Below are 115343 nucleotides of genomic sequence, written 5' to 3'. Positions count from 1 at the left end.
AATGTTTGGTTTTCCAAAAAGCGTCTGCAAATCAACGCCAATACGGGAGTCTGTACCCTGCCGAGTGAATAGGTTCCATCACCCTGAACAATAGAGAGTGCTTGGGAAGCATTAATACCTACCAGCCAATCAGCACGACTTCTACCTTGGGCAGCATGGAATAAGCCATCAAAATCGGTTCCTGTTTTCAGGTTCTCAAAGCCCTGCCTGATGCCCTTCTCAGTAAGCGAACTGATCCAAAGACGTTCAAAAGGTTTGCTGCATTTCAGGTATTCATAGATATATCTGAATATCAGCTCTCCTTCACGTCCGGCATCGGTGGCAACTATAATCTTCTCACTAAGTGTGATAACCTTTTCAATCACTTTGAGCTGCCTTAATGCATCTGGATCCACAACGTAACCTTTGTCTTTTTTTTGTTTACGCACTACAAGTACATAAGGATCAGGAAGTATCGGAAGGGAAGTTTTTTCAAATCCTGAAATCCCATAATCTTCGGGCATGCCAAGTCCCACTAAATGGCCAAAGGTCCAGGTAACAAAATAGCCGTTGCCTTTATAGTAACCCTCTTTTTTTTCTGAGGCTCCTAAAAACACAGCTATCTCCCTTGCTACACTTGGTTTTTCTGCAATAACTGTTTTCATAAACATTACATTTTACGACCTTTTGCTTTGACAGTGTTTTCAGATACTTCCTGCTCTTCCAGTTGCTTTTTGTTATCGGGACTAGTCTGCCCGGATTTCAGAGTTTCTTTGGAATTCTTGGTCGCTTCATTGTTTTTTCCTTCAGAGTTGACCGCAGTCTGGGTTTTATATCCTTCTGCAGGTTGTGCCTGTTCATTGATTTTATCTGGATTTTGAAAAGAAAAGTCTATTTTACTGGTTTCTTTGTTAAAAGTAATGTACCCATTATACTCCTTCCCTTTCTTATCCACGAGTCCGCTGAGGTAAACAGTCTGTCCTTCGTTGAGTTTTTGGTATTGTGTATCATCGAGTTCTTTTCCTCTAAAAGTTTTCGAGGCTTCCAGTGTTTGATTCTGTACATTATCCACGGTTTGTTTATTGGTATTGTTTCTGTCAAATAGGAATTCTACAAAACGTTTATCAGCATTGAATTGTACCGTTGCATCAAATGCATCTCCTTTTTTGGAAACCATGCCTTCAATAAAAAGTGGTTTTCCTTCCAGCAGGGTCTGCTTTTGATCTTCGCTGAGTTTTACGCCTTTAATTTCCTCGGGGATTTTAATATAATCACGGCGAAAGGCTACCACTTCATTGGTCAATCTGTCCACGCTGATTAGGGAGGGCTGTATTTCATTTGTTTTAGGATTGATCAGATCCACGGTGCGCCCCATGTTACCTGTTCGGATAAGATTATCTTTATCTTCCTTGGTGAATTCATGCCCGAAGAAGGGATAATTTAGATTTGGTCCTTTGCGGATACCGTGAATGGCCACTACAACTTCTCCCGCATTATTGAGTTTAAGCGATAGACGGGCATCCAGACGGGTAACCGCGGTTCCAAGGTTCAAGCTGATCGGTACCAGCTCATTTGTTTTGTATCCTTTAAGCATCGGGTCAAGCAGGTTCATTTTTTCAAGCTTGTCTTTACTAAGTCCCAGATGGTTCATAGTTTCCCAATCAATCTGTTCCGGTTTATATTTGTATTCACCGGCTTCCGGATTTGTCTGTGTTGTTTCCATAATATCTTTATTTTCTTGTTTATTACTTTTTAGTTCTTCCATCCTAATCTCATTATTTTTTAAGATTTGTTCAAACTCAGGGGTTGGATTATTAACTTGTTCCCGCAGTTCTTTTGCCGCATTAACAGCCAATGGTGCTGGCACTTTGAAGAACATGAAATTGGTAGGATTCTTAAGCTGGCTGAAAAAATTGGAAAAGAAGTTGGAAAACAAATCCCCCTGCCGGTCTACACGCATAAACTGATTCTGATTTTTCTTTGTGGGGTCAACAGTTTGCAGATTACCATCTTGATCAATACCCTTTACCGCTTGAATTTTCTTTTTCTCTTTATCGAATACCAATAGTATATCCGATAGCTCTTCGGGAAATTTTGCTTTATCTGTGGTTTGTTCACTCATAGCCTCGAGTTTTTAAGTTAGGCATCGAAAGTAAAAGAAGCTTTTCTTATTTTCGCCCAAGTGGCCGTAGACAGCCTTACTTGTCATTTATTGGCTTTTATGTTATTGCGCTGCACCGAGAAGCTTTCTCTAACGAACTGGTGAACATCAGAGAGTTTATAATATATTTTTCCACTGATAGTGTAGTAAGGAAGCCTGCCTGATGATCGGTAACGCTGCAGGGATCTGGCACTTATTTTCAGCATTTGTAAAAGGTCCTGATTATCAAGCAGCTCTTCACCCTCAAAACTGGTATGTTGATTTTTAGTGTCCTTTAGCAATTCCATAAGCACATCAAACCTTTCCATGATTCGCTCCATCCATGCCATAAATTCTATTCTATCCAAATTCATAATCAATTTTTTAAGTTCAACACCACAAAATTGATACATGAAAAAAATATTATCTGCCAAGTAATGCCCATTGGCAGCGACAATTTTTTGTATGAGAACTCAGTGATCAGATAGCAAAATTGAAGCTGGAACTAATAAAATGAAGTAATATCCAAAATAATAAGCTCTGCCAATTGGCAGTTATGGCCATGATAAAAGCTATTTATTAAAACAGAATCAGAGTCCTTTGTCCATATATTGTTCCAAAGAGGATTTCAGATGATCCAGAAAAGAGGTCCTGGCTCCTGCCCTGTCTTTCATTCGATGAAACGAATGATGAACGTCACCCAGAGATATTCGAAAAAGTATCTGAAAAACCAAGGTAATTTTACGTATCCCGATCGTTCCATGTGATATCACTCCAGAAGCATGAAGTGCATAAATTAATTCAATAAGGGCATTTTTTGAATCAGTCCAGAAAATATCTTTGGTAGAATCAGGACTCTGTAGTAATGAACTAGAAGAACCTTCTGGTTTTATTTTTGTCAGCAGATAGTTGTAAATTAATTCATTGGCAATAATTTGTGCCATTTTATAGTCATAATAGGTAGAAAACCTGTGATCTATTTCAAAAACATAACTATTGAGCCCGTCACCGTAATTAATCTTTCCTCTTAAAAAATATTCCCCGTCACGGTCACTCCTGCCCGACCTGTAGTAACGATAAAAATGAGAACCGAAAATACATTTTTTAAACTGGCCCTTGAGTTGCTGGAGCTGGTTCATAAAAAATTTCTGGTACATCTGACCATCTTTTACCGGACAGATGGTTTCAATACGGAATACCTTATTGTAATAAATTAATTTGCCTAAAATTAATGGTTTAATACTCCGGAAAAATTCTATTTCCTCTGCTTCATTTTTAAATCCTTCCTGTACTACATATTCCCGCGCGGTATGCAGGACTTCTTTAAGATATATAGTCATCTGATAAGCCTCATCAATGAGATGAGAAGTTTCACTGGAGACTTTAACTTCTTTAATACTGATTTGGGAAATAATTGAATTCAATGGTGTCATAGTACATCGATTTAATGCAGCATCTTTTACAATAGTTCCGACAGCTGTAAACAAAATTGTACCAACATTTTAAATACATTTTTAGAAGTTGAAATCAGAACTGTTCCACAAGCAAAAACTATTAGTAAAAAATAGTACGGTTTAGTAAATTTACATTCATATTTTTCTTAGGTTAGGAATTAAAATTTGAGACTTCTACGATATTGGGTGGGTGTTAGTTTGGTATGCTTTTTAAAAAAACCGCTGAAGGATGAACAACTGTCAAAGTGAAGTTTCTCGGCTATATCAGTTATGGAAAGTCCATCGTCTTCCAGCAGTAGGTACGATTCTGAAATAATAGCCAACTCTATGAAGTATTTGGCAGATATACCCAAATTACTTCGAACTAATTTGCCCAGATGTCCCTTGCTTACAAAAAGGGCATCAGCATAAAATTTTACATCATGATGCGCTACACAATTGTTCTGAACCTGTTTGATAAAACTCCTGACGATTTTTTCACTGTAGGGGACCTTTTGGGTATTTTTATCATATTTAAAGCGTAGTTCAATATATTCGTAGAGTATCATACTGACACACAACAGAATCAGTTCATCTTGGAAAACCGCATCTTTATTGGAAATATTTCTAGTAAGAATTTCAAAAAGTGAAATCATATAACCTCCTTCAGCCAGCATCAGCGACAAGACAAAGGCGTCCTGATAAGGTATCGCTTTTGCATAACCAAATCCAAACTTTACAATCCTGATATTATTTACAAATTCTATTGCACAACAGAGCAGACAAATCTGAGCAGGCGAAGGAACAGCATCAAGTTTTGCCGCACTGGGAACAAGAAAAAGATCTCCAGCAGAAAGCTCAACAGTGCAAGATCCTTCTTTAAAACGGATAGTGCCGGCGACCACAAAAACCAGCGACAGCCAGCCTGGGACAAAAAGTGCATTACCCGCCTTTACAGATGTGATATCTTTAAGGTATGCTGCTTTTAATTGTGTTAACCAGAATTTATCTGTTTTATTCCCCAAGGTATGAGTTTTTATGATTAAATCATTTTAGATTATAGGAACTATGATGAAATAGAGGCTGCCTAATTCAATACTGTCAAAAGATGACTCATAAAAATTTCAGCAGCACCTTGATAATAATGCAGTACAATTAAAACTACTTTGTGATGTTTTTCTTTTGACATATTCCAACTGCTAAGGCCATTTTAAGACTTAGAGCAATATCCTGATTAGCCCCCAAAGACGCAGCGGCAATTTTCGTTACAGAAGTATCCCAATCTTTATCCTTTCTTTTCCTTTCAACAGAATATCGGACAATTGAAGTTGTTGTGAGAATTATTCTTTTATCATTACCGCTGAACTTACTGCTGTGCAGAATGCACTGTTCGTAAGAAACAATCATAGAATGCACAGATTCATTGGGAGCATCTGCAACGAGTGTAAATGATTGCACAAATCCGGAGAAACTCATTCGAGCCGCTTCATTCAAAGTTGAATTTAAAATTGCCTCATTGATCGGATCATCATGATTTATGATCCATTGCATTTCTTGTGTTTTTCCGTGCAATCTACCATCAGCTGATAATGACCTCAGCTCAGGATATGCCATTGCAACTGAATCAATCAGAATGGCGGCACCTTCAATTGAATTCAGTTTAAAATCGTTGTGACAAAAAATATCCAGAATTTCATTGTATATCCTTCCTGTTTTGTCAAAAGGATTTTCAAGGTAATCTGAACTTACTTGCAACTTTTCAAATTCATTGAATTTCTTTGAGGCTGCTGCTGTGGTGTCTTTAGTTTTTACCGTATAATCTTCTGAACAAGCAATTGTGATAAATGGCAGTATTAAAAGCCATAACTTTAATTTTTTCATCTTTACGTTGTGTTAAATGTGATTGATTACTTTTTTATCTCATTTTTCACCCGGGGAAAGCAGAATAATTCTCTGGAAAGAATCCAGAATGTGTGCTTTGAATTCAAAGGCAAAACTATACGCAAAAAATCCGCCTGACAAAAGTTAGTCTGGCCATTTACAGCATTATTACTAGCATTTTTCAGAAAATCGACACAGTATATTTTATTAGTTATTTTCTGTATTTATAAGTATATTTGATTGTTTGCACACTCGTGTATCCCTGCCAGTCTTCTTGTTAAAACATTTTTGTATTAAATAGTTTTACTGCCAAAACAAACCCCTTAAATTTAATTTATGGTAAGACATTTACTTGTAATGTTTTTGTGTTTAATCCAGTATACAAACGCGCAAAAACATATAAACCAAATTCCTGATTCGTTACAAAATAGAGATTTTGACTATCTTTTTGACTGCATAGAAAAACAGAATATCAGCAGGCAAAATCAATCAATATACCTACAAACCTTTTTGATAAAAGCCAAGTTGGAGAGAAATTGGGAAGAGCTTTCCAATGCGTACAAAAATTATATTTATTATGCCCCAAATGAGCTAAAACTCATCTATGCCGACAGTATGGTTTGGGCAGCCAGAAAATCAAAAGAAAATGAAATTATCGGATCAGCTTATCTATCAAAAGGAGTTGCATTCTATGGCCAAAAACGCCTTTCCGAGGCGATGAACAATTATTTAATAGCAGATCAATATATTGCAAAGACAAATGATGATTACTTAATTTATAAAACAAAATACCAGATTGCACAAATCAAATTTTACCTCGGTTATTATAATGAAGCGATTTCCCTTTTTCAGCAGTGTATTGATTATTTTAAGGGTAATAATCCAAGAGCCTATCTAAATTCTCTGCATTCAATCGGAGCATGTTACAAGATGATTGGCAATCATGCACTATGTACCTCAATTAATGAAAAGGGAATTGCCGAGGGTATAAAGACCGGAAACTCAGAAATGAAATTCTATTTCATCCAGTCTGAAGGAATAAACCAATCCATGATAAACAATTATGAAATTAGTTTAAATAAATTACAATATGCGCTCCCTGGTATTCGTGCCAACAAAGATTTTTCCAATGAGATGGTAAGTTATTTTTACATGGGGAAAAACCATTGGGGTCTGAATGATAAGGAAAAAGCATTGTCGTATTTTAAAAAAGTGGACAGGGGATATTCAGAGCATGATTATATGCGACCTGATTTAAGACAGGCATATGAGTATATGATTTCTTATTATAAAGAAAAACACATGCTCAAAGAGCAGCTCCATTATATCGAAAAATTACTTGATATTGACAAAAAGATGCATTTAACCTACGCCTATCTTCAGGGAAAAATCCGCAAAGAATATGATACTCGGGATCTGCTGAAAGAGCAGCAGCAATTAAAAAGTTCCTTAAATCATCGAAAATACAATGATGTTATATTCATATCTATCATCGGTATTATGTTGCTCTTTATAATCTATGGGAAAATCCGATGCCGTAAAAACAAAAAAGAATCGAAAAAGAATTACAAAGAGCTGCTGCAAAAAATTGAAGAGGCGGAAAAATCTAAAAATGATAAAGGTGAAGATGTAGATTTTTCAATGAGCAGAGGTGCGGAAGCCGCAGTTCTACAATCCTTATTAAAATTTGAGAACAGTAAAAAATTCCTTGAAAAAGATCTGACTCTCACAAAATTAGCCAGCTATTTCAATACTAATACAAAGTACTTATCGCTGATTATTGTCCGTCACAGAAATAAAAAATTCAATGATTACATCAACTCTTTAAAGGTCAACTATATTGCTCAAAGAATTAGAAATGAAAAGATTCTACAGAATTACACGCACACAGCCCTTGCAGAGGAGGCAGGTTTCAGCACAACCAGAAGGTTTGTTAACGCTTTTGTAAGCTGCACGGGAATAACGCCTAAATATTTTATTGAAGAATTGAAAAAGGATGATATCGTATTATAATTCAAAAATATCACTCTTTGGATTATAGGCTTACTTGGCACCTATTTGTCTTTGAAGTTCTGATTCAATTTTCACAAAAGCTTTTGTCATTTGGCATAAGATAACTGCCTCTTCATTAGTAACAGTAGGAATTGCTAAACTTCCATGTCCGGCTAGGGGGCTGGTATTTCGTTTTTTATAAATTTCTAAAATATAGTCTAATATTACAGGCGGTAATTTTGATTCATTCCTGTATTTGTTAAAAAATCCTCCCAGTGATTCATTTTGTATACTTTCTGAACTAATTACTTCTTTTGCCATTGTTTCAAAAATTGTAGCGCTTGAGTGCAGTACATTTGAATAATCTTTCATGCTTAAAGCATTATCCATTCGATCTACTAGCAACCGAATATTTTGATGCTGATCACCAAAGTTCTCTGCTTCGATTTCTCCAATTGGAAATACTTTTATTCCAAAAGTTGTCTCTTTGTTTATAAATTCAAACGAGGCATTTTCTTCCTTTAGAGCATCATTAATAAATTCTAAATCTATTATTTCTTTATCAAGTATCTCTCCAACAAATTCAATAAATTGCAGCGTATCCAATCTGCGAATAGCTAAATGAAAATTACTATCGTGCCACGCGTATTCAGCTTCTTGATAAAAACCATTATCGTCGGATTCCAAAACATATATGTTTCTTGTTAATAATGTACTCGATAAGTTGATAATAATGTTCTTTCTAAAAATTATCGATTCGGCGTGTTCAGGTTCTTCTGTCCAATGCATTAAATGTCTTGTTATATATGCATAAAATTCTTGAGAAAGAACCTCATATTCTAATTCTCTTCTTTGCTCTTTTGTTGAGTAAATTGTAAATTTCATTTCTCTTTATTTTGTAAAATCATTATAAGACAACGAATGCGTGCCTTTATCAGTATTACATTATATTTAAATCTAAATGCTAAACAGGTATATGAGCAACAACGTCTTTAATATCTATTGTCCAATCTTGATAAATACCAAATTTATCAAGATTAATATGAATTCTGTTTCCAGTGAATCCCGTTACTGTCCAGTACAGATCATGGTTATTTTGCGTAGTAGTAGAATGAAAAAATACTTCGTCTCCAATTTTTATGTCATTTATATTATAACTCATCTAATCTATTTTAAAATGTTTTTATTTTGGCGTAAAAAGCCATATTTTTTGTTAAATTAAATCATAAAGGTCTGTAAGCTTTCACCCTCGTGATTTCTAGCCAAGAAAAGACGAACCATATGCTCTCTTTAATCACTTAAACCTATTCTATTTCATTCACTGCGATCTCATTCATAGAACTTTTAGCTATATTTAGCTGTTCAGATTTATGAAGATATCCAGAAAATATTCCTTCTAATTCCATGTTATTATGTGTTGTGAATTTTTATACATTCATCAATGTTCCAAGAGTTGGTTAAGTAGCAGGATCTTTACTAATTAATTTTAAATGTAACTAAAATTTAAACTTAGTAATTTCAAGCAAAATACCATTTATATTGCACATCTCTGTTGGCTGTCACCGATTTTTTTGCAGTTTTTAAGTCATTCCGATTGTAATGCTTTTTGCTTTTTAACTTTTGCAGAATCAATAACTTTGACCTGTAAAGAAGCATTTTTTTTTTTGACTTCTATTGCATTTTTATCAACTTGTGTAATATCTGGTTTTGATTTCTGCAAGGTCAAGAGTATTGCAATTAATGAAACTGCAAAAGAAGCAATAGACACCGCAAAACTCCAATTTGCTCTTGAACGTTCGGTTTTGATACGCAGATACTTTTTATCTTCATAAGCAAATACGCCTTTATTGGTGATTGCATAACCTAAGAAACTGTATTCATTATCGACGTTCAGATTCTGTAATTTTATTTCTTCATTAGCGGATAACGAAGCGAGTATAACTTTAACGACGTCATAGTCTAAATTCTTCTTTTTTACTATTTGATCAATTGTCAAAAACGCTTCTCTAAACTCATGATATTCTTCAATATAATTTAGTTTTACTTCCAGAAAAAGTTTTAGAATTGAATGTTTGGTTTTGTTATAATTCATTTTGAGATATTTTACTTTTTAGCAATTATAAAGCAATGACTAGTAATTTTACGAATCTTAACTTAATAGAAGCTTCGTGAATACTATTTTTTTTATAATTAATACTTGTTTCAAGATATTTTGTCTTGATTTAATTCTTTTAAAATGAATTTAGTATTTTATTTACAACATATTCCTAATAAGATAATCAACAAGTTTTATTTCAAAATCTTAAATGTGTTTTCTGTTGCTAAAATGACTTTTTGGAATTCATTGCCGCTGCTAATTTGTGCTTACACATTTTTGATAAACATAAACCCAATTCCCACTTTTGGGATAAAAAAATCTATTCACTTTTGTATATCCATTTCTCGAAAAAAGTCGAATGCTGTTTTCATTATTAGTTCTAATTGTACATTGCAAAATTTTTGCGCCACCCTGATTTGCTTTTGCTTCTGCTTTACTAAGAATTTTTTTTCCAAAACCTTTCCCTTCATAATCTGCAGCAACTAAAACATGCGAAATTTCCCATTGATACCACTGAACTTTTTTACTTTCTGCGCACGCAATAATTTTTCCGGAATCTTCTAGATAAACATAATTTTCGCTAGAATCTAAAATACTACTAAATGTATACTTAGTGACTAATTGATTTCTTTCATTCAGTAAATCAGCGATTTGTTCCGCAATTTCTTCTGTCATAATTTCAATATTAAAATAACTATTTTAAAGGTTGCTGTAAGATCTTGCCCTTAAAAATTGTGGGTCCAAGCAAGCTGAGCATTCCCTGTTAACGTAATATTTCTTTCTGAAAACAAAATTCCTACTGCTAAAATTTAACAATTTTACTTACAAGCCGTTACCTCTTTGGCTTATTTCTTTGGAAAATTTATCACTTTCGTTAATATGGTATCATTGCGATTTTGCTTTAGTAATTCATGAAGTTTAGCTTCTGTTTCTTGATATTGTTCTAATTTTTTTAATTGAATACTATCAAGTTTTACTTCATTATTTCCAGAAGCCTTCCATGCATAATAAACTTCTCCAACACTACCCAATATTCCGATAAACCCTAAAGCCAACGCTGACCATAAAGCGAATCGAGCTACTTTCAAATTACTTTGAGAATCCAGAAGAGCTGCATTTGCGAGAACAACACTTTTTCTTGATTCTTCCAAACTGTCCTCACTTATCTTTATTCCTTTTCGAGTTTCGCTTAAACTATCAACACTTAATTGTAGACCGTTTCGCGTTTCAATTAGACTATCTTCCGCTATTTTTAAGTTTTGAATATGCTTTATTTCTTCATCGGATTTATAATCGTTATTATAATAGTCAATAAGTGTCTGCGTTGGGTAAATGTCTTTGCTGTAAAACTGTCTTATTTTTTCAAAAAAGGAATTATCATCAATAACATTTGTATGAATAGTAGATGGTACTGCAATATTGCCAATTTCAACAGAAGTAAGCAAAACTGGCATTTGAGAGCTTTTTGAAATAAAGTAAATCAATTCGCTTTTAGATAAATAATCCAAAAAATTAACAGTATTGATAATACTTCTAGTCATATGATTGTTCAAAACATGATTCGATATTGATGACGGATCAGCAGTTTGAATTTCTATACTTGGAAAAATACCAGGGCCGACGGAAATAATCATTTTCCCATTATATTTTACAGAAATATCATTTATTAATGCATCAAAAGTTATCATAAAATGATTTGTCGGTTGTCTTTGAAGTATAACCTCCCATTCAACAAGTCTTTTTACGATATCTTTCTCTAGTGAACTAAATTGTCTCATATAATTGTGTTTTCACCCTTACAGGAATCATTCCCATTCTTGCGGATATTAGTCAAAGTTATTTTGGATATGAATCTTTAAATTTCTGTTCATTGTCTAGTGCTTTCAATGATAAAAAATCTAAAGGATTAACATCATCTTCATTGCTTTTATATTCTTTATATACTGAACTTAAATCGGGCTGTAAAGGATGAACATTCATTTTTGCTAATCTTGTATTTGCTATAATATTTGCCATCGTATCAGTTTCATTATATTTTAGTAAGATGTTTTTAGCATAATATGCAAATGAACTTCCAATTAAATCAGACAACTGAATTTGTATATTGTGTTTCGAGTCAACAGTCTCAATTGAGTTGATTTGTAATGGATATATTATTTTTCTATTATCAAAACCAACATCTATTTTATCTTGAGTTACATCATTTGAAAGATAAGAAATAAACTTTTTCCAGAATTCGACTTGTTTTGACTCGTCGTGAATTATATTTATAACAACATTTTCTTTCTTGTGCCATATATCGCTAAGTAGAATTATAGAAGGTAATGCCAAATCAATTGAAAATTTATTAATAGACTCTAAAATTTCTTCAATATAATCTTTACTTTTTAGAATTGGAAAGAAAAAGTTTTTTTCTCCTTCCTCAACAATAGCATTAAAAATTTCATCTGCTTTGGAATAAAAGTCGTTAATTGAAGTCGTGTCTTTTGTTCTAATCATTTTTTGAAACAGTTCCAATAATTCTAAATATTTAGATTTTAAAGCAAAAAATTCCGTTTGTAAATAAAGAGAATGAGCAAACATAATATTTAATCCATTTTCATAGTATTCTAAATTACTATGATGTAAGCTTGTTTCAACTAATTGATCTACCAAATGAGCACAGAGAGCAAATTTTTTATTATAATATGCTATTTTAATCCTATCATAATTAATCAAAGGATCATTCAATATCGTTTGAATTGGTTTTTGATATTTAGGGTATTTTTTGATTTTATTGAAGTGAATTTCATCAGAAACTGTTTTTAAAGGAGATAATAATTTTTCACTTTCTTCAAGTGAGAAATTATGTGAAACAACAATGTATACAGGCTGGTTTTTATCCAATAAGTTTTGACCAGAATTACCAGCTTCATCAAAATAAATATTCATAATTTTGCTTTTTAAGAGTGAATTTCCGCTAAACCAGTACTCAATAAAATTGGTGCTATCATTTCGCTTGAGTTCCATTTTTTGTAAAATGATTAAAAGTTCATCTACCAACTACAGATAAAACTTTAATTGACAACAAACCTACAAAACCATTTTTCATTTATTTTACGGTTTCCATACTCATTATTAAAAGCTGCAAAATAATTCTTTTAATAATGAAAAGTCTACCGTATAAATACCTGTTTTTACAATCACTATTAACAATATAAAAGCTTGATAAGCATCTTTAGTTGTCTGTATTTGATTATGTTTTTGAAGTATTGATATTTTTATATGATAATCCATCTTCTGAAATGAGTAACCCTTGAACATCAAAACCAAACTGCCTTTTAATTTCTTCTGCGAACTTTTCTCCATCAGTTTGATTTTGAAACACTATCCCATTCGAATAATTACATTTAGGAAAGAACAAAAGACCGAAATTACCAACATGAAAGTGTATTCCAAAAGCAGGAGTTTGCGGATCAAAACTTCTTAAAAAAGATATCCCAAAACCTCCTTTTTCTGAACTAGCATTTTTTATCATAAATTTATCTGGCTCGGTATTTACAAATTCGTAGGGACCAACATAACAAATTCTGTTGATTTGGTAATTCAAGTAATTTACAGTTGCACTTGCATCTGCTTCGTTTGTGACCCGAACCATAAAATCTCCAACGGTTTCTACCTTTTCATCATCTATAACTTTTTCAAATGCATTTTCCATTTTTTCAAAGTCCTGAGATTTGCTCGAATTATGATAATATTCTTGATATTTACTAAAACCTATTTTATCGCCTATCCATGCATTTTTCAAATTTTGTTCAATTTGATAATTAGTTACCTTATAAATTTTTGGCTGATTCCGATTTATAGTACAAACAATAAAATTAGTTTTATCGTGAGATTTTCTATTGATTTCTAAACACTTGATCAAGAGCGAATTTAGATTTAGAAGTTCTTTCTTATAATAGGATTGCAAAACCTCTTCGGCATAATCTGGTAAACCGGAAAATGAAATAGAAATATATGGATTTAGAATTACTGTTTTTAATTGTCCTTTTAGCGGATTTTGTGAACCCAGGAAAATATCTGTAATTTTTGTATCAGAGATTATTTGAATATCATCTTCAATAATTTTTGCAATAACTAATGTCATAATTCTTCATTTAAAAAGAAGTTCTTGTGGATTACCTCTATCCTAATTCTTGTTTTAAGAGGTTTTAACAAACATACAAAACCACTTTTAATATCTTTTACGGTTTTCCGTAAGGGAGGCTTGAAAAACAAATAGTTTGTTAACTATTGCAGTGACTAAATATAAATAACTATTTTTATTTATTAATCAACATAAAAAAAGATGCAAAATGCATCTTCGTTGGATTCTTTATTTCCTTTGTTCTATATCTTAATTATTGTAGTAATACAAATTAGGTTACTACTATTAGAGCATCCACTTGGCAAATGCGAGCGCCAATACTCCAAGAATAATAAGCAGTCCGCCGATAAATGCTAGTATACTCTCCCAAAATGGTGTCAGCAAAGCATTACGATAATTTTTAAAACCCTCTGCTCCCGAAGGATTACGACGATAGAATACTCTTCTGCCAACAAATAGCTTAAGGGCGATTCCAATTATTAGTGCCAATACACCGAAAATAGTTAATACGGCATTATCTCTATTCATAGCATTTACCTTTAATAAATTAAACTATGTACATTTTCCTTTGAATATAATTGCAAAGTTAAATTCTTACAATAATTTATAAAAAAGAAAATAATAAGTAGTACCCTCTATATATAATTCAAAGATTTTTACTAATGCTTGAAAGTACTATTATGTTTTAATATTGGATATAGTATTTTTTAAATTTTCATAGTATGTAATCTTCATTTTACTGAGCTTTTTATCTAGCTTTATACATTCGTCAACAATCGCTAATATTTCACTTTTGCTTTTGAGTATAAACAGACTACAGAAATCAACGCCTAATTCTTGACTTACAGAATAAATTGTATCCCAGTTAGTTGCGTGTGCATATCTTTCCAATCTAGCAATTTTAGTCTTATCAGAATCAATTGATAATCCTAGACTTTCTTGAGAAATTTCTTTCTTCAGTCTTGCTAACTTTAAAACACAACCAATCTGAATATTTAAAAGTTTTAGTTCTTCTGCTCTATATTTAATCATATAGTAAAATTTCGGAAAAAAGGTCGAATTATTCGATACAAATTTGTATTGAAAAATTATTTTATTATATTTGACTATTAGAATACATCATTTGATGTAAATTTGCGTTTCTTCAATAGAAAATATTTGAAGCATTCGCTTTGAACCCGCATCGGAAAACTGGTAATTTTAGCACGCGGGAAGATAAGTGCAAATGCTCACGCCTAAAAGGGCGTGGGCTCACTTATTCGTGTGCGGGTATACCAGTACCTCCGATGCAATAAGATGAGTACCCGCGCCACTTTTTTTTTGGCCATACCTCAACTTCTCAAAGCTTCTTCATTACGTATTAAGGAACCGCAGTCTTTTGTTTAACCTATAACCGGTTTGAATATGGTGTAGATTTTTTAGTATTTGTAATACCTGGCCCGTACTGGTATTGTCCTTGAATTAGTCAAAGAAAGGGCAGGGCTATTACCTATAAACTCTTCCATAGTAAATTCCTTAAAACTTTAAAACAGCTTATGCCTATGCAGTAATCAAATTGAAAATCAAATTGAAAGTTCAATGAACCTCAATACCAAATAAAATGGCCCTCTGCTGCAGCGACCAAACTAGTGCAGAGGACCATAGCCAATCAAACCAACGTTTAACTAACCAATCCAATATTATGAATAATTTTTCATTTTACAAGGATGGGAAAGCTCTTTATTGCCTAATTTTTCTCTGGCTTTGTCTGCCTTTCTCATCCTCTTATGCCGCAAATTTTGAACGGCATTTCAATAAAGCATTTCAGCAGCATCAAATAGAAGGCACCGTAACTGATGGAAGTGCTCCCCTGCCGGGTGTTACAATAACCATTAAAAACAAATCAAATCATGCTGTGATATCGGATTACAGCGGACAGTTTTCGCTCGCTGCTGCACCTTATGACACCTTAGTAGTTTCATTTCTCGGTTTTAAAACTGCTCTTGTACCGATTGCCGGAAGGAAAAAAGTAGACATCTCACTACAGTTTAATACCAGTGCTCTTAAAGAAGTTATTGTCAACGCCGGTTACTACTCTGTAAAAGAAAAAGAGAAAACAGGAAGCATTGCCAGAATTACCTCCAAAGATATTGACAAACAGCCTGTGACAAACTTTTTAGCTACCATGCAAGGCAGGATGGCAGGGGTAAATATTACCCAGCAGACCGGAACAGCCGGGGGAGGATTCAATATTCAAATACGCGGTCAGAACAGCATACGAAGGGATGGAAATGCTCCCTTGTATATCATTGACGGAGTGCCCTACTCCAGTGAAGCCATCGGCAACGGATTATCCATGTCGGTAATGTCCATGAACACCAGTCCGCTGAGTTCTATCAATCCCGCGGACATTGAAAGCCTTGAAGTGCTAAAAGATGCTGATGCCACGTCCATATACGGATCACGGGGAGCAAATGGGGTCGTGCTTATTACCACCAAAAAAGGCAAGAAAGGAAAAACGGTCTTCAGTGCATCATTCTCTCAAGGAGCAGGAAGCGTTGCCCATTTTATGAAGATGATGAATACGAGCCAGTACCTATCGATGCGCCGCGAAGCATTTGCCAATGACGGTATTGCCGACTATCCTGAGAACGCCTACGATATCAATGGGACATGGGATCAGAGCCGTTATACCAACTGGCAGAAAAAGTTACTGGGAGGAACCTCTAAAATTACCAATATCAATGCCTCGGTTTCAGGTGGATCTGCTCAAACCCAATTTATGGTGTCGGGCACTTACGCAAGAGAAACAACTGTACTCCCAGGAGACTTCAGCTACAATAGGGTAAATCTTCGCACCAGCCTGAATCATGCCTCCGAGAACCAGCGTTTTAAATTATCTTTTACATCAGGCTATTCCATTGGCGATAATTTACAGGCTTCCAGAGACCTGACCATAGAGGCCACCATCCTGCCTCCCAATGCTCCTGCGCTTTATGATCAAAAGGGGGAACTGAATTGGGAGAACAATACTTTCCAGAATCCCTTGCGCCATCTCAACGGTTTGTCAAAAGCCAAAACCTACGATTTGGTGGCAAATAGTACCTTATCGTATACCCTTTTTAAAGGATTTGATATCAAAAGCAGTTTTGGATACACTGACCTTAAACATAGTGAAAGCAGTACTTTCCCATCCACCATATACAACCCTTCCGAGGGACTGACCAGCGAGAACTCTTATATTTATTATACCGATACAGCAAGGCAATCCTGGATTATAGAGCCTCAGCTCAACTGGAAGAGTGAATTTGGCCCGTTAAAAACAGATGTACTTCTTGGAAGCACCTTTCAAAGTCAGAACAATAAATCGCTGTCGATGAACGGAAGCGGATATTCCAGTAACAGCATGCTGTATAATCCTTCAGCGGCAACCGATCTTTTCATCCTTGGTTTTGACGATTCTGTATACAAATATCAATCCCTGTTTGGGCGCGCTAATTTTAACTGGGAAGACCGCTACATACTCAACCTGACGGCAAGACGCGATGGATCCAGTCGTTTTGGACCGGGAAATCGTTTTGCCTGGTTCGGCGCTGTGGGTGCCGCCTGGATTTTCTCAAAAGAAAAAGCCTTTGAAAAGAATTCTGCTCTAAGTTTTGGTAAAATAAGGGCAAGTTACGGGACAACAGGTAATGATCAGATTGGCAACTACCAGTTTTTGAATACCTATAGCTCATCGGGTGTTACTTACAATGGCATTTTGGGACTACAGCCAACGAGACTCTTCAATGCCGGGTTTGGATGGGAGACCAACAAAAAACTGGAAATCGCATTGGAAACAGGTTTTTTCAATGACCGCATTTTCCTTACCTATGCCTACTATCTTAACAAATCATCTAACCAGTTAGTAGGGATCCCTCTTCCCGGCACTACCGGATTTGCTGAAATACAATCCAATCTTGATGCAGTAGTTCAGAACAACGGTATCGAACTTACTCTTGAAACTAGAAATTTTAACAGTAAAACTTTTGGATGGACTACCTCTTTTAATTTTTCTGCGGCCAAAAATAAACTCTTGTCATTTCCAAATCTTGAGAGTTCCACCTACCAAAATAACTATGTTATCGGCAGGCCGCTTAATATTGTAAAAACCTTCCATTATACGGGAGTTGATCCGCAGACTGGTATTTACACCTTTAAAGACGTAAATGGTGACGGTATATTAACCGATACAGAAGACAAAAAAACAATCATGGATTTAAACCCCAAATATTTTGGAGGACTGCAGAACAGTATTCGCTACCAAAGATGGAAGTTGGATTTTCTATTCCAATTTGTAAAGCAGAAGAATTATGATATTCCAAAAACAATGGCCGTAGCAGGAACGATGGTTAACCAATCAACTGAAGTACTGGATCACTGGCAGTCTGCCGAAAATAGTGGAGTCACTCAAATCTATACTTCAGGAGCAAACGGCGCTGCTGAAAATGCACTTTACCAGTATACAGCCAGTGACGCCGGAATTACCGACGCTTCTTATATCAGGTTAAAAAATGTAGCCTTGACTTATGAATTTCCGGAGAAATGGCTTAAAAATATTGCCTGTAGAGCTACGCTTGAAGGCCAGAATCTTTTGACCATAACCCCGTATAAAGGTTCAGATCCAGAGTTTGCAGGAATTGGCTATTTGCCTCCCCTGCGCATAATTACGGCAGGACTTCAGCTTAATTTTTAATCCTTAAAACCATTAGAGATGAATACTATAACTTTTTTGATTCCTTCCAGCAATAAACAAGTAAGGCTCTTGGGGCCTTTTGTCCTTTTTGTAATTTTAGTCAGTATGTTATACAGTTGTGATAGTTTTACGCAGACTGATACGCCAACCGCTGAACTCAATGCTGACGCTGTCTTTCAAGAGATAAATACAGCAGAGGCTGCCATGAACAATATATTTGCCCAAATACGCGATAACGGAATGCTTACAGGAAAAGTAAACTCTGTTAGCAGGGAAATAGGACTCTACACCGACGAGCTGACCTGGTATGGAAACAGTGCGCAGGCATCCGCTAATTTCTATACCAATACCCTTATTCCGACGCACCCTACACTTGCCTCCTGGTGGGATAGCTCCTATAGCCAGATTTATGCTTCCAATGCCGTTATAGAAGGTGTTGCAGCGTCAAAACTCAAGCAGGCTGATAAAGACAGACTTATTGGGGAGGCAAAGTTTGCACGCGCCTTTTTACATTTTTACCTGTCGCAGCTCTGGGGAGATATACCTTATGTAGCGGGTACAGATTACAAGTTCAACAGCTCTGTTAATCGTCTTGCACAGCCTGAGGTATATTTAAAAATCATAGCGGATCTTGAACAAGCAGCCCTATTACTTCCTAATGAATACACCGATTCTTCGCGGACAGTTCCAAATTCATATGCTGCTAAAGCTTTACTAGCCAGGGTTTATCTCGTGCAGGGCAACTGGCCACTAGCCGCTGAGAACGCTTCGTCGGTAATAAACAACACCCAGACTTACAAGTGGATAACAGAACTCAATGATGTGTTCCTAAAAGAAAGTACCACTACAATCTGGCAGTATGCGCCCAGATCGGCCACAAGGAATACCGATGACGGAACCACCTTTATCTTTAATGCAGGTCCTCCTTTAGCCGTTGCCCTGACAAGTGATCTAATAAATGCATTTGAAGCCGGCGATCAAAGAAAGGTGAAATGGATCCGATCTCGAAACAAAGGCACCAGCATCTGGTACCATGCATATAAATACAAAAAGACAGGCAGCAATACGCCTCAGACAGAATTTACTGTTGTGATGCGTCTGGCTGAAATGTACCTCATACGAGCTGAAGCAAGAGCGCGGCAGGGAGAATTGAGCAATTCAAAAGAAGACCTCAATAAAATAAGAAATACAGCCGGACTTGCAAACACAACAGCTGTTACCCAAGAGGAAATACTTCAGGCTATACTTCGTGAGAGGCGAGTTGAATTTTTTACCGAGTTTGGACACCGTTTTCTGGATCTCAAGCGTTTTGGAGCACTTGATCAAGTACTATCAGCCAAGAAAGCTTCCTGGCAGAGCACTGACAGGCTTTTACCATTGCCCCAAAGAGAACTTAACTTAAATCCAAACCTTGAACCTCAAAATAGCGGCTACTAATGAAAAATATACATTATAATAAAACTCAAACGTACTTCTCATCCGTTACTATTCCGCTTAATTTATTGATCGTTTTTTTCATACTGGCCTGCCTGCCTGTGATGGGGCAGATAAATCAAAAAAGAATGGTTACACCACAGGATTATCGCTTATGGCACTATCTTGAAGCAGAAGACATTTCAGACAATGGCAGCTGGATCAGTTATAAAAAAACATATGATACTGCGGATACCCTTTTCGTGCAGAATAGAAAAACTGGCAAGGTTCATTTTTTTGCTGGCGGATCAAAAGGACATTTCGTTTCTGAACATTCTTTTGCATGCATTACACCTGACAACGTCGTGCATTTGTTATCCCTGTCCAATGGCCGTGACCATCTGTTTAAAAACGCCGCCCATTTTGAAATTTTGGGATCTAATTTAATAACAATAGCACATCGAAAAGAAGGCAGTTTATTGTCAATTTACACTCTAAAAGGCAAATTGCTTTTTAGCGAGAATAACGTATCAGAGTATGCTTTGTGCCCTGATAATAAAAAAATAGCCATTGCAACTAATGAGAATCAAAAGAATTTTGTTTGGATTGTAAATCCTGAATCTTCAAAAGAGCAGCATCAGGTAACAGAGGCTCCGGGAGGTACTTTCCGACAGCTGGCCTGGTCACAAGATTCCAGCATTCTGGCATTCATGCACTATGAGCAGGCAGAATCTGCACTTTATTATTATCAGGTGGACAAAAAGGCCCTGAGCACTTTTTCGACAGCCAATACAACTGTTTTCCCTGAAACTATGAATCTGGATCACAGAAGAAAAATTAAAATATCGCCTGATAATAAAAAAGTATTCTTTAGAATGAGGCAGCGCGAAGAACTTAATATTATTCGTAAAAAAAATGACGTACAGATCTGGAATGCTGCCGACAAATTCATTTATCCAAATGCAATAGAAATTGAAGGATGGAATATCATAAACAAACATGCATTTTGGGAACCGCTGACCAATCGTTTCCTGCAAATAACAAATCCTAAATTTCCAAATGGCGGTGAAGTGGGAACCATGAATTATGCACTTACCTTTAACCTGCAGGATTATGAACCGCAGAACAACCACAATGGTGACAAGGATGTTTATATCACCGACTTTGTTACGGGAATACGAAAGCTAATTATAAAAAAACACATTAGCAGTACCTCCAATTTATTGGCCTCGCCGGGCGGGAAATATATATCCTATTTTAAAGAAGGTAATTGGTATGTCTATGATATACGTAAAGGGACTCACAAGCAGATAAACCAAAATATTCCTTACCCTCTTAACATTGCCGATGGCTTAGATCCTCAAGATTGTTATGGCAATCCAGGCTGGCTCTCAGACGAACAGTACATATTGATTTATGACCAGTACGATATCTGGAAGGTTGCTATTGATGGTTCCAACCCCCAGAGACTCACCAAAGGACGCGAAAAAGGTGTTGTATACCGCATTGTGCCCCAGACTAGTGCTCAGCAAGTACAACACGACGTTTGGATTCAGACCAGTGGTCTTTTTAACCCAAAAGATACGCTGGTACTCAAAGCGCGCAGTACAGACCACTTGTACAATGGCATCTTTTTATTTGATTTTAAAAAAGGGCTGTCTCAAATATGTTATACAAATAAAGGAATAAGTACTATCCTGAAAAGCAAAAATAATATCTTCGCCTGGATAGAAGAAGATGCAGACCTGCCATGGCAGATAAAAGTTAAAGAACCGCGATCCGAAGAGACCCTTGTTATGCGAAGTAACTCCCAGCAAGATAAATTTAACTGGACAAATAAAGAAATAGTAGAGTATCAAAATTCAAAAGGAGAAACACTTAAGGGAATTTTATATTACCCGGCTGCTTATGAAAATGGAAAGCAGTATCCGATGGTGGTCAATATCTATGAAAAACAATCTTACCAAGCACATTATTACCATGTTCCAACCCTGTACAACGGGGATGGCTTTAATGTGGCCAATCTTACTGCAAAAGGTTATTTTGTACTGCTGCCCGATATTAACTATGAAGTTGGAAATGTTGGATTGTCTGCTGTAGATTGTGTGGAAGCAGCCGTTAAAGCAGTTTTAAAAGATCACGCCGTGGATAAAAAAAAGGTTGCTCTTATCGGACATTCTTTTGGAGGCTTTGAAACTGATTTTATTATAACCCAAAGTAAGCTCTTTGCATGCGCCGTTGCCGGAGCGGCTACCACCAATTTCCTTAGTTCCTATCTTGCGGTTTCTCCAAATCTGGGTATTCCTAATTTTTACAAGATGGAATTCGGGCAGGCACGAATGAAAGTATCTCCCTATGAAAATATGGACTGGTACCTTAAGAACTCACCTGTTATGCATGCTGCAAGCATCTCAACACCGCTGCTTTCATGGACAGGGCTTCAGGATCCGCAGGTGCTGCCCTCTCAAAGTTTTGAATTTTACATGGCTCTTAGGCGTCTTGGAAAAATACATATCATGCTTGCCTATCCTAATGAAGGACATGATTTGGCAGGAAAAGAAAATGCTACAGATTTAACCCGCCGTATTGAAGCGTGGTTTGATTATTACTTAAAAGGATCACAAGCTCCTTCATGGCTCTAATAAAAGCAATGCAGTCCTTATCGGACTGCATTTTTTAGATTATAATCATGGTTTGTAACCTATTCTAAGGCACTCGTCATTGTCGTTGAGAATATACAGCTGCTGTCCAAAACTAGATTGCCCAACACGGCAAACTGTTCCATTATTTACATCGCTGCAACTGTTCTTCTGTTCACAATCCGTTCCTTCTGAGTTGTGGGGAAGATATCCATTCACTGTCGACGCACTTTTTTTTGAAGTGGCCTCCGTGGTAAATGCACTTGTCACTGCCAAAACAATCACAAGCGCCGGTAAAATTACTTTTTTCATAATATTAAAAATTTATATGGTTGCGGCTTACTCTTTTTCAGGTTTTCAGCCATTCCCTGATACCGGCCGGGTATACTACAATTCTTATTTTATTCAAAGCCGTAGGCATCGATAATCTTTTTATTGAGTTTTACTACTGATAAATAACGCCCAGAGATTGCATATACTCTGTCTGCTGCTACTTTAAAACTGGTCATTTCCATACCGTTTATATGATAGATATACATACTTGAAATATATCTGCCGTCATTAAGGTTATAAACATCTAAAATAGAGGCATCCTTTAGCATTTTTTCGTCTTCGAATTTCCCGATACGTTTTGATTTTATAAAAAGCAGGTTGCCAAATACGGCAGAAGCTTTATTGATAACGAGTGGGGGTTTTGACATCTGGCTTTCTCCTTGGGAAAGCTGTGCCACTTTTATTTCAGCTTTAGAAACAGTATCTATGGTTTTCCCTTTTTTTATCAGCTTCATCTTTTTGTCAGCGGTCAGGAACTCATTTCTGTAATAATAGATATAATTGACGACCTTTAGCTTGCTGTTGGAAATCAGCATACCATCTGTATCAAAAATCCCGTCTATCTGTTTATCAAGCAGGGCCGTATTCTGTGACAAGATCCCTCTTTTTTCCAGACTATAAACCGCCAGGGTATTCTGCTTTTTAGTTAGGCTGGTTAAACGCAGTGCAATAGTCAATGAATCAATCGGGTCCGCAAGAGTAAAAAATGGAACATTCCCTTTATGGATCCGCGCTTTCCAATCCTCTATCTTTCCTGTAAAAATGGATGGTACGGTACCGTCTGTTACGAAAAAATAGGGACCAATTACCTTGATATGAATGTCATGAAAGGGAAGATCAGGCTGGTTGAGTACAATTTTAATACGTTTTTTGGTTTTAAAGGCGGTATCTATTTTGGTCAGATAAAGTGGCGTTGTTAGATTTCCAAGATAGATAGTATCACTCTTCATACCTGCAAAATAAAAAGAGTTTAAACCCAAATCGTATCTATTATATTCTGTCTGTGCGTGCGAGTCAAATCTTCTGATAAAGGTGTTGCGGCTATGTATTATATCTTCTGATATTAAATACAAAATGACCACAGCCAATATGCTGATAATTCCGGCGAAGATTATAATGAAATAAAAACGCAGGGAATTGATCCTTGCCATCCAATAATTCTCTTTCGCGTCATTTAGCAGCAGTGCAATGACAGCCAGAATTACAAATGTAATATTGAAAATAAGGTGCTCTTTCCATCCCAAATCCTGCAGGATCCCTCCGCAGGAACACGGGACATAAGAACTAAAATTAAGTATAGTAACAATATAAGCTGTAAAGGTTACCATCAGAGAGAACGATGCAAAAAGCCCAGTCAAACGCCAGCGCGGCCAGCAAAGCATTACAACAATTAACAGTTCAATGACAGGAACACCAATTGCAACCCAGCCTGCAAAGGCACTAAACAAAGGCGACTGGCCGAGCTTAATACTGAAATCATGATAGTCTAAAATTTTGCTGACAGCCGCATAAGTGAAAAGAAATGCAAACAAATAAGTAATCAATACTCTTAGGGCCGTTTTTGTTGTTTTTGAGATTTTCATGATCAGCTTGTTTAATCTAAAATGTATTTTCACGCAATAACCTGGCAGCTAAATTCATATAAAGCTTTTTTGCACAGCTAAATTATTCTAATTCTATCCCAGAATTGTTGGAAAAAAAGATCCAAAATTTATAAAAATTGATCCAATTTGCTATTTCTAATCCCTCCTTGCAGAGTGCTCCATCGTAAAGACCGGCATCCTTTTAACTCGTATATCGTTTTTCTAATTAAGAAAAAGCGTATAAAAATTTTAATTAGTAAATCTGTCTATTATTTCTGAATTTGAGTGTTTAAGGCGTGTTCCAGTGTGAGAAAATATTGATTTAACATTTTTGTTACAAATTAGAACACTTTGTTTTTATTTAATGTTCCGATCTGTGCTAATTTTGTTTGGTACTAAATGAGAAGATTATGCAGAGATCAGTTGTACATATTGATATGAATACGTTTTTTGTCTCCTGTGAAAGGCTGACCAATTCTGCCCTGAACGGGATACCGCTTATTATCGGCGGCGGAGACAGAGGGGTTGTGGCCTCATGCTCTTATGAAGCGCGAAGATTTGGCGTGCGTTCAGCAATGCCTATACAAATGGCATTAAGACTATGCCCGCAGGCCAAAGTAATGAAAGGTGATATGGAATTATACTCTAAGCTGTCACACAATATTACTGAAATTATTCAGGAAAAAGCACCCGTGGTGGAGAAAGCCAGCATTGACGAATTTTACCTCGATATCACCGGAATGGACAAATTCTACGGCAGTTATAAATGGACTGATGAACTTGCGCAAACCATTATTAAAGAGACAGGACTGCCCCTCACCTTTGCTTTATCAATCAATAAAACGGTTTCCAAAATAGGCACCGGCGAGGGAAAACAAAAGCAGAATCTTCAGATTCCAGAGCATATGGTACAGCAGTTCTTAAATCCGCTGTCCATCCAGAAAATTCCCATGGTAGGCGACAAAACTTTTCAGCTTTTATCGCGGATAGGAATCCGCACTATTGAGACTCTTTCCAAAATGCCCTGTGATGTACTGCAGCAGATGATAGGAAAAAATGGAATTGAATTATGGAAAAAATCCAACGGTATTGACAACAATCCTGTTGAACCTTACACTGAGAGGAAATCCATATCCACAGAACACACTTTCTCCCAGGATACTATAGATATCGAAAAGCTGAAAAGAATTATAGTGGGAATGGTGGAAAAATTGGCTTTCCAGCTTCGTTCCGAACAGTGGCTCACCTCAACAGTTACCATTAAAATACGGTATGCCAATTTTGATACCGAGACCAAACAGTGCCGCATACAGTATACGTCTGCCGATCATATCCTGACCAAAAATGTGACCGAGCTCTTCGATAAATTATACCAGCGCCGAATGCGTCTTCGTCTTATTGGCGTTCGGTTCAGCGGGCTGGTACGGGGTACTTATCAGATCGACCTTTTTCAGGATACAGAAGAAATGCTCGCGCTATATCAGGCTATGGACAAAATGAAAAGCCGATACGGTTTTGATGCCGTAATGCGATGCGCCGGGGCTTCATTCAAGCCTAATACCAAAAATGAAATTTTAAAACGCAAAACCTAAATACAATGTATCTCAATTGTCATTCTTTCCATTCCCTGCGCTATGGCACCATACCGCTGGATGAACTGGTGCCGCAGGCTGTCTCCTGCGGTGTCAAAGCAATGGCGCTTACCGACATCAACACGGTCACGGGAATATATGATTTCATAAAAAGCTGTGAGCAGGCAGGTATAAAACCACTGATAGGCATGGAATTCCGCTCTGAATTTCAACTGCGTTTTATCGGGCTTGCCAAAAATGCTTCGGGGCTTGCTGAAATGAACCGTTTTCTGACACATCATAACTTTAAAAAAACTGCCCTTCCTCCCTTTGCCCCGGATTTTAAGGATGTTTTTATCATCTATCCACTGGAGAATACACCCGATATTTTAAAGGAAAATGAATTCATTGGAATCCGCCCAGAACAGCTGTCTGAATTAATTTTGTCAAACTGGAGAAAACGAAAGGAAAAAATGGTAGTACTCCAGCCTGTAACCTTTCGTACCAAAAGAGAATACAACCTTCACAGGATTCTCTGTGCTATTGATCGCAATGTAATACTTTCAAAACTGAGACCAGAGGACTGCTGTACTACAAATGATAAAATGATACCTCTTCAGACATTGGTTAGTCAGTATAAAGAATACCCCGAAATCATTTCCAACACAGAAAAAGTTATAGCCGGCTGTAATTTTATCTATGATTTTCAGACTCCAAAAAATAAAAAGTACTACACTTCAAACAGGAAAAGTGACATGGACCTTCTTACCTCACTGGCAAAACAGGGTCTTAACTGGAGGTATGGCAAAAAGAACATTCAGGCCCGGGAACGAATGGAAAAAGAACTAAAGGTTATTGACCAGCTGGAGTTCAGCGGCTATTTCCTGATCACTTGGGATATCATCCGTTTTAGCAACAGCCAGGGTTTTCTTCATATTGGCCGGGGAAGCGGTGCCAATAGTATTGTTGCCTACTGTCTTGGGATTACTGACATCTGTCCCTTGGAGCTGGATCTTTATTTTGAGCGATTTTTAAATGTTAACCGCAAAAGCCCTCCTGACTTTGATATCGACTGGAGCTGGAAAGAACGCGATGTTATACTTGAGTATATCTTCAACCGCTATACCTACGAACATGTTGCTTTTTGCGGGACCAACGTTGAATTCAAATACCGCTCCATATTCAGGGAAGTTGGAAAAGTTTTCGGTCTGCCTAAGGAAGAGCTCGACATGCTTGCCAAAAATCCGATGAAACAGCATGACTCTAATCATATTGTTAAGTTTGTACAGGATTACGGCATGATGCTCGAGAAATATCCCAATCAAAGAAGCATGCATTCCTGTGGAATAATAATCTCCGAGGAACCCATTACCAACTACACGCCACTGGAAATGCCTCCAAAGGGTTTTCCTATAGTGCTTTTTGACATGAATGTAGCCGAAGATATTGGGTTTGAGAAATTTGATATCTTAAGCCAGCGGGGTATCGGGCATATTGACCAGAGTGTTAAGCTCATTGAGAAAAACCGTGGAATACGCGTAAATATCCGGGACACCTCCATTTCAAAAAATGAAGCAACGGCAAATTCCTATCTGGCAGAGGGCAGAACCATAGGCTGCTTTTACATTGAGAGCCCTGCTATGCGAGGACTCCTTAGACGCCTGAAATGTGACAATTATAAAACACTAGTTGCCGCTTCCTCCATTATCCGCCCGGGAGTGGCACAATCTGGTATGATGAAAGAATATATTTTCAGGCACAACCACCCTTCAAAGTTTGAATATTTCCATCCCGTATTCAAAGAACAGCTCGGAGAAACTTACGGTATCATGGTTTATCAGGAAGATGTAATTAAAATAGCACTGCACTATGGCGGGCTTCCTGCTGCCGACGGTGATATTCTGCGCCGTGCGATGTCGGGAAAAGGACGTTCTAAATCCGCGCTCCAAAAAGTAAAGGACAATTTCTTTGCCAGCTGTGCTGAACAAGGCCATCCCATAGCGCTCAGCGAGGAAATTTACCGCCAGATCGAATCCTTTGCCGGATACTCGTTCTGTAAAGCACACTCGGCATCCTATGCAGTGGAAAGCTACCAGAGTCTTTATCTGAAAGTGCATTTTCCCATAGAATTCATGGTTGCCGTAATAAATAATGAAGGTGGGTTTTACCGGCTTGAAATCTACGTTCATGAAGCAAGGATGGCTGGTGCAGCTATTCATGGGCCATGTGTAAACAAAAGCCTTTTTGAAACTACGCTTTATGGTACTGATGTCTATCTTGGTTTTATGCACCTAAAGAGTCTGGACTCTAAAATGGCACAATTTATTGAATCAGATCGTGACAGAAATGGGGAATTCCGGTCATTGGAAGACTTCATCAATCGTGTCCCGATGGGAATAGAAAGTGTAAAGATCTTAATTTTTATTGGGGCTTTCCGCTTTACGGGCAAAACCAAGAATCAGCTATTGGTAATTGCAAGTTTGCTTTTAAACAATTTCAAGCCCGAAAACAGAGGCCTCATGCTGCTGCAGGAACCTGTTAAAGAATATGAGCTTCCAACATTGGAAAGATCTATTTATGAAGATGCTTTTGACGAAATTGAACTGCTCAGCTTTCCCATATCCTGTACAGTCTTTGATTTATTGCAGACTGCGCACCGTGGCGATATAAAAGTCAGAGATCTTCCCTACTGCCATAAAAAACAGGTCCGGATGCTGGCTTATCTTATTTCTACAAAGCAGGTTCCTACTAAAAAAGGGAATATGTATTTTGGAACATGGATAGACAATGAAGGTGCTTATTTTGATACGGCGCATTTTCCGGACAGTCTGACGCATTTTCCTTTTCAGGGAGGAGGTTGTTACCTGCTTCTGGGTACTGTTGAAATTGATTATCACTTTCCTACAATTACCATTCATAAAATGGCTAAGATGCCTTTTATAGCTGATCCACGTTATATGGATGCGAAAGACCAGTTTAAAACCCAGCAGCTGATCCGCGAAGATGTCAGTACGACCCATCGTCAGCCTTATCCTCAGGAGCATGAGATTAATCTGCCAAGACACCGTATGAAATTTTGACTTTTTATTTATGTAAAGTCCTAATTATGAACTAATTTTGATAGAGAGCGAAAAAGGTGCAGAGGAAAATAATCGTAAGAATCAGCAGCCTGTTGCTGTTTCTCCGGCGCAGATTATTTTTCCTTAGCTGTTTTTCCCTCAGGAGGTTTTCAATATGCCTTACGTCAAAATGGTATCGGCCCATTTATACAATTTTTGATACCAAATTTATGAAAGGACATTTCTGTAAACTGCCTTTAAAAGATTTAATACTATTAAGATAAGTCGTGTTTTTACCTTTTAAAATCAGAATATTATGTGTTACTATACCCAGCAGTCAGCAGCAATTGAAAATGTAAAACGACGTTTTACTGCAAATGTGGATAATGAAGAAAACTATCTTCAGGCTGATTTTATAAATGGATTTTCGTATCCAAATATCCCTATTATACTTGACAGCTCCCCTAATCTCATTACCACAGATTATACATGGGGACTCGTGCCCTCATGGGCAAAAGATGTTGAGTTTAGAAAAAACACTTTAAACGCCAGGATTGAAACAATTGATGAAAAGCCATCTTTTAAAAACATAACCCAAAACCGATGCCTGATAATAGCCAGCGCGTATTATGAATGGCACTGGAATGACGAAAAAGGCACCAGTAAAGATAAATATCAGATCAACTCACAGGATGACGAGATTTTTACTTTCGCCGGCTTATATTCCTCCTGGGAAAATCCACTGACAGGGGAAATCAAAAACACTTATACCATGGTCACTACAAAGGCCAACAAAATAATGAGTTATGTTCACAATCACAAATACAGAATGCCAATAATGCTGAGGTCTCATGATGAATCAGCATGGCTGGACCAATCGGTAAAAATTACAGAATTTGCCTATCCTTATGAGGGAAATTTAATAGCCTTACAAACAAAATAAAAATTCTATGGATAATATTGGTAAAACAACAGCAGACTTTGTTCGTTTTTTTCTGGACGAATTATATTCTAAGACTCATTTCAGATACGAACATAATCCTGAGGTAATGGGCTTTTTTGAAGAGGATGATCCTTATTCGGACCACATTACAGCTGCTCAGGAACATGTTAAAGAATATATTCTTATGGCTATAAAAGAAGGGGCTGAAAATTTAACTCCACAGCAAGAGGCTCAACTTTTTGAAATCAAAAAAGAAGAAGTTTTTGCAATCCTACTGCCTGAAATTGAGAAGTATATTGAAGAAAAAGTTACAGTAGAAGTCATATGGCCCGACGCTCTTAGATTAATCGATGACGGGAATGGCGGCTTAAGGTATTTTAATCCTGAAATTGATGATCCTGCACTTCTTGATCAGCGCAATGATGCAATCGATATTGATCATCAAAAAGAATGATTATAAATATATCATTATATCCTTTTGGTCCGACTGAAGTTTAATTTTATCTGATTTTTTTATGGCATCAAATAAAATCTGATCTACTTCTGTTTCACTAAGAGCATCATAATCTATACTTTGCTCGGTGCTAAAATAAAACTCAAAATACGAAATCTGCTCACTGACAAGTTTCATATCTTCTTCCACGTAATCTTCACAATTGTCAATCTCCGGTCCAAAGTATTCCACCATTGCAACACCCCTGTTAATCAGTGACGTTACAAAGTCAATAGAAACCTCATTAGGAAAAGGTTTTCTGGCTGTAGATACTGTAAGAGTGTGATTGTACATCTTGCTTTTTTTTATAAAGTTACAAAATACAACTAAAAACAAAAAACAAAATACTGATATTCAATACTATAACAAACCAAATAATAATTTCGCCAATATGATATCCTTTTAAAGCCTAAATCTATATAGTCCAGAATCGCAGACTTGTAATTTCTAACTCCAGATTATTAAGGATTCATATTTATAAAAAGATGAAAAACCTCAATTTCTTTTGTCTCCCTGTTATGTACAACTTTTGCTACTCTTAAATTTGCCCTTATAGGAGAAGTTTCTATTTCACCTGTAAATCCAATGCTTTGATAGTTTTCAAAATCAATTTTTGAAATGTAATCTAAATATCTTTCCCATGTTTCAGGAAAACTTTTAGTTTCACAATATACAATTATAAATAAGGGACTTATACCAATTGGTTCGTTTCTGAATATTTTTTTAAGATGCAAGGAGATGTCGGAATCTCTTCCATTATCCTTTGGAACAGATTTTAGCCTGAAACATTCTATTGCAGAAATGTGCTGGTCTTTTTCGTTAAGAATGATTAAATCCCGAGAAGATATACCCGCGCGATTCGCTTTACTATCTGAGTCAGTCATCCCGCCCATTGACTGGTCCTTCACACTCCATGATTTATGCCTGAGGGAAAGACTCAAAAAATCCCGAATTATTATATTATACTTATTTTCATCACAACTTTTTTTGTGAAGAAATACATTATCTAAAAATGTCGCAGATGCCTCAACTACACTATTAAATAGAAAAATTTGCTCCTTTTGATTTAAAATAAATCTATTATCTTTTAACCATTCTTTTATAATTAGCTGATACATTAAATAATTACTTCCTGCCAAACCAGCCAGACCTGTCATTACTCTAAATTCTATATGATTTAAAAAATCTATAGGCTCGCCTTTAAATTTCTTTAGGTGATAATCCAGAAATAGTTTTATATCCTCACGTGGTTTAATTTGAATCATATCCCATTTAAATTCCACATGAAATTGAGATAACAAATGTTTTAAATTGCCAAATCCTTCAATTATGTGGTGCCTATTTTGCAGGGAGAGATATTCATTCCAGTAATCATCAAGATTCTTAAGATCGTATTTACGTTTGGGTATCCTTGCATCTCTTTGTACAGAATAATAACCCGGAATATTATCATTATCTACAAAATCTTCATCCAGTTTTTCTAATCTGTCTAAAATCGAGTGATGAGGTTTAGTTCGCTCTAATGGTTCAATTGCAATTATTAAATTTAAGTAACGTTCCGCTTCTTTTAAAATACCTGCCAGGAAACCCGCCCTTTCAAAATTAATTTCACTAGCTTCCATTCCAAAGCAAGCTTCGAATTCAATAAAAATTGTATCCGTTTCTGATTCTGAATCTTGTTTTATTTTATGCAACCAATTTATCAATTCGTCTTTACTGAAAATTACTTTTCTGGCATCATCAAGCATTTTTCGTAATTCTGATTTTCCTGCTGGAACCGTAGCAATTGCACGATCTAAAAATTCTCTATTGTTGAGTATATGTTTAGTAAACAAAGAATTATTTATACTAATTGAATTTTGAGATTCTTCTTTTAATAGTGAGAGTTCAGCCGAACTTCTCAGAAACACTTTCTCCATTTATTTATTATATGTTATATTGCTTTTAGCACTCGAAACATTGAGATTGCCCATGCCTGTACAAGTACTATCCTTATTTATTTAAAGAAATTGTATCTGAAAGGTCTTCCTGAGTTATAAATGCCTCTATATATTGCTGTACCTCACGGCGGTGTTCTGCTGCAGTTTCAAATCTATTGATATGAAACTCATCATCCTGGTCCAAAATATGGATGATCTGGGTGTATCCCTTTGCAATCAAACTGCCCTTTAATTTAATTATAGTTTGCTGCTGGCGCGGATCCAAATCTTTTTTCACCCTTAGTTGTATTGCTTTTTCCATTGTAAAAGATCTGCTGGTTATAACAAATTGAATTTGTAATCAAATATAATTATTTTAATGTCATTCCGCTGCTCTGGACATGTTAAATACGGCGGTAAATTCACCTAAAAACCTGGATTTAGATGCAAATTTGAGAGGAGTATTCACTTTTAAATTGTGATAATTTCTTGTATTTATCCATACCGGATTCCATAAAATTAAAAAGAGCTGTCCTTACGAACAGCCCTTTTAGGATTTCCATTATTATCTACAAGTCTTTTCTTTTTTTACTTACTAATTCAAAAAAATTTAAAACCATGAAAAATCCGGATTTCATAATAACTTAATTAAGGCTTTCCCCTTCCACCGAAGCGATTTGCAACAGAACATCATTGTAATGGTATTTTGTTTCAGCATCTTTAATTTTTGGCAAAGCCAGTTTTATTCTGTTTTTTAAAGACATTAATTGTTCTCTGATAACCCCGCTTAGTGGAATATTATTCACTGCCGGGGTAGTCACGGCTATTAATAATGAGGAAATATATTGTTGCTGCAAAGCGATATGATAGCTGCTCACAGCAGTTCCGGCTGAAAGTTCCGGCCATATCCCATAATCCAAATCTTTAAAAAGATCCTGTGGCGTATAAGTTTTATCCCCATACAGTAAGGCCGCACTTTCAAGATTCATCATTTTTTGCATGTCTAACACATCACGCAGTATGTTACCGGCAATATTTTGCGTTAATTTTCCCTTTGTAGGCATCCAGACCTGATCAAGTACCGTATCAGGCTGCAGCCAGATTGGTTCCTCACGGAAAACCTGCTTATTTAAATAAGCCATTGCTTCCCTCTGCTTACTTTTAGGAACAACAGTAAAGACCTTTGTAGTATCGCCAACTGCTGTATAAGTTGAATATCCTTTACCTATTGTATTGACCACATGCGAATGGTAAAGAGAAAGTTGAGAAAGTAATGCGGAATAGCTTCTTTTTAAACCATTGCCTGATCTTTCACCAAACTGGTCTGTAGGCATTTTGGACCATTCAGGCAGATTTGGAAGTATCCTTTTAAGGTTTTTAATCCCGTAAGAATTAGCCACCATGACATTATCACTTAAATCTTCATTCTGGCGACGGGGATCCGTTATACCAAAAATCTCCTGTGAACCAAAGTATAATCTTGGGTTAACCTTTAAGGTATCTGTTATCTTATTAAAAAGCATTTTTGTTTCTTCCCTTTTATCTTTAATATCTGGATAAGCACGATAACCCCACTCAATAGCCCATTTATCATAATCCCCTATTCTGGGGAAAATTCCTTTTTGAGAGATATTATCCTCAGGTTGAGCCACATAATTAAATCGGGCGTAATCCATTATTGAAGGGGTATGTCCATTTTCTTCAACCCATTTTTTATCACGAAGTTTTTCCACCGGAACTGTTGAAGAAGAACCGAAATTATGGGCGAGCCCTAAAGTATGGCCGATTTCGTGAGAGGACACAAAACGGATTAGCTGTCCCATAAGTTCATCACTGAATTCCTGCCGCTGTGCATTTTTGTCAAGGGTACCCGCCTGCAAAAGATACCAATCATGCAAAAGGGTCATTACATTGTGATACCAGCTCACATGCGAAGCAATAATCTCACCGCTTCGAACATCCATAACAGAAGGTCCCATTGCATTTGCATCCAGCGAAGGTTTATAGACAATGACACTGTAACGCGCATCATTCATATTCCAGTTGGTATCATCTTGCGGAACTTCGATTGCCTTGATAGCATTTTTAAAACCCGCTTTTTCAAAGGCAACCTGCCAGTCATTAACACCTGCAATGAGGTAAGGTACCCATCTTTTAGGTGTCGCCGGATCAATATAAAAAATGATAGGTTTTATTGGCTCGACAAGCTCTCCTCGATTATATTTTTCTATATCCTCTGGTTTTGGCTCTAATCTCCAGCGCGAAATTTTAAGCGCCATCGAAGCAAATTTCGGGTTTTTATCATAGTCGAAATTAAAGGGAGTGAAATATCCCACCCTCGGATCATTATAACGTTCTCTCATTGCCTTTTTAGGCAAAAGCAAAAATGACGTATTTAAAACAACAGTCATAGTACTGTCTTTTGACCCTATCCCATATGTCTTGTATCCCTGAATTTCTGTATTGATGGGAAAAGACTGGATTTTATCCACATAGGATTTATCAGACTGAAAACCTTTCTCGTTAAATGTAGCCCCTGAGATAATGCGACTGTTGCCCGATAGAAAATCTGTTACATCAATAAGGGTCGAGTTTTTTTTAGCCCCGTAAGCCTTAGCGTCGAAAGACATTAAAATACCGGGAGTATTGTTGAGATCCAATTCTCTTTTTAGTCCATTTTCAGTAGAATCCAATGAGCGGTCATTGGTAATATAAGAAGTCATAAAGATCTTTTTACCATTTCCTTTACGAAACATTATGGTGTTTTCTCCCATTTCCTCACCAGCATAACCTTCTTTTGATTTGTCTACGGCTGCCGAAGATTGTACAATCCGATTCAATACCAATATAGGTCGGTCTAAAATCGAATCTTTGATTTCAAAATAATAACGGTCCTTTACGGTGTACACATTTATCATCCCCATGGCGCTTTTTGCCTCAGAGGTAATGAGCTGCTCAAAAGGCACCGGATCAACTGCTAGATTTGGTAAATTTGGCAAAGATGATGGTGGTGAAATTACCTGCGCTGATAAGTAAAAAGGCAGTAGAATTAAAAGCGCGTATAAAATATTTTTGCGTAACATAATAATTTTTTTCAAGATTAACTTAATATTCAACAGTCTCTTTTTCCCAGTAATTTATCCCTTGCTGAAGACCTTTCTTTGCCTCCGGATTATTAGGTAAAACCGGTGCCGGAATTACTCTTTTCGGATTTGTAAGTTTGTTGATCTCTGCTATTATATCCAAATAATGATTCTTTGAATTTTTGTCTGTGGTAATCTTTAAAGTATTAACAACTCTCTGCTTCAAATCAATAAGATGTCCCCTGCTGATTGCTATAGTTGTTGTACTGTTGATATCGCGAGGAGTGTCAATAATTACATTGATAGCACTTAGATACATCTTTTGTAAAACCATATGGTAACTGCTTACTTTTTGCGAAGTATTTAATTCAGACCATACTCCCTTGTCAAGATCATTTAAATAGGAAACTAACGAATAGGTGTTTTCTGCTCCAAAACGCTCTTCAAGAATGTTTATTTTCTTAAGCTTTTTAAAATCAAGCATTACCTGTACAAGTAGATTTGCTCCGATGCTGTACATATCATTATTATAAGGAATATCAATCGTTAAACTGGTGATACTTTCAGGAATAAGCCACTGAGGTCCCTGTTTGTCAAATATTTCCGCATTTAAAAAAGACATGGCTACTTTCTGTTGGTTTAAAGACACGGAGCTAAACACCTTCTGAGTTGATCCTGAATCATGAGGATTATAATAGTAAGTACCAAAAATATTCGATACATTTTCCAGGTAAGTACGGTATTGAGATACAAGAAAACCATAACTATATCCAAGCTGTCCTCCTGTAGGAGCATATAATTCGTCTTTCTTCAGAGTCCATTTGGGAAGGTTAGGCAATATTAATTTTAGGTTTTTAATCCCCAGTTTACTGGCTTCAATGGTATTATCCCCTAAACTGTTGGGCTGATTCCTTGGATCTGTAACAGGATCAATATCTTTAGGCTGCACCCCGTAATACAATTGAGGATTTACCTTAAGGCTGTCGGTGAGTATTTGACGCAGATAAGTACGTTCTTCTATTAAGTTTTTCAGATTAGGATGAATTTTATAGCCCCAGAAAATAGCCCATTTATCATAATCACCAATGCGTCCTAAGATTCCATTTTCTGTAATATTATCCTCAGGCTGTGCCACATAATTGAACAAGGTATTTTGCATGATCGAAGGGCTGATTCCATGTTTGGAGGTCCACTCTTTGTCTCTAAGTTTTGCTACCGCAATGGTGGATGCAGCGCCTGCATTTTTTAAAAGTCCCAATGTATTCCCCACATGAGAAGTAAGTTCTACACGAAGTAATTCCCCCATCAATTCATCACTATATTCACTATTCTGTGCTCTTTTATCAATAGTTCCGGCCTGTACCAAATAAGTACGATATAAGGCAAATAATACATTGTGGTTGATTTGAATATTTGCCTGCAGTATCTCACCGCTTCTTGGATCAAGGGTCACATTATGTGATATGTCATCTCCCATATTCGGAGCATAATTAATAGTGCTGAAACCTCCGTTTTTCGCATTCCATATACTATCACTAATAGCCGCTTCTTTAGCATAGATTGCATTTTTAAAACCTGCTTTTTCAAAAGCTGGCTGCCAGTCACTTACTGCTCTTTTTATATAAGGCACCCATTTTTTTGGTGTTGTAGGATTTATGTAAAAAACAATCGGTTTTTGAGGCTCTACCAATTCACCCTTAGCATAACGCTCCAAATCTTCAGGCTTAGGTTCTAAACGCCATCTGTTTATAATTTCAACTTTTTTAATTCTCTGGGGATCCTGGTCCAAATCTGTTCTCAAAAGGGTGCTGTATCCGATCCTTTCATCCGAATAACGAATGCGCATTGTTTCTTTGGGAAGTAATAAAAAAGAGGTGTTAATTTCAGTGGTCAGATAGGATTTACGATTATCCTCGTAAGTCTTTACTGTGAATACCTCAATACTTGTTGGCAGGGCTTCTACACTGCTGATATAAGAGCGGTCTGCCTGAAACGCAGTTGCCTGAAATATATCTTTCAATTTACCGGTAAAAATTCCTAAATCGCTATTGATATAGTCCGTCACATCAACAACAACTGAGTTTTTTCCGTAGGCTTTAATATCAAATGCCGTCATAACAGGCTGCAGGTCATTTAATTTTAAGGTTCTGTATAGTCCGTTATCAGAACTATCCGTTGCAACCTCATCGTACACAAAACGCTTTACAAATAGTTTATCATGCGGAGCCTTTGTAAAACGAATCTGCGTGCTTTCTAAAAGCTTTCCGGCAAATCCTTCAGGTACCTTCTGAAATACAGCCGGTCCTTTACCAATTCGGCTGGTTACCTGGAAATCACGATCTAAGACTTCATTTGGAATCTCAAAATAAAAACGATCTTTTACTTTGGCAACAGTAAACACGCCTTTAAAGACTTTGGCATCCGAAGTAATAACCTTATCGTAAGGCTGTGGTTTATTGAGGTCCGGTATTGAGTCGGTTTTAATAGCATTTTTACCTGCTTTTTCTTTTTTAGAACTTTTTTTATCAGCCTGTGAAAAAGTGCTGTTGATCCCTACAATACATAGTAAGGTTACCAGAAAGATCCGGCTAATTTTGAAATTTTTCATAATAATTTGTTTGTAGCAAATGGATTTTAATCAAACTTAGAATCAATCCAATCCTGTATTCTTAAGTTTATTAAAGCTGCTTGTAAAAGATATTTTTAAGCTGTTATTGCTGCTGCTTAGTAGATTCTGTTAGTATATAAGTGATGCTTCTCAAAAAAGGCAATATTCAGACCATAGAGATACTCCAGCACATTCTTGAGCTGCTTTTCTACCTATTTTTAAAATTTTTCTGTAGACCGTTGAATAGAATCCCTAAAGATTCTATTCAATTAGTCATAATTTCTATTTAACCTTTAAATAGAGTCTGAATAATAAAACTCAAAATTGAATTTTATTAGTAGCCGTCATTCTGTGTTAATTGTGGTGCTCTTTTAATCTGATCCAAAGGAATTGGATATAGTGCATCGGTAGATTGCCACGAGGTTGGTTTAAGGGCCCCTATAACAGCATCAACACGTTTTGTTCTTTTTAAATCAAACCATCTGTTGCCATATTCGAGAAACAATTCAATTCGCTTTTCCTGTATTATGGCATCCAGAACACCTGATTGTGAAGCAGATTCATTATCAGCGAGTCCTGCTCTATTACGAATGGCATTCAAATCATTTCTCGCATTTGCCATATTATTCTGCATTGCCCAAGCTTCTGCTCTTATAAGATATATTTCAGATAATCTCAGGACTATCGAATATTCCAAAGCTGAACCTGTTCCATCAATGCTTTTATATTTACTGCTGTAATAATAGTCTGTGCCATCAAAATTAAAAGTACCTGTCCATGCTGCTTTTCTGAGATCACCAGCTTCAAAAGCGTTGGCCAAAGAGGAAGTCAAAACATATACCGGTCCGGAACTATTGTATAAAGAACCATACAGATAATAATAGTCCTCATAACTGAGAAAGTGTCCAGTCTCTGTCTCTGTATTTAAGCCGAAAATATTTTCTCTGCTGTCTTTCAAAAAAACATTGTTTAATTGCTCTTTTGGCAGTAATTCATATAAGCCGGAATTGCTGATAACTGCTGTTGCTTTTTTTTCTGCATTTACATAGTCTCCAGTATACAAATACACTTTTGCCAGTAAAGCGCTCGCTGCACTTTTATTTGGTCTGTCCCTTTTTCCACCATAACTGCTGTAATCACTCGGAAGGTTCGTTTCGGCATCCGTTAAATCAGAAACAATCTGTGCGTAAACTTCCGCGGTGGAAGCTCTTGGCAAAGCCATATTAACTTTTGCATCTGAAGTTACAGCCAGAGGCACAGGACCAAACATATTGACCAGATAAAAATAATTCAGCGCTCTGGTAAATTTTGCCTCAGCGATAATACTTGATTTTCCTGCAGGGCTCATCCCAGTTGATTTTGTACTGTTATCAATAATACTATTGGTCTGGTAGATTATTTTATAAATACGCTCCCAGTAGTTTGCAGCGCCAAAATCTGTAGAAGTCAAATCGTTGGTCCCGAAATTAAGATACATAAAATCATTGGCATTTACCGGATCGGTCTCATCAGCAGAAAGGCTCGCTCCAAAACCAACATTCAGAATATTAGCATCGGTAATCATACTGCTATACATTCCTACTAAGGCTGAATTTGCATTTGCATCAGTTTTAAATACATCAGTATCGAGTACTTCTGTTTTTGGAGGATCAATCTCCACCAAATCATTGCAGCTTACAGACAGCAAAGCGGCCATGAGTTGCAATGAGAAAAGACATATGTTCTTATATGAAATGAAATTATAATTTCTCATACTAGTGTTATTTTATTGATTAAAATGAAAATTGCAGTCCTGCAACAAGAGCTATCAGCGGTGGAACTGCTGTCACGCCAGTTTCCGGATCCACACCTGAATACGTTTTTCCGGAAAGACTTATTAAAAATAAATTTTGACCTTGTGCATAAGCACGAATCCCGGACATTTTCATGCGTTTTGCTAACTCTTCAGGGAAATTATAAGACAGTGCCACATTGGTTAATCTGGCATAAGAATTACTTTGCAGCAAGGCATCCGAACTCCTAAGGAGGTTATAATCGGTTGAAAATGCATTAGTGGTATACAATTTCTCAAGTCCCAGGTCTCTCATAGCTTCTATAACAGCTTTTGGAGTATTTGCAAGATTTCCCGGAGGTGTATTAAGCTCCGATAGAATCCCTAAACTCTTGGCTCCAACAGTAAATGTAAAAGAGAAGTCCAGTTGAAAATTCTCATACTTAAGAGTATTGGCAAGTCCGCCATAGAAATCAGGAGTTGATTTTCCTTTATAAATTTGATCTCCAACACCCGTATCCGTTTTTATGGCAGGAGTAATAATTCCGTCTTTATTTACATCTTCAAATGTAGGTCTGCCGTTTGCATCATTTCCTGTGTAATGCAAAAGATTCAAAGCGCTCGTTGGTCTTCCCACCACGTAATTATACGCATAAGGGGAGGAATCCAGCCCGGGAAATGATACCAGTATATTTTTGACAAAACTAATGTTGGCAGAAGTAGACCATTTGAATTTATTGGTCTCTATATTAGTACTGCTTACTACTATTTCCACTCCGGAATTTTCAACTGTGGCATTAAGGTTGGCAACATAAGTGTTGAAACCCGTCTGCGACGGCAAAGGAAAATCTAACAACTGATTGCCCGTCCTGTTGTTGTAATAAGCAAAGTTTACAAGCAAACGATCTTTGAAAAAACCAAAATCTGCAGCTATTTCTAACTTTTTTGACAATTCCCATTGGTAATCAGGATTTGCTAATCTTGCCGGAATTACACCTTTAATTCCAGAGTAATAAATACTCGATGAGTTATTCACATAGGTAGAAAGGAAAGAGTAATTCTCTACATTGTCACTCCCCACAACCCCATAACTACTTCTAAGTTTACCAAAACTAAACCACTGAGGTCTGTCAGCCAGGAACTCTTCATTGGTATAGATCCATGCTGCACCCACTGATCCAAAATTGCTGTATAAATTATTGGATCCGAACTTAGACGAGCCATCACGTCTGAAATTTCCATTAATAACATAACGCTCTTTATACATATAATTTACACTTGCAAAAACAGAAGCGTACTTATAGGAATTATTTCCATTACGAATAGTATAATTTGTAGCCATAGAAAGATTCGACAAATATAAATCTGAAGGAAATCCCGAGGCGATAACATAAAATGGCTGTTCATTTGTTGTCTGCTGATAAGTAGCTCCAACTAATGCACTAACTGAAGTTTTGCCCAGTGTTTTGCTATAATTAATTTGCGGCTCAACAACAATATTTTGATTAACAGATTCTGAAAAAGTAGCGCTTGGTGAAAAATAAGGGTTACTTGGATTTCCAGCTGTACTTGGACTTTGAGAGCTCTGAGTAGATTGGGACCTGTTAAATCCTCCATTGACCGATACATTTAAATTTGAATTAATATTATATCTCAAATTCAGACTGCTATTACTTGAATTAATTTTATTCTCGTATGAATTATTAAGATTAGACAACGGATTTGCAATATTAGGTATGCCTTTTGACCACCAATACAAAGATCCATCGGGATTATATAATGGAAAATTGGGCGGTAATGAATATACATTCCTATAATAATTAGCACCCGCTAAATTACTGTCACTAACACCGGTCATTAAAGAGATCGTGGCAACAAACTTCTCATCTGGACTTGTATAACTGGAGCTAAAATGATATCCATAGTTCTTTGAGGAGCGGTTGTCATCAAAGACAGAACCTGTTCGACCGTAATTTCCAGATAACATAAAGGTGAATCCATTGTTTCCTCCCGATACTGAAAGATTGGTAGAATAGGTCTTAGCCGGATCTCCAATTAATAGTTTTTTGAAATCTTGTCCTTCGGTCTGGCTCCACAGGGTTAAATCAGGAGCGTTACTTGTATTGGGCGTTTTATTGTCATTGGCAAATGCCTGTCTTCGCAGCGCTAGGTAATCACTTAAATTAAGCGCTTCCATTTTGGTATTTACAATAGAGATTCCGCTATTGAAATCTAGCGAAATAGTTGGTTTTCCAACTTTACCTTTCTTAGTTGTAATTAAAACAACACCATTAGCTCCTCTTGAACCATAAATTGCAGTGGCATTAGCATCTTTCAATATCTCAATACTTTCAATGTCCTTTGGATTGATTGCCGATAATGGACTTCCATTTCCATTTGGACCCGACAGATAAGAATAATTTCCATTGGCATCTTTACTGGAAGATTGCTGGTTGATAGCAGCACCCGGATAAGCAATCCCGTCTACAATATACAAAGGTACATTCTTGAGCGTATTGGTATTAACACCACCTGCATCCATAGAATTTTGTCCTCGAATCTCCACATTGATGTCAGCTCCATGTAATCCGCTGGTCTGATTAATTACCAAACCTGCCACTCTTCCCTGTAGTGCCTGCATCACATTCCCCACAGGCTGCTTTTCAATATCTTTACTGGTAATTTTTACAGAAGATCCTGTAGCGTAACGATTACTGGTGGTAATCCCATAAGCCAGTACTTTAACCTCATCCAGTGCGCTTACTTTTTCCTCTAATCGTGTAATGGGAAGATCCGACCTGCCAGCCACAGCAATCTCCTTATCGGTAAACCCCATAAATGAAATCACAATTTTAGCTGTTGCGGGCACATCATTTAGAACAAAAAAACCATTTTCGTCTGTCACAACTCCCGTATAAGTATCTTTAATTGCGGCTGTTGCACCCTGGAATGCAGAACCATCCGGCCTTAAAACCTGCCCGGTCAAAGTTGGGATCACTTTAGAATTAGTTTCGATTCTGGTATTTTTATCGGGCGCTTTTGTGATAACCACGGTCTTATTCACTATCTTATAGTCAAGTCCCTGTCCTCCCATAACGGCCTCTAAGGCCTGCTCGATTGTAGCATTTTTCAGCTGCACTGTAACATAGTATTTATTTAAATCGACATCGCCGGCGACAAAAACATAGCCGGACTGGTTTTTTATCGATTTTAGTACTGCAGGTAAGGGTTTGCTTTTGAAATTCAGATTAATTGTGCCAGAATTTTGCGCATTCAAATTTTGAAAAGATAAAAACAGAAATAGTATTAAAACTATCTTTTCTAAAAGCCCTGAAAAAGGGTTCCTTACTATTTTACCGCCCAAAATAGGCCGATAAATTATAGGTTGATAAATAAATTTCATTAATTTTGGTTTTGATTACTTACGGTTAATAATTTTTCCTCTTGCAGGAAATTAATTAATCCTATTTGAAAACCGTGATAGTGCTTCCAACACTATTGCGGTTCTTTTTTATAAATAGTTTTAATCTCTAATTAAAAGTTCTCTATTTCATATGTTTATTCTTTTTTTGGGTTAATAAATTACATCTACTATTTTTTTATGATTAGTTTATTTCCTTCAAGCTTATAATTTACTCCCAAATTTTTTAAAACCGCTAGTACTTGTACTCCATCCATATTTCTGTAAATTTCTCCATTAATTGTTTTCGAAGGAATACCTCCCTGATATTCAATTTCCAGATTATACCAGCGCGCAATTTGCTTGAGCACTACATCTAATTGCTGATCACTAAAATGAAACAGGCCGTTTTTCCAAGCAAGGGCCGAATCAAAATCAGCTTCTCTTACAGTAATATTGTTATTTCCATCAACGGTAACAGCTTGCTCTCCAGGCTTTATAATGACCTCACTTTGTTTCTTTTTAACTTTTACACTTCCCTCTACAAGTGTTACCGCAGCAGACTTTTCATCTTTGTAAGCGCTAACATTAAAAGCAGTTCCTATATCTTCAATTATCTGCTCTTTGACTTTGATTCTAAAAGGAATCTTACTGTTATGAACCACTTCAAAATAAGCTTCCCCCGATAGTTTAACCAAACGCTCAGAACCTTGAAACACAACGGGGTATTCCAATGTTGAACCGGCATTCATGTAAACTTTAGTCCCATCTGATAAAACCAGTGAAAACTGGCGTCCATAAGGTGTTGTTAAGGTATTATACGCTATTTGTTTATTGGCCTTATTTTTCGAATCTTCATACCTCAGGACACTATCATTATAACTGCTGATTCCCGTTGCCTCTCCAAGACTGATCTTGTTTGCCGCAGAATTGTTTAATTGCACTTTTTCACCGCTGGCCAATGTAAGAACTGCACCATTTGTGCCTCCTGGTAAATTTGTAGTAACAACTATTGGGTTACTTTTAGAATCAGTTTGCTTTGATGTACCAAGAAAAAAAGTGATGGATCCAACTAGAAGAATTACCGATGCGGCCGCAACATATTTATAGACAGGACGAATACTACGCACTTTCTCAGGTGAAATCGCCGCATTAATTTCAGCAAACATTTCTTGCTTGATAACTTGCTCCTCATCAAAAGAATCAGCAACCCATTGCTGAGAATTAGTTTGCTGATTTTGGTACCAGGAATCCAGCAACTCCCTCTCTTGAGGAGTGGCGGTACCGCTAAGATACTTGTGAATTAAATCTTCTATATTTTCAGGACTCATAATAATACTCTAGACTGTACAAGCTGATCCTGTACATGTTTCTATAGTTAAGTCCCTTGGAAAGACAAATTACCCTTGCCCGGGTAAAAAAAAAGTTATTTTTTATTTAAATAATCATTACCATAAGTTTAAAAAGAACTGATAATGTGAACAATAAGTTGTTTTTAATATCTAAATTTATTTCGAATAATTTTAAGGCCTTTGGTTAAATGTCCTTCAACGGTTTTCTCAGAAATATTCATAGTCTTGGCAATATCTGCATTTTTCATATCTTCAAGTCGGCTGTACTGCACCACTAATTTACATTTTTCGGGAAGATGCTCCAGGAGATTTGAAAAATAATCGTTAGAAAACATCGATTCAATCTGCTCATCAAGAATGGCTTCTTGTTTAACTTCCAGTTTTTCTTCTCGAATAATTCGTCTTCTTCGCTCTTTTTCAAAATAAGAGAATACCGAAAACTTTAGAGCCGTAGCCAGGTAAGAATCAAAATTATTAATTTCAAGTGTTTTGCGACGGTTCCAAAAACTAATAAATAAATCCTGAACAATATCCTTAGCAGTTGATTTGTCTTTAGTTAAATTATAGGCGATGGCAAGAGATTTATTCCAGTAGCGATCATATAGCACAGTAAATGAACCATGATCATCATGCAAACAAATGTGTTTTAATAACACATCATCTGAAACCGTATTGGAATGATCTTTGTTCATTTTATTTTAAAATCTTAACGATAAAACTCCGTAGCTTTAAATCAATTAATAAATTGAGAACCACCGACAAAAAAACATCTTTGATTTAGTAAAAGAAATTTTAAACTGTTTTGATTACTCCTTTAGTCAGCTCCAAAGTTTTCTCTTTTGCACCAATGGTAATTCTATATTTTTCTTTTGATTATGGGACAGCAACACACTTTTTTAAATGCATTTATGCTATGAAAAAAGAGCAGAAATTCTATTTTCTGTGTGCTAATGTAATTAAATTTTTGATTGCACAAAAAAGTCAAAAATCGAGGTTTTTTATTTTCACAGGAAAAAACATATAAATTTAAAAACCCTATTTGTGGTATCCCTAGAAATTGCTTTTTTAAGAGGCTTTTTTTTAGAAGCATTATAAAAAAAACACAATATTAAAATATTTTCGGGAAAAGTTTAATTTATCAAATAATACTGACAAGGCTTCTTTGAGAAAAGATAACCCGCACTTAAAACAGTCATTTGAATTGTTAAATGAACAAAAACTGGAAATTTTAATAACTTTGCAATTCAATTCAACCCCATCCATGACATCGAACATCGAGAAATACGAATTCAAATCAGGTCTTCCTCAAGAGTTTGAAATTATTGGTATGGCAGAGCTCTATCGCGACTTTGTAGAGACATTGACAGCGCCCCACAGAACAAACTTTTACCATATCTTATGGTTTCAAAAAGGAACCCCAACCCATATTATTGATTTCAATCCCGTCCAAGTAAAGCCCAACTCAGTACTTTTTTTAAACAAAGATGCTGTTCAGAAGTTTGATAAAAATGGAGATTTTGACGGTAAGGTGCTTTTGTTTACCGATAGCTTCTTTTGCAAGACCCCGCTGGATTCAAAATCCCTGCAATCCAATCTTTTATTCAATAATTTACTATCTGTTTCACAAATTGAACTTCAGAGAATATCTACAGATTTTACACATCTTTTTGAATTACTGGAAACAGAATTCAAAAAAGAAAAAGACAACTATCAATCCGATATCCTGAGAAACTACCTCCGCAATTTACTCTTGCTTTCAGAAAGGGAAATCAATAAACAGAATTTAACGAAGATAAAAAAAGGCGCTGATTTTGACTGTGTAGTACTTTTTAAAGATTTTTTAGAAACAGGATTCAGAAAACAAAAACAAGTAAGCAGTTACGCCAAACAATTACTTGTCACTGAAAAAAGACTCAATCAGGCTACTACCAGAATTTTAGGCAAGACGCCCAAAGAAATAATTGATGACAGGGTAATGCTCGAAGCCAAGCGACTATTAGCCCATACCAATGAAAATGTCAAAGAAATCAGTTATGAACTGGGTTTTGAAGAGCCTACCAATTTTATCAAATATTTCCGCAAACACTCCAATAGCACTCCTGTCGAATTCAGGGAAAGCCATACTTCGGCCTAAAAGTATCATATAAAGGATTATTTCTACCGCTGCTGATTTTAACAATTGGCTGAGCTTTGCATTGTCAATTTAAAACAAACGCAATGTCAGATACCATTGAAATTATCGAAAAAAAATTCCATGCAAATTTTGGCGATTTTGCCTTCGAATTAAGCTTCGAAAGTGAAACACAGCTAACATGGAAAGCGCTCACTAATGAAGAATTCGGAGCTTTTGAAACAGTAGCAATTACCAAAACGGAAATCAGACCAAATATCTATATGATCTATTGGAAAGAAAAATCAGGTACTACAGTAACTCATGTGGAAGACTTTGAAAATGGTATTGTATATACCAACATAACAGATCCTAATAACAATTTTACTAACCTAAAAGGTACATTGAAACAATTATAAAAATGAAAAAAATAATCCTTAGCGCAGCTTTGATTTTAATAGCCGGACTAGCTGCAACGGCTCAAAACAAAACCAATTCAAAAAGTAAAAAAATGGAACTAACTAATAAACAAAAAGTAGTGGAATTGCTCAAAGCAATCGAAACAGGTGCTGCTGCTCCTGTTGGGTATATCAATCCAAACAAATACATTCAGCACAATCTTGGGGTTGCCGATGGCCTAGCAGGTTTTGGAGCTTTGCTGCAGGCACTGCCTCCCAAATCAGCAAAAGTAAATACAGTAAGAGCTTTTCAGGATGGCGATTATGTTTTTACCCATACCGATTATAATTTTTTTGGGCCAAAAATCGGATTTGACATTTTTCGCTTTGAAAATGGAAAAATTGTTGAACATTGGGATAATTTACAAGAAACGGCCAAAGCAAACCCGAGCGGCCATACCATGATCGATGGCTCCACTAAAATCAAGGACCTTGACAAAACCGCCGACAACAAAATATTGGTAAAAAACTTTGTAGATGATATCCTGGTGAACGGTAAAATGGAAAAGCTGGCCGGCTATTTTAATGGGGACAACTATATTCAGCACAATCCTAATATTCCTGACCAGCTTTCAGGGCTTGGTGCCACTCTTGAAGCGCTTGCAAAACAAGGTATATTTTTAAAGTACGATAAAATTCATCAGGTACTTGGAGAAGGAAACTTTGTTCTTGTGGTTAGTGAAGGTCATTTTGGCAAAGATTATAATGCTTTTTATGATTTGTTCCGAGTAGAAAATGGAAAAATTGCAGAACATTGGGATGTAATTGAACCAATCACTGCAAAAGAAAACTGGAAAAACAATAACGGAAAATTCTAATAGAATATATTTTTAGCAAAAAGCCGCTTTTATTTTTGAAGCGGCTTTTTGCTGTCTTATAAATTGGAAGTAATAAGTTATTAGTTTTTATAGAATTGATAACTTTGCAGATCAATTGCTCAACCAATATCAATCTATTATTATGCACGAACCGCTTTTGGAATACTTTGCAAATCATTCTGTAACACCCCTCACAGATGAAGATATAGATACCATCAAGAGAATTTTTATTCCAAAAATAATTCGCAAACGACAGTATTTTTTACAAGAAGGAGAAGTCTGTAAATATATGGCATTCATCACAAAAGGCGCCATGAGACAATACACTGTTGATAAAAAAGGCGTCGAACATATCGTTAATCTTTCCATCGAAAACTGGTGGGCTGGTGATCGCGAAAGTTTTGTACAGCTTACAACATCTCCCTATTTTATTGATGCCTGGGAAGAGACTCATGTGCTGATGCTCTCTAAAGCAGATTCCATAATCCTCGAAGCAATTCCAGCTTTTCAAGAAGCCAGGGTTAATATGAATTACAAACATTCCTTTGCCTTATTAAACAGATTAAATAACTACATAACTTTATCAGCCGAGCAGCGTTACATGGAACTTGAAAAGACCTATCCGGAATTTTTACAAAGATTTCCTCAGCACATCATTGCTTCTTATCTGGGTATTACCAAAGAAACACTGAGTCGTGTTCGTAAAAAAAAATAAAAAATAACTCCTATTTTTTATCCTTCTTTCGTTGACATATGTCAACGTTTTTTTTTATCAAAGATCATCGTTTTTTATTGCTGGCCGACTACATATTTGTACACCGTAACCAAACAGTATGAAAATGAAAACTATTTTATCGGCTTTACTTCTTCTAATAACAGCTTTAAACGTAAAAGGACAGGAAAGAAAACAGCCTCCAATTCCAATAGAATTAACCCTTGGAAACAATAGGTTTGGTCTGCAATCTGTTATAAATAAACATTTGCCACACAGTGAAAAACTATCTTTTTTTTCAGTTTCAACCTTTGAGAGTAATTATACTAAAAATGCAAATAATTTAGATTTTATCAATAATTCGCAGCTCGCTTATGATCTCTACAAAGGTTTTGGTATAATTGCCGGGCTAAATGTCGGGAAGACTACAGGGCTTGCACCCACTGCCGGTGTTCAATATGTTTTTGTAAGTCATAAATGGCTTTTTGCCATAACCCCCACTTATATTTTTTCAGATGACAGGAACATTTCAGTTTTATCGCTGTTGGAATATAAGCCACAATTGTCTGCTAACCTAAAATTATACAGCAGGATTCAAGGCTTGTACAACCAAAATATAAAACGGGATACCCACGAAAGAAGTTATCTGCAGTTAAGGCTGGGGCTGGAATACAAAGATTATCAAATGGGCCTGGCATCAAATCTGGATTACTATGGCAGAAATAGATTTTTTAAAGAAAACTACGGCATATTTCTTAGAACAAATTTATACTAACCAAATTCAAAATTTCCAGTATCGATTTACTCTTAATTAAACTTATCCTTATGCAGATAGTATTTATCGTTGAGCATAAAAATCTATATTACAATTTAATTCCCTGCTCTTTTTTGTTGACATATATCAACGTTATTTTTTATCAAAGGTCATCGTTTTTTAGTCTTAGTGAGTTGCAATTTTGTAATGTCAGAATCAAAAAGATAATGACAAATTAAGACGTGTAATTAATTTAATTATTTAAAAACGAAAAAAAATGAGCACATCAAATCAAAAAAATGCTGCAATTAATCCCTCTAACACTGCGATTGTTTTAGTTGATCATCAACCTGGTGTTCTTGCCATGGCCGCAAGTCTTCCTTCAAAAACAATAATCAACAATGCTGCTACACTTGCCAAACTTGGAGAAGATCTTGGTATCAAAACAGTGATCACAAGTACCAGAGAAAATATTGAATTTTTAGGAACCAATTTTACTGAAATTCAAAATGCAGCCCCTATAGCCTATGCAAATAGAATAAAAAGAGCAGGTACATTAAACGCTTTTCATGACAAAAGTTTTGTTGAAGCGGTAAAAAATACAAACCGTCCAAATCTTGTAATGTCAGGATTGCTTACCGACGTATGTTTATATCATAGTGTGGTATCAGCTTTAGAGGCAGGTTATCAGGTACATGTAATAGCTGACGCCTCAGGTACAAGTTCTCAACTTGGAGACAGCGTTACATACGACCGTCTTAGGGATTTAGGTGCAGTAATCACCACTACTTTTGGTATTCTTTTCCAATTGTATCCTGATTTATCGACAGAAGAAGGATTAAAAGCAGAAGCAGTAGCATCATCATATGCAATCCAATAACAATTCGATAATCCCCTAACCTCTTTAAAATAAAAGTGCACAAATGAAAAATAGAATATTTCAAATCGCAATGCTAGCTGTTGCAATCGTATTTTCAACACAAATATCAGCTCAAAACACAAAGACTGAAAAACAAATTACACCATCCAATGCTGCCATTGTATTAGTAGATCATCAGCCCGGAGTCCTTGCAATGGCCAGCAGTCTTCCGCCAAAAACAATCACTACAAATGCAGCTGTACTTGCTAAACTGGGAGAAGAGCTTGGAATACCTTTGGTAATTACAAGCACACGTGAGAATCTGGATTTCTTGGGGACTAACTTTATCGAAATTCAAAAAGCAGCACCCAAAGCTTATGCTGAGAGAATAAAAAGAGCCGGAACATTAAATGCTTTTGATGACAAAGCATTTGTGAGCGCTGTTAAAAATACAGGACGTCCAAACCTAATTATGGCAGGATTAATTACTGATGTGTGCTTGTTCCACAGCGTATCATCAGCAATAAAAGCAGGTTACAAAGTTTATGTAGTAGCAGATGCCAGCGGAAGTACCACTACACTTGCCGATGCGGTAACCTACGATCGTATGCGTGATATGGGCGCAATTGTGACCACTACATTTGGCGTTCTTTTTGAATTATATCCTAATCTGGCCAAGCCTGAAGGACAAAAAGCTGAAGGAGTTGCATCAAGTGCGTTCGCTCAATAATTCTTCCGTTAACAAAAATGAAAAGCCCCGTTCCCATTGGGCTTTTCATTTTCCTTTAGACAGCATAGAGAACGGCTTTTAGAAGCCGATAAAACAATCACAAATACAAGGATATGGCCTTAGTGAGGCTGAATTGTAAAAACATCTAAGAATCCAACACCAATCATCATATTTAAATACATTCAAAATGAATTCAAAATTAAGTTTCAAAAAGTCAATAACAGCAGGATTATACGCAGGCGCAGTAGCAGCTATAATTAATGCCATCCTGTTTTTTATCTTTCATAGCGCCGGAATTATCTCAGACAATATTTTGCCAAAACCTAATGAACCCCTTACAGTAGTTCCGGTAATTATGGCTTCTATTATTCCACTGATAATTGGGAGTATTCTTTTTTTCCTTTTCGAAAAATTCACTAACAAAGGATTTTTAATTTTCTACATAGTAGCTGTAGTATTCGTTTTGCTGTCTCTTATTAGCCCCTTTACGGTAATACAAGATGTGACAGTGGGATATGCACTTATTTTATGTGTGATGCATATAGTATCCGCGGCAGTCTTACTTTACTTTCTCAGCAAAAGCCTACAATCAATTTCAAGAACTAACAATTAAAACAAATGGCAAAAGGATATTGGATTGCAAATAATAATATTTTCGACATGGAAGGTCTTTTACGATACAGAGATGCCAACAGAGAAGTAATGACAAAGTATGGAGCCGTATTTTTAGTGATGCACGGACAACAGAGAATTCAGGAAGGAACCTCAAGAGCCAAACAGATAATAGTAGAGTTCCCTACTTATCAGGACGCAGTGGATTGTCACGATTCTATTGAATATCAAAATGCGGCTAAAATGCGCAGAGCCGTTTCAGAAGGAGCTCTTGTTATTGTAGAAGGATATGATGGTCCGCAGGGAATGGACTTATGAAAAAATAATTGAAAAAAAATGCAAAAAAAATTTGAATATACCTATCGTGGCCACAGTGCAAACATTGCGGAAATGGTCATTTTCCGGATGCTTCCCAATCATAAAACCAAAGCTGTTGGCCCTTTTGTCTTTTTAGATTATATCTCAAGAGTCAATTATCCTCCAAGGATCCCGCAAAAACCTGATGGACACGGTGCACATCCCCACAGAGGTATTGCTACATTTACTTACCTGCTTCACGGTGAATTTGAACATTATGACAGCAGGGATCAGTATGGCGTTGTAAACGACGGCGGTGGACAATGGATGAAAGCAGGTAACGGAATTATCCATGATGAGAATTTTTCACAGGAATTTCAAAAAAATGGAGGACTCTTACTTGGACTTCAATTTTGGATTAATCTTCCTTCTAAGGCAAAAAAAGAACAGCCGGACTATATGGCCGTGCAGGATGCAGATCTGCCAAAGATAAATCTGTTCGACGATGCGGGAATTCTTAAAATTGTTATTGGATCTTATGCCGGTGAAACTTCCAAAGTAAAAACTTTTTCTAAACAGTTTTTATATCATATTACTTTGACAGCCGGAAAATCGTTTACCATGCCCACGGAAAGTGCTATGGAGTATGCTGCATTTCTGCCTAATGGGAATTCAAAAATCAATGAAACAGAATTACTTGAAGGTGAACTGGTAGTGTTTGAAAAAGAAGGAACAGAAATTCAGTTTACCAATAATAGTATTGCAGATACTGATATTTTAGTTTTTGGAGGAGAAAATTACGATGAGCCCATTGTGACCTATGGCCCATTTGTAATGAACACTAAAGAAGAGATCGCGGAAGCATATAATGATTTTTATGCGGGCAAATATGGTGTGGTTACACATTCAAAAGGTAAAAACGGAGATACTTAACACTTAGATTTATTTTGTTTGTCAAGGTCATCAAATCTTGTATCTCAGGTTTGGTGACTTTTTTTAAATGTTAGAAAATGTATTTTAAAAATAGAATCAATGATCCAAATCCAAAAAAAGATACAACAATCCAATAGAGTTCTTTATCAGGGCAATTTCATAGCCAATAAGCCGGTAGCGTTCGGAGAAACTGTTGATGTAGAGCCTTATTCAAATTTATTTTATTTTAGTCATGCCGTGACAATTGATCCGTGTGAATTCCCACTGCATCCACACAAAGGTTTTGAAATCATGACATTTGTTCTCGGGGGAGAAATTACCCACTATGATACAGAATCCAAGAAATGGACCACTTTAAAAAAAGGGGATTTTCAAATTTTCCAATGCAACTCCGGCATTCAGCATGAGGAACATCTAGGTAAAAATTCAAGAGGTTTTCAAATATGGTTTGATCCTGATTTCAGCAAGACTCTATATGAAAAGCCTGCTTATAAGGATTATCACGCCAGTGATTTCCTTCCGAAAATTGAAAATCAAATCCGAACGATAAGCTACGTGGGGGATTCAGGTAAAGCCATTTCCAGAACTCCGGGATTAATAATAAAAAAACTAATCTTTGAAACTCAGACAAAAATAAATTTGCAGTTAGAACCCAATAGCAGCTATACATTTTATATCTTAGAGGGCAAAGGAATTATAAATGATCAATTACTGGAAGTCGATGATGCTTTAAGGATTACAAATACAAAAGAGATTGATCTGGATTTCTCAGGAGAACTCTTTTACATTCAAACTCCGGCTCATACAGATTATCCAGCCATCTGGAAGACCTAAATGAAAAATTGAATTGAGATTAAACTACTCAACCAGCAGTGTCATGAATAACAATAGCATAGAAAAAGAAAACTCAGAAGAATTACTTCTGGCAGCACCTAAGGAAAAAAATAAAGTTTCTGGAAAAGAAAATCCGGGCAAAGGCATCGATACCATGTTTAGAACAACAATTAACAACCAGTACAAGGTAAGTGGATATGCCGATAAAAAAGCTCATATTTTGCTTTCCGTTAATACTATTATTATCTCGGTTTCTCTTTCTATTCTTTTCCCAAAATTAGGCAGACACACCAATACACATTTAATAATACCGGCATTTATCTTAGTGGTATTCAGCACAATATCAATAGTTTTCGCTATACTCACCACCAGACCCAATATAACCAAAGCAAACTTTAGCAAAGTTGAAGTGGAGAAAAAAAACCTAAATCTTTTGTTTTTCGGAAATTTTTACAAAACCTCTTTTGAAGATTATAATTGGGCGTTTCATCAAATGCTCAATGACAGCGAATATTTATATGATTCCATGGTTAAAGATGTATATTATCATGGGCTGGTATTGAAAAAAAAATACAGTTTACTCCGAATCACTTACAATATTTTTATGTTCGGAATCATCATTTCTGTTTTCGCTTTTATTGTAAATTTCGAATTCTGGCCATAAGATCTGCTTTATCAAAAATGATTTACCCAATTTCAATAAAAACTTGGACTACTTAATAAAAGCAGTCCAAGTTTTTTTTTATGTTAAAATCTTAAAATTCATAAAATGCCTAAAAACTAAAAAGTTTTTAGACACTGCAGAACTTCATTCTTCTTATAATACCGGCGATTCCCCATTCCATAACTCTGCAGTTTCTGCTCTTTAGTCCACTTCCATAAACTTGTTAAACTGATCCTGAGCAAAGCTGCCGTTTCATAGCGGGTTAATAAAATCTCTGGACCTTCTTTATCAGCTGGATATCCAGGTTCAAAAGCCTCTGTTCTGAAAACTTCGCGAATCATTTCTTTTAATTCCTCGGGAGAAATACAATGCAGTAAAATTGACTTTTCCATGACTCAATCACTTTAATTACTTGCCATACTCTCCAATCTTAATTACGGGTTTAATCGTAATTCCCTTTTCTGAATCTTCGATTGCCTTGTTAATATCATCAAAAGAATAGGTTTTAATGAGCTTGTCAAATGGAAATTGCCCGTTTAGATATAAACGAACAAGTGCAGGAATAAAATCATCCGGTACACTATCCCCTTCTACTATACCTTTTATCTGCAAGCCTCTTGCAACAAAAGCATTCATCTCCAATTGTAATGGTAGTTTTGCAACCCCAACAATACCACAGATTCCGTGCGAACGCAGTGCGCTTAAAACACCATTGATCACGTCATTTCGGCCTGTTGTATCAAATCCAAAATCAAATCCGCCAGGAAGAATTTTAAGTAACTCGTCTGCAATATCGCTTTCTCTGCTGTTAATGATATGTGTTGCACCAAGTTCTTTTGCAAATTCAAGGCGCTCGGAATTGATATCAATAGCAACAATAGTGGTCGCGGAACATACTTTTGCCGCCAGAAGAGCCGCTAAACCAACAGCGCCAGCACCTGTAATAATTAAAGACTTACCAGCTGAAACTCCCAACGAATTTATGATTGCTCCTGCTCCTGTCTGTATTCCGCATCCCAATGGTCCTAAAATTTCAAGGGGCGCATCCTTGGGAACCTTAACCACGTTGTTTTCATTGGCAATCGAATAAGTGGCAAATGAAGACTGGGAGAAAAAATTATCATTAACATCAACCGAATCTCCATGGTGGCTGTGGGAGCCATCAAGTCGGCTGCCTCCAAAATTAAGTCCCATAAAATGCTCACAATAGGCCGGTTCTCCGCTTTCGCAATTGATACATTTACCACAATGTCCAAAGGTAAGTACTACGTGATCTCCCTTTTTTACTTTTGTTACAGAACTCCCTACTTCCTCTACAATCCCCGATCCTTCATGTCCGAGAATAACCGGGAAATTTGGTACCCCCATTATATTATCTCGAGCTGCCATATCGGTGTGGCATGTACCGGTTCCTATAATTTTAATCAAAACTTCATCTGCACGGGGTGTCTCTAATTGCATTTTCTGCAAAATAAAATCACCGCCTTTTTCCAGGACGACTGCTGCTGTAATTTCCATATTTTTATTAATTTATACTAATAAAATTATGCGATATAGGGCATTATCTGATGGTAGAAATAGTCCTTTATAGGGTAATTTTAGTCAAGGAATTCAAAGATTTCCAGACTCAATTCTTCAATTTAAAACAAAGAAGTATGGTCAGGCTACACATCATTTCCAGCTTGTCCAAAGGAACATAAGACAAACCTTCTGCAATAAAATGAGAATCTGTCTTTACAATATTTAATTATAGTAAGAGCGATATTCTATAGTAAAACATTAAGAATTTTCAACGCAAAAACAAGCTTTATAAAATGATATTACATAAATTTGACTAAATCAATATCTTATTTGATTAACCAAAATTTAAATGACCCTTTATGAAATTAATTGACAGAGTGGATATAGAATCCTGGGCAAAAAAATATGAAGGAAAAGGATTTTTTCCCTATTTAATTTCAAAACTCGTTTATTTCTCCACGCTTCCTGAGGCTCAAATCAACATACCATCAGGCAGTGCTGTTTTTCTTGGCGGATGGGACGGTATAGTATATTCTGAGGAACAAAGACCATATGTTCCCGGTGGACAATCATTATGGGAATTTGGAACAAATATAAAATTTAAAACAAAAGCTAACGCGGATTATAAGAAGAGAACCGAAGATGCCTTAGGATATGATCCATCACAATGTACCTATGTATTTGTAACACCAATGCTTTGGACACAAAAGGACGAATGGCGAATCGAAAAATTGGCGGAAAATAAATGGAAGGATATCTGGGTTTTTGACGCAGTTGATCTAGAACAATGGCTGGATAAATCCGGTCCTGTTGCAATCTGGTTTGCCAGAGAATTAGAAAAAGCACCTTCAGATGGCGCTCTGGATGCAGAACAATTTTGGGCAGAGTGGTCTATCGGGGATGCGGGACAGCTGGTTTCTAAAATTATTACTTCAGGGCGTGAAAATGCGGTAAATCAGCTTTGTGATTTTTTAAACGGCGCCCCTAATATAATTACTATTCAAGCCAAAACTAAAACAGAGGCAATTGCATTTATTATTGCTGCAGTGGATAGTTTTGAAGAAAATCAAAAACAGCGTTTTTTTTCAAAAACAATGGTTGTCGAAAAAGAAGAAAGTTATAGGACATTATACGTAAATTATACTAAAACAGCATTAAACCTAATACCTAAATTCGATGACAAAAGTCTTTTACAAGCAGCTGTTTCACAGGGCCATCATGTCATGATCCCCGTAGGAGCTGATGATGAGACAAACCACAAGACTATTATACTGCCCACTATAAGCAAAGAAGGCCAGATCGAAGGCTTAGTAGAAATGGGGCTTTCCAAGGAAGACGGTGAACGTTACAGCAGAGAAGCCGGAAGAGATATAAATAAATTAAGAAGGTTATTAAAATTTATTGATAATAGAGCGCCGTGGTTTAAAACTGAGAATATCCGGGAAATTATTCCAGCTCTTATACTTGGCAGATGGAACATATATAATCCTGGAGACTGTGAAATCTTGGAAAAGTTATCTGGTATGCCCTTTGATGATTATATGACAATTCTATATAGATGGAAGGACTTTGAAGACTCTCCTTTACTACAGATCGGCAGCACATGGAGACTAACCTCACCGCTTGATCTCTGGAATAGTGTTTCAAAATACATAACTAAAAATGACCTTAAAATCCTTTCAGAATCATTTGCTTCAGTATTTAATGATATTGGAAACAGCGGCGAAACAGAACTGATAAGCATAACTTATTCATTCAATCCGCCAAAAAGGTATTCCCTTTGGACTCAGGAGGGGCTTGTTCAAACATTAATCATGATTAGTCTGCATGGAGAAAGTATACAATCTGTAATTCATACTAAACCACAAATTTGGGTAGACCAGGTTGTCAACAATTTATTATTCGATGCGGACTCCGACTTATGGAGAAGAACCAATAGAAAGCTTCCACTTATTGCTGAGGCTTCCCCAAAAAGTTTTTTCAAAGCGATACAAAACTCACTGCAAAAAAGTGAACCTGAGATAATGGGGATGTTCAAAACAAATGCTGATTTTCTTGGTGAATCCAGCAGCCACACAGGGCTTCTCTGGGCACTTGAAGGGTTAGCCTGGATGCCTGAATATCTTTTTCAAGCAACAGATATTTTATTAAAATTAGCTCAACTTGATCCTGGAGGAAAACTCAGTAACAGACCAGCAAAAAGCCTCGCCGATATTTACAGACCCAGGTATTTTCAAACTCTTGCGCCAATTCAAGAACGCATGGATATACTAAAAGCCGCCATAAAAAATAATCCGAAAGCAGGCTGGGAATTATTAGGAAAGCTGATGCCGAAAAGTCATGATATGGGCAGTTCTAATAACAAAATGAGATGGCGTCTTTTTGATAAAAATATTACACTCGTTCATTCTCTTCAAGAAGCCCATGCTACATATAATGTGGTATCAGATCTGATGTTGGATTTATTTGATAACAGTGATGAGAAACTCGCTGTTATAATTACACATTCGGCACAAATGACTTCTTACGAAGATTGCGAAAAAATGCTGACTTTTATTGAGACTAATTATGTACATATCCCTAAAAACAGTACGATCTCCAGAGATAAAACAAGGAAAATTCTTAACCTTCACAGATCTTCTCCTGATGCGTACTGGTCATTAAATGAAGAACTTCTTATACGTTATCAGGCGCTATACGATGCTTTGGAACCTGAGGATCTCACGGCAAAATATAAATGGCTTTTTCATGCATACCAAGTATATTTCCCAGAAGGAAGATTAGAGATCGAAGATGATAACCAAGATGAGACTGATTACAACAGTAAAGTACTAAAAGTCCGAACTGAAACCGTAAAAATTTTATCAGCTGAAATTGGAATAGATGGAGTCCTAAAATTAGCCGATACAGCAGAAAGTACACAAATTCTAGCTTTTGTATTATCGAAAACTGAACAGACTGAAAACGAAATAATAAAGATAGTTTCAACATTAAAAAATACGGATTCAAACAAGAAATTCGTAAGTCTTTATATAGGTGCCAAAACAGGCATCAACGGGCTTAAATGGCTTTTTGACCTTTGTTCAAAACTGGAAAATATTAATTTAGAGGACATTGATTTATTTACTCTATTTAGTGAAGTGAAACCTTCACAAGAACTATGGAACTATATTGAAAATAAAAGCGAAAGTTTTAATGAAACATACTGGCGTTCAATCAGCCCTTATTTTTTACGCCTTACGGCAGAAGAAAGCATATTCGCGATAAACAAACTACTGTCGTACAAAAGGTTCACAAGTGTAATCAAAACTGCATATTACCTTAAAAAAGAACTTTCAACTGATATGCTATGTACAATTTTATATAAGACAGCGACCGAAGAATGCCATGATAATTTTCCTCTAGACCCTCATGAAGTTGCAAGTCTTTTTAAAGAAATTAGTAAGCGGGAAGATGGATACAAAGAAACTTTAATAAAATTAGAATGGCACTATCTAACCATACTGAACTCCTATGCTTCGGGATATAAACCAAAATTATTGTTTAATGAACTATCTGAAAATCCACAGTTTTTTGTGGATGTACTCAAATGGGTTTATATGCCTTCTGATGACAAAAATATCGAGCCAGAACACAATAGTGTTCCTAAGGCGACATTACAACACTATGCTCGACAGGGATATGATCTGCTGGATAATTTCAAAAAAATCCCTGGTGTACGATCTGACAATTCAATTGACCGTTCTGAAATAAACCAATGGGTAAATCAAGTCAGGGAGCTTGCTCAAAATGCCGATCGCATTGAAGCTGCCGATAAACACATTGGAAGACTATTGGCTTATTTTTCAGAAGAAAATAAAGACTGCTGGCCACCCGATGAAATTAGTCAAATAATTGAACGTATCAACACAACCAGTTTAAAAGATAACTTTTCAGTGACCGTCACCAATAAAAGAGGTTTTACCTCAAGAAGCCCGTTTGATGGAGGAAACATCGAGAAAAACAATGCAGGGTATTTTCAAAAATTGGCAGATTTACATAAATACCAATATCCTAATCTATCTGAAATTTTTGTCCAAATTTCAGATAACTATCTAAACACCGCGGGACATCATGATAACCAGGCCGAACGTGATCGACTGGATTATTGATGAAACAAAAGGTGCAAAAGAGAATTAATAACTCTAGCAGAAGTCTATTGATCAAAAACAGTCTGGAAAATTAAAAACAGACTGTTCTTGGAAAATCACAAAACTTTTTCTGCATTAATTCTGCTGTTAATAACCAGATCATCTTCGATCTTTAAAACTAGCAGAACAAGTAGCTTCAGCAGTATTTGGTAATCATTCATCTGTTCCTGTTCATCATGGCTGTTAGTGGCGTGGACGTATTTGTTTCTGAGCCAGAGTCCATTTGAAAATCGATTATTAAGATAAAAATTATAATAATCTTTCTCCGCTTTAGAAAATAGTGAGCCTGAAAAACTGACCATTTTCTTTTTTTCCATACTGTCAATTTCATTTCTCATAATCTCCGGATAACACCAATAACTTATAACATCATTGTTGCGCAGAATTCCTATAGTAGTCAGCTGCATTCTATTGAAAGGTTTTAGATAGCCATGGTGGTCAATTTTTAGATAATTTTCATCAACAAATTTCTGTACAAATTCTTTCTTAAAGTCCTTAAAATCATCAATTTTAATGTCCTCCGAACTAATTAAATGAAAAAAAGACCTGTACTTTTTGCCATATTTTTGATAATCAAAGAGAATACTGATTTCCGAAAAGAAATTATGGCTGAGCTTTTGATATTCTTCCCCCGCTGGATACACGTATTTTTTCTTTACCAGAGATGGGATTTTTTCAAAACCTGAAGTTTTTGTAGATACTTGCAAAAGTTCATAGTCTATTAGTCCATCATGTACATACAATCGATATTGTTCTATTAAAGACTCAAATTCTGGTACCAGCAGTCTGATTTTTTCTAAATAAGTGCCCGACGAGCTAGGAAGATAAAGCTTGAAAGTGCTGATGTTAAATTTATGATTTAGGTAATCATTTACATAGTACTGCAACAAATCTTCTACTCTGAGGTCTATAGTGTGTAAAAAATGTTTGTAAATTTCAAATTTTAACGCTCCCTCTAAACTCTTATCTTGAAAATCTAAAGATATAAAAAACTCATTTTTGGACTTCATTAAAATTCTTTCAATAGTGTCAATTCTAGATGACTTTGAAACTAGATCAATACAGCCTTGAAAATCAAGTAAACTAAATACCCTTCTGTAATTTTTAAAAAGCGTTATTTTATCAGTCTTTTCCTTTAATCTTTTTACGCTATAGGACAATACTTTTACACCCTCTTTATAATAAACCGTTGCCATTTCTTCCTGATCTTCACTCAGGCTCGCTCCCCGCCTTATACTGGTGGTATTTTCATGAGTAAATACCTCATCATTTATTTTTTTAGAAAGCCTTTTGGCTTTCAATCTGGTTTTATCACTTATTTTCAAAAATTCAGAATCCTTATTCCTTTCTATTAGCCTTATATAGTTAAGATTTACATTTTCAGTATCAAGATATTTATTAATCAATTCTTCTTTATCGCTGAGGGTAAGAGACTTGGGAAAAAACTTTTCTTTTTGTTCCCCATCATGGCTTGCTTCATAGTAATCCAGAAGATTTTCGGCTGTCTCAAAATTAGTAAACAGGTAAACCCTGATCTTTTCTTCAAAAAACTGTACTACTCTACTACAATAAAGAATATCATCAATATTAAATCTCTCTTTACCAAATATTATTTCCAGATCTTCAGAGGTAATATTCTCATAAACTTTAAATCTGTTAACCAGCAGCCAGAAAGATTCAAGATAATTATAATCAATTTCATTATAAAAGGCGGCAATCTCAGAGGATGTTAGTCCATTAAAAAATATATTAATCTCCCTCTTAAATTCTTTAATCTGTTTTTTATAATTGTCTGTTTCGTTTTCTTTCCAGCTTGCATAAACAAATCCATTATCAATATATTCAACAATATGATGAAGTTCCAGAATATCATTGATCGATACTGAACGCAAAGGGCTCTGATAATTTTTTAAAAATTCATTTATTTTTTCCATCATGGGAATAGATGTGAGATCATCTTTTGAGAAAAAAACTATTCTATTCATAAGCGAAGATGTGACTATATTAAATTTTATTTAGTGCTTTTAGATTTCAAAAGACATACTTTTATTCTTCTCAGTAATTTACTAATTACAAAACAGCCGAAACTTAAGGGGTTTTATTTTGTAGTGTTCATTAAAAATTAGCTCATACTAAATTAATTAAGAGATTTTATCACTAACAAAACCTCTATTATCATCGTTTATAAAAAAAACAAACTGAAGGCTAAGGATAGCTAAAATAATATTCTTTCATATTGATAAATAATAAAATTTGGACCTTTATCAAAAACAAACTTTAAAAAAAATTTGTACAAAAATAAATAATAAAAAATACTCAATTTTACGGTTTTCCATAATTCCAGCATCTTCATATAAAATTACATGCTTTCAAAAATTATTCAACTTTTTATAGAACACAAAATTTTAAATTAAACTCGTGTCTAATTAGTAAACATTTAATATAGCTACTCTGAATAATATTATTTACATATATTTATTAAAAATGAAAAATATTACCTGACTCTTAAAATCTTCGATTCAGGAAAATTAACATCAAGATGCTTCCTTATAATGCCAGTAATAACATCAATACGAGTTCCAACAATTACACTTCTATTTTTAATTGGCCAATCTGTCATTATTGCTGTTAATTTAGGTTTTATAATTCCCGTAGATAAATCTCGAGGATCTGTAAACCAAAGACCACAACCGCTTATACCATGTAAATCCGGACCAGTTCCAAAAGTATTATTTTTGCTGTTAAAGGCATTTTTTTTATTATAAGATGTAACAACATTAACAGCAGGATTTCGATCAAACTTTAAATAATCTTCATTCTTTTCAGGTGTACTAAAATGGAAAAAGGTCGTTGAATTGAAAATGTTTGTATTCCATAATATTTTTGATCTTGTGGAAGGGTGACCCAGGAATGTATAATATTCTTCATTTTGGAATATATGATTTATAGCTAAATCTTCAGCCTGCAAAAAATTATATCTTTTCAGAAGGTTTGAAACACAATAATCATCTAATTTCATAACAGCTACATCAACTCCATCTCTATCTCTATTTGCTTCATTATTATAAAAGGTTGTTCCTCCTGGTTTAATTATTTCATAGTCTCTTGATAAAGGAATAAATAACTCTCTATACCTATCAAAAACATGAGAAGCTGAAATAAGAAAATAGTGGTCTTGAATCTGAATAAAAACCCCTGTTCCATGAACTTTATAATTAGAAGTATTGGTCAGAAGCATACATGTGCAACTGCTTATTGCGTTTAAACTCAATAATTGCAGGCTCCGGTATTTTTCAGCTAATGTTTCCATAAATTAAAAATAATTATAAACTTCCTTTTTGCCTACTATTTTTTTACATCTTTATTATAATACATTTTTTATCATTTTCATTCCTATATTTCAAAGCCAAACCCAATGGCACATGAGAGAATGTCACCGGAGTGGAATTGATAACTTTTTTGCTTCAGAAAGTTAAGGTTCAGTGATCAATACCTTATTAACTCAGTGCTTGTAATCCTCTCATAAATAGTCATTGTTGAAATGCATTAAAAAATGATTGCAATTCTAACGTCTCAAAGTGCCCACAACAATGGTAAACATTATCATTTTGCTTACTTTTGCCTTATGAATCACGAAGAAATAAAACGCTATTTTGAAACTAATCCTCCTCCAGAGGTAGTGGAATGGAAACCATGGGCAAAAATTAGTAATACACAAGTTTTCTTAAACAGTTGCTACACAGCTATACGTAATTTTAACGGCCCCCTAGAGATGTGCCCCGCCTGGTGGCATTTAAAGGATTTTTACCAACATATAAAACGTAACCTTTCCGATACTGGTCCCTCACAACCGGAATAAAATAACAAATTACTCAATTAATTATCAAAGGCCCATTAAATATTTTTAATGTGCTCTTTATTTTTTTGTTTGTAATTAAAATCATTTACTTCTTCCAACATGGTAACAATTATAATAAGTATATTAAGATCTAAAAAGTATTTTAAAGTATACCACCTAAAATTCCATTATTAAAAAATTGGAATACCTAAAGCAACTAAAAATCAACATTTAAGAGAATTCTCTAATATGTTAAATTTTAATATATTTACATTACTTATCGATATTGAAATGAGAATTTGTTAACTTGTGCATACCGAATTAATCGTCGTATCGATATTCTCATAAGGATTAAAAGGCCCAACAAAAACAGGATAATCAAAAAGCAGCATTAATAATCCCCCTTTAAAAAATGGCTTTAGAAACTAAATTGTAGTCTTTTGAAAGATGTCAGGGTTGGAAAAAATTTTAATAATTGAATAGTTTAAATGGGAGAATTACAAAGAAATGACATTTGCCATTGCGGCAGTGGAAAAAAATATAAGTATTGTCATTTAAACAAAAAAGAAGATGTTGCACGACCAGCTAAGGAATCAAAACATATCGATTTCGCCGAACTCTTGCAACAAAAAAATCCACTGCAAATATTAGGTCTGCTCGCTGTATTGCAACTGGAGCCAGAAAACCATGGTAAAAATTTCAGGTTTGAGCAAATGGCAAGGAAAATCCTTCTTCAAGTGAAAGAAAATGATAGTAGACCAATCGCCACTTGGGGAACGCTGCAAGAAGCGATAGAAAACCATACAGAAGGAGTAGAAAATGAAAATGCTCCAAATTGCGCTTTTACTGAAAATGCAATCTTTGAAGAAGGAAACTACACAGTTTATCCTGGAATACATGACGGCTTTACCGGAGTTCTGAATGAGCTCACAGAATGCATATTTCTTCAGAGGAACGAACTAGATAAAGAATTTATCAAGCAAATCAGGGATGCGGTAGGACTGCTATTGTTCATGAGCCAAAATGTAGCTACTGATGCTGGACATATTCCTTTTCAATACGAAAAAAGTACACATAAAAATATCAGATTATCTCAACATGATAAAGCTTCTGAGCTAATACAAGCATTATATTTTTCTAAAGATTATATTTCTAAAATATGTGAACTTCATCAATATGATAAAGCTACCATTGACGCCTTTATTCTAAAGCCGGCTAGCTCAGAACTAAATGACGATAATCCTGACAATAATGTTGTAAATATTAAGCCATTGATTGAAGTGGATGATTCTTTTCTTCTATATATGCCAACATCGATTGTTCACTCACTGGTCCAGTTCATATTTGCAAGTGCGAAAAAACATGATTGTTATGAAGAAGTAGAAAGCTTGCTACATACCCGACAATTTGATATTACCTGCAGAAATTTATCAGTCACAGGCTGGCTGGAAACAGATATTACTTTACCACAAACAAATATAGCTATTAGAGAGGCTGTATTTCAATTTGACAATCAAAAACTAGCATACGTCTGCTACATAGAACGCGCTGCGGCTTCCAATGCAAATTCACTTGAGCAAAGAGCACAAGAAGTAGTTGCTTACTTAAAATCACTAAATACAAATCAGAACTTTGATATCTTTTGCCTTTATGTTACCGCTGAAGCTTCAGAAGAATTTAGCTTTTTACCAGTTCAATCTCAACTCGACTATCAATGTTTAGCTATTCGCTATAGAGAACTTAATACCATTTTAACTGACAAAGATACCAATGTATTATCATTGTGGAAATTTGCCAAATGCTACAATTGGACCAGTGCGCAATTCGAAATCTTTACCCTTGGCGGAATTTTGGATATCTATGCAATATATAAAGCAAATAATTATAGTTTACTGGATTCTGATAACATTAATCCTTTCGGAGGATTGATGACCATTCTAAACGGAGGGGCTGCCGATTTTGCTATGGATGTACAAAAACAGCAGAATCTACATGCAGTTCGTATATTTGCTACGGGTCAAATTGGTTATGCAAAAGTATCAAGATACCGAGAATATGCCCCCATTTATATAGAAAGGGAAGTAAGTACAAATTTCCGTATTGTAATAGAAGGCTTTAAGATGCCAATATGGATAACCAATACCCAAACTAGGGCATATGAAGAAAGTTGGGCGACCGATACCTGCGAAGCTGTAGCTTTTTGGCTGTATAAAATGCATAATCTACTTGCGCCGTATTTAGCCGAACTTAATCTTGTGCAGTTTGAAATTGAAATTGTAGCAGACAGCAGAATAGCAAACGGTCAGGATTTCGAAGTTAAGGTAGTAGACAGTGGAAGCATAAAACTTACTCATGAAATCGTACCTCCTGTCCTAAAAATTGGAATACCATTTGAATTCATGTATAGCCTAACGCTACCTGATAATACTGCTGATAAGATTTTAATGCGCTCGGTATTGGATGGCATGGTTCTTTATATAGAAGCTGCAGGTAAAAGCACAAGCCTTAGCCCGGAAATAATTGACCAAATCATCGACGAAACTTTGAGTCCTTCACAAGCAAAAATGTTACTGTTCAGTGATGTATCTCGAAATGTTAGAATGGATGATAGACGCCTGCCAAGGCTTCGGTATTTAGACGACGCAGATATTTCTCATATATTGGATAACCTGAAAGGATATCTCCCGGAAGGATATGAGATTCCTGAAACTATAGCAGACATTGCTGGAAAAATAAAGCTTTGTGACGATATAGTTACCGCACTAATTGTCCAAATAACTTCAAAACTAGCTGTATTTGATGGAAAAGCCTTGCTAAGATGGCTTATACCCTTTAATGAAAAATGTATCCAAATAAAAGAATTCAAGGAAATTCTGCTCCCAGCCAAAATTGCTTGTTTCAGTGATGAGGAAAATGAAAGAAAAAGATTGAGTAGTAAAGGACAAAACCTTATTACCACTGCCCATGCAATCAGGACACTCATAGAATTTGTGGCATTAAAAATTCCAAATGGCGATAAATGGCCTAACCTCGACGACACTGACGAACTATTAGCACTAGTCAATCAGATCACGCAATGGGGATCGCTAAGTGAAGCAATACGTGCTAAGATCGACAATCCTCAAATGGGTTTATTACCATCTGGGCGTATCGGTACAGAAAAAACAATGGAAAGAGAAGCTTTTACTCCTTACGCAATTGCGAAGAATGAAAGTGAGATATTCAGGTTTATTGAAGGTTTCGATGCAAAATATGTAAATGAAATAAAGTCTGGACCTGCAATCGAAACCGAAGATTCGAAGGCACTTGATCTCGCGTTTAGCGTTGAATTTGGAATTTCACTTACCACCCTATCAAAAATTATAGGTGCGTTAGTACATGAAGGCTTTTCCAAAGGCGATCCTTGCATAATTTTGGAAGAAAGACATTGCATTGAAATATTAAAAAAAATTGAGAATATAACCGCTGACGAAATTACCACCGCTCTTGCCCTTCTTTCTCTGTTGGAAAGAGATACTATAGGTGCTCCTCCAGCAGGATATACCGGACAGGATATTTTTCCATGGAGATACAACCGTCCTATCTCTTATTTACGAAGACCTTTGGTCAAAGTAAATGAAGAAACTGGAATCTTCTATTATTATGGCTACCGCCATCTTGTGCAATTTGCAGATAATTTGCTATACTTGCTTTATACAAGCAAGCTTCCCAATCCAAAAACTGCATTGATGAAATCATGGCTGGCTGGTATTTCAGGCGAAAAAGGAAGTCCCTTCAGAAATCAAGTCAAGGAATGGTTTGAAAAAGAGACCACTTTTGAGATAGTTCCCTATGAGATTAAAATGAACAAAGATGTAACTGATCTTCATCTTAAGACTGATAAGGCCTATGGAGACATAGATCTTCTGGTAATTGACCACAACAAAAAAGTCGTATATCCTATTGAATGCAAGAATATAACGGGAGGAAGAAATGTTCATGAAATGAAAGTTGAAATGGACGATTATCTAGGCAGAGATGGTAATGACAAAAAAGCCAAGATGAGAAAGCATAATGATCGCCATAAATGGCTACTACAAAATAAATCTTCATTGGTGAAGTTTGTAGCGGATATAGATAGCTATGATATTAAGTCTTTTATACTGACTGCTGACGAAATACCTCTTTCATACATATCAAGGAATAGCTTGCCATTGCCAGTAAAATCATTTGTCTTTCTTAGAAAAAAAGGAATATCCTATTTGGAGGAATAGCACCATATTGTCATTCAGAAACCGGAAATTTTAAAAACAAACCCAAATCACCGTTATGTATTGTACTTTTCCAAACGTTACCGAATTGCTTAAAACCATTTCGCTCTAAAATTCGAAGCATAGAATTATCCTTTCGAAGTTCTGTTGATGCCATTAAATTAATTTCAGGTAGTTTTCCTATAAGCTTTTCCACAATCGAAGAAGAATAGCCCTTACCTATATGGTCAGGATCAGTGTAACAATATCCGATTTCCCAGCGAAAATTTACGCTTAAATGAGGAAGGTCTGCTTTAGCTGGGTCAAAATCACTATTGGTTTTAGGCTTAGTCGCTCCGATGGAAACTATTTCATCACCGACCATACACACTGACAAATATTTACATCTATATAATTTCTCTATTGAAGGATTCCTGACTTTGTCCTGCTTAGTTAGCAAGTTAATAAAGATCTGTAGCTCACTGTTTGAAAATGATTCTGGAATATCTGTCTTATAAGTTGTAATTGCCATTGTCAAGTATTATTGGATTACTGTTGTATCTCAGAATATTTCTTGTCAAGTATTCTAAAATCGTCAATTAAAGGTTTTGCATAGGTTTTCAGTTTCCATAATAGCTCCTCATAACCTGTTTCGTTTAAAACTTCATTAGGCAAATATCCATAGTATTCACTACTATAGAGATTTTCACATAAAGGTAGCTTTGGAATAATAAAATTCATGCCTATTTTACCAAATATCGGATATGGAAAATGAGATTTTACTTCATCAATTTCTTCCAATTTATTTTTTAAATCGTTATAAAAACTTCGATCTTCAGGCGTCAAATCATCAAACCAATCAACCCAATCATAGTCAACATCAAGATAAGTAAATTCTGATAATGCTCGGCAAAAATAACTTGAATACCAACTATTAAAAAATATGCCTTGGAATTTTTCCCAAGTAAGAAGCTCTACATTTGTTTTTTCAGCTGCAGCAACTGCCCCAATTTGAAAATCGCTGGTTGTTACAATATAACCGATATTACAACCTAAATCATTTATCACAGTTCTAAAACCATGAATCACAGTTTGTGGAATATTGGATTTCCAATATTTACATTCACATACGATAGAATACTGCCTGCCATCTATGACTTCTTCAGCGTAAACATCAACTTCAACCTTGCCACGTGCACTGGTTAGCGTTTTTTCGATATCAGTTTTGAAGCCACATTGCTGTAAAATTGCACCAACCTTAATTTGTAAATCTCTCCATGTTTCGGGAGTTTGAGTGGTTATCATTCTATTCAGTTTATTGCAAAAATACGAAAAAAATACCTCCGTTAATATTTCCAATAAATTGTCATTAAAACTACAGCAGTGCCTTACAAATATGAAAATAAATTCGAAGAATGAAACTCGGGTAAAATTAAGTATAGTAATTGAAATCGATTATACAAGTAATGAGAATATTCCCGGAGTCAATATTATTTAATTATAATAAAATTGCTTCTTCTCCCAAACAAATTAGTCACTGCAGATTATTGCAAGAATAATTCGTCAATAAAATTCATTACAAAATTATGATTAGTTTGAAAATAGTTCGAAAAAAGCTCATATTTACTAACTATTTTACAGACAGCTAAAGCAATTTCAATTTAGTAAGTAGAGATTTTGAAGAATAGGGAAATGTATTATTAAAAAATGATCGCTTTTCCTAAAAATAATCTATACCACAGACAACTTTGTGATAAAGGTAAATTATATAATTTAATGAATAGTAATAAATCTGTGAACTTTGTGCTGCCCAACCTTAAAAGTAATAACTTTAAAGTTCGGAAAGGTATTCTTCTTCATAAACTAAATTTTTAATTGTGTAAAGATTTAAAATGAATCCGAAAAGCGAAATCAGAAACCAAATTTATAATGTACAGTTCTTATATTCATAATTTGTAGTATTTTTTCATTAAATAACTCCATTGAGTTTTGTTATCTAAATTAGAATACTTTTTTTTGTGATATCTTACTTAAAACATTTTCAACAATTTTAACAATGAAATTGTAATCGAAGTAAAGACAGTTAATTTTTCTATTTAAATCGTTATAATTTACTAACAATGAAAATGTTTACGGGAGTATTAAAAGAGCAGGAATTATCGTCATTTTACAATAGTGCTATTAAATATAATATTAATCAATTAAATAATCTAATTGCAGAATATGATGCTGTTTCACTATTTGAAAATTGGCGTTTGCTAATCCAGTCAATTGATGAATTTATTAATATTGCCTATGAATTAAAAAACCCGATTAATAGACTTAAATATCTATCGCTTAATTTAGATTTTACCAATAGACAAAATTTGGTAAAATTGGGAGAACTTCGTTCCATAATAGAGAACACTTTTGATATTGAAATATGGAACAGATTTAAAAATATGGCAATAATGCTGGGAAGTATTGATAAAACCTTTCAAGATCAGAAAATTTGGAATGATTTCGGAAATGAATTTAATACATCTACCGTTGCCAAGAGTATACTTTATTTACAATCAAGACGACTATATTATTTAGCATTTTTAAATTTGATTCCTAAAGTTGCCAAAGGTAAAAGAAAACTTGATTTTATTAATTTGCTAAGTGACTTTCAGTACTATATTGATCATTTTATGGTTGGTGTTACTTCAGCACATTTTGGCTTGATTTTAAATCATTGCTATGATGATTATGAGCTTAAAAGTGATGGCAGTGTCGCAAAAGCGAATTATGAGTTTAAGCATTTGGACTCTTTTTTTTTAGATCCCCAAAGACTTTCGCTTGCTGATCAGATAGAGTTACGACCTGAGCCCCTAATAGTAAGGCAAAATCTTGGAAAATCTACATCAAAAATTTTTTCTTTTAGCGAAATTGCAAATTGCATGATGCAATTTGAAGATTATTTTAAAAAATATAAGGTCGAAACCTTAACGGAATTCAATGAAATAAATTTATTATTATGCGACTTAGCTCCAAGTTTAATAAATGATTTTGACTTTGAAATTAGTAATACTCGTTTCGAGGAAATTTCAAGTAAGTACAAATCACTTTGTTTATTTAATAATTCGCAGGAATATTTTGAAACATTAAACTCCCCTGCTCCATTTCAACGAATTGAAAACCAATATTACTCGACTGTCGTTTTACTTATGAGATTTGTCTATAGGACTATTTATTCGTCTCTTCTTAAAAACAGAAGATTTCAGGTGCATTCTGGTTTTATTTTTGAGTCTCGAGTATCGCAAATACTTAATGAAAAAGGATATTTAAATTCTGGTATTACACGAATAAACCGAAAAGAATTTGACGTCGTGACGGTGAAAAAAGATAAAATTTTCAATTTTCAATGCAAAAATAATTTCGTTGAAATATCTGACATTAGTCAGGACTATAAAAAAATGTCTCAGTTAAATTCTCTACTTGTAAATTACTATGAAAGATCTCTGTTAAAAGAAAAGTCGAGAGAGCTGCTATTATTAGAAAAATTAGAAAAAACTGAAATTGAACATTTTGTAGTTACTCGTTTTCCAGTTATTTCTGAAAATCCAAATATTATAAATTTTAATAATTTGAATTCATGGTTCACAGAAGCAGATGACGAAAATTAATAAGAACTTAAAATTAGCACTAATATTTTTACAAAAATAACCGCAATGCATTTATACTACCTTAATTAGTTTTTTTATATTGATAGTTTCACTGAATTTACAAAGACCCGTTTTCTCGATATTTTCCAGCCATTTCTCGATTTTTTTTCCTACATTTGCAGAGGTTAATAAACCCAAGAATTTTAAGAGTGCCCTATTAGTGCCCTGCTTTTTTTGACATAACATTACGCCCAGTGTTTACTGGGGCTTACGATACAGGTGGCGGAGCCTCTTTCTCCGCCAGCAGAAGTTTCAAAAGAAACTCTAAAAGTTAAATCCTTTAAATCTTACGATTTAAAGGATTTTTTTATTGCTTTTGAAAATATGCTGTTTCCACAGAACTGACAAAACTTTTACAAAGGCAACCTAAAAAGCTTTAAAACAACTGTAAAACAAAAACGGATGAGTTTTACCTCATCCGTTTTTATTTTAATCACAAAGAAAACTGACTGCTCCTAATAAGGCTGCAACTTCATTGTCATTTGAAATGGAAACCTCAATTTTAAAACCAGATTCCTGAATTATTTTATTAAAGGAATGCAAAAACAAATCGCTTGCATTGGCTATTTTTCCACCAATAATAATATGATCTGCTGTAAAGTTGGCAATCCATGGAATTGCGACTGTTGCTAAGTCCTCTCCCATTCTTTCAAATACCTGAATTGCCTGCTTATCTCCATTTTTCGCTAGATTGTAAAGTTCTAAACCATTATTAAGATCGCTACCACTTAATGATTTGTAATGTGATAAAAGACCTCTAACTGAAACATAATCTTCTGCAATTCCATCTTTATAAGATAAATTGTATATTTCGCCATCAGCGGGAACAGAATTACCCGAACTTATTGATGCTCCTTTGTCAATAAAACAAGCTCCTAATCCTGTGCCTAATGTTACAGCCATTACTTTTTTAGAAAGATTTTCCTGTTGTTTAAAAACTTCTCCTTTTCCAAAACAAACAGCGTCATTTTCAAAAAGAATTGGAAAATTTGCAGGAAAATCTAAAGTTTCTAAAAGCAATTCTCGAATGTTTAATCCGTAAAAATGTTCGTATTTAGACTGATCTTTAATCCAGCAAATGCCATTTTTATAATCAAATGGTCCAGGCATGCAAATTGCAATTCCTGCGATATCTTTAATTTTAGAATTTTCTATTGCGGTGTGAATTACTTTTTTCCAAATGCTCATAACCTCATCTGCAGGTCTATTCGAATCGAAAGATTCTTTACAGAGAGAAAAATCAAGAACCTTCATCTCTGTTTTATTAATAACCGCAGCTGTGATATGCGTTCCTCCTATATCCAGCCCAATGGCGTGTGATGTATTCATTTTTAATTATTTCGCTTTTTAGTACTAGATATTTTTATCTTTCAAAATATGAGGGTAATGGATACTGGTGTGAACAATCATTTCACCAAATAATGTATTCGCCCAAGCAAACCATTTACGGGTAAACTTGTTTACATCGTCTTTATGAAATGATTCGTGCATAAATCCAGTATCGGCATTTGTTTTTATTAAATTGCTGATGCAGTTTTTTATTTCTTTTTCGTCTACACTTGTAATGGCTCTCAAAACAATACTCATTGGCCAAATCGTATCTACTCCTGTGTGCGGACCACCAATACCTTCTCCTGCTTTTCCTTTATAAAAAAACGGATTATTCTCAGACAGTACTACTTTTCTTGTATTCAGATATAAAGGGTCATTTGGAGCAATAGCACCTAAATACGGCAATGATAATAATGACGGTACATTGGCATCGTCCATCATGTGGAAACTGCCATATCCGTTTACTTCAAAAGCTATAATTTTTCCGAATTTTGGGTGATTGATAATTCCGTGTTCATTAAGACCCTTCTGAACCTCATCTCTTAATTTTGTGGCTTTCGCAACCAAATCATTATCCTTTAAGGCTGGAAGAGAGAAAATTTCAATCAGATATCCTAAGATTTCGATCGCAAACATATTACTCGGAATCAGATAACCGAATAAAGTAGAATCGTCGCTTGGCCTGAAAGTTGAAACAATTAATCCGCAAGGTTTTACAGGATAACCATAACCCCCTAGCGGAACGCCGTCTGTTGCCCATGCCGTCTGACGCTGAAAACTATAAGGTCCGCCTTTTCCATCCATTCGCTGCTGTTCTTTAAAAGTCTGCAGAACCAAAAGCATCGCTTCTTTCCATTTTGCATCAAACAAACTAATATCTCCCGTTTCTTTCCAATAGCCGTGTGCTAAGCGAACTGGGTAACACAAACTATCAATTTCCCATTTTCTTTCATGAATTCCGGGCTGCATTTTGGTAAGGTCATTTTTCCATTCGCTTTCCTTAGTAAAATCTTTATAAAAAGCATTCGCATACGGATCCAACAGGATACATTTCGCTTGACGATTAATTACTCCTTTCACCAATTCGGCCAGTTTCGGATCTTCTTTTACAAACGGAATATACGGCCAGATCTGCGCTGTACTATCTCTTAGCCACATGGCATCAATATCTCCTGTAATTACGTAGGTATCTGGTTTTCCATCAATAACCTCAAAATCAACTGTGGTGTCTAGGGTATTTGGAAAACAGTTTTCAAATATCCATGCCAGTTCTGGATTGGCAATTTGTTTTTTAATGCGCACGATAGCGGCTTCAATTGCTTTACTTGTAAATTTTCTTTCGGCAACAGGAGGCCTTTTTGAAACAAAATCTTTTAGTGGAAACTGAAAAGTATCTGAATTAAATCCGAAAGCTTCTGTCTGAAGTGCTAATAATCCTGCTGAAAAAATGCCTGCGTTTTTTATAAATTTTCTACGTGACTGCATATATTTTTATTTTGAAGTTGAATAAGAATATGGGAATGCTTCTTTTGTTGTACCTCTTTTAAAATTAGGAGAATTGGTCATATCAAAATTTAATTCTCCTCCTTTCAACACATCAAAGTGATTGATGTAATTTTTAGAATGAAGAACATTATCCCATTTTAATTCGTTTACATATTTGTTAGTTTCTGAATTATTAGGCGCATTGATAATAAGCTGCTTTCCGTTTTCTAACTGCAAAGTTGTTTTCTTAAACAAAGGCGCTCCCAAAACATATTCTTCTGTTCCCGGACAAACTGGATAGAATCCCATGGCTGAGAAAATATACCAAGCAGAAGTTTGTCCGTTATCTTCATCTCCGCAATAACCATCTGGAGTAGGCTTGTACAAACGATTCATGACTTCTCTTGACCAATATTGTGTTTTCCAAGGCTCTCCTGCATAATTGTACAAATAAATCATGTGCTGAATTGGCTGGTTTCCGTGAGCGTATTGTCCCATATTCATAATCTGCATTTCGCGGATTTCATGAATAACGGCTCCATAATAACTGTCATCAAAAACGGGAGGCATTGTAAATACTGCATCTAATTTCGCTGTGAAATTTTTCTCTCCTCCCATTAAATCAATCAAGCCCTGAATGTCATGAAAAACACTCCAACTGTAATGCCAACTGTTTCCTTCAGTAAAAGCATCTCCCCACTTGAACGGATTAAAATTAGGAGGGAAACTTCCGTCTTTATTTCGTCCGCTCATTAATCCAATTTCCGAATTGTAGAGTTTTTTATAATTCAGCATTCGTTTTTCAAAAAGGCTGATTTCCTTTTTCGGGCGATTTAATGCTTTTGCCAATTTCCAAATCGCAAAATCATCATAGGCATATTCAAGCGTTCTTGCGGCGTTTTCATTAATCTTCACGTCATACGGAACATACCCAAGAGTATTGTAGTACTGAACTCCCTTTCTACCCACAGCATCCATTGGCCCTTCATTATTAGCTCCGTGCAATAAAGCTTCGTATAAAGTATTGATATCATAACCACGTAATCCTTTCATATAAGCATCTGAAACTACAGAAGCAGAATTATTTCCTACCATTACATTTCTAAAACCTGGGCTTGACCATTCTGGCAGAAAACCTCCTTCTTTATAATCGTTTATTAATCCTTCCTGCATTTCTTTGTTTATAGAAGGATAAACGAGATTTAACAGAGGATATAAAGCACGGAAAGTGTCCCAAAATCCCGTTCCCACATACATATAGCCTTGCAACACTTTTCCGTTGTATGGACTGTAGTGCACAATTTTTCCGTCTTGATCAATTTCATACTGTTTTTGAGGAAAACAAACTGTACGGTATAAACAAGAATAAAAAGTCTTTAACTGATCGGTATTATTATCTTCTACAGCAATTTTCCCTAGAACTTTATTCCATTCGGCCTTAGATTGCGAAACTGTTTCTTCAAAAGTCGATGTCCCTAATTCGTTTTTTAGGTTCAATTCTGCCTGTTCTGGACTTATAAAAGAAGATGCTATTCTAACATTTACTTTTTCTCCTTTTTTAGTTTTAAATCCGATAACTGCTCCTACATGATTTCCTTCAGCTTCCAATTTATCACTCAAAATTTTATCAATCCAAGTTGAATTAGTTAGAAACTTTTTATCAAATTCTAATACAAAATAGTTCTTGAAATTTTGAGGAACTCCACCGCTGTTTCGTGTTGTATAACCTATTATTTTATTCTCTGACGGAATTATTTTGATATAAGACCCCTTATCAAATGCATCGATCACAATAGAAGATTTTTCATTTTCGGGAAATGTAATCTGAAAATGCGCTGCCCTTTCAGTTGTTGTAATTTCGGTCGTAACGTCATGATCGGCCAAATAAACGCTGTAATAATACGGTTTTGAAACCTCTGCTTTATGGCTAAACCAGCTTGCTCTTTCATCTTCGGCGAAAGCCAACTTACCAGTAACGGGCATAATCGAAAACTGAGCGTAATCGTTCATCCAAGGTGAAGGCTGATGCGTCTGTTTAAATCCTCTAATTTTTTCTGCCGTATACGTATAAGCCCATCCATCGCCCATTTTGCCCGTTTGAGGGGTCCAGAAATTCATTCCCCACGGCCTGCAGATGGCGTGATATGTATTTCCGTTCGAAAGATTATGTAATGATTGTGTTCCCATTAACGGGTTTACATATTCTACAGGATCTAAAGCTTTTACCTGCGCGTTTAAAAAAAGACAGGATTGTAATATTCCTAAAAAAATTAAACTCTTTACTTTCATATTCTTGTGATTTGTGAAATGTGAAATGTGAGATGTGAGATGTAAATGTGATCTGTCCATTACGCTTTACATTTTACATTTTACTTTTTACTTTTTACTTTTTACTTTTTACTTTTTACTTTTTACTTTTTACTTTTTACTTTTCAATACTAAATTGGCCTATCTTCTTTCTTAACTCCAAATATTGTTGACGGTTTACTTCCCATAAATAATTTCAGTTCTCCTCCTTTTACAATCATCTCTTGCGTGATATATGATTTTGTATATGGTTTTCCGTTATATTCTGCTTTTTGAATATAGATATTTGATGCGCTGTTATTAACCGCATTTATCGTAAATGAAATGCCTTTTTTATGATGAATTACAGCACTGTTTACTAATGGACTTCCTAGAACATAAATTCCGTTTGCAGGATTAACCGAATAGAATCCCATAGAAGATAAAATATACCAAGCCGACATTTGCCCTAAATCTTCGTTCCCGCATAATCCGTCTGGTTTTGTTGAGTAGAATTTATCATCGATTTCTCGAATTAATTTCGCTGTTTTCCAAGGCTGTCCGGCATAAGCGTACAAATACGGAATATGATGATTTGGTTCATTCCCATGAGCATATTGACCAATTAAACCACTAATATCCGGCGAAACATCTTCTCCTTCTACTTTATCAGTTATTAAAAAAAGTGAATCTAGTTTTGCAATAAATTTATCTTCACTGCCAAACAAATCAATTAAACCGTACGGATCTTGCGGAACCAGCCAAGTGTACTGCCACGCATTTCCTTCGACATAATCATCTTTTCGATGTGCTGAAGAAAGCGGATTAAACGGTGTTCTCCAATTTCCATTGGTCAATTTACCGCGCATAAAAGTGGTTTCTTTATCAAAATACAGTTTGTATAAATTGGCTCTTTTGGTAAAATAAGTATAATCGTCTGTTTTGTTTAAAGCTTTTGCCATCAAAGCAATACAATAATCATCGATAGCATATTCTAAAGCATTCCCTACAGATTCCAGCATTTTATCGGCAGGAATATATTCTAATCTCTGAACATAATCCATTCCGTCACGCGTTTGCATTGCCGTTTTTTTAATGGCGTCGTACGCTAAATTGACATCATAATCTCGGTATCCTTTTAAATAAGCGTCGACGATAACGGCAATAGAATGATTTCCATTCATTGTATTGGTTTCGTTGCCCATTAAATGCCAAACCGGCAATCTGCCCTGCTGCTGATAAATCGCTAAAAATGACTTTACAATATCATTGATTTTTTCAGGCTGTGTAATGGTGTATAATGGATGCAGTCCACGGTAAGTATCCCAAAGCGAAAAAGTCGTGTAGTTGGTAAAATTGGCTTTTTCATACACTTTTTTGTCTGTTCCTCTATAATCTCCGTTGGCATCGTTAAAAATAGAAGGAGCAAACATCGTATGATATAATGAAGTATAAAAAACTTTCATTGTTTTTTCATCAGCTTTAATCTGAACTTTATTAAGTTCCTTGTTCCATTTTGAATCTGCCAGTTTTACAATAGCTTCAAAATCCCAATCAGGAATTTCTGCTTTTATATTGGCAGATGCATTTTCGGCACTTACTGGAGAAATTCCGACTTTTACCAGAATCTGTTTGTTTTTTAAAGTTTTAAAATCTAAAACCGCTTTTATTTTTAAGCCTTCTCCTTCCGTTCCTTTTATCACAGCTGTACTGTCATAAACCATCATATTGTTGATTGGTTCAGAGAATTCCATTGCAAAATAAATACGCTGATCTGAAGCCCAGCCTGCAGAATAGCGATATCCTTCAATTTTGGTTTCGCTTATTTTTTTAATGAAAGTTTTTACGGGTCTGTCCCATCCAATTCCGTCAGCCAGATCAATTAAAATATGTGAATCGTTTGTGTTTTCGAAAGTATATTTATGAAAACCAACTCTTTCGCTGGCTGTTAATTCAGCCTTGACTTTATATTTATCCAATAAAACGCTGTAATATCCAGGTTTTACGACTTCATTTTTATGAGAGAAATACGAGCCGTAACCGTTTACCATATCTTCTTTTGTTCCTTTTGTCAAACTGACTTTTCCACTTACAGGAAGCACCAAAATATCATTTAAATCTCCAATTCCAGTTCCGCTTAAATGCGTGTGTGTGAAACCCAAAATGGTATTACTGGCATAATTGTAACCGCTGCACCAGTCCCATCCTTCAAAAATATTTACTGGACCCACCTGCACCGCTCCAAAAGGAACATTTGCACCTACAAATACGTGACCATGACCCGCCGAACCAATAAGCGGATCTACATATTGTGTATAATTTATATCGCTTTGTTTTCCTTTTTTTTGCTGTGAAATTGCCAGATTAGCAAAAAATAAATTTAATGCCAAGACACCACTTAATAGTATTCTCATATTTTATTTTTTAATTCTGTGTGTTAGACGCAATACAGTGCGTCTCTACTAAACCTTTGTCCCTTCGTCCCTTTGTCCCTTTGTATCTCTGAACCTTTGAACCTCTATTTATATCTTTCCAAAACCTCAAACAAAGAATAAATTTTAATTTCTGGTTTTGTTATTTTCCCTTCAAACGAAATTGTTTTTTCTTCTCCTGCTTTTAAATCAAAATAATTATCGCTCCATTTTCCGTTATACCCTTTCATCGAAATGCAAACGTATTTTGCCATTTTCTTAGCTTTTACGATTATGTTATTTCCTTTTATTTCCCAGCTGATTTTTGGATCTTCTAATAGTAAATCTTTCGGATGTGTAAAATCAGTTTCTGGTTTTATGTCATCTCTGTACGCTTCCTTTATAGCATACCAGGCTGCTTTTGGCTGTCGGTTATTATAATCAGTAATACTCCAGCTTGCTACAGGCCAACAGTCATTTAACTGCCAAACTAAAGTTCCCATATTGTAAGGCGCTTTCGAACGATGAATTCCAACAATATTTTTGATTGAATAATAATGCAGACACTGACTCAAATAGGCATAATCTTCCAAGTTCATCTTTTTTAATTTAGAAGAATCGATAAAATATTTACGTAAATAGGAATCTAATTTCTCAAAACCTTTGCCCGCTTTTAAATGTACTTTTAGTATATCTGAATATAAATGACGATCTTCTGGAGAAGTAAAACTTTCAATTGAAGCATAATTCGGTAAAGACAGCATTCCGTATTCGCTCACAAAACGTCCTGTTTTTTTCTGAACGGCTTCAATATCCTCCAATCCCCACCAAATTCCCCAATAGTGGCTGTCTCCTTCGGTTACACTTTTTGCTTTTGACCAATGGTGTAAAGGCGACGAACTTAAATAAGGACGTTTACCATCGACTTCTTTTACCCATTTCGGAATACTGTCATGAAATAAACGTGTATAATCTTTCCACAAACGGATTGAATCTTGTTTTGAAATTTTGAAACTTTTCATCCAGCCCCAGTTTTTAAAGGCTTCATCAGATTCGTTGTTACCGCACCATAAAACGATGCTAGGATGATGGCGAAGTCGTTTTACCTGATACTGAACTTCTTTTTTTACATTATCAAAAAAGGCGTCATCTCCAGGAACCATTGTACCGGCGAACATAAAATCCTGCCAGACATTTATTCCGTATTTATCGCATAAATCGTAGAAATAATCGTCTTCATAAATGCCCCCGCCCCAAACGCGAAGCATGTTCATATTGGCTTCTTTGGCAGATAAAACTATTTTTTCGTATTCTTTTTTGTTTACCCGAGAAAGAAAAGCATCAGACGGAATATAATTGGCTCCTTTCATATAAACTGGCTTTCCATCAATTTTAAAATAAAAAGATCTACCCAAACTATCTGGCTCTTGTATTAATTCAATCTTTCGATTTAAAACATAAGGTTTCTCAGGATTTTTTTTGTCATAAGATTCCAATCTTGGCGTTTTCCAGATTCCGCAAGTTGTAAATTTTGGTCCCCAATCCCAGCCAAAATGGTATTGTGCTTTACGGACATAAGCACGCGGATTGTCTGGAATTACAAATGGATAATCTTTTTTAGCCAACGAATCAACCACATTTTGTGCCGATTGAAATACGATTCTCAAATCGTTATTTCCTGATTTCAAGACTTTTTTTACCTCAACACGCCATTGACGAAACATATTATCCGCTTTTAAAACCAGCTTATTGTTTACGTAAACAGATGCATAAGTATCTAATCCGTCAAAAACTAAATCTGTGTTTTTCTTTTTCAGCATATTTGCTGTGACCTGAAAAGTGGTTTTGTATTCCCAGTTTTTGCGTTCTATCCATTGCAGTTTTTTTTCGTTATCTCTGTAAAACGGATCTGGTATTAATTTACTTTTTAGTAAATCTGTATGAATTTCTCCTGGCACATGGGCTGGATACCATTTTTGTGTTTTTTCTTCACGGTATTTCCAATTATTTTTTAGATCAATATGCTGCGCAGAGGCAATTGATGTAAAAACTGCCATACACGAACACAATAACCAATGAAGTCTTTTTTGATAGTTCATTTTACTGAGTAATATTTTATACCTTCTAAAATTACTAAAAAAGGTAAGTAATCTGGTTTTTTTGGCAGTTTTAGAGAAGGAAAGAACTGACCGCAGCATTCCTTCTCTTGAGAATTTATTCTTTGTTAGTAACTCTAAAATACAACTAGAAATATCTTCTTTACCACTGCCTTATACTATATTTTTGATTTTGATATGGTTCGTTTTTAAATTCAAAAAACTGAAATACACTTTAGGTATAGTTTTGAAATTTTTTAAAAACAGAAACTAAATCCATCTTTTTCAGCATAAACTATATTTGTTGTATGCGAAAAAAAAGCATTTGAATCTGTAAAATAACTTTTCAATACTTACACTTTCAGACGAATCAATTTTGATGATTTAAAAATAAGCCGGGCATGCTCAGTACCCGACTTATCTTAACTAACCAACCTAATTTAAAAATTATTTATCCCACCAGATTCTTGTGGTCATTAAATCTAAACCTTGACGTTGAATTGCTTCTTTATAATTAGCCTCGTTTGTAATAAGTTCTGACTGATCATAAATTAATCTTCTTGGAATTGTTCCTTTTGTTTCTCCAGTTGGATCATTAACAGGAACTAATACAGGATAACCCGTTCTTCTGTATTCTGAGAATGCTTCAAAACCATTAAACAATAAAACAATCCATTTTTGAGTGATAATCTGTTCGATTTTTTCTGCTTCTGTTCCTGAAGCTTTAAAAGGATATGTCGTAATGTAAGTATTGTATTCTGCTGGTGAAACTGCTGGTACCTTATCTCCAAAAATGGTTAAGATATTCATAGCCGCTCTCACTCCATTTTCGTAATAAGTTTGAGCCGATCCGCCAACATTCCATCCTTTTACAGCAGCTTCAGCCAATAAAAACTGAACCTCAGCATAAGACATAATCAATGTTGGAGCATCTAAACGCAATACTGTTGAAGTATTTGGATCTGAGAAAAGTTTTTTGTCTCCTCCTGGAAATTCTTTTGCATCATTTGCCAAACCTTGCTGACTTGCAGGATTATTATCTCCTGTTGCTTCTAGTTTAGCATAAATTCTTAAACGAGGATCGTTTGTATTTTTCAATAAATCGATGAATGTTTTACTGAATTTAATGTTCGATTCTCCTCCGTTCAAATCGTTTCTCACCCAAGAAGAGGTGATTGGATTGGTTTTAACTCCAGCAGGACCTGCATCGTGTTTTAGAACCAAACTGTCATCATTTGAAGTAAAAACGCCTTTAGAATACGCTTTTTCTACAAATTCTTTTGCTTTTGCAGGATTTACTTTAGACAAACGCATTGCTACTCTTAACATTAAAGAGTTTGCCAATTTCTTCCATCTTGCAACATCACTTTGGTAATACAAATCGGCATTTCCAACAAAAGGTTTTCCAGCATCTAATGCAGTTCCCGCTTCATCCAATTCTTTTAAAAGATCATTGTAAATAGCTTCCTGTGTATCATATTTTGGAGAAAAAACGTTTCCGTTGTATCCTTTTCCTGCTTCAAAATAAGGAACTTCACCGTAAGTATCTGTTAGTTTTTGGAACAAGAAAACTTTCATAATTCTACAGGCCTGAATCATATTTGAATTCTCTGGCGTGTTCTCGACTACAGATAACAACTGGAAAATCTGATTTAATCCTTTTCCGTAAGTTTCACCAAAAAGCGCTGCTGAATACTCTGAAGAATATGTGTATTTTGAACCAGGTCCTCCAAGTGAAGAAAACTGCTGTACAATTTGAGCTGCGTATAAATTGTTCCCTCTTGTGTTAGAGAAATCTTGTCCGTCTACATAAATCTCAGCAAGTGTAAACATTGATTTTACCGCCGGATCTGTTAAAGCGTTTGGATTCTTATTCATTTCTTCGAATCCTTTATCGCATGAAGCTAATGTCATAGCACTAACAATTGCGACACAAAATATTTTGATATATCTATTTTTCATCTTTTTTAGTATTAGAATTTGACATTAAGGGCAAAACCGTAGTTTCTTGTCAAAGGCATAGAAGCTCTCTCCATACCTTGAGCATTACTGTTTGAGTAATTTGACTCGGGATCGATATTTGGAACTTTGTCATAAATAGTCCATAAATTATGAGCTGAAAATGCTAAACTAACAGACTGGAATGGCGTTCTTTTTAAATATTCTTTTGGAAAATTATAAGCAAATGAAATTGCTCTAAGCTTCACAAAGTCAGCATCGTAAACAAAGTTTGATGTTACATCACTGTAGCTTCTCCAGTAATCGTATGCCGAAACCGTGGTGTTTACAGGGTTTCCGTTAACATCTGTTCCGCTTACTGCAACTCCTGTTTCACGACCTGGAAGTGTAATTTCAGATAATCCGTAACGTGTTCCTAACTGATTGGTAGCAGAATAGATTTCTCCTCCAAATTTAGCATCAACAAAAACAGAAAGAGTGAAATTTTTATATGAAAAATCATTTGAAAGTCCCATAGATGTTGGCGCAACACCTTGTCCCGCAATGATTAAATTTCCTCTTAAGAATTTTCCATTCGTATCTAATACAATGTTGCCATTTGTATCTCTTAAATAATCGTACGCTTTAATAACTCCAAAAGGTTGTCCTTTTTCTAAAACTACATTAGCTCTTCCATCTCTATTTCCTTCTAATGTTTTTGTTGTGATTTTATCAGAGAGATTTAAAACTTCACTATCGTTGTAAGCAAAATTATAACCTACGTTCCAAGAGAAATTTTCAGTCTTAACTGCTTTTACATTAATAGCAAACTCCACCCCTTTGTTTAGGATTTCTCCAACATTAATTTTTGTAGTTCTATATCCTGAAGCTTGAGAAACATCGGCATCTGTAATATCATTTGTTGTTTTCTTGCTGTAGAATGTTAAGTCTGTACTTACTCTGTTGTTGAAAAACGTGTTTTCAAAACCAAATTCGATTGTACTTACGTTATACGGTTTTAAAGTTCTATTTGGAATTGTTTCTCCATTTACACCCAAAATTGGCTGACCTAATGAATCTGTTTGTCCGTCTGGCGTAGTATAAGTCAATGCTAAAGCGTAAGCATCTGGTAATGCTCCTCCAACGTTACCCCAGCCTGCTCTAATTTTACCATACGAAATCCACTCAGGAAGACCTATAACTTCAGAATAAATAAAACTTGAACTTACAGAAGGATAAAAAGTGCTGTTATTTGCAGGATCTAAGGTGGAGAACCAATCCTCACGGCCTGTTAAACTTAAGAATAAGAAATCTTTGTATCCAATATCTGCTGAATAGAAAAGAGAGTTTACTTCACTTTCAGAAAATAATTTTTCAGTTTTATCTGGCTGTGTATTTCCGTAGAAATATTTGAACGGAACAATGAAGTTATTTCCTTTCATTTTAATACCGCTGTATCTATTATGCTGACGGTTTGCACCAATAAAGGCATCCAATGAGAGGTCTTTAGCAATATCTCCTTTGTAGCCTAAAAAACCAGAAGCATTTACTTCAGAACGCGTTTCAATTCTGTTTTCAATAGATCCTCCTGGGTTGTAATTTATTCCAGTAGGCTCAATTTCAGTATATTCATAATTGATATCATCAATACCAATAACAGCTTTAGCATAAATTTTATCTGTAATGTTATAATTTACTTTTGCAGAACCAATAAAACGCTTTCTAAGATCGTCATTTAAAGGAGATTTCGTAGCAAAATATGGGTTTGTATGATATACATTGGCTCCTAAAAAGTCTTCTTCACCACCGTTTGCATCATAAGGATTGCTTATCCATCTGATATCTGTTCCTGGAGTCATGAAAGTCGTTGGGAAAGATGGGTTTCTTGGTGAGTCATTTAAATATGGACGATTATGACTTTTCTCCGAAATATACTGAGCATTACTCTCTATACTGATTTTTTTATTTGGAGCCGAATTTAAACTCAAAGCCACGTTGTTTCTACCAAAAGTAGTTTCTGGCAAAATAGATTCGTCTTTAGTGTTTCCAAAAGATAATCTAAAGTTTGTTGATTCATTTCCTCCAGAAATTGCTAGAGTATTACTGAAAGAATATCCTGTTCTGTAGAAATTCTCCACATTATCTTTTCCGTAAGCCTGATAAGGTCTAGTTTTACCGTCAAGAGATAATGAAGGTGTTCCGTCATATTTATCTCCCCATGCAAAATAGTAGGAATCTCTAAGTTCTTGTAAATTGGTAAATCTAGTTGGAACACCGCTTGCATTTGGAGCTCCGGCACCATATTGATCTTGCCATTTTAAAAGGCTAGCAGGTGTATTGAAAGTAGAATTTGTACTGAAGTCTACACCAATTCCTGATCCGTTTTTACCTTTTTTAGTTGTAATTAAGATAACACCATTTGATCCTCTGTACCCATAAAGCGCAGAAGCAGCACTACCTTTTAATACAGACATCGAAGCAATATCATCTGGATTGAAAGAAGACATACCATCACCTTTATCAGCACCACCCCACATTCCAGCATTTCCCTGCTGAGTATTGTCAATCGGAATTCCATCTACAACATATAAAGGCTGGTTAAGTCCAGACGCAGAAGTTGCTCCACGAATTACAACACGGCTCGAACCAGAAGGTCCTGTAACTGGTGCAGAAACGTTTACTCCGGCAATTTTACCTTGAAGTGCATTTCCTAAGTTAATTTCCTTATTTTTTGTCAGGTCCTCGCCTTTTAATTCTCCTACGGCGTAACCTAGACTTTTCTTTTGTTTTTTAACTCCGAATGAAGTTACTACAACATCTTTTAATTCCTGTGTGTTTTCAATTAATACAACAGAAACTCTGCTTTCGTTTTCCTGAAGTACCACCTGTTTTGACTGAAATCCCATCGAGGATACATTAAGAGTAACTTTCCCTTCAGGAACATTCATTTTAAAACGCCCTTCGGCATCTGTAACAGCACTAAATGGTTTTCCTTGAACTTCGATTGACGCAGCAACAATTCCCTTGTTTTCTGCATCTGTAACTATGCCGGTTATTAATCGATTTTGCGCGGCAGCACTTAAACTGCTAAGCAATATCACTCCTAACACTGCTAATATTCGTCTCATAAGCTTTTTGTTTTGGTTATTGGTTTTGACTCGTTTTGTTGATTTGTGTTTGTTTTTAAATAATTAATAAAAAATTGTACTCTGTTTGCAATATCATAATAAACAGCTGTTTAAGGCTGCAGTTGATTTTTAGTTTTTTACTAAATCGTTTTAGCAAAATGATTAAAAAAAAAGTCCTCACCTTTTTTTAAATTTTTTAAACCGATTCTCTTACGATCAAAGTTCCTTTCTCGAGAACCTTTTCTATTTTGAAATCATCAAAGTTTGTCATCTGATTCATTAAGAGCTGAATTGATTTTACTGCTATATCCTCTATTGGCTGCGCAATAACAGTTATTGTTGGTGTATGAAGTTTGAAACTGTCGTGATCATCGAAACTGATAACCGAAATGTCTTCTGGAATTTTGTATTTTAAAACCCTAAAAGCCTGAAGTCCTGCTAGTCCGAGGTAATTTGCTAAAAACAGAACTGCATCTATCTCTTTATTTTTATTAAAAAAGTCTATGATTGCTTCAATTCTGCTTTGTTCACTAGCATGGTAATCTAGATGCAGCGTATAATTCTCGTTGTAAATACCTTCTTCTTTTAACGCTTCAACATATCCCTTTTCTCTCAGCTTCATCTGGATCATACCAGATTTATTATTAACGACAGCTATATTTTTGCGTCCCTTGTTCATCAAGAATTTAGCAGCCGAGTAAGATCCTTCGTAGTTATCCATTACAACATGACTTACTTTTTGATTGGCAAAATACCTATCGATTAGTACAACTGGTTTTTGTAATTTTAAAAGATGACTGATTGTTTTCTCTAAATTTCGGGTTGGAGTAATAATAAACCCTTCTACATTGGCTTGCAAAAGACTTTCTATCAATTCTTCCGAACGATTATTATCATCTCCTGTACTGCAGTAAAAAACCCTGTAATCAATATTTTTGGCTTCGTCTTCAATAACTCTTGCCAGATCTGCAAAAAACTGGTTCGATATATCTTCAACAATAAGTCCGATTGATCTTGTTTTTCCTGTTCGCAAACTGCTGGCGATCATGCTTGGTTTATAGTGCAGTTTTTGCGCCACATCCTGAACTTTTTTGATTACAGTTGGGCTGATAGCCATTTTTTCGCCTTTGCCGTTGATAACAAAAGACACAGTAGAAATCGAAACTTCTGCCTGTTTCGCAATATCTCTAATTGTAATCTTTTTCATCGGGTAATAAATTTATATTTGAATATTTTAGTACATCGCAAATATATGTAAGCAAAACTTACAAAAACGTTTTAGTAAAATTTTTTTTCAACAAATCTCTTTTTTAAGCTTAAAATTAAATAGAATATTCAGTAAATACTATATTTTACCAAGTTATTGTCATTCTGACTTTTAATGTAGATTTTATGAATTTTTATACAGATTTAATATAATTTGGATAAGATTGTTGCCCATTTTTAAACTTAAATATTCTAAAAATAAAGGCTCAAACTTTCTAAAATATGAAGAGTTTTCATTTTTAGAAAAAGCAAACTTCAAAAGAAAAGCCTTTGAACATTATTTTAGTTCAAAGGCTTTTTTTCATTTATAATCAAAACTTACATCATGGTATTAATCCTAATACTTGCTTTTATAAGTGCCAATGCAGAGATTTTAGAAATATGAATATCTTTTGGCTGGTGATGAGAATTCTGACTTACCAATTTTACAAAATCAGATCCTTGTTCTGATTTTTGAACATATTTTACAGTAATATATTCTTCCCAATCATTCAGCTTTACACTTAAAAGATACATTTCTCCAAAAAAGATATTTTCAAATTCAGTTTCTTTATACAAAATAATATCACCAGACTTCAATAAAGGATACATACTATCTCCAGTTACAGAAATTGCTCCGTCACATTTTGGAAGATTCGGAATTTTTATGGTATCCAGAATTCTTTGCGGTTCACCACTGCTAAACAATTCCCTTAAACCCGCTACTGCTTCCAAATCATATAATGGTATCTCCTGACTAACATGCGTGGGATCAACTGTTTTTCTATCATTATTCATAATCATTACACTTGTATTTTCTTCCTTAATCATTGGCCCATTCCCTGTTAAAAGCCACTCAGAATTAATCTCTGGATAGTAGTGTAATATTTTACACGCTTTGTCAGTTCCCATATTACTGCTATTATCCAAAAACTTATTGGAAAACCCTAAATCATTACAAAATTTATACTTACTAATCCCTTTATAATCAAGATACTCTCTCATTCTTTCCGTTGAACCCATAAAAAGATGTATTTTTTTACGTTAAAAATTTGGTTTAATGTATTATTTTACATTATATTTGCAAAGTAAAGAAAAATAAATTTTAAAAACAACAGAAACGTTAACAAATTTACATTTCAAATAATAAACAAACAAACCTTTAATACTAAATAAATAACTGATTAAAAGCAAATTACAATACAATTAAATAGTTCAAAAACAGCATACAAAACCACTACGGGCAATAGGAATAAAACTACGAATTAAATGTATTATTAATCACTAATTAAAAATAAATATTAATTTTTTACTCAAATCAATAAAAATGGAAACAAATCAAATCAAGGAAAAAATTCAAGAGCTGGAGCATTGGCTGATTGAAAATCCGAACAGCTCCGAGAGAGCTTTAATAGAATCTGACATTAAAAAATTACGAACCTTATTAGAAAAAAATCATGAGTAGAAATCAAATCGAAGCAAGAATTGCACAATTGTATCTGGCACTTCAATATTGTTCAGTACGAAACAAAACTTTCACGACAGGTGAAAGAATATGTATTAATCAAGAACGTTTTCAATGGATGCATATTCTAGATAATGAAGCAGCTTCTCCCCGCCCAGTTTCAAAAACCATTGAAAATAAACTAAAAGAGGTTTGGAGACTTTGTGCTCTCTATAATTTTAAACCTTATTACAGCGATCCTTTTCAAGAAGAAATTTTATTACAAAACTAAAAGCCAATTTATTATGAACACTCCTTCTACAAACACTATCAGCCAGACTATGGACTTAACTCAATTTTCAGCACAAGAACTAAAAGAAGCCTTAAATAGAATCGAAAATAAAAAAAATGAAGAGAGAGATGCTTATAAAAAACTGGTTGCCGAAACGATTCCAAAAGCACTTTCCAGATTACAGGAAACTTCTGAAATGATGCAAAATGCTAAAACTGAAACTTTCAGGCTGTTTGAAACTATTTTGGATTTAAAGAATCAGGTTTATGGTTTTAAAGAAAAACAAATGTCTCATACCTTCTCAAATGATAAAGAAGAAATTACGATTGGGTATCGCATTAACGAAGGCTGGGATGATACTGTAACTATTGGAATTGAAAAAGTACAGAATTACATTTCATCGCTTTCTACTAGCAAAGAAACAGCATCATTAGTAAAAATTGTTTTTAACCTCTTAAAAAAGGATGCTAAAGGAAATCTAAAAGGTTCACGAGTTCTGGAACTTCAGAAACTAACAAAAGAATTTAATAATGAAGAATTTACAGATGGTGTTGAAATTATCGCTTCGTCTTTTAAGCCTGTTCGTTCAAGCTGGTTTATTGAGGCAAGCCGAATTGACGAAAATGGCGTAAGAACGAATATTCCGCTATCGATGTCTTCTGTAGATTTTTTACAAGGCTATGCTTTTGATTTCTTTAACCAGCAAAACAACCAGAACCATGCAGCTTAATCACGATATTTATCTATCACTGCTATTAACTATCCTGTTAATTCTAACCAATTTAAAGCCTATACTTTTATTTAGAGAATGGTTTTATTTCAAATTAAAAACAACTTTTAAACAATACCTGAATGAGCGTAAAAATAAAGCCAATTACAGATCACGAAAGCTACAAAGTAAATGAACATACGATCTTTAAAGACGGACTCGGGAACTGGAATTGCAATAATGACTTATCAAAAAAAGAACGTCTGGCTTTTAATCAGTACGAAAGTATTGTAATCAAAAATCCGAGATTCAAAAAACACACAACAGCCACTTATAAAGGCTAAAACGACCTTCAAACCTGCAGCCGAAAAAAGCAGGTAAATAAAAATGGTTCCTGTTTCTTCTTCTTTCTGAAAAGAACCAGGAACCGACAAACGGGCGATTTCTGCCCTTATAATAAACAGCCAAAACGCATTCTTTCTATTGGAATCCAAACCTAAAAAAGTTTTGGAAACAGGATTGTCATGCGAAGTTTGCTGACCTAAATTGTTAAATAAATCTTTAACAAATACAACCTCAGAACGAGGTTCAATATAAAATGGCATCGGGAAGTAAAAACCATTACTGAATATGATCAAATGGTTTGGCTGTCTTAAATATGATGTCTTTATAATTCAAACTAATAACTCTTTTAAACTTCGTTCTTCTTACAACTTTTTCTTTTTTCTATCATTCAAAATATTTTCTCTCATGCCTATATCCTCAAACAGAAGTCTCGGAATTCAAAAAAATAAATTAATGCGTTACAAACTCATTAAAGAACTGTATCAAAAACACAAAACGGAAGACATTCCAACTACTGTTGTGTGGCGTAAATATGTCTATCCCGTTTATCCAATTTCCAGAACTACTTTGTACGAAATTCTCTGTACACCTATCACTTCTGAACTAAAAAAAATCGAAGAACTTATGAGCAATCAGGAAAGGTCTTCTTAATTCATATTAAAGAAAAAAATCATTCTTTATTTATCTTCAAAAGCATCCTTATTGTGATGCAAAGATGAAGCATTTACTTCATCTAAAACGACTTCTGTTCGCTTTCCTTACAACTCTGTAAAGCCCTAGAATACAAATGTTCGCAGACCTTGCATTTGTTTTTTTTAGGGCTTTTTTCACCCAATCTTTGCAATCTCAAAAGGAAACAACCGCGCTCAAAAACTAGAAAAATTCCTAGTTAAGATTCCTCTCGAAAACAACGCTAAAGCTGTTTTTGAACAAATCATTTTTAAACCCAACATTCAACATCAAATGGAACAGTTTCTATACCCCTCGCTAACGGCTTTTTTTGCCGCTTTTATTACCTGGTTTTTCTCTATGCGAAAATCACTGGCACAAGATCGTGCCGCCGAACTCGACAACGCCGTAAGCGCCGTAAAATATTACCGTGATCTTCTCGACGACATTACTGCGAGACTTACAGCCGCAACAGAAACCATTAAAAAAATGGAAATACAGCACAAAGAACTAATGCTCATAAACCAGCAACTGGTTGACGAATTACAAAAATTTAAACAGCTTAACGGAAAAACATCATGACACTTGCCCAAAAAACTTTAGAAATCGCCACCGCTCAAATTGGTGTCGAAGAAATGCCAAGAAACAGTAACGCAGGCCCCGAAGTCGAAATTTATTTAAGAAGCGTCGGACTTGGTAAAGGATATGCCTGGTGCATGGCTTTTATCTACTGGTGCGCACAGAAAGCTTCTCTTCAGATTAACGAAAAAAATCCTTTAAAGAAAACGGGAGGTGTTTTAGACCAATACAATTCGAGACCTCTTTTGATAAAAAAGACACCTCAGCCCGGAGACGTATTTATCATGGATTTTAATAATGGTAATGGTCACGCCGGATTTGTCGAAAAGATTGCTGGTAACACTGTTTACACCATTGAAGGAAACACCAACGATTCTGGCGGAAGAGAAGGTTATAAAGTAGCCAGAAGAAAACGCGATATAAAAAGCATTAAAGGCTTTTTACGAATCTAAAAACAAAATTTTTAAACCAATCTTAATTATGAATAAAAAACCAAAATTTCTTGTTTTTTCTCTTTTCATCATCCTTATCATGATTTCATGCCGAAGTCCGAAGCCAGTTCAAAATGAAAATAAAATTCAGACGATAACGATTACTGAAACCTTTCACGACACTGTTTTTAAAATTGCAAAAGACAGCAGTTCTTACAACGCATTATTAGAATGCCTTAACGGAAAAGTTGTTCTTAAAAATGTTATTCAAGCCGAACCAGGGCGTACATTAAAAAGCCCAAAGGTTCGTCTTGATAACAATAAACTCCAAGTCGACTGCAACCTTAAAGAACAGGAACTCTATGCACATTGGAAATCGAAACAAGTAAAAGATGTCCAAGAGAAGACGATCACCATTACCAAGTTTAGCAATCATCTCACTTTTTTGCAGAAAGCCCAGATTTGGCTAGGGAGATTACTGCTTCTTGTACTGCTTTTTTTGATTGGAAGATGCATCTCCAAAATCTATAAACCTGAATGGTTTAAATAAAAACTTTTAAAACTATACGCAAAATATGTCCGCACAATCTCATTTTTTTATAGAGTCAGGAGGTTTTCCTCAGCAACAGGAGGCTCAAGGCTTTGGGCCCAAGTCTGAAACTGTTTTCAACCTGACTTCTCGATTTACCATTGGCAATGAACCCAAAAAAGCCTTTTCAATCTGTAAAGGAGTTGTTTTAGTTCAGCCTCAAAGTGGCAATAATGAAAAAGTAAATCTTATTCTCCGCCCCTACAAACAACCATTTCCTGGATTAAACATTAAATACTTTGTTTATAGAGGTTTGAGAAAAAGTGATTTTTTCACTTCTGGTAATCAGCCATTAGTTATTAGTAATGATGGAGCAGTTTCAGATTTAATTGATAATATCAATATCAATTTTAAAGCATTCTATGATGGAAATGCTTCAATTGAAAAACCTTCTTTTAAAGCTGAGTTTATTGGTTATGAGGAACCTCCAACCGATCTCGATCAAAATGATCTTGCTCTACTATTATCAACTCCATTATCCGATTTCTTTTTTAAAGAATCGAAATTTGAAACGAAAAATAATACTCAAGAAGAACAGCATCCATTCGAACTTCCACTAATCGATAGTGGTAAAACGTTAGGTAATTTTGCTGAAGGCGAATGCGGAATTGATGTCGTCTTAAATTATGGCGATTACAAACATGATTTCGACAATTCTGAGTTTAATTTCGATTTGGAATACGCACGTAAACCTTTTGCAGAAATTGTAACAAACGGTTCTACCGATTTTGCGAAAAAACTTCAGCGCGAGCAAAGTACTCAATTTATTGATATTGCTGCTTTTTATGGTTTACATACAGCCGATGGCACTGTAACAGTAGATACTTCTGGAACCAAAACAAAGAAAACAGGAAATGCCATTTACAGCGATGTCATTAACAAGTTTGCAACCAAAAACAATTGGTACATCTACATTCAAAGTGATCGTACGCGCAGCTATGATTTTTACGGAAACTATAAAATTGGTGAAGGTCTAGAAAACCTAAAAACAGGATTATTAGAAAATCCTGTAACTAAAGAAGTTCCTATGGCAGCCGTAACGTATGGCAAATTAGGCTGGCCAGTTTTAGTTAATACTCAAGAACAGGCAAATACAGTTACAACAAACAATTTATACCTGCAATTTCCAACAGATAACAATAACAACACCGCTTGTTACGGACAGATTGCCAATGTAGTCAACGCTCAAAAAGACACTTTTATCAATGCTGACGGATTAAGATTACCTCCTGATGAAGAAGGCAATTACGCAGATTTCACCTCAACCATTCAATTGACAACTCCTGCTCTAGCTGGTGAAAATATTGCCTCTCTTAGTATTTTACTTTATCAAGGAAAAGTGAATTTGTATACTGATCCGCAAGTAGTACCAGATGAAGAAGGGGCTCCTATAATTACATATCGAAAGGCAAACTTTTTTGACAATGTTTTTAATTTAATAAAAGCTAGCCCTTTATTGAATTTAGGTAGCGATAAAAGCTATTCCAGAATGACTTCTGAAAAGCTCAATCTTATCAATGAGTTTTATGATAAAAAACAGCAGGGAATTTCGATTGTACAGACTCTTACTGTAAATGATGCCATTGAAACTGGAATTGAAGAAAATCCTACTGTTGATCGTGTTACTTACATAACAGAGGCAGTAGATGTTATGAACAATGCTGTTTCTGCAACCGGAAGCACAGCTTCAACAACTTATACATCTTCTTCAGCTGGTGGTGCTGTTGGCAAAAGCAAAACCTACCAACTACCCGATCCATACTATTACAATTTGAAAATGTTTACAGATAGTACTGAAACTATTACGGGACTAGAACTAAAAACTTTGGATGGCGCTACTCCTAACAAAATTATTCTGGGACTAACTAAAGATGAAAATGAAGCAATAAAAGCTCTAATTACCGAAGGCAAAAAGAATCCTCGCTTGTTTTTAATGGATCTTTTTGAAGGTGGAAGTGAGTTGCTTTCTCCTGAAAATATCAAATATCAGAAATATAAAGTTGCCATTGTGACTGAAGATGAGGATGGTAATAATAAATTGGAAGAACCTGGTAATTCTGTTTTTGTTTATTCACTTGATCGGACTTACCATTTTAGTAAAGGATATAGTGAGTACATGCCAGATTTAGAATTGTCAAAATTGAAATTAGATTTAAACGTAAACTTAGAAACGGAATAAGATGGAAAATGCCGTAATATTAAAAACAGGAAAAGTTGTTAGAAAATCCTCTTTCGTTCCTGGTTCTTTAAAAATTGATCTACAAGGTTTTGTTGATCAATTTGCAATTGGAAAACCAGACAAAATTTATAAACATGTTAATAAAGATAAATTTAATCTTCGAGATTTAAATGGTTATGACAAACCAATCTCAGCAGGATATTACTTAGAAAGTCAGTTTTTAAAATATATTGCAAATATTATAACAATTGAAAAACTAAATGAGTCTGTTTTAAAAGATGCTGATATAATTTTTGCTAAAGATGGCGATGAAATTGAAGTATTTCGTTTACATATTGAAGCACCATATAACTTTTTTTATAAATTAGAAAAATTTAATATTATTTATAAAAGAAATATTCCTGTTTTAGATAGTAATCAGAATATCATTACTCCCAATGATAAAGAGCCGGTTATAATTAATTTTGATAAAGCAACTATAACTTCTAAGCAATTCTATAATAAAAGAATTTATATAGCTAATGCTTTTAACGTAACTAAAGAAAAAGATTCTGCAGCTTTTTTAATTACTAAAATTGCTATAATGATTAACAAAATTGAGCGTGAGATTTTCCCATTATTCGCTCAAAATAACGATCTAATTTCTTATATAAATAACCAAATTATCGAATGGCTATCTGATGAAATTCTTATAAATCCAAGTTTGGAAACTTTGGCAGAATTCAATCAAAATATAACCGATTATTATAAAGTTGCATACTCAAATCAATTAAAAATATTAGAATCTTCTGGAACAGAGAAACTTTATTGGTTAGCAATGGGACTTAGCTCACAATCATTGTCAGGATTACCAGTCAATGAGAAATGGAAGATATTGCATTATTTAATAAAAAATAAGTTAAGTAATAATCTTGAAAGAATAAAAGAAGAAGAGCTAGTTATAAATATAGTATATTCCTTTAACCAATCTAACATCAAGGAAATAGATCAATTTTTAAGTTTTTTTCTATACCCATACGAAACAGGAACCGAAAAAGAAACAACATTCTATGAAGTGCTATATAACAGTATGAGTACAAGCACCAATATGAAACAAGGCTTACTAGGGTTATCAAATTGGGTCTTAGGCACAGAATATCAACCAACTACAACAAAGGGACAATTTGTTATGGCAATATACATGCTATGGCAATTTAGTAAATATAATCCCTACGACAACAATGATAAATTAAAAAATGCAACAATTGATTTTAGAAGTTCTAATTCAATTGCAAGCTTTGCACCAGAAAACACAAACCAATCTTTATTTAATTACACCCATTATGTTGCTTACGACCCTGTTTATTGGAGTAATTCATCACAAGAAATAAAAGAGTATAAAATTTCAAGACCTAATGCTTCTCCTATTTTGATGCCATATCAATCTTCAAAAATTATAGGTATATATTTTGATAATTTTAATTTTAGTATTGATGGCAATAAGATAATTGCTTACCAATCCTTACCAGTAATATCATCACGTAGTGATGAAAATATCACTCTTGTAGAGCAAAATGAAGTTCAATATGGAATTTATGATCTTTTTCAACCTGTTACTTTATTAAGCACAGATATTGAAACTAGGTCTGCTTTATCTACTGTAAATGGCCAAAATATTTCAATTAATGGCCAAAATATAAATTCTTTCATCCCTCTTTTTGTTTTGTCATTTATTGACAAAGACGGAGACAGTAGTGATGCCGAATCTATTTTAGGATATGTTGTGGATGTAGCAACAACTTTTACAGGTATTGGAAATTTAGCAAAACTAAAGCATCTCAAGTGGGGGGCATCTGGATTAAAAGCAGGTGAAGTCGCATTAAAATCATTAGAAGGTTTAAAGATTGTTGTTGGAGGAGTTGAATTTACTGCTGGAGTCCTAGGCTTTTTTGCCAACTTCGTGGAGTGTAGTGAAAATGATTCTTTCTGTCAAGGAATGAAAACGTTTATTGCAGTTTTCCAATTGGCATGTCTCACTACTAATGTTGGTACTGGAATTGCATCTTTAATTGCAAAAAGAGAAGCTGCTAAATTACTCAAAATTGCTGGTGAAGGTGCAAATGATTCTGAAACAATTGCTAATTTAAAATCAAAATTACAACAATTAGGTTCAAACGCATCTCCAGAAATAATCGATGAAGTTTCTACTAGAATTTTATCATTAGGAAGATTAAATTCTTTACCAATTGACCTAATTGCAATAGCTCTTTATAGAAAATTAAAAAATACCTTATTACTTGCACAAAATAAACTTTATCGTGAATCAGCTATTATTTTAGAAAACACTCCTTTAAACGAGCCAGCTGCTTTTGGAAAATTACCAAGGTTCTCGTTATATAAATACGTAGAAGATACACCTAATAAGCTTTGGAAAAGAGTAACAGGAGGAGATGTGTACTTGCATACAGAAGCCGAGTTACAAGAAATGATTGATTTTGGTAAATCTTTAGAAATAGATGAACTAACAGATATTCGTTTTAAAAACACAAATGATGTAACTGAACATTTCATCCTTAAAAGTTTTAGAACTGTTAAACAGAAAACTAAAGCTGAAGTTATTGAACAAATGAGGTTTTACAAAACATTCCTTACAGAAAGAGAAAAAGTGCCTTTTTGTTTTAGCTTATTAAATGATTCAAAACACTTTAATGATTTCAAAACAGAATTTTTAAGCATATTGGGTAAATATTATTATGGTGGAAATGTAAAACTTCTAAATTATTTAGATGAATATCAAATTTCTGGTTCTGCTTTATATAAGGTGAATCCTCCTGATATGGATATTTCTGGATATATTAGAAGATTACATATACGGAATTTAACTGCAAAAAACATTGAATTGTTTGAAAAAAACAGAGCGATTATAATTAAGCAATTAAATAAAAGAAGAAGATTTAATGATCTTGAAGAAATTGAGAAAGCACTTTATCATTCAAATACAAAAGATCAAATAAACGCTTTCGCTCTTCTAAGAATAGATAGTGAAGGAAATATTTATACATTAGCAGAAGATATTTCTAATATGGCGAACAAACCAAATACACCAAAATCCACAGATTTTAATGTATTTGACATCACTAAAACAGATAGAAGACTACAACCGGATTTAACAATAAAAACAAAATAATTATGGTAGTATTATATAAGAATTTTTTTAACGAATCTATTTCAGAAATTCAAGCTCTAAAAATGAATGGCTATAAAAAAGAATTTCATGACAATAATGTAGTAAAAAAAATTGAAAACAAATATGCAAATGGAAATTTTCATGTAACTTATTACAAAGACAACAATGAAAGTAATGTTTTAGAAAATTTATCTAAAGAATATCCTAATACAAATGTTTTTAGAATTAGAACTAGACAAAATTCAGGCAATTATACTATAGAAAATGAAGATTATATTGAAGATGGGATTCTAGAATTAAAAAACAGCCTGATAAGAGATAGTAAAGGAAGAATAATTGCATACAATCAAATTGATATTATCAACAATCAACCTTTACATGACGGTTCTGTTAAGTATTTCTATAGTGAAGATATTTACAATAACTATTGTTTACCAAATTTAGAAGATGGTACTATTCTGGATAAAGATTTTAAGGTTTTTAGAGCAAAATACGATGAGATTGGAAATTTAATTGAAATTCTTTTGAATTCACAAAGCACTTATGATAAAGAATATTTTTTTCCTAATCAGCCAGCTCCATTAGATCTTGAAACATGCAGACAAATTTGTAATCTAACTAATGAACAAATGAATTATTTCCTCACAGACGAGTTATTACCAATTCCTAATTTTTAGGTATCCGCACTCCGCTGGCGCGAGCGTCCTGCTCGTGAACGTAACGTATTTCTTATATTAGCTCAAAAATAATAAATGAGCAGAAAATACAAGTTTGGAAATAAAACTGGAACTTACTTTATAAGTTTTGTTGCTATTTACTAAATAAAAAAACAACTCAAAGACAAGAATCTTTGAGTTGTTTTTAAAATTAAAGATCTTCTAAGAAAACCCAAAAATTACATTTTAAAAACCAATTTGGAAACTTAAAACTATAGGTTTCCCTACTCTTCTATTGTCTTTATTTAAAGTCACATCAAAACAATATTTTTTTGTTTTGCAACCACATACAACAAATACTACCAATGATTTTAACCCCATAAAGAATTAATTAAAAATGAGTACAAATCATAACAGAATTAAAGTCGTTGATTTAGAAACAAATGACCCAAACAAAATTTTAAAAACCAACCAAAATGGTGAATTGGAATTTAGCGATGTAGAAAATAATTTTCAGCCAAAACTTGATGATGCAAATTTCGGCGCATTCCAAAACTCATTACAAACTGTCAACACAATCGCTGACACAGACAAAATGCCCTTTCTAATTGGTTCTCTAGCCCGAATGATGACATGGGCAAACTTTAAATCTCTATTTAAAACGGTAGGAGGAAATTCAATATTTGGAAGTGGTAATATTGCAACACCAGACATGGACACCACTACAGCTCAAACGGTTTCTGGAGTAAAAACTTTCCTGAACTTAATGTTAGGTTTACGAAACGCAGCGAACACTTTTACATCATTTATTGCAAGCACTGCTACAGCATCAAGAACCTGGACTTTCCCTGATAAAAACGGAACTGTTGCAATGACTTCCGATATTACTAGTGTAATCAATGCAGGGACAACTAACCGAATTGCTAAATATGTAGGCTCTACAATTGTTGGAAACAGTAGAATTTTGGATGATGGTAGTTTTGTAGGTATTAGTACAATTAACACTCCTACAAAAGACTTAACATTTGGTAATCAAAACGATAGGGAAATTGGGATCGAAGAATCTAATAATACAACCATAGGTCGGGATTTAATATTGAGTGCAGGTAGAACCATCAATTATGCACCTACATCATTTTTTTCATTAAATACAGGAATAACATCCTATTTTAAACAAGTAGCTACATCAACACTAGGTAATACTTATGTCTTGGATAATTATAATGCTATATATGAACAAATAGCTGGAACTGGAATTTTTACGCCTTTATTTAATTTTGGCAATTCTAATAAATGTTCATTTTCAATATCTCCAACTAATAAGCTATATGTTGTCAATACTGTTTGGAGTGGAGGAAATGGTAATGTAGTCTCAAAAGCGAATATTACTGGGGCTGCCAATTTAGAATATTCATTTGATAATACAAATACACTTGCATTTATAAGCTGTCATTCTAATGGTAACGTATACCTTGCAATAATGGGGGGAAGTATTTTCATGCAGACAAACCAAACTGGTGCATTTAATTCTTTAGGGCAAACCCCAAGAGCATGGACAAGTATTAAATGTATGCCTAATGGTGATGTATATGCTACAGTATCAGGAGGCGATATTTATAAACAAACAGCGGGAACAGGAAATTTTCTTCCTACTGGTCAAACTTCCCGAGGATGGACAGGCATTACTGGTTTACCCAGTGGAGATGTTTTTGCTAGTGTTTATAATGGTGATATTTATAAACAAACAGCGGGAACAGGAAATTTTCTTCCTACTGGTCAGACTCCAAGAGCATGGACAAGTGTAGATACTCATGTGAATGGGAATATATATGCAACAGTTGAGTCTTCAGATGTATTTTATCTAGCCATTAATCAAACAGGTATACCAAATCTCAATGGAGGTACACAAAAAATAAAATCTGGTACAGGAAAAGGAACCGGAAAAAGCCGTGTAGAATTTTACACAGGACAAAAAACTGTGTCAGGAACTGATATGCAAGTTGAGAAAATGCGAGTTTACCTTGATGAGAACGGCAATTTTGTTTATCTCACACCTCCAAGCTATGCAAATGATTCAGACGCTGATGCAGATTCAAATCTTCCCTCAAAAGCTTTTTATAAAATAGCAGGAAATCGTACCATTTTTCAAAAACCGTAACGTACAAAACCACTCCAACCTAATTATTCGCTTTTCTAAAAGTCATCCTTACACCTTACATACTTGTTTTTTACAAGACTGTAAAACAAAAATCTATTGTGACGCCACTAACACAATTTTTAAACAATAATTTTTCAAGTTGCATTGCACATCATACAAGATTATCAAAAAGTCTTTTTGAGGTATACTTCAGCTTGAATTAATTACGGTTACCCCTAAAATAACTGAATACAAGCCTGTAATTTTTAAAACCCGTAAATAATTAATTAAAAATGAGTACAAATCACAACAGAATCAGAGTGGCAGATTTAGAAACAAATCAGCGTAACAAAATTTTAAAAACCAATGAAAAAGGTGAATTAGAGTTTAGCGATCTAAACAATCTCCAAACAGAAAATTATAATGCTTTAGATTGTACAACCGAAGGAAAAGCATTAGATGCAAGACAAGGAAAAGTATTAAAAGATTTGGTAGAGCAAGCAGATAGTAACAACATGAAATTATCTGGAAATCAGACATTTTCGGGTGTAAAAACTGCAACAAATACTTCTTATCCACAAAATGCAGGAATTGTAATTAATAATACTTCTGACAATAACGATTCAAAAAACATTGCTTTATCTTCAAATTTAGGGACAAGTTTGTTTTGCGACAACACAAAAGGAAAAGCTATCTTATCTCAAACCAATTCTGGTTATGCCGGGCATTTCTATTGTTACGGTAATGGAATTGCTTTATATGTAAACTCTCCTAATTCAGCTAATAAAACTGTCTTAATTACAGGTAATACAAAGACTGACAATGTTAATATTTCAAACGCTGGAACAGGAGCAAATATTAAATCAATTTCAACAGGAACAGGTTTAGTTTTTGCGGGTAGTAACGGAACCGATACTACTTCTACAATTAGCAAAGAGGGAAATATTACTGCAAAATCACTTGAGCTTAGTGCTGGAACAATTGAAAAACCTGCGTTAGTGATTCCTAATGGTGCTTTGACAAGTATACCTCAAAACGGTGCTATAGAAAGAGATTCAAATGGTCAATTGTGGGAAACAATTTCTGGAAAGAGATACAAATTACTTAGCACAAAAGATACTTCTTTATTTGTGACTAAAGAAGATTTACCAACAGATATTATAAATAACACTTTACAAATTATACCTAGAACATCATCTCAATTGGATAATCTTTATCCTGATGTAGCAGTTGGAACCTATGTTTATTTCACTAATATTCGTCCAGACCGACCAAATTTCCCAGCAACTTATAGAAAAACTACATTTGGATGGATTCTAATTGAACTCATAGAAATATTATCATAAGCAATATCACATTGGTTCTCCATTTCTTAGTAAATGCAGCTTATAAAAATAGCTCAAAGATTTTTGTCTTTGAGCTGTTTTAAAAGTCAATTCTAATTTACTCCTTAAATTTCCTCCTCCTTTTAATTTTTCTTAAATCAAAACGAACCTCATCCACTTCCTTTACAACTCTGTAAAGCCTCAGAACATCCATGTTAAACCACTATGCATCTGCTTTTTAAACCCCAATTTTAGACAGATCTTTACACTGTAATAAAGAAAAACACTTCAAAAACAATTCAAATCAGGCTGTTTTTTGAAACATCTTTTTGAACTCAAAAAACATAAAACTGAACAAAAACTAATGACCGTTTTAATCATTTGCAAACCCTGTTTGTTTTACACCCCCAACTTAATCATGCCGAAACACGAACCAAAATAAAGTCAAAAACAAATTAGAATATGCCAACTAATCCAATTCCTGCAGCAAGATATTATCCTCGATTATCGGAGGTTATTACTGTAGACGACTTACCCGAATTTCTATCATTTGTTGAAAATGGTCTAAATTCTATTTTCGATAAAATACATTATAAAAATTTACAATATTCAAAAGGATATCGAGGTGATTCTGCTTTTTACAGTCTTGATATTGTAACCAGCAGTCAACTAGCGCTTCCGCTGCCATTTGATCTTAAACTTGTCCTTAATCCAGATTTAAAAGACGGAGATCAGTCTATTTCATCGTTTCCAATTACACTGGAATATCAATGGGAAATTTTAGCTTTTTTAAAAACATTTAGCTCCAGCAGTTTTTCTTTCTCTATACAGGATTTTTATTCTGTAGGTCTTCAGGTTTTCCGCATCAGCGAAGAACAAGTGATTGCCCACATGATGAATATTTTTGTTCAAGCCGAAGAAGGAAAAACCAAATACGAACAGCTTTTAGCAGATATTAACTCTTTAGATGAACTAAAAGAAGATCCAACTTTTGAAGAATTAGGATTTGGAGAAGATGTTGAACAATCAATCGATAGTATTATCACATTAATCAACAATAATAATGCAATTACAAAATCGATTCCGTTATTATTATTTGGTGTTTATATTGCTAAAGCAGGTTTCACAGTAAACGAAATCAAGCAAAGATTACAAGATTTTTACAACATTGTAGCTCCAGACGGAATCGAAGCTCATATTAAGAGAATCATTACTCCAAAAGCCAAAGCCACATTAGAATTAAGTGCTGGTATCGAATTCCCACAAAGCATTCTAAAGCCTGTTGAACCAGACGGCTCTGCTTTTCCAAATCCAGCAACAAAGTCCACGTTCGTGTTTGCCAAAGCGCAATTGTATGCAGATACAGAAGCTGGTATTGGTTACCAGGCAGAATTAGGAGGTTCATTAACGCCTTCAAATGCCATGATTGGTAATACAGGTTTAATACTGGAATTAGATACTTTAAAAGTCGATTTAAGTAAAAAAACAAACATTCCAGAAGCAGATGCAGACGGACGTCCGAATGATTTCGTTGGCGTTTATGCCCGCGCAGCTTCTGTTAAACTACCTTCAAAATGGTTTTATTCGAAAGACGATCCAGACAATCCTTCAACATTAAAAATTGGGGCTTCAGATTTGTTAGTGGGTTCTGGTGGTCTTTCTGGAAATATTTATCTGGAAAGTGTCCCAGCTCCAAAAAGTGGTTCATTTAATTATTTTAATGAAAAATTCGATTTCTACTACCCCATTACAATGTTTGAAAAAGACGAAGTAAATGGTGTTGTAAATGAAAAAGAAATTGCTGACTACCCTGCTTTGCTTGTTTATTTGCAAAAGTTATACGCAGCCAAATTACCGTACGTTTTTAAATTTCCATTAGCATTAAAAACAAAAGCTGGATTACAATCTTCAGTAATAAATGCGAATACAGATTATTCTTTTAGCAGCGCTATGGATTATCAGGCATTTTTGCTGGAAATAGAAGATAATACTCTTTGGAAAACTATTGGTTCTTCTGAAAAAGGTTTCAAAGTAGGTTTCAATAAATTTGATATAACTTTCAAACAAAACAAAGTTGTCAGCTCTAATATTAAAGGAGCTTTAGAAATCCCTAAACTTAAGGGAGAAGATAATAATGCATTAAAGGTTGGCCTCGAAGGTCACTTATACGATGATGGAGATTTCAATCTTACAGCTTCATTTGCTAAAGATAATAAGCCAAGAGCAAATCTATTTGATCTTATAAACATAGATTTTAACAGTTTCGAGCTTGGTAAACAAGACGATGATTACTATTTAGGCACATCTTGTTCTGTTTCTTTTCCTAAAGAAACTTTAATGGGCAGTTTATTAAAAGGAAAAGGCTTTGAAGTTGAAAAACTTCGTGTTTACAGCGATGGAAACATTGAAGTCGAAGGAGGATCAATTCCTATTCCGATTAGTCTTTCTGTTAATTTGGGTCCTGTTCAAATGGCAGTTACCAATATTAACTTTGGTTCGACTCAAATTAACGGCCGTAAATATAATTTCTGGGGATTTGATGGTGCCATTAGTATCAATCCGCTTGGAGTAGATGCACGTGGTGAAGGTGTTAAATATTATTATGCTGTTGATGGAGGTTCAAAAGATTCATTTATCAGAATTCAAACTATTGAAGTTGATTTAATTATTCCAGGAACTGCTACAGAAGCTTCTGCTATGGCTATTATCCACGGTATGATTACGCTTCCTGAGCCTGGTAAATCTAAGGAGTTTATTGGTGAGGTTGGATTAAAACTTCCTAAAGCAAAAATTTCAGGAAGTGTTGGAATGCGTTTTATGCCCAAATATCCAGCTTTTTTAATCGATGCTAATATTGATCTACCTGTTCCTATTCCACTTGGATTCCTGGCTATTAATGCTTTTAGAGGATTATTAGGATTTAGATATGTTGCCACCAAACAAGCCGCAGGATTAACAAAAGACGATTCTTGGTATGACTTCTATAAACATCCAAAGCCGGGTATTAACATTAAAAAATTCAGCGGACCGCCAGATTCGATGGAATATGACACTCCATTTTCTATTGGAGCCGGAGCTACTTTCGGTACAGTTGCAGATGGCGGTCATGTACTCTCTTTGAGAGCAATGCTGCTGCTGTCTCTGCCTACTTTGTTTTATATTGAAGCAGGGCTTAATGTTATTTCGGGACGTTTAGGACTTATTGAAACAGATCCTAGTAATCCGCCATTTTTTGCGATGGTTGCCTTTGGTGATGATTCGTTAGAATTGGCAGCTGGAGCAGATTTCAGCATTCCAAAAGACAGTGGTCAAATTATTAAACTTCATGCACTATTAGAAGCTGGGTTCTTCTTTAAGAATCAAAAGCCTTGGTATGTAAATCTCGGAAGCAAAAAAGACCCTATCACAGCAGAAGTCTTAACCTTATTTACAGCAAAATCTTTTATTATGATTTCTGCTCAGGGAATTGAAGCCGGCGCAAGATTAGATTTCAAATTGCAGCAGAGTTTTGGTCCCGCCAAAGTTAAACTTTGGGCGTATTTGGAACTAGGAGGCAAAATTTCGTTCAAACGTCCTCAAATGGGTGGTTATATTACTGCCGGCGGAGGAATCCAAATCAAACTTTTGATTATTAATGTAGAAATTGCTTTAGATACAATATTCTCTGTAGAGTCCTTTAAGCCGTTTTTAATTTATGCAAAACTGGAATTAAGTGTCCGAGTAAGAATTGGTTTTGTAAGAGTTCGTAAAAACTTTAAAGTTGAACTTCAGTGGGACATTAACCGAATTGTAGATCGTACGCCATATAGTCCGCTGCCAAAAGGAACAGTTGGAGATGGTGAGGACGACAGAACTTTAGAGAACGTAAAAGGAGTTCATATGTTAACCAATCAGGCATTTGCTCTTGATTATTTTAAATCTATTGGAGATAAAAATTACGATAAAGATAAAGTCTTTGCGAATGGTACTCCAAGACCCGAGTTTATATCCGCAGTAATTCCTTTAGATACTTATATCGATATTAAAATGGCTAAAGGTGTATTGCCTAATCCTGAGTTATCTAAAAAAATTGGAGGATATACCGCTGATGCTAAAAATTATACAGATAAGATGCCTCCTGAAGAGACATCGAAAGCGGGTAGAAAATTGCGTCAGGTGAAACATGAATACGGAATTAAATCAATCAATTTAAAATCTTGGAATGGTTCTGCATGGGTAGATTATAATCCTTTTGAAGCAGTTGTATTAAAGAAAGAAAGAACCAATGATTTGAAGAGTTTACCTTGGGCACATTGGCAGAAAGCAATTGACCAATATGATTCTATTCGTGTATTAGCAACCAATCCGTTTTCTTTTTTAAGCGCAGGAGAGCCTGGATGGCATATTCCAGAACAATTAGGAATTACACCATCAAGATTATTTTGTGCCTCTTCTGAAATCGAAAAACAGCATACAGATTTCCTTAACAAGCAAATAGGGAAACGTTATTATGTGCCGATGCAGTATGAAGCAGATAAAATCAATGGATTATTCTTCAAACTTCTTGGTGAACTTCCTGAAATTACAGCAAATAATACTCTTGAAGGCGGAGATTTCATGAGTATTACAAGCGATAGAAATCCTTTTGGCTACAATAGATCTTTGTCATTTAGAAATGATAACGAATTAGAAATTATTTTCCCTGAATCAGCAATTGATCCTACAATTAAGCTAACAACTCAGGCAAAAGAAGTCGTAATTTCTGCTTACCAGTCTGTAATTGAAGATGGCGAAAAACTAACATCTTATATCCCTGTTCGTTTTAGAAAAACCGGAACTGAGCTTTCAGAACAACAAACTTATACCAAAGCAGAATTTTTAAATGAGATAACTTTATATAGTGAAGAGGTTGATGACCAGAAGAAAAAGATCGATAAAATTGTAATTAGTCCTCTTTCTGCAAATGCAAAACGTATTAAAGAAATTAGAAATGAAATTGCAGCATTATTTGATGAAACTTCTTATGATCTAATCGGAGAAACTGAAATTAAATTGACTGATCCAGAAAAGATTGATAAATACAATTCTCTTTTAGCCGATTTAGAGATCTTAAAATTGAATGCCGGAAATGACAATGCTAATTCTGGAGGTAATCCAAATGCATTAACTTTTACGCATTATTACGGTTATAAAGGAAGAATTTCATACGTTTTTGATCAGGTAATTAAATTTAATGATTCTTATGTAATAACATTCCACCCTGAAACGAATTCAAAAACTACTATTCTGTTACAAGTTAATTCAGAAGGTAGTATTATTAGAGAGCGTTTGATTAACGGCATTGTTACTTCTTTACAAGTTGTAAATGGTAATTTATTAGTAACTCAGGCTTTAAATGCAGAACAATGCAAAGGAATCGGAGAAGCAACTGTTGATCTCGATTTTATTGTAGGGTGCCTTTCTCCTATTGCAGCAACGGCAATTGTTGAAATGGATGAAGAATTAAATCCAATCTTGGGAACGCAATATTTGAACACTTATTCTTTAGGATTTAACAAAGTATTGCCACTAACCAGAAATGATTTGCTTTGGATAACTACATTATCAAATGAAACTCAGATTTACTGGATTAAAGGAAGCGATCGAACAATTGTTTATCATTCTAATATAAACAACGAAGTAATTAAAGTTCTTCAGCATAATGATACCGAGTTTAGCCTGATCACGAAAGATAAAAAAATCATCCGTTTAGGTATTAACATCTCTTCAAAAGTTATTACAGTAACCGACACAAAGGTACTTTCAAATACTGAAATTGTTGAAATTGTTGATGCAATGACAACGAATAACAAAATTTTGCTTTCGGTTAAATTATCGAACGATAAATTTGGTTTAGCACAAATTGATGGTAATACTGTTTCACTGGTTAAAAATGATACCATTTTTGATTCAGCTGTTTATTTATCAAACAATGCATTAAATAATAATTCTATTGTCGCTTACAATGCACATTATTTGTTCGTATTTAATGAAACATTAGGTCTTACAAGATTAATTCAGAGAGAAAGCGATATTACAAATGCTTCTATTATTCAGGTTCAAAATGAACCTTCTGTAAATGAGATCATGATGCTTTCTGCTAAATCAAACGAAAAAGGAATTTATTTTTCATTATTCAGTGATGCATTTGATAATTGTTCTTTATATCCTGCTGCTAATGTTACAGTGACAACATCAACAACTGCTTTAACAAACGGAAGTATTAACATAACCGCATTAAGCTCAGTTACCGGATTAGATTTTACAAGAAGTCTTAAAAATTCAAAAATAATTACGACGGATAATGTCATTTGTTCGAATACAGAAAGCTCCGAAGATCCTGAATTAGATTACACGACTTACATTCAAAGTGTAGAATGGCTGAGCAAAGAAGATTATTATCATAATAAAACTATTCTGGATATTCCGGCTGTAGCAGAGCAGTTTCAAGCAATGAAAGCAGCGGTCGAAAATACGGTACAGCCAATTTGGAGACCTAATACAACCTATTGTTTAGATTTTACATTAACTGATACTGTTGATGATAATAAAAAGACCCCAGCTGAATTTAAATATTATTATGGTTTTAAAACACTTGGACCAATCGGACATTATCCTGTTCCAGATCCTGTAACGCCAGAAAACCAAAATCCACCGGCAAAAAATGAATTGACAGAATTGTCTAAATCTCCATTAACATCATTAAGAAGTTATCTGGATTATAACCGTTCTTATCCAAATGCAGATGGAAGTTTACTGCAGTCTAAACCTTCGTTCTATGGAAATAAAGAATGTACTATTTCTTTATTCTTTAACAGTCCGTATACTTCTCACCTGTTTAAAAACTGGGCTGAATATGATAATGGCAGACCTGAAATTAAAGGAGCATTAAATCTTTTCATTAAAGATCCGCTGACTGATTTGTTGATCGAATTTCCAATGAAGGAAATAGTAGAAGGAGAAGAAGAAATTATCTATCCAAAACCAGAGGGCGTAGATGATGAAAGTGAAAAATGGACCAGCGATAACGATCCAAGAATTCCAGCAGGCATTCAAATATTAAACAATTTTATTAAAGATACTTCTACAATGAAGTGCAGCTTAGAGTTAGGAGATCCTTTAAAACCAAAATCATTAAAATACAAAACGAGTTTAACCAATTTAAAGCCTTCTAAACTTTACACCGTTTTAGTCAATAACTATTTTGATGGTGCTCAAATAGGAGTAACAAGTAAAAGCAAAAACATTCTGGTACATCAATTTGGATTCCAGACATCTCGCTACAAAGATTTCCAAGAACAGGTTCAGAGCTATTTCTTAGATGAAGAAAAAACGAAAGGTGCAATGTATGATGTAAAGGTCAACATGAATCAAGATCGCATTGATGCTTTGTATTATTTAATCGCTCCTAAAAGTGAAAACATTACAAATGCTTTAAGTGATTCTATTGCTGCCAAATATCAGCATTTGTTTGACCGTGCTATTGAAGGAATTTTAAAATTGTCTCCTCTTGATCCTGCTCAAAATACTGAGGTAAATAGAATTATTGATACGAATTCTGGAGAGACCATAGCGCTTTTAATTCGTAATCCTGAGCCATTTAATATTCCGAAAATGCCATTAGAAGAAATTCAAAATACAATTGCAGTACTCGATGGAGCTGGAAATCTAAAATCTGAATACAGTGTGCTGCATTCAAAAGATTACTCTCAGGCATTAATAATGCACAGAGACAAAACAATTCCAGCAGAAGAGTTGAAAATCAAATTTGAATACAAAATGTGGAATACTGAAGGAAATGGAACTTCTGTAACAAACATTCTTGACACACAAATACTGCCATTATAAAATATAAATCTTTAAAAAATAAGACAAAAAATGAGTACTATAAATCCTCAAGAAAGTCAACTCTCGGGTTGTGAAACTTATGTAGCAATTGTAGTCGATGAATCGGGTTCAATCAATGGAAACGAAGCACAGCAGATTCGCTCAGGACTGACTTCATTTATCAATTCTCAGGCGCAAAGTAAAATCACCCTTTCATTAATTGGAATGTCTAACAGCGATACTGCTGTTAGACAAGATAATGTTATTCAGAAAAAAATTTCAAGCAATTATCAGGACTTTAAAGACTGGATTGATTTATATGGCAACGGAAGAGCTTACATACAATCTGATTACTGGGCATCTGGTTTAAATGCTGTTAAAAATCTGTTGGTTACTCCAGATATTGTTTTTGTAATTACAGACGGTATGCAGGTCAATAATTCTAATTTATTGAAAAGCCTATTTACTGATTTAAATCTTAGTTCAAAAGTTTTTGTGTATGGAGTTACAAGCTCTGCTGAGAATATTGACGAGTTGACAACGCCGCTGGCGAACTTTTTAGAAAGAACACCAATCTCTAAAAATGACAATGTTTCTGCGATGAATTCTGATTATATCAGAGTTTCAGATTTTAGTACTTTAGGAATTGAATTAAATAAACTTGCAGACGATTTATCTAAATTTCAAATAGGTTGTTTCCCTAATGTAAGCATTGTTGATAACAAGTTGATTTATCCTTCTTTGAAGAAAGGCACGCGAATTAGCCAACCATGCGGAACTTTGGTTCTTACTAACAAAAGCCGAGTTCCTCTAACGTTAAATGCAGGTACAAAAATTCATAGTGAAAATAATTTAAACGGACTTGTCTTTAAGCTTCAAAACTCGGTTACAATTCCTGGAAAATCTCAAATGGAAGTTGCTGTTCAAATTGAAGGCCGACCTCTTGCTCTTGGTGTTTTTTCAGCGCTTGTAACTTTAAATAATGTCAAAAATCCTTCAGGAATCAGTATTAAATTTAATATTGGCAGAACGTCATCAATAATTGATATTTCATCAGAAAAAACAAATCTGCAGTCTACCTATTTACAAATTGCCACAGCCGGTTCGAGAGGAATTGACAGTACGAAAGGAATTCACCTTCGCTGGATTCTGGCAGGCAGATTAGGAGAAAATCATCTTCCAAAAGGAGAATTATTTAAAGGTGACAATTCTAGTTTAAGTTTTAATAAACCGAATGATTTTGTAAAAGTATACAGAGCACCTTACACAAAAGTCAGTCAAACCGTAAATCTAACCCAAAATCCTAATGTTGTCGACAACAAAAAGGCGCTTTGGATTTATAAAACAACAAATCCGCAGAGATCTGTTTATATTAATTTTCAAAATAAAACAAAATATAAAACCGTTAAACTTAGCATAGATCCACTAACAAATCCTACTGCTTTTATGCAGGCTTACGGAAACAATTTGATTGAAATTGAATCTAAAACAGATTTGTTTTTTGCTGCAGAATTGGATTTTTCCTCTTCAAATATTTCAAAAAATGTCAAGCTTGAAACTTTATCTGTAGCCGAAAATAAGATTATGGCTTCTAAAAGAGTTAGCAATCGTAAATCTTATTCTTCACAACAATTAAATAGTACTATTCGATTAGTTGCCGAAAATGGCCGAAGTATTCGCTTTAAAGCAAATAATTGTCTTTTAAATACAATTCAATTTGAGTTTTATTCTGATTTCATTACAAATGCTAATGCTAACGGAGATTGGAACTTAAAAGGGAATTATGCCTTAAGCACAGAAGACATGACCGTTTTTGGACAGCTAGAACCAAAGCCAAATGCAGTTCATGGAAAATGGTTAAAATTTAATGATGGTGAATATGTAAATATTAAAAATTACAAAGACAAGTGGAATAAACCTACTAACGAAAATGATATTACTGATGAAAACATCAAATGTATTGTATCTAAATACATTGATTTAAGTAAGGAAGGAGATAATCCAACGGCAGAAAAAGATATTCCTTTTGGGGATCGTATTCCTATAAACGAACCAAAAGAAGGAGAAGAACAACAATATGCTGAAAACTTAACTAAAATATCTTATCTGGATCTTTTAAACATTGCTGCAAACGACTACCATGTTGCACGTATGCTAGGATTGGGTTGTATTGATCTTGATGATGAAGTTTTATCTGGAGAATATATTTATTTAACTGAATATACCACTTTTGGAAGTTTGGAAGAAGGTATTGAAGGAACTGAAGTACAACATCTTTCGATGAGTATTCCGACTTCAATAAATACAGAACGAATGCCTCTTCCTGTTCAATTAAGTAAGATTGTTCCTGGATTAAATGTGGACTCAGAAGAAAACCCAAATGCCAGGATTACAGATTCTGAAGGTTATAGTTTTGATGGAAAGAAGAGATATGTCAGCTTATTTATGGATGATGTTTTAGATTATGATATCAGTAAAGATAATAGTGATTTCTTTAAATCTTCAGCAGAGTACGATGGAAGTGCATTTACATTTCCCATTTATTTAGGAATCGATCATAAAACTGAAACAGAATCAAAATGGAAAAGTCCGGAATTATCGCATGATATCGAATACAAAAGTGTTAATCAAAATTTCAAAGAATCGGAATATGAAACCGTTCCGATTATTATTCCTGATGCTGGAAAATCAATTTTAAATGCAGTTCAGGAACAAACAGGAGAACACACTTATATCTATCAGGGATATGGAATTAATATTTTCTCAAGAGCAACATCTGGACGCCAAATCAGCATTAAATCTAATATAAAACCTGCCAATAATTTAATGCCTCCGAGCAACATTAACACACTTCTTGTTACAGAAGAAAAACCGTTAATGTTTACCTCCTTGTCTGAACAGGAATTATTGGGTAAAATTACTGGAGAAGATAAAACATTAGTTAGAATTTTGTTTGATTATTATTCAGCTCAGGAATTATTGAGTTATCCTGTTCCTAGTGAAATTTCTGTTGAAGAAGCTAAAACTAACAAAGAATCTATTTTTCCGGATGATAAGGAAATACTTGCTGACCATTTTAGACTGTATTATAAAGACGGGCTTCCTGAAGTTGAATACGGTCAAATTGAGAGTATTGATAACAAGTCTATAAATAATCTTACCTCTTTTGTTAAAATAAGAGAGTATAAAATTATCAGCAGCGGGCAAGAGGTTAAAATTGGATTAGACAACTCTAATAAATCACGATTTGACGGAGGAATATTAACGATTGGAGATCAAAATTATGTTATCCAGAATATTGAAGTTGTACTTAAAAAAGATGCTCAAAATAACGATGTTTTTGATTATGCATTAGTTGAAGTATTAAAAAAAGAAGTAACCGACAAACTTCATGCTGATGGAGATGCAACAATAGATTCTGAACAGATCCAAAACATTCAGATACCAGAGAGTAGATTGTGTACACTGGTTCAGAACATGCAAACAGATTCTAACTGGCATCAGCCTCAAATTGCTTTTAAAGTTGAATATCCTGAGAGTTTAAATGTCATTCATAGAGAGGTTATTGAACATACAAGTGAAAACGGAACTGATTTACAGCTACAAAAAACAAGAGGACTCTGGAAAAATGCAGTAATAGAAAGGCATTTTGAAGTTTCTTATGAAATGAATTCAGACGGAACGTATAAATTGGATAAAGATGATAATCCAATTGAACTAGCTGAGAAAAAGCATTTAGGATTATACAAAATCATTTTCCCAAATTTTAATTTGCCTCAACATCCTCAATTTAAATCACAAAACCAAAACTCTGTAGAATGGTCTAATGGTATTGTACGATTGTTTACAAAAAGTGCAATGCAGGAAGGAAGTTCTGTTCCTGTAAAATCGAGAAAGGAGTTTAAAGTTTTTAAAACAGAAAATATTGGTACTACTGGAGATCTGGTCTTATATATCGATGATCCTGATTTTAAACTTGGTAATTATTCCACACAAACAATGGCGGATAATTATGATGAAATTATTGGTGCAATAAATGGCCCGCTTAAAGAAGATGACATACGAAATTATGATGATAATGATGTATCTCAAACTGTAAATTATTATCCGAGCTATAAAGTTTATTTATACGCTGATGCAGTTTCCGGAATTACACAAGAAAATGTTCAGCCAAGAGAAAATGAAAGTACGCACTACTCTATCTTCGGAATTAGTACACATGCAAAAACTGGTATTGACTACAAATCGAAGATTAGCATTCCGAGTCCGATGTACGCTGTTAAAATTGAGGAACCGAAAAAACCTGAAGAAATTAGAGGTGGTAGTTTGTATGCAACCCGTCCTGATTTTTACAACCGATCATCTTATACTTTTATTACTAAATACAGTCAGAAACGCAAGCCTTACGGATTATTACATTACAGAGCCAATGATGAAGACTTTTTAAACATTTTGTACCAACCTGAAACAGTGAGTACTATTCGTGAAGAATTAAACAAATTGGGTGGAAATGATGAAATCAGCTTTAATGAAAGATGGAAAGACTTTTTGGATTTTAATGGTCTTGCTTTGAGTGGGCATTATAAAACTTTGCCAGAAAATGAATCTCAAAATTACCAATTTCCATTGCCTGACAACGAAGATTTTATAAAACTGATTAATGATTTTATTGAATGGCACAATAAAGCGCAAGGTACACAAGAGCATACGATAACCTCTATTACATCATTAAATAAGGTTCTAATTTCACAAGGAGTTCAAGATCCTTTATTAGTAGTTCATTTTGTAGAACAAGCTATTCATGCGGCTTTCGTTCCCTTAACCGAAGTACCAGTTGTTTATGAGTATATTAAAGGTAATGACTATGTCCCTGTTAACAAGAAACAAACCATTAAAGATAAAAATGGAAACGCTCTAAAACCTACTGATAATGATTTTGAGATCGCACCAATGATGAAAATCATTAATGAAAGTGAAAACATAGCACAGTTTACCGACTTTAATCTCGATGGAAATTCACAAAACATCTATTTCTACGCTGTTCGCGAAATGGATATTAAGATGAATTTTGGAGAGTTTAGTGATCTTATTGGGCCTGTAAAACTAGTTGCTTCTACTCCGCCAAAAACACCAGAAATTAAGCGAATTATGCCAATTCTGGAAAATCAGGTTTTAGGAATTAAACCAGCAGTTCAAATTGAATTAAATGCTTATCAGCCAGAATATAAAATTAGAAAAATCAATGTTTATCGCGCAAACACAATGCTTGATGCGCAAT

Annotated in this window: 80 protein-coding genes (2 of these 80 cut by a window edge); 39 read left to right on the top strand and 41 right to left on the bottom strand. The window is 34.8% G+C overall.

Annotated features, from left to right (window positions below):
* The 6 genes from QMG60_RS09850 to QMG60_RS09825 form a co-directional block, all read right to left on the bottom strand.
* A protein-coding gene (locus QMG60_RS09850) for a type IA DNA topoisomerase (RefSeq protein WP_281867691.1) crosses the window boundary here: on the bottom strand, positions 1-644 show its beginning. 1444 nt of this gene lie to the left of the window's left edge; only the first 644 of its 2088 coding nucleotides appear in the window; the start codon lies at positions 642-644; its stop codon lies beyond the left edge, outside the window.
* Positions 645-649: 5 nt separating this feature from the next.
* Entirely contained in the window at positions 650-2101 is a 1452-nt protein-coding gene (locus QMG60_RS09845) for a DUF3945 domain-containing protein (protein WP_281867690.1), read from the bottom strand.
* 83 nt (positions 2102-2184) lie between these two features.
* Positions 2185-2493, bottom strand: coding sequence for a helix-turn-helix domain-containing protein (locus tag QMG60_RS09840; protein WP_281867932.1), 309 nt, complete (start codon positions 2491-2493; stop codon positions 2185-2187).
* A gap of 216 nt (positions 2494-2709) precedes the next feature.
* Positions 2710-3552, bottom strand: a complete 843-nt coding sequence (locus QMG60_RS09835) for an RteC domain-containing protein (protein WP_281867689.1) — start codon at positions 3550-3552, stop codon at positions 2710-2712.
* Between the two features lie 179 nt (positions 3553-3731).
* On the bottom strand, positions 3732-4577 hold the full coding sequence (locus QMG60_RS09830; protein WP_281867688.1) for a helix-turn-helix transcriptional regulator: 846 nt from the start codon (positions 4575-4577) through the stop codon (positions 3732-3734).
* Positions 4578-4713: 136 nt separating this feature from the next.
* Positions 4714-5433, bottom strand: a complete 720-nt coding sequence (locus QMG60_RS09825) for a hypothetical protein (protein WP_281867687.1) — start codon at positions 5431-5433, stop codon at positions 4714-4716.
* A 336-nt stretch (positions 5434-5769) separates the two neighbouring features.
* On the opposite strand from QMG60_RS09825, the gene QMG60_RS09820 reads away from it, so the two are divergent.
* Positions 5770-7446, top strand: a complete 1677-nt coding sequence (locus tag QMG60_RS09820) for a helix-turn-helix domain-containing protein (RefSeq protein WP_281867686.1) — start codon at positions 5770-5772, stop codon at positions 7444-7446.
* A 30-nt stretch (positions 7447-7476) separates the two neighbouring features.
* Here the strand turns inward: QMG60_RS09820 and QMG60_RS09815 are convergent, their stop codons facing one another.
* From QMG60_RS09815 to QMG60_RS09775, 9 genes are all read right to left on the bottom strand, one after another.
* Entirely contained in the window at positions 7477-8310 is an 834-nt protein-coding gene (locus QMG60_RS09815; protein ID WP_281867685.1) for a hypothetical protein, read from the bottom strand.
* A 79-nt stretch (positions 8311-8389) separates the two neighbouring features.
* Positions 8390-8587, bottom strand: a complete 198-nt coding sequence (locus QMG60_RS09810; protein ID WP_281867684.1) for a hypothetical protein — start codon at positions 8585-8587, stop codon at positions 8390-8392.
* Between the two features lie 423 nt (positions 8588-9010).
* Positions 9011-9517: a hypothetical protein gene (locus QMG60_RS09805; protein WP_281867683.1), complete on the bottom strand. Its 507-nt coding sequence runs from the start codon at positions 9515-9517 to the stop codon at positions 9011-9013.
* A gap of 261 nt (positions 9518-9778) precedes the next feature.
* Positions 9779-10198 (bottom strand): GNAT family N-acetyltransferase, encoded by a 420-nt coding sequence (locus tag QMG60_RS09800; RefSeq protein ID WP_281867682.1) that lies wholly within the window; start codon positions 10196-10198, stop codon positions 9779-9781.
* Between the two features lie 170 nt (positions 10199-10368).
* Complete coding sequence (locus QMG60_RS09795; RefSeq protein ID WP_281867681.1) at positions 10369-11301, bottom strand: hypothetical protein; 933 nt, start codon at positions 11299-11301, stop codon at positions 10369-10371.
* A gap of 58 nt (positions 11302-11359) precedes the next feature.
* Positions 11360-12454, bottom strand: a complete 1095-nt coding sequence (locus QMG60_RS09790) for a DUF3800 domain-containing protein (RefSeq protein WP_281867680.1) — start codon at positions 12452-12454, stop codon at positions 11360-11362.
* Between the two features lie 304 nt (positions 12455-12758).
* Positions 12759-13652, bottom strand: a complete 894-nt coding sequence (locus QMG60_RS09785; RefSeq protein WP_281867679.1) for a hypothetical protein — start codon at positions 13650-13652, stop codon at positions 12759-12761.
* 285 nt (positions 13653-13937) lie between these two features.
* Positions 13938-14180: a molybdenum ABC transporter permease gene (locus QMG60_RS09780; protein ID WP_281867678.1), complete on the bottom strand. Its 243-nt coding sequence runs from the start codon at positions 14178-14180 to the stop codon at positions 13938-13940.
* 150 nt (positions 14181-14330) lie between these two features.
* Positions 14331-14684: an XRE family transcriptional regulator gene (locus QMG60_RS09775; RefSeq protein ID WP_281867677.1), complete on the bottom strand. Its 354-nt coding sequence runs from the start codon at positions 14682-14684 to the stop codon at positions 14331-14333.
* A gap of 649 nt (positions 14685-15333) precedes the next feature.
* Between QMG60_RS09775 and QMG60_RS09770 the strand changes: the two genes are divergently transcribed.
* Genes QMG60_RS09770 through QMG60_RS09760 form a run of 3 tightly spaced genes read left to right on the top strand, consistent with a single transcriptional unit; the run spans position 15334 to position 22421 of the window.
* The gene (locus QMG60_RS09770) at positions 15334-18366 is read left to right on the top strand and encodes a SusC/RagA family TonB-linked outer membrane protein (protein ID WP_281867676.1); all 3033 of its coding nucleotides are present in this window, start codon (positions 15334-15336) and stop codon (positions 18364-18366) included.
* Between the two features lie 18 nt (positions 18367-18384).
* A complete protein-coding gene (locus QMG60_RS09765) occupies positions 18385-19803 on the top strand; it encodes a RagB/SusD family nutrient uptake outer membrane protein (RefSeq protein WP_281867675.1) in 1419 nt (472 codons plus the stop codon).
* Positions 19803-22421 carry a prolyl oligopeptidase family serine peptidase gene (locus QMG60_RS09760; protein ID WP_281867674.1) on the top strand — a complete coding sequence of 873 codons (2619 nt, stop codon included), beginning with the start codon at positions 19803-19805 and terminating at the stop codon, positions 22419-22421. Before QMG60_RS09765 ends, QMG60_RS09760 begins: the two co-directional genes overlap by 1 nt.
* A 45-nt stretch (positions 22422-22466) precedes the next feature.
* Here the strand turns inward: QMG60_RS09760 and QMG60_RS09755 are convergent, their stop codons facing one another.
* Both QMG60_RS09755 and QMG60_RS09750 read right to left on the bottom strand, forming a co-directional pair.
* On the bottom strand, positions 22467-22730 hold the full coding sequence (locus QMG60_RS09755; protein WP_281867673.1) for a DUF6520 family protein: 264 nt from the start codon (positions 22728-22730) through the stop codon (positions 22467-22469).
* Positions 22731-22819: 89 nt separating this feature from the next.
* Positions 22820-24334: a MauE/DoxX family redox-associated membrane protein gene (locus QMG60_RS09750; protein ID WP_281867672.1), complete on the bottom strand. Its 1515-nt coding sequence runs from the start codon at positions 24332-24334 to the stop codon at positions 22820-22822.
* 410 nt (positions 24335-24744) lie between these two features.
* On the opposite strand from QMG60_RS09750, the gene dinB reads away from it, so the two are divergent.
* From dinB to QMG60_RS09730, 4 genes are all read left to right on the top strand, one after another.
* The gene (gene dinB / locus QMG60_RS09745; protein ID WP_281867671.1) at positions 24745-25926 is read left to right on the top strand and encodes a DNA polymerase IV; all 1182 of its coding nucleotides are present in this window, start codon (positions 24745-24747) and stop codon (positions 25924-25926) included.
* A 5-nt stretch (positions 25927-25931) separates the two neighbouring features.
* Entirely contained in the window at positions 25932-28985 is a 3054-nt protein-coding gene (gene dnaE, locus QMG60_RS09740; protein WP_281867670.1) for a DNA polymerase III subunit alpha, read from the top strand.
* Between the two features lie 295 nt (positions 28986-29280).
* A complete protein-coding gene (locus QMG60_RS09735; RefSeq protein ID WP_281867669.1) occupies positions 29281-29907 on the top strand; it encodes an SOS response-associated peptidase in 627 nt (208 codons plus the stop codon).
* A gap of 7 nt (positions 29908-29914) precedes the next feature.
* Positions 29915-30361, top strand: coding sequence for a hypothetical protein (locus QMG60_RS09730; protein WP_281867668.1), 447 nt, complete (start codon positions 29915-29917; stop codon positions 30359-30361).
* On the opposite strand, the gene QMG60_RS09725 is transcribed toward QMG60_RS09730, so the two are convergent.
* The 9 genes from QMG60_RS09725 to QMG60_RS09685 form a co-directional block, all read right to left on the bottom strand.
* Entirely contained in the window at positions 30362-30694 is a 333-nt protein-coding gene (locus QMG60_RS09725; RefSeq protein ID WP_281867667.1) for a hypothetical protein, read from the bottom strand.
* A 167-nt stretch (positions 30695-30861) separates the two neighbouring features.
* The gene (locus tag QMG60_RS09720) at positions 30862-32319 is read right to left on the bottom strand and encodes a hypothetical protein (RefSeq protein WP_281867666.1); all 1458 of its coding nucleotides are present in this window, start codon (positions 32317-32319) and stop codon (positions 30862-30864) included.
* Positions 32320-32392: 73 nt separating this feature from the next.
* Positions 32393-32641 (bottom strand): hypothetical protein, encoded by a 249-nt coding sequence (locus QMG60_RS09715; RefSeq protein WP_281867665.1) that lies wholly within the window; start codon positions 32639-32641, stop codon positions 32393-32395.
* A 322-nt stretch (positions 32642-32963) separates the two neighbouring features.
* On the bottom strand, positions 32964-35402 hold the full coding sequence (locus tag QMG60_RS09710; protein ID WP_281867664.1) for a zinc-dependent metalloprotease: 2439 nt from the start codon (positions 35400-35402) through the stop codon (positions 32964-32966).
* Between the two features lie 22 nt (positions 35403-35424).
* Positions 35425-38010, bottom strand: a complete 2586-nt coding sequence (locus QMG60_RS09705; protein ID WP_281867663.1) for a zinc-dependent metalloprotease — start codon at positions 38008-38010, stop codon at positions 35425-35427.
* A 334-nt stretch (positions 38011-38344) separates the two neighbouring features.
* Positions 38345-39763: a RagB/SusD family nutrient uptake outer membrane protein gene (locus tag QMG60_RS09700; RefSeq protein WP_281867662.1), complete on the bottom strand. Its 1419-nt coding sequence runs from the start codon at positions 39761-39763 to the stop codon at positions 38345-38347.
* Between the two features lie 19 nt (positions 39764-39782).
* Positions 39783-43058 (bottom strand): SusC/RagA family TonB-linked outer membrane protein, encoded by a 3276-nt coding sequence (locus QMG60_RS09695; RefSeq protein ID WP_281867661.1) that lies wholly within the window; start codon positions 43056-43058, stop codon positions 39783-39785.
* A 314-nt stretch (positions 43059-43372) separates the two neighbouring features.
* Positions 43373-44512, bottom strand: a complete 1140-nt coding sequence (locus tag QMG60_RS09690) for a FecR family protein (protein ID WP_281867660.1) — start codon at positions 44510-44512, stop codon at positions 43373-43375.
* 164 nt (positions 44513-44676) lie between these two features.
* Positions 44677-45225 (bottom strand): RNA polymerase sigma-70 factor, encoded by a 549-nt coding sequence (locus tag QMG60_RS09685; RefSeq protein ID WP_281867659.1) that lies wholly within the window; start codon positions 45223-45225, stop codon positions 44677-44679.
* 470 nt (positions 45226-45695) lie between these two features.
* Between QMG60_RS09685 and QMG60_RS09680 the strand changes: the two genes are divergently transcribed.
* The 12 genes from QMG60_RS09680 (at position 45696) to QMG60_RS09625 (ending at position 54314) form a co-directional block, all read left to right on the top strand.
* Positions 45696-46667 carry a helix-turn-helix transcriptional regulator gene (locus QMG60_RS09680; protein WP_281867658.1) on the top strand — a complete coding sequence of 324 codons (972 nt, stop codon included), beginning with the start codon at positions 45696-45698 and terminating at the stop codon, positions 46665-46667.
* 83 nt (positions 46668-46750) lie between these two features.
* Positions 46751-47062, top strand: a complete 312-nt coding sequence (locus tag QMG60_RS09675) for a MoaF N-terminal domain-containing protein (RefSeq protein ID WP_281867657.1) — start codon at positions 46751-46753, stop codon at positions 47060-47062.
* A 2-nt stretch (positions 47063-47064) separates the two neighbouring features.
* The gene (locus QMG60_RS09670) at positions 47065-47919 is read left to right on the top strand and encodes a nuclear transport factor 2 family protein (RefSeq protein WP_281867656.1); all 855 of its coding nucleotides are present in this window, start codon (positions 47065-47067) and stop codon (positions 47917-47919) included.
* A 142-nt stretch (positions 47920-48061) separates the two neighbouring features.
* Positions 48062-48634, top strand: coding sequence for a Crp/Fnr family transcriptional regulator (locus QMG60_RS09665; protein ID WP_281867655.1), 573 nt, complete (start codon positions 48062-48064; stop codon positions 48632-48634).
* A gap of 124 nt (positions 48635-48758) precedes the next feature.
* Positions 48759-49406, top strand: coding sequence for a hypothetical protein (locus QMG60_RS09660; protein ID WP_281867654.1), 648 nt, complete (start codon positions 48759-48761; stop codon positions 49404-49406).
* 256 nt (positions 49407-49662) lie between these two features.
* Positions 49663-50265 (top strand): isochorismatase family protein, encoded by a 603-nt coding sequence (locus tag QMG60_RS09655; RefSeq protein ID WP_281867653.1) that lies wholly within the window; start codon positions 49663-49665, stop codon positions 50263-50265.
* Positions 50266-50308: 43 nt separating this feature from the next.
* Complete coding sequence (locus tag QMG60_RS09650) at positions 50309-50974, top strand: isochorismatase family protein (RefSeq protein WP_281867652.1); 666 nt, start codon at positions 50309-50311, stop codon at positions 50972-50974.
* Between the two features lie 187 nt (positions 50975-51161).
* The gene (locus QMG60_RS09645) at positions 51162-51587 is read left to right on the top strand and encodes a DUF6069 family protein (protein WP_281867651.1); all 426 of its coding nucleotides are present in this window, start codon (positions 51162-51164) and stop codon (positions 51585-51587) included.
* A 5-nt stretch (positions 51588-51592) separates the two neighbouring features.
* Entirely contained in the window at positions 51593-51904 is a 312-nt protein-coding gene (locus QMG60_RS09640; protein ID WP_281867650.1) for a DUF1330 domain-containing protein, read from the top strand.
* Between the two features lie 18 nt (positions 51905-51922).
* The gene (locus tag QMG60_RS09635) at positions 51923-52816 is read left to right on the top strand and encodes a pirin-like C-terminal cupin domain-containing protein (RefSeq protein ID WP_281867649.1); all 894 of its coding nucleotides are present in this window, start codon (positions 51923-51925) and stop codon (positions 52814-52816) included.
* 99 nt (positions 52817-52915) lie between these two features.
* Complete coding sequence (locus QMG60_RS09630) at positions 52916-53650, top strand: pirin family protein (protein WP_281867648.1); 735 nt, start codon at positions 52916-52918, stop codon at positions 53648-53650.
* 43 nt (positions 53651-53693) lie between these two features.
* On the top strand, positions 53694-54314 hold the full coding sequence (locus tag QMG60_RS09625; protein WP_281867647.1) for a Pycsar system effector family protein: 621 nt from the start codon (positions 53694-53696) through the stop codon (positions 54312-54314).
* A 116-nt stretch (positions 54315-54430) separates the two neighbouring features.
* Here QMG60_RS09625 and QMG60_RS09620 read toward each other — a convergent pair whose 3' ends face one another.
* Together QMG60_RS09620 and QMG60_RS09615 are read right to left on the bottom strand one after the other, a co-directional pair.
* Positions 54431-54706: a helix-turn-helix domain-containing protein gene (locus QMG60_RS09620; RefSeq protein ID WP_281867646.1), complete on the bottom strand. Its 276-nt coding sequence runs from the start codon at positions 54704-54706 to the stop codon at positions 54431-54433.
* A gap of 16 nt (positions 54707-54722) precedes the next feature.
* Positions 54723-55832 (bottom strand): NAD(P)-dependent alcohol dehydrogenase, encoded by a 1110-nt coding sequence (locus tag QMG60_RS09615; protein ID WP_281867645.1) that lies wholly within the window; start codon positions 55830-55832, stop codon positions 54723-54725.
* Positions 55833-56194: 362 nt separating this feature from the next.
* On the opposite strand from QMG60_RS09615, the gene QMG60_RS09610 reads away from it, so the two are divergent.
* Entirely contained in the window at positions 56195-59986 is a 3792-nt protein-coding gene (locus tag QMG60_RS09610; RefSeq protein WP_281867644.1) for a hypothetical protein, read from the top strand.
* A 95-nt stretch (positions 59987-60081) separates the two neighbouring features.
* On the opposite strand, the gene QMG60_RS09605 is transcribed toward QMG60_RS09610, so the two are convergent.
* Positions 60082-62010 (bottom strand): hypothetical protein, encoded by a 1929-nt coding sequence (locus QMG60_RS09605; protein WP_281867643.1) that lies wholly within the window; start codon positions 62008-62010, stop codon positions 60082-60084.
* 509 nt (positions 62011-62519) lie between these two features.
* The gene (locus QMG60_RS09600) at positions 62520-63335 is read right to left on the bottom strand and encodes a hypothetical protein (RefSeq protein ID WP_281867642.1); all 816 of its coding nucleotides are present in this window, start codon (positions 63333-63335) and stop codon (positions 62520-62522) included.
* A 243-nt stretch (positions 63336-63578) separates the two neighbouring features.
* On the opposite strand from QMG60_RS09600, the gene QMG60_RS09595 reads away from it, so the two are divergent.
* Together QMG60_RS09595 and QMG60_RS09590 are read left to right on the top strand one after the other, a co-directional pair.
* A complete protein-coding gene (locus QMG60_RS09595; RefSeq protein ID WP_281867641.1) occupies positions 63579-63884 on the top strand; it encodes a hypothetical protein in 306 nt (101 codons plus the stop codon).
* A gap of 467 nt (positions 63885-64351) precedes the next feature.
* Positions 64352-68116, top strand: coding sequence for an SEC-C domain-containing protein (locus QMG60_RS09590; RefSeq protein WP_281867640.1), 3765 nt, complete (start codon positions 64352-64354; stop codon positions 68114-68116).
* A gap of 10 nt (positions 68117-68126) precedes the next feature.
* On the opposite strand, the gene QMG60_RS09585 is transcribed toward QMG60_RS09590, so the two are convergent.
* Together QMG60_RS09585 and QMG60_RS09580 are read right to left on the bottom strand one after the other, a co-directional pair.
* Positions 68127-68624, bottom strand: coding sequence for a hypothetical protein (locus tag QMG60_RS09585; RefSeq protein WP_281867639.1), 498 nt, complete (start codon positions 68622-68624; stop codon positions 68127-68129).
* 17 nt (positions 68625-68641) lie between these two features.
* Complete coding sequence (locus QMG60_RS09580; RefSeq protein WP_281867638.1) at positions 68642-69397, bottom strand: restriction endonuclease; 756 nt, start codon at positions 69395-69397, stop codon at positions 68642-68644.
* An 815-nt stretch (positions 69398-70212) separates the two neighbouring features.
* On the opposite strand from QMG60_RS09580, the gene QMG60_RS09575 reads away from it, so the two are divergent.
* Positions 70213-71739 carry a hypothetical protein gene (locus QMG60_RS09575; RefSeq protein WP_281867637.1) on the top strand — a complete coding sequence of 509 codons (1527 nt, stop codon included), beginning with the start codon at positions 70213-70215 and terminating at the stop codon, positions 71737-71739.
* Positions 71740-72207: 468 nt separating this feature from the next.
* Here QMG60_RS09575 and QMG60_RS09570 read toward each other — a convergent pair whose 3' ends face one another.
* From QMG60_RS09570 to QMG60_RS09530, 9 genes are all read right to left on the bottom strand, one after another.
* Positions 72208-73107 carry an ROK family protein gene (locus tag QMG60_RS09570; protein WP_281867636.1) on the bottom strand — a complete coding sequence of 300 codons (900 nt, stop codon included), beginning with the start codon at positions 73105-73107 and terminating at the stop codon, positions 72208-72210.
* A gap of 24 nt (positions 73108-73131) precedes the next feature.
* Positions 73132-74595, bottom strand: a complete 1464-nt coding sequence (locus tag QMG60_RS09565; RefSeq protein ID WP_281867635.1) for a glycoside hydrolase family 125 protein — start codon at positions 74593-74595, stop codon at positions 73132-73134.
* A gap of 6 nt (positions 74596-74601) precedes the next feature.
* Positions 74602-76884, bottom strand: a complete 2283-nt coding sequence (locus tag QMG60_RS09560) for a GH92 family glycosyl hydrolase (RefSeq protein WP_281867634.1) — start codon at positions 76882-76884, stop codon at positions 74602-74604.
* A gap of 149 nt (positions 76885-77033) precedes the next feature.
* Positions 77034-79295, bottom strand: a complete 2262-nt coding sequence (locus tag QMG60_RS09555; protein WP_281867633.1) for a GH92 family glycosyl hydrolase — start codon at positions 79293-79295, stop codon at positions 77034-77036.
* 104 nt (positions 79296-79399) lie between these two features.
* A complete protein-coding gene (locus QMG60_RS09550; RefSeq protein ID WP_281867632.1) occupies positions 79400-81391 on the bottom strand; it encodes a glycoside hydrolase family 2 protein in 1992 nt (663 codons plus the stop codon).
* A gap of 444 nt (positions 81392-81835) precedes the next feature.
* Complete coding sequence (locus QMG60_RS09545; protein WP_281867631.1) at positions 81836-83350, bottom strand: SusD/RagB family nutrient-binding outer membrane lipoprotein; 1515 nt, start codon at positions 83348-83350, stop codon at positions 81836-81838.
* A gap of 11 nt (positions 83351-83361) precedes the next feature.
* Entirely contained in the window at positions 83362-86454 is a 3093-nt protein-coding gene (locus tag QMG60_RS09540; RefSeq protein ID WP_281867630.1) for a SusC/RagA family TonB-linked outer membrane protein, read from the bottom strand.
* Between the two features lie 196 nt (positions 86455-86650).
* The gene (locus QMG60_RS09535; RefSeq protein WP_281867629.1) at positions 86651-87661 is read right to left on the bottom strand and encodes a LacI family DNA-binding transcriptional regulator; all 1011 of its coding nucleotides are present in this window, start codon (positions 87659-87661) and stop codon (positions 86651-86653) included.
* A 377-nt stretch (positions 87662-88038) separates the two neighbouring features.
* Positions 88039-88722, bottom strand: a complete 684-nt coding sequence (locus QMG60_RS09530; RefSeq protein ID WP_241774405.1) for a S24 family peptidase — start codon at positions 88720-88722, stop codon at positions 88039-88041.
* Between the two features lie 304 nt (positions 88723-89026).
* Between QMG60_RS09530 and QMG60_RS09525 the strand changes: the two genes are divergently transcribed.
* The 15 genes from QMG60_RS09525 to QMG60_RS09455 form a co-directional block, all read left to right on the top strand.
* Entirely contained in the window at positions 89027-89164 is a 138-nt protein-coding gene (locus tag QMG60_RS09525; RefSeq protein ID WP_281867628.1) for a hypothetical protein, read from the top strand.
* Positions 89157-89435 (top strand): hypothetical protein, encoded by a 279-nt coding sequence (locus QMG60_RS09520; RefSeq protein WP_281867627.1) that lies wholly within the window; start codon positions 89157-89159, stop codon positions 89433-89435. Before QMG60_RS09525 ends, QMG60_RS09520 begins: the two co-directional genes overlap by 8 nt.
* Before the next feature lie 13 nt (positions 89436-89448).
* The gene (locus tag QMG60_RS09515) at positions 89449-90165 is read left to right on the top strand and encodes a DUF3164 family protein (protein ID WP_057119675.1); all 717 of its coding nucleotides are present in this window, start codon (positions 89449-89451) and stop codon (positions 90163-90165) included.
* 122 nt (positions 90166-90287) lie between these two features.
* On the top strand, positions 90288-90488 hold the full coding sequence (locus QMG60_RS09510) for a hypothetical protein (RefSeq protein ID WP_281867626.1): 201 nt from the start codon (positions 90288-90290) through the stop codon (positions 90486-90488).
* 406 nt (positions 90489-90894) lie between these two features.
* Positions 90895-91140: a hypothetical protein gene (locus tag QMG60_RS09505; RefSeq protein ID WP_057119678.1), complete on the top strand. Its 246-nt coding sequence runs from the start codon at positions 90895-90897 to the stop codon at positions 91138-91140.
* Between the two features lie 312 nt (positions 91141-91452).
* A complete protein-coding gene (locus QMG60_RS09500; RefSeq protein WP_057119681.1) occupies positions 91453-91740 on the top strand; it encodes a methyl-accepting chemotaxis protein in 288 nt (95 codons plus the stop codon).
* A complete protein-coding gene (locus tag QMG60_RS09495; protein WP_057119682.1) occupies positions 91737-92189 on the top strand; it encodes a CHAP domain-containing protein in 453 nt (150 codons plus the stop codon). Before QMG60_RS09500 ends, QMG60_RS09495 begins: the two co-directional genes overlap by 4 nt.
* 28 nt (positions 92190-92217) lie before the next feature.
* Complete coding sequence (locus QMG60_RS09490) at positions 92218-92718, top strand: hypothetical protein (RefSeq protein ID WP_281867625.1); 501 nt, start codon at positions 92218-92220, stop codon at positions 92716-92718.
* A gap of 25 nt (positions 92719-92743) precedes the next feature.
* Positions 92744-94936 carry a hypothetical protein gene (locus QMG60_RS09485; RefSeq protein WP_057119688.1) on the top strand — a complete coding sequence of 731 codons (2193 nt, stop codon included), beginning with the start codon at positions 92744-92746 and terminating at the stop codon, positions 94934-94936.
* Position 94937: 1 nt separating this feature from the next.
* Positions 94938-98102 (top strand): hypothetical protein, encoded by a 3165-nt coding sequence (locus QMG60_RS09480; RefSeq protein WP_281867624.1) that lies wholly within the window; start codon positions 94938-94940, stop codon positions 98100-98102.
* Between the two features lie 2 nt (positions 98103-98104).
* Complete coding sequence (locus tag QMG60_RS09475; protein ID WP_281867623.1) at positions 98105-98779, top strand: hypothetical protein; 675 nt, start codon at positions 98105-98107, stop codon at positions 98777-98779.
* A gap of 376 nt (positions 98780-99155) precedes the next feature.
* Complete coding sequence (locus QMG60_RS09470) at positions 99156-100916, top strand: hypothetical protein (RefSeq protein WP_281867622.1); 1761 nt, start codon at positions 99156-99158, stop codon at positions 100914-100916.
* 272 nt (positions 100917-101188) lie between these two features.
* Positions 101189-102241 (top strand): hypothetical protein, encoded by a 1053-nt coding sequence (locus QMG60_RS09465; RefSeq protein ID WP_281867621.1) that lies wholly within the window; start codon positions 101189-101191, stop codon positions 102239-102241.
* A gap of 441 nt (positions 102242-102682) precedes the next feature.
* The gene (locus QMG60_RS09460) at positions 102683-110086 is read left to right on the top strand and encodes a hypothetical protein (RefSeq protein ID WP_281867620.1); all 7404 of its coding nucleotides are present in this window, start codon (positions 102683-102685) and stop codon (positions 110084-110086) included.
* Positions 110087-110116: 30 nt separating this feature from the next.
* Positions 110117-115343, top strand: the 5' portion of a protein-coding gene (locus QMG60_RS09455; RefSeq protein ID WP_281867619.1) for a vWA domain-containing protein. It continues 596 nt past the right edge of the window; only the first 5227 of its 5823 coding nucleotides appear in the window; its start codon is at positions 110117-110119; the stop codon falls past the right edge of the window.

The sequence above is a fragment of the Flavobacterium sp. GSB-24 genome, assembly GCF_027924665.1.
Taxonomy (GTDB): Bacteria; Bacteroidota; Bacteroidia; order Flavobacteriales; family Flavobacteriaceae; genus Flavobacterium.
Note: the sequence above shows the minus strand (reverse complement) of the source record. Positions and strands in the feature narration are given on the sequence as shown.

What these genes read in the sequence shown, in the direction of transcription:
- QMG60_RS09555 (WP_281867633.1), bottom strand. Translation starts at nt 79,295, where the DNA reads ATGAGAATACTATTAAGTGGTGTCTTGGCATTAAATTTATTTTTTGCT.
- QMG60_RS09500 (WP_057119681.1), top strand. Translation starts at nt 91,453, where the DNA reads ATGGAACAGTTTCTATACCCCTCGCTAACGGCTTTTTTTGCCGCTTTT.
- QMG60_RS09515 (WP_057119675.1), top strand. Translation starts at nt 89,449, where the DNA reads ATGAACACTCCTTCTACAAACACTATCAGCCAGACTATGGACTTAACT.
- QMG60_RS09815 (WP_281867685.1), bottom strand. Translation starts at nt 8,310, where the DNA reads ATGAAATTTACAATTTACTCAACAAAAGAGCAAAGAAGAGAATTAGAA.
- QMG60_RS09760 (WP_281867674.1), top strand. Translation starts at nt 19,803, where the DNA reads ATGAAAAATATACATTATAATAAAACTCAAACGTACTTCTCATCCGTT.
- QMG60_RS09775 (WP_281867677.1), bottom strand. Translation starts at nt 14,684, where the DNA reads ATGATTAAATATAGAGCAGAAGAACTAAAACTTTTAAATATTCAGATT.
- QMG60_RS09670 (WP_281867656.1), top strand. Translation starts at nt 47,065, where the DNA reads ATGAAAAAAATAATCCTTAGCGCAGCTTTGATTTTAATAGCCGGACTA.
- QMG60_RS09810 (WP_281867684.1), bottom strand. Translation starts at nt 8,587, where the DNA reads ATGAGTTATAATATAAATGACATAAAAATTGGAGACGAAGTATTTTTT.
- QMG60_RS09635 (WP_281867649.1), top strand. Translation starts at nt 51,923, where the DNA reads ATGCAAAAAAAATTTGAATATACCTATCGTGGCCACAGTGCAAACATT.
- QMG60_RS09510 (WP_281867626.1), top strand. Translation starts at nt 90,288, where the DNA reads ATGAGCGTAAAAATAAAGCCAATTACAGATCACGAAAGCTACAAAGTA.
- QMG60_RS09505 (WP_057119678.1), top strand. Translation starts at nt 90,895, where the DNA reads ATGCCTATATCCTCAAACAGAAGTCTCGGAATTCAAAAAAATAAATTA.
- QMG60_RS09615 (WP_281867645.1), bottom strand. Translation starts at nt 55,832, where the DNA reads ATGGAAATTACAGCAGCAGTCGTCCTGGAAAAAGGCGGTGATTTTATT.
- QMG60_RS09650 (WP_281867652.1), top strand. Translation starts at nt 50,309, where the DNA reads ATGAAAAATAGAATATTTCAAATCGCAATGCTAGCTGTTGCAATCGTA.
- dnaE (WP_281867670.1), top strand. Translation starts at nt 25,932, where the DNA reads ATGTATCTCAATTGTCATTCTTTCCATTCCCTGCGCTATGGCACCATA.
- QMG60_RS09840 (WP_281867932.1), bottom strand. Translation starts at nt 2,493, where the DNA reads ATGAATTTGGATAGAATAGAATTTATGGCATGGATGGAGCGAATCATG.
- QMG60_RS09835 (WP_281867689.1), bottom strand. Translation starts at nt 3,552, where the DNA reads ATGACACCATTGAATTCAATTATTTCCCAAATCAGTATTAAAGAAGTT.
- QMG60_RS09595 (WP_281867641.1), top strand. Translation starts at nt 63,579, where the DNA reads ATGATTGCAATTCTAACGTCTCAAAGTGCCCACAACAATGGTAAACAT.
- QMG60_RS09535 (WP_281867629.1), bottom strand. Translation starts at nt 87,661, where the DNA reads ATGAAAAAGATTACAATTAGAGATATTGCGAAACAGGCAGAAGTTTCG.
- QMG60_RS09705 (WP_281867663.1), bottom strand. Translation starts at nt 38,010, where the DNA reads ATGAAAAATTTCAAAATTAGCCGGATCTTTCTGGTAACCTTACTATGT.
- QMG60_RS09685 (WP_281867659.1), bottom strand. Translation starts at nt 45,225, where the DNA reads ATGAACAAAGATCATTCCAATACGGTTTCAGATGATGTGTTATTAAAA.
- QMG60_RS09495 (WP_057119682.1), top strand. Translation starts at nt 91,737, where the DNA reads ATGACACTTGCCCAAAAAACTTTAGAAATCGCCACCGCTCAAATTGGT.
- QMG60_RS09475 (WP_281867623.1), top strand. Translation starts at nt 98,105, where the DNA reads ATGGTAGTATTATATAAGAATTTTTTTAACGAATCTATTTCAGAAATT.
- QMG60_RS09825 (WP_281867687.1), bottom strand. Translation starts at nt 5,433, where the DNA reads ATGAAAAAATTAAAGTTATGGCTTTTAATACTGCCATTTATCACAATT.
- QMG60_RS09575 (WP_281867637.1), top strand. Translation starts at nt 70,213, where the DNA reads ATGAAAATGTTTACGGGAGTATTAAAAGAGCAGGAATTATCGTCATTT.
- QMG60_RS09550 (WP_281867632.1), bottom strand. Translation starts at nt 81,391, where the DNA reads ATGAACTATCAAAAAAGACTTCATTGGTTATTGTGTTCGTGTATGGCA.
- QMG60_RS09730 (WP_281867668.1), top strand. Translation starts at nt 29,915, where the DNA reads ATGGATAATATTGGTAAAACAACAGCAGACTTTGTTCGTTTTTTTCTG.
- QMG60_RS09640 (WP_281867650.1), top strand. Translation starts at nt 51,593, where the DNA reads ATGGCAAAAGGATATTGGATTGCAAATAATAATATTTTCGACATGGAA.
- QMG60_RS09750 (WP_281867672.1), bottom strand. Translation starts at nt 24,334, where the DNA reads ATGAAAATCTCAAAAACAACAAAAACGGCCCTAAGAGTATTGATTACT.
- QMG60_RS09780 (WP_281867678.1), bottom strand. Translation starts at nt 14,180, where the DNA reads ATGAATAGAGATAATGCCGTATTAACTATTTTCGGTGTATTGGCACTA.
- QMG60_RS09735 (WP_281867669.1), top strand. Translation starts at nt 29,281, where the DNA reads ATGTGTTACTATACCCAGCAGTCAGCAGCAATTGAAAATGTAAAACGA.
- QMG60_RS09800 (WP_281867682.1), bottom strand. Translation starts at nt 10,198, where the DNA reads ATGACAGAAGAAATTGCGGAACAAATCGCTGATTTACTGAATGAAAGA.
- QMG60_RS09720 (WP_281867666.1), bottom strand. Translation starts at nt 32,319, where the DNA reads ATGGAGAAAGTGTTTCTGAGAAGTTCGGCTGAACTCTCACTATTAAAA.
- QMG60_RS09560 (WP_281867634.1), bottom strand. Translation starts at nt 76,884, where the DNA reads ATGAAAGTAAAGAGTTTAATTTTTTTAGGAATATTACAATCCTGTCTT.
- QMG60_RS09630 (WP_281867648.1), top strand. Translation starts at nt 52,916, where the DNA reads ATGATCCAAATCCAAAAAAAGATACAACAATCCAATAGAGTTCTTTAT.
- QMG60_RS09540 (WP_281867630.1), bottom strand. Translation starts at nt 86,454, where the DNA reads ATGAGACGAATATTAGCAGTGTTAGGAGTGATATTGCTTAGCAGTTTA.
- QMG60_RS09765 (WP_281867675.1), top strand. Translation starts at nt 18,385, where the DNA reads ATGAATACTATAACTTTTTTGATTCCTTCCAGCAATAAACAAGTAAGG.
- QMG60_RS09820 (WP_281867686.1), top strand. Translation starts at nt 5,770, where the DNA reads ATGGTAAGACATTTACTTGTAATGTTTTTGTGTTTAATCCAGTATACA.
- QMG60_RS09655 (WP_281867653.1), top strand. Translation starts at nt 49,663, where the DNA reads ATGAGCACATCAAATCAAAAAAATGCTGCAATTAATCCCTCTAACACT.
- QMG60_RS09805 (WP_281867683.1), bottom strand. Translation starts at nt 9,517, where the DNA reads ATGAATTATAACAAAACCAAACATTCAATTCTAAAACTTTTTCTGGAA.
- QMG60_RS09710 (WP_281867664.1), bottom strand. Translation starts at nt 35,402, where the DNA reads ATGTTACGCAAAAATATTTTATACGCGCTTTTAATTCTACTGCCTTTT.
- QMG60_RS09485 (WP_057119688.1), top strand. Translation starts at nt 92,744, where the DNA reads ATGTCCGCACAATCTCATTTTTTTATAGAGTCAGGAGGTTTTCCTCAG.
- QMG60_RS09770 (WP_281867676.1), top strand. Translation starts at nt 15,334, where the DNA reads ATGAATAATTTTTCATTTTACAAGGATGGGAAAGCTCTTTATTGCCTA.
- QMG60_RS09795 (WP_281867681.1), bottom strand. Translation starts at nt 11,301, where the DNA reads ATGAGACAATTTAGTTCACTAGAGAAAGATATCGTAAAAAGACTTGTT.
- QMG60_RS09700 (WP_281867662.1), bottom strand. Translation starts at nt 39,763, where the DNA reads ATGAGAAATTATAATTTCATTTCATATAAGAACATATGTCTTTTCTCA.
- QMG60_RS09790 (WP_281867680.1), bottom strand. Translation starts at nt 12,454, where the DNA reads ATGAATATTTATTTTGATGAAGCTGGTAATTCTGGTCAAAACTTATTG.
- QMG60_RS09530 (WP_241774405.1), bottom strand. Translation starts at nt 88,722, where the DNA reads ATGGGTTCAACGGAAAGAATGAGAGAGTATCTTGATTATAAAGGGATT.
- QMG60_RS09580 (WP_281867638.1), bottom strand. Translation starts at nt 69,397, where the DNA reads ATGATAACCACTCAAACTCCCGAAACATGGAGAGATTTACAAATTAAG.
- QMG60_RS09590 (WP_281867640.1), top strand. Translation starts at nt 64,352, where the DNA reads ATGGGAGAATTACAAAGAAATGACATTTGCCATTGCGGCAGTGGAAAA.
- QMG60_RS09620 (WP_281867646.1), bottom strand. Translation starts at nt 54,706, where the DNA reads ATGGAAAAGTCAATTTTACTGCATTGTATTTCTCCCGAGGAATTAAAA.
- QMG60_RS09715 (WP_281867665.1), bottom strand. Translation starts at nt 32,641, where the DNA reads ATGGAAAAAGCAATACAACTAAGGGTGAAAAAAGATTTGGATCCGCGC.
- QMG60_RS09675 (WP_281867657.1), top strand. Translation starts at nt 46,751, where the DNA reads ATGTCAGATACCATTGAAATTATCGAAAAAAAATTCCATGCAAATTTT.
- QMG60_RS09460 (WP_281867620.1), top strand. Translation starts at nt 102,683, where the DNA reads ATGCCAACTAATCCAATTCCTGCAGCAAGATATTATCCTCGATTATCG.
- QMG60_RS09470 (WP_281867622.1), top strand. Translation starts at nt 99,156, where the DNA reads ATGAGTACAAATCATAACAGAATTAAAGTCGTTGATTTAGAAACAAAT.
- QMG60_RS09490 (WP_281867625.1), top strand. Translation starts at nt 92,218, where the DNA reads ATGAATAAAAAACCAAAATTTCTTGTTTTTTCTCTTTTCATCATCCTT.
- QMG60_RS09600 (WP_281867642.1), bottom strand. Translation starts at nt 63,335, where the DNA reads ATGGAAACATTAGCTGAAAAATACCGGAGCCTGCAATTATTGAGTTTA.
- QMG60_RS09525 (WP_281867628.1), top strand. Translation starts at nt 89,027, where the DNA reads ATGGAAACAAATCAAATCAAGGAAAAAATTCAAGAGCTGGAGCATTGG.
- QMG60_RS09665 (WP_281867655.1), top strand. Translation starts at nt 48,062, where the DNA reads ATGCACGAACCGCTTTTGGAATACTTTGCAAATCATTCTGTAACACCC.
- QMG60_RS09725 (WP_281867667.1), bottom strand. Translation starts at nt 30,694, where the DNA reads ATGTACAATCACACTCTTACAGTATCTACAGCCAGAAAACCTTTTCCT.
- QMG60_RS09660 (WP_281867654.1), top strand. Translation starts at nt 48,759, where the DNA reads ATGAAAACTATTTTATCGGCTTTACTTCTTCTAATAACAGCTTTAAAC.
- QMG60_RS09465 (WP_281867621.1), top strand. Translation starts at nt 101,189, where the DNA reads ATGAGTACAAATCACAACAGAATCAGAGTGGCAGATTTAGAAACAAAT.
- QMG60_RS09520 (WP_281867627.1), top strand. Translation starts at nt 89,157, where the DNA reads ATGAGTAGAAATCAAATCGAAGCAAGAATTGCACAATTGTATCTGGCA.
- QMG60_RS09625 (WP_281867647.1), top strand. Translation starts at nt 53,694, where the DNA reads ATGAATAACAATAGCATAGAAAAAGAAAACTCAGAAGAATTACTTCTG.
- QMG60_RS09845 (WP_281867690.1), bottom strand. Translation starts at nt 2,101, where the DNA reads ATGAGTGAACAAACCACAGATAAAGCAAAATTTCCCGAAGAGCTATCG.
- QMG60_RS09545 (WP_281867631.1), bottom strand. Translation starts at nt 83,350, where the DNA reads ATGAAAAATAGATATATCAAAATATTTTGTGTCGCAATTGTTAGTGCT.
- QMG60_RS09645 (WP_281867651.1), top strand. Translation starts at nt 51,162, where the DNA reads ATGAATTCAAAATTAAGTTTCAAAAAGTCAATAACAGCAGGATTATAC.
- QMG60_RS09690 (WP_281867660.1), bottom strand. Translation starts at nt 44,512, where the DNA reads ATGAGTCCTGAAAATATAGAAGATTTAATTCACAAGTATCTTAGCGGT.
- QMG60_RS09605 (WP_281867643.1), bottom strand. Translation starts at nt 62,010, where the DNA reads ATGAATAGAATAGTTTTTTTCTCAAAAGATGATCTCACATCTATTCCC.
- dinB (WP_281867671.1), top strand. Translation starts at nt 24,745, where the DNA reads ATGCAGAGATCAGTTGTACATATTGATATGAATACGTTTTTTGTCTCC.
- QMG60_RS09480 (WP_281867624.1), top strand. Translation starts at nt 94,938, where the DNA reads ATGGAAAATGCCGTAATATTAAAAACAGGAAAAGTTGTTAGAAAATCC.
- QMG60_RS09570 (WP_281867636.1), bottom strand. Translation starts at nt 73,107, where the DNA reads ATGAATACATCACACGCCATTGGGCTGGATATAGGAGGAACGCATATC.
- QMG60_RS09565 (WP_281867635.1), bottom strand. Translation starts at nt 74,595, where the DNA reads ATGCAGTCACGTAGAAAATTTATAAAAAACGCAGGCATTTTTTCAGCA.
- QMG60_RS09785 (WP_281867679.1), bottom strand. Translation starts at nt 13,652, where the DNA reads ATGACATTAGTTATTGCAAAAATTATTGAAGATGATATTCAAATAATC.
- QMG60_RS09585 (WP_281867639.1), bottom strand. Translation starts at nt 68,624, where the DNA reads ATGGCAATTACAACTTATAAGACAGATATTCCAGAATCATTTTCAAAC.
- QMG60_RS09755 (WP_281867673.1), bottom strand. Translation starts at nt 22,730, where the DNA reads ATGAAAAAAGTAATTTTACCGGCGCTTGTGATTGTTTTGGCAGTGACA.
- QMG60_RS09610 (WP_281867644.1), top strand. Translation starts at nt 56,195, where the DNA reads ATGAAATTAATTGACAGAGTGGATATAGAATCCTGGGCAAAAAAATAT.